The organism is Pseudomonas sp. BF-RE-25, assembly GCF_019956105.1.
In the GTDB taxonomy this organism is placed as follows: Bacteria; Pseudomonadota; Gammaproteobacteria; order Pseudomonadales; family Pseudomonadaceae; genus Aquipseudomonas; species Aquipseudomonas migulae.
This window is the reverse complement of sequence record NZ_JAHBDB010000019.1, coordinates 1-90,411: the sequence shown is the minus strand read 5'-3', so window position 1 is coordinate 90,411 and position 90,411 is coordinate 1. Positions and strand designations below refer to the sequence as shown.

The following is a 90,411-nucleotide window of genomic DNA, read 5'->3' as shown; positions in this document are numbered from 1 at the left end:
AGTGTGTATAAGAGACAGGGTATGGGGAGGTAGTCGGGGGATCGGGGATTAATTTGTCCATACAAATTTTCCTTTTGCGTTGGAGCCGCCGCTTGCCGTTTCTCACGCGGCTAAGAGGTGGCAGCTATGTGCGGGGTGAGAAAACCGGTCATGGACACCCGGGCCAGACCAAAGTCTGCCCGCACACAGCCGCCATAACGCATTTGCGGACAGCGGATAAGCTGGCGCGATTATGCGGTTACAGGCTCTGTATGACCATAAGTTGCCAGGTTCTCACACCCGATCACTGAGTTTTCAGTGACAAGCAAAGACTAAAGAGCCCGCTTCCGAGCAACAACCTTAAAAATCTGTGGGCGTTTTCTTCGTTTTTGGTAGGAGATGTCCTGCAATGACGACGACATTTTTATCAACAGTGAAGCCGCCATCGCGAGCAGGCTCGCTCCTACAGGAGACTGCGGTCGTACGCGCAATCCGTGAGCAAAGTCATCAAGCGGATGGCGTACGGCTACCGGGACAGCGAATTCTTTTTCATGAAGACCAAGAGCGTCTTTCCCGGTAATCCGTGAAGAACCAAAAAAAAAGCCCGCGGGAGGGCGGGCAAACCGTAGTTTCTTGAATGAGCGAGCGCAATGTACCGGTTGCCGGGGCGCGATGGGGTGAAGAAAAATTCATCTGCGCCGCGGCAAAGTCGGGGCTTACGGCAAATGATCGGCCGCAAAGTCCGCCTCCGACCGTGCCCGCAAACGCCCCTTGCGACAGGCTTGCTGGAAGCGTTCGAAGTCTTGGTCATTCTGTTCGGTATAGGATTTCGCATACTTGAACAGCGCATCGGCCAGTGCATCGCTTTTGCCGATATAACCGCTGATCTGCGCGGCATGCCCGGACGATTTGGCATGTGCACGGGCGAGGGCGCGGCCGCAGATTCGGCCGTAGGCGGCAAAGGCTTCGTCGTCGAAGGTTTCCAGTTCGGCGGAGATTTTCATGTCGCGCAACTGACGCACGTAAAAATGGCGACCGTTGGGGCCGGTGGTCCAGCCGAGGAACAGATCACTGGCGGACTGCATCAGCCGTTGACCATCGACCACGCGCTGACCGTTATGCCGCACGCGAGACTTGGCCTTCACGTAATCGGCGAGCACCGACCGCCGTGCTTCCTTGAATTGCAGGAACAACGGGAACTCTTGCTCGTCTGTCAGCAGCGCCACCAGGCAGCGCGTGCCGACACTGCCGACGCCGACCACTTTGAACGCCAGGTCCTGAACATTGAAACGTGACAGCAGCCCGCGCCGGTCGGCTTGCAGGGTCGTCCGATATTCACTCATGAACGTCTCGTAGAGCGGTCGCCAGTCCGCGAGCCGCAGCCAGTCATCGTCGGCATCCAGCAGCGTGGTGTTTTTGTGCAGATGGAAAATTTCCGGCAGGTCATCGCGAATAATCAGACGGCCTTCGGCGTCACGTTCACTGATTTTCGGCAACAGTTCGGCATGGGTACGGCGTTCGGCTTTGGCGATGGCGCGCTCCACGTGCTCCAGCGTGGCTTTACTCGCCTGTTGCCGCAGATCGTCATAACTGATGGACTCGTACCAAGTCTCCAACGCGCTTTGCTCCGCGCATTCGAGCATCGTTTGCTGATACGCGGCGACCACTTCGCGGCAGACGTTTTCTTCCACGGTTTCGCCATGGCGCAGGTCACGGGCGGCCACCATGAAACTCGCCACCAGACGTTTGACATCCCACTCCCAGGGGCCGGGATGGGCCTCATCGAAGTCATTGACGCTGAACAACAGGTTGCGTTCCGGCGTGGCGAAACCGCCGAAGTTCATCAAGTGACTGTCTCCGCAGATCGTCGACACCAGACCCATGTTCGCCGTACCGGCCAGGTCGTGAGCCTGCAACAGCGCGTTGCCGCGATAAAAGGTGAACGGCGACACCAGCATGCGGCCGTAGCGCAACTCGACCAGAGAATTGACCCGGCCCTCGCTGGAGCGCTTGATCAGTGGCAGCGGGTCACGACTGGTTTTTCCGGTGGCCGCTTGATCACTGCGAGGGCAGTTTTTTCGAGCGTCCTTGCCTTGCTTCAAGCGGTCTTTGAGGGTCATGGGGGCTCGGTAAATAAAAGTGATGAAAGGTCAGGTTTTGGTATCCGAACGATTTGTCTTGGATGGGGTGAGTGTAGAGAAAAATGCTCAAAGCACTGCTTCAAGTTGGTTGATGTCATTTTGATGTTGAAGTGGGCAGTAATGGCACCTAAAGTGATTGTTCTTATGTTCAAGAGAAGGAACTCCCGCGTGAAGATTATCCAGTGCTCTTTGATCTTGGGTGCCGTGTTCGTGTTGAGCGGCTGTGTGGTGCAAAGCACCTATAGCAAGACCATCGCCGTTACCAAGGACGCTGACGGTCGGGTGATTCAAACCGTTGAAAGTGAGACAGTGGTTCAGCCAGCCTCGGGTTACCCACTGCGACTGGAAAAAATCAAAGGTGTTCAACCTTGATGGTTCGTTGAAAAAACATCTCTTGGAAAAAGGCACTTGGTGTTTGCTCTCCAAGTGCCTGTTTCATTTAGTCTTTTTATGACAATAAATTGTTAATCCTGCGAAATCAGCGTAAGCAATCGCCGCCTCTGTCACAGGTTAGGCATAGGTCTCGCTCAGGGATTGTTCAATACTCCGTCACCCCATCAACCCTCAACACCCACCCGGCCTCTCCAGGCTTCAATCTGTACTGAATCTGCCGTATTCGCCCCGTTCTGCCCGCTCCGGCATCGCTGCCGTCATACACCGGAAACCGCCGCGCCAATGCGTTTTCCACCACCGCAAATTCATCCTCACCCTGATAACCCTGCGCCGCTTTCGCGTTCTCGCTGATATCCGGAAGATAAATTTCGCTGAGCGATTTTTTCTGATTGGCAGCGTAGGCAATCAGCTCGCCCGGCAACCTGGGGCCAGGTGATCTGGCGAAGACGTACACCTCGGGTGAGCCATTCTGATCAAGGTCCGCAACTTCGGCCCGGACGATGTTGCCGGTCAGGGGACGAGTGATGTCCGAGTTGTCGATTTCCAGCCCTAAGGGGGAAATACGCAATGCCCGACTCCCGCCCACCAGCTCGCTTTTCACATGAAAGTGAATGCCCTGCAGTTCGAGCACCTGGTCAAACGGCGCAGTGCTGTGTGTGCCGTCAGCGGGGCTGAGGTTCAATGAAAGGCGGTAATTCGCCACTTCCTTGCGCCGCACTGCGTTGCACATGAGGTAGACCTGAACCGTGTACTCGCCATCGGCGGGCAGCGGTCCCAGGAAGTGATTGCCCATGACCGAGCTGTTGAACAGCGCAAAGTCGGCACCTTTGGCGGTAATGTTGAAGTAGGCGCAGGTGTTGGGCGGTTCGAGGTCGACGTTCAGGATCTGGCCTGCTTTTGCGCTCAGACGGTACTGAGCGGTGAGCTGGCCTTTGATCGAGCCGGAGCGCTTGACGGTGTCAGAGTCGCTCTTGAAATCAATCTGTTCGACACGCGTCTCGACCTTGGTGGCGGCGTATGTCGGCAGGCAAAACATGGTCGCCAGGAGGGCAGTGACCCAGAGGTTCATGTTGATCTTCCTGAGTGCTGCAGTTCGGTGTTTCGCCCCTGCATCTGACACATCAGCATAGAGCCTGGGCGACGCTAAAGCTGCTGCTCCTCGTTGAGGCTTTTCGAGGAGTTGACTGGTTTCGGCGATGGGCCGGGCGGTATTGCATGTCACCATGCATCTAATAAGGATCGTCAATTTAACGGCGTATTTTGTGTATTTTTTGACGCATTAAAGAAACTAGACAAAACATTGACAGTATCTCTTTGGTATCACATTATCGGCCGCGTTTTGATGGCTCTACGCCATAAAAACGACGCACAGGTAGCAGATCGTCCCAATGATTTTGAACCTTCAGGATTTGGACGATGTCGCAGTTCTGGTTTGCGGGCTAAACGCCATCAGTCTGGGTAATGATTTCTACAAAGCCACTGTCTAGCGGACGTTCACGCGATGTCTGCGCTTGAATCTTCAGGAAGAAAACTCATGGTTGTTGGGCGAATACTGGTTACCGGCGGTGCAGGATTCATCGGATCACACCTCGTGGAAGCGTTGCTGGGCAAAGGCTACAACGTGCGTGTACTGGATAACTTGTCGACCGGGAAGGTCGATAACTTGCCGGTTGGTCATGCCAATCTGGACCTGATGGTCGGTGATGTGGCGGACGCTGCAGTCGTGGAACAGGCCATGCGTGATTGCAGCGCAGTCGTTCACCTGGCTGCGGTGGCATCGGTGCAAGCCTCGGTCGATGATCCGGTTGGCACTCATCAAAGCAATTTCGTCGGCACGCTCAACGTTTGCGAAAAAATGTTGAAGGTGGGGATCAAGCGCGTGGTGTTTGCGTCCAGCGCGGCCATCTACGGCAACAATGGCGAAGGTTCGGCGATCGATGAGGACACCCCAAAGTCCCCGCTTACGCCCTATGCCAGCGATAAGTTGGCCAGCGAGTACTACCTGGATTTCTATCGCCGTGAGCACGGTCTGGAGCCAGTGGTCCTGCGCTTCTTCAATATCTTCGGTCCACGCCAGGACCCGTCATCGCCGTACTCCGGCGTGATCAGCATCTTCACTGAGCGGGCGATCTCCCGCAAACCTGTGGCGATTTTCGGTGACGGCGAACAGACCCGCGACTTCGTCTTTGTTGAAGACCTGGTGAGCATCCTCGTCCAGGCGGTTGAAACAACCGAGCCGAGCGCTAGTGCGATGAATGTCGGGCTCAGCCGTTCCACCAGCCTCAACGACCTGATCACTGAACTGGGACGCGCCACTGGCAGGCCTTTGACCGTGACTTATCAAGCGCCACGTCGAGGCGATATTCGTCATTCGCGCGCCAACAACGCTCGTTTGCTTGAGCGTTTCACCCTCCCTGCACCGACTTCCATCGGCCGGGGCCTGGCACAGCTTCTGCGCAGTTTGTAATCCGGCCGGTTCGCGCCGTATCAGTTCAGTCATTTCAAGAGTGAATTATGGAAATCGTTTTTCGCAGGATGCCTATCCGCGCGGTCGTCAAGCGGCTGCTGGCTGCCTTGGCGCTCTTCGTGAGCGGGCCGGCCGTCCAGGCTGCCGCTTTGCCGCAGCCCTCCAGCGTGACCTTCTGGTACGCCGACCAACCGCCAATTCCCGAGTTGGCGCAGTTCGACTGGTCCGTGGTCGAGCCGGGCCATATGACTGCCGAGGACGTCAAAACCCTGCGCCAGCTGGGCAGTCAGCCGTTCGCTTATCTGTCGGTCGGCGAGTTCAGTGGCACCAAGGTTGAAATCGACAAGGCCGGCCTGAAAAAAGCGGTCAGCCCGGTGCGTAACGACGCCTGGGACAGCCAGGTCATGGACCTCTCCGCGCCGGCCTGGCGCGAGCATCTGTTCAGCGCCGCCAAGGCTTTGCAGGCTGAAGGGTATGCCGGGTTGTTCCTCGATACCCTCGACAGTTTTCAGTTGTTGCCGCAAGCCTCGCGAGAAGCCCAGCGCGTCGCCCTCGCCAGTTTCCTGCGTGAACTGCACCAGCGTGAGCCGAAGCTGAAGCTGTTTTTCAACCGCGGCTTTGAAGTGCTTCCAGACCTTGACGGCGTTGCCGCCGCAGTGGCCGTCGAGTCCATCTACGCCGGTTGGGATGCGTCCGCCAAGCGCTATCGCCCGGTGTCCGAATCCGATCGTCAGTGGCTCGAAACACACCTGCAACCCTTGCGTGCCAAAGGCATCCCGCTGGTCGCCATCGACTACTTGCCGCCGGAGCGTCGCGAAGAGGCGCGCAAACTCGCCAAGCGTCTGCGCGACGAGGGGTTCATCCCGTACATCGGCACCCCTGATCTGGACTCGATGGGCATTAGCAACATCGAAGTGCAGCCTCGCCGCGTAGCGCTGGTTTTCGACCCGCGCGAGGGCGACCTGGCCGACAACGCCGGGCACAGCCTGCTCGGCGGTCTGCTCGAGTACCTCGGTTATCGTGTCGATTACCTGCCGGCCGACAACTCACTGCCGGGCTACCGTTTCAGTGGCTTGTATGCCGGTGTCGTTACCTGGATGACCAGCGGCCCGCCGCAGGACAGTCCGGCCTTCAACCGCTGGATCAACGCGCGTCTGGACGAGCACGTGCCGGTGGTTTTCTTCTCCGGTCTGCCGATTGAAGACAAACTCCTGCTCAAGCGCCTGGGCCTCAAGCGCGATGCACCTCCGGGCACGCAAGTGCTGACCATTACTCATCAGGACAAGGCGCTGCTCGGGGCGTTCGAAGCACCGGTGCAGCCCCGATCCCGTGACCTGACCGCTGTTTCAGTGCTGCCCAACGGGCCGAAAGCAGCATTGTCGCTGACCAATGCCGGTGGCGAAGTTTTCACCCCAGTGGTGATTGGCGAGTGGGGCGGCCTGGCCCTTGCGCCGTACATTCTCGAAGTGAACAACGAACGCAGTCGCTGGATTCTCGATCCGTTCGCGTTCCTTCAGGCCAGCTTGCGTCTGCCGGTGCAACCGCGTCCGGACACCACCACGGAGAACGGCCGTCGCATCGCTACGGTGCACATCGATGGCGACGGGTTTCCATCCCGCGCCGAAGTGCGAGGCACGCCATACGCCGGCCGACACACGCTGGAAGATTTCATCAAGCCCAACCCGTTTCTGACCTCGGTGTCGATCGTCGAAGGCGAGATTTCACCGCGCGGAATGTTCCCGTTCCTGGCGCGTGAACTGGAGCCGATCGCCCGTGAAATCTTCGCCAACCCGAAAGTCGAAGCGGCCACGCACACCTTCAGCCACCCGTTTTTCATGCAGCCGGACAAAGCCAGGAAACGCGAAAACTTCAAACCGGAGTACGGTTTGAACATGGCCATCCCGGGCTACGACAAGATCGATTTCCGCCGCGAGATTTTCGGTTCGCGCGATTACATCAACCAGAACCTCACCACCGCGCAAAAGCCGGTGAAGCTGGTGTTCTGGCCAGGCGATGCATTGCCTTCGCCGGCGACGTTGAAGCTGGCCTATGACGCCGGTCTGAAAAACGTCAACGGCGCCGAGACCAGGATGACCAAGGCCGATCCGTCGCTGACCGGGTTGAACCCGTTGCTGCGACCGACCGCCGGTGGGTTGCAATACTACGCGCCGATCATCAACGAGAACCTCTTCACCAACCTGTGGAAAGGCCCGTATTACGGCTTCCGCGATCTGGTCGACACCTTCGAACTGACTGACAGCCCGCGACGTCTGCGCGGGCTGCACCTCTATTACCACTTTTACTCAAGCACCAAGCAGGCTTCGATCAAGGCGATGCACGAGATCTACGGCTACATGCGCGAGCAGCAGCCGATGTCGCTGTGGATGAGCGATTACATCGATCGTCTGCACGGCTTGTACCAGGCCAGCCTGGCGCGTACTGCCGACGGTGCCTGGCAGGTTCGCGGCATGGACGCGCTGCGCACGGTGCGGCTAGACCCGCAAATGGGTTGGCCGGATTTGCTGCGTTCACAAGGGATTGCCGGTGTGCGCGACTTGCCCCAAGGGCGCTATGTGCATTTGAGCAGCGACCGGGCGTTGCTGGTGCTGCGACCCGATCGGGACGACAGACCAGCGCTGGAGGAGGCCAATCTGCCATTGGTGGACTGGCGTTACCTGGATGATCGTCGTGTGAGCTTTTCGTTTGCAGGGCAGTTCGATCTGACGTTCTCGGTACGCTCGACAAGCGCTTGCCGGGTGGAGGTGGACGGCCAGCGTTTTGCGGGCAAGGTCTCGGCCGGTCTGTGGACTTTTCAATTACCGATGAAGCAGGTGAGTAATGGTCAGCTCGTCTGCAACTAATTCCTCAGCCACCAAAAGCGGCCGTCTGCTCAACCCCTGGGCATTGGCGGTAGTGGCGGTCGCCGTGGGCGGGCTGCTGTGGGCGACTTTCCAGCGCGAAGAAACCTTCCAGCCCGATGGTCGTGAGCCGGATGCGGTGTCGGCCAACTACGCCGAGCTGCTGCTGACGGCTCACCCGGAAGATGATCATTTGCGTATGCAACTGGTCGATCTGCTGATTCGACTCGGCGACTACACCAAGGCACGGCAACATCTGGAGGCCTGGCCCAAGCCGCTGCCCGACATCCAGGCTTACTACCGCCTGGAGCTGGATGCATTGGTCGCGGCGAACGGCAGCGATCTGATTGCGCAGCAAGCGTTGGTCGAACGACTGAAAAGCTTCGATCACGGCAAACTGCCGGTGCCGTTGTTGCAGAACCTGGCGAAGCTGGCGCTGACGTTGCAGGCCCCGGCCTTTGCGGCCAGTGTCTTTGAGGAGATTGCCGGTCGTGATCCACAGTTGCGCACCGAGTCGCTTAAGTCCGCTGCTCAGTGGTATATGGCGGGCGAGCAACCCGCTCGGGCAGCGGACGTCTATCTGCAACTCAAACGAGACAGCCAGCAAGCAACCGAGCGTCGCGACTACGCGAAACTGGCGTTCGACAGCCTGTTGTCCGCCGGTCGTGGCGACGAGGCTGCGCAGGTGCTTTCCGATGAATTACCGCAGCTGAACAATACACAAACCGATGCCCCGTGGCTGGAGCAGGGCGTCGATGTCGCGGTGGCTAGCAAGCGTTTTGACCTGGCGCAGCGAGTGCTCAAACAGTGGCAAGTTCTGCAACCGGATAACCCGCAAATCCTGCAGAAAGATTTTCACATGCGCCTGGCCATTGGCGATCTGGCGGGGGCTTGGGAAACCGGTCAGCAGTTAGTGATCGACCATCCGGATGATCCGGCGCTGCTCGAGCAAATGGCCCACCTCGGTGAATGGCGTGGCGAGAGCGAAGCCGCGCTGGGTTACTGGATTCGTCTGCTCGCGTTGCAGGAAAACCCCCAGACCCGCGAACACGCGTGGCGTCTGGCGAGTCAGCAGTTCGATTTTGATCGGTCGATTCCGTTGCTCGCAGACATCATGCAGATGCGCGCGCTCACCGACATCGAGCTCGATGCGCTGATCTATGGTCACGAATCGCGAGGTACGCCGAACGAGGCCGAAGCCTGGTTGCATGTCTATTTGCGCAAGTACCCGACGCACCGTCTGGCATGGACGCGTTTGCTACAGAACCTGGAAAACACCGGGCAGTTCGCCGCCAAGGCCAAGGTTTACAAGGACTATTCGAAACGTTTCAAGCTCAACACCACCGAACAGGTCGACTGGGCCAACACCTACCTGAAACTGTTTGATGACCAGGCGGCGTGGAGCGTGGTACAGGCCAATGACGAGCGTATTACGGACGCGGATTACTGGCGGATCCGAGCCTCTCTGGCCTGGGATCTGGAGCGCGATGAAGACTTGCAGGTCTCGCTGGAAAGAATGCTCGCCCTCAATGGCAAGTTGGCCAGCGGCGATGAGAGCCAGTTGATCACCCTGTATCGCACCAGCGATCCGCAACGTGCCTTGAAACTGATGGTGGGCAGTTGGTACCGCGCAAGGGATCCGCAACGCCTGGTCGAGGCCTTGCAGCAAGCACAGGAGTTACAGGACTGGCCGCAAGTGATTGCACTGCTCAAGGATGCCGAGCAATACCCGCAGGCCTATGAGCAGGCACAAGTGCTGGCGGTGCGCGGTGCGCTGGCGGTGCAGCAGGGGCAGAGCGACGAGGCCGAGCGCTTGTACCTGCTGGGCTTGTCGCGTTACCCCGACGACAACCTGTTCCGCGAGCGCTTGATGTGGCTTTACGTCGATCAGGGCAACACCACCCGACTCAAGCCGCTGCTGAGTCAATGGCGTGCGCAGGCGCGTGAAGACCGCCTCTTGTGGCTGCCGTTCGCCAGTGCCAGCCAGATGCTTGGCCGCGACAGTGAAGCGTTGGCCTGGTACCGCATGTACCTCAAGGGCAGCCCGAATGACTGGCTGGTGCGCGCGGCCTATGCCGATGCACTCGACAGCGCCGGTTATCAGGACGCTGCCCAGCGTCTGCGTTTAAAGCTGCTGCGCAGCCCCGAGGGCGAAAGCATTCAACCGTCGTCCGAGCGTTATGCGATCTGGTTGCGCCTGATGGCGAGCAGCTATTCGCCGCGCAAGGCTCAGCAGGAAGTGTTGAAGTGGAAGGATGGTTCGCCGGCGATGCTGCAATTGTGGTTCGAACGGTTGCTGGCACGTCTCGACGCGACGAATCAGGAATCGCAGAAAGACCAGTGGCTGGATTGGGCACGCAGCCAGGGCCTGAAGGTCGAGCGCTACGAGCAGATTCAGCAGGCCCTGCGCAGTCGCAATAAAGAACAGGTCGAAACGCTGTTGGCCAGCAGCGACCTGAACCCGGCGCAGCGCGCTCAGGCCCTCAGTCGTCTGGGGCGTCTGGGAGAAGCACTGGACGTCAACCTCTCCGCGCTCGGTGACGAGCAGCCTGGCGCCGTGCGTGAGCAACTGCGCCGTCAGGCGGTGGAAATCCACGAAGCCACGCCACAAGGGGCGCAGCTGTCCTGGCATCAGCAGGATTTCGGCGGCCTGGAATTCAACGCACCACGTCTGCAGATCGCCCGTAACCTGGGTGACAACTGGTACGCTGATCTTGAGCTGGAGCAGGGCACCTACAGCGGCGACGACGTGAACTCTTCGCAACTCGGCGAGGAACGCAACGCGGCCCTGACGCTGATCCGTCCGGTGGAAAACGGCCGCTACAAACTGTTCGCCGACACCAGCCAGCGCAAGGACGACGACCGCAATGGCCTGGGCCTTTCCCGTACCTGGCAGTTGGGCGTCAGTGATGAACTCGAAACCGGTCTGGACTGGCATCGCAAGAGTGAGGACAGCGGTTTGATGCGCGCCTTTGGCCAGCACGACAGTGTGTGGGTCGGTGGTCGCCATGGTTTCTCCGCGCGTGATCAGCTCAGTTGGGAAGTGGCGCAGAAGTCATTCTCCACCCGTGCCGGCGACAACCTGGGTAATGGCCAGGCGCTGAAGATGGAATACAACCACACGCTGGAATTCGCCGGGCCCAACTGGACCGTGCGCAGCGGTGTCGACTATCAGCACAACAACGTGAACGACCGCCGCCTGGACGACCTGTCCAGCCGCAACGGCGGGCCGGTAATCGTGCCCGATCAGGAGCGTGATGCCGTAACCGGAGAACTCGACGCCAGCGATACGCAAACCGTCATGGGCAGCGACCTGCTGCAGAGCCGCTACGGGCAACTGTACGTTGGCACCTCATGGCGTCGCGGGATACCGGGCGCATTGGTGCGCACCAAGCCGCAGTACACCTGGCTGGTGGACGTGACGGCCGGTTGGCAATGGCTGGATCAAACCTTCAACTACGGCATCAACACCGGGATCGGCTTCGAAGTGCTGGGTGATGACGAACTGGCCCTGACCTTCGGCTACCAATCCGCGCCACAAGGCGGGGATGGTCAGTCCGGCGGAACACTGGGTGTGAGCTACGGCGTGCGTTTTGGACGCTGATCATGGAATGTCTACAGGAGAAAAACCTATGCAAGTAATTCGTAATCTGAGCCTGGCTCTGGCAGTCCTGTTCGTCGCCGGTTGCGCCAGCTTCACCGATGAGGCCAGCCCGAACCTGCCGCGCAATGCGCAGTGGGGCATTGTGCCGATGGTCAACTATTCGCAGACGCCACAGGCCGGTGAACGCAGCGAGCAGATCCTGCTCAGCGTGCTCAGCAGCCACGGCCTGCAACCACGGGTTTACCCGGTCAGCACTCAGGGCGAACAAGCGCTGATGGATGACAACGAGCGTCTGGCCGGAGCCCTGGAATGGGCGCGTGAGCAGAAACTCGATTATGTGATCGCCGGCAGCGTTGAAGAGTGGCAGTACAAGAACGGCCTGGACGGCGAGCCAGCGGTGGGCATCAGCCTGCGTGTACTCGATGGCAGCAGCGGTCGCGTACTCTGGAGCAAGAGTGGCGCACGTGCCGGCTGGTCCCGTGAAAGCCTCGCGGGCACCGCCCAAACGGTGCTCGACAAACTTGTTGGCGCCCTTCGGTTCGAGTGATTGCAATGAATTCTCCCCACATGGATTACAGCCTGGCGCCTCAAGCCAGCGGCCCGGTGTCTTGGCTGGAAACGTTACTGGTGACCGGTCTGGCCATCGGCCTCGGCTTGTGGCTGACCCCCGAAGACCCGTTGCAGATGCGCGGTGGTTTCCCCTGGCCGATTCTGGCGCCGCTGCTGTTGGGTGTGCGTTACGGTTTTGTGCGCGGTTTGTTCAGTGCCAGCCTGCTGGTGGCGGCGCTGTTTGCGCTGCGCTACAGCGGCCATGAAAACTACACCAGGCTCGAACCTTCGTTCATCGTTGGCGTGCTGGTTTGCGGGATGCTGGTCGGCGAGGTGCGTGACCTGTGGATGCGGCGCCTTGAGCGTTTGCAGATGGCCAACGAATATCGTCAGTACCGTCTCGATGAATTCACCCGCGCGCACCAGATTCTGCGGGTTTCCCACGACCTGCTGGAGCAGCGCGTGGCCGGTAGCGACCAGAGCTTGCGCAGCTCCTTGTTGGGCCTGCGCGAAAAACTTCGGGTGATGCCGGAGGACAACGATGCGCTGGGCGCGCTGGCAGACCCGATCGTGGCGATGCTCGGACAATACGGCGCGCTGCGAGTGGCCGGTCTGTACCGCGTGGACGTGCGCGAAGAAAATGTCCTCCCTGACGCGCTGGCAACCATCGGTGTCATGGGGGCGTTGGGCACTGAGGATGGTCTGGTCAAGCTGTGCCTGGAGCGTGGCGAACTGGTCAGTGTGCGTCAGGAGCTGATCGATTCCGGTACCTCCGCGCAGTTCTCATCGTTGCAGGCGTGCATTCCGTTAATCGATGCCGAGGGTCGTCTGCTGGCGATTCTGGCGGTTCGGCAGATGCCGTTCTTCGCCTTCCAGGATCGCACTCTGAGCCTGTTGGCACTGCTCGCCGGGCACATCGCCGACCTGTTGCGTCGAGACCCGCAAGTCCTGCAACTGCCCGACGCCGATGCACAGCAATTCACCCTGCAGCTCAAACGTTCGCTGGTGGATGTCGAGCAGCACAAATTGCCGGCCGGCCTGTTTGCGTTTGAAATGACCCGTCCCAACGAAGAGCTGACTCGTTTGATGGAGCGCAGTCAGCGCGGTCTCGATTTGCATTTGCCGGTGCTTAACAACCGGGGTCATAGGCTGTTGCTGGTGCTCTTGCCGTTGACCAGCCCGCAGGGCACCGAAGGTTATCTGGCGCGCATCAGCCTGTTGTTGCATGAGCACTTTGGCATTGAAAGTAACCTGGACAGCCTCGGTGTGCGGGTGATGCCTTTCAATCTGGAGCCTGGCTGTGAACGCAACGGGCTGCGTAATTTCCTGTTCAACGAGTGTGGCCTGAATGATCAGCAAGTGGCTGTTTAGCGGAGCCTTGTTGTTAGAGGCGGGCAGTTGGGCCAGTTTGTGGCTGGCAGCGCCCGAGTTACAACAATTGCTGGTGTTCACCCTCAGCCATGGCCTGGCCTGCGTGCTGCTGTGCGCCGCGGTGTGGCTGTTGTTGCCGGCACGCTACCGGGCGCCGTTGCCCTGGAGCCCGCTGTTCATTTTCAGCCTGGCATTCTTTGTCCCGGTGATCGGGGCGATCGGTGTGGTCGCGTCGATATTTCCTGCGTTGTACCTGCCGCGCAAACGTGACAAGCAAGCCTGGCAAGCGGTCGGAATTCCGAGCCTGCCGTTCCGCGCTCAGCTGCAGTCGCATTCGCCGATCTTTGCCGACGGCGGTTTGCAGGATGTGCTGCGTCATGCACCGGATCCGGATCAGCGTCTGGCCGCCTTGCTTGCTACGCGGCGGATGCCGGGCAAAGAAGCGGTGCCGATCCTCAAACTGGCGCTTGGCGATCCCAGTGACGACGTACGTCTGTTGGCGTACTCGATGCTCGACAAGCAGGAAAGCGACATCAACTTGCGCATCCAGATCGCCCTTGGGCAACTGGCCGATGCCAACACCAAAGTGGCCGGTGCGCTGCATGGCACCCTGGCGCGCTGGTATTGGGAGTTGGCGTATCTCGGCCTGGCGCAAGGCAGCGTGCTCGAACACGTACTCAACCGGGCCAGCGATCATGCCGAACAGGGTTTGAGCGCCGGCGAGGGCGGTGAACTGTTTCTGCTGGCGGGGCGCATTGCCCTGGAGCGGGGTGATATCGAGCGCGCCGAAGTCCTTTTGCATCAGGCCCAGGACAACGGCATGGGGGCCGCGCAGGTGTTGCCGTTTCACGCCGAGCTGGCGTTCGAGGCCGGTCGTTATCACGAAATTCCGGGGTTGCTCGCAAGCCTTCCGGAGAAAACCCGTCAGCGGCCTCCTTTCGCTGAATTGGTGAGGAGCTGGACATGAAGCATAAGGAAGCAGCCCCGGTTGCCGACATCTGCCTGCTGCTCGAAGGCACCTGGCCTTACGTGCGTGGCGGCGTGTCGAGCTGGATTCATCAGATGATCCTCGGCCTGCCGGAGTTGACTTTTTCGGTGATGTTTATCGGCGGCCAACGTTCGGCCTATCCGTCGCGGCGCTACGAAGTGCCCTCGAATGTGTTGCACATTGAAGAGGTGTTTCTCGAAGATGCGACGCGTCCAACCAACACCCGCGCCGCGCCGCGAGTAGCCGATCCGCAACAGCTGCTGGACCTGTATCGCTTCCTGCATCACCCGGATGCGCCGGAGCCCGAACTGGGTGAGCGCTTGCTCGATTGCATCGCACAGGGTCGCCTGAGCCTCGACGATGTGCTGCGCAGTCGCGCCAGTTGGGAAGTGTTGAGCGAGGGCTATCGCCAGCATTGTGCCGACCCGTCTTTCGTCAACTATTTCTGGACCCTGCGTTCGATGCAGTCGCCGTTGCTGATGCTCGCCGAAGCGTCGCGCAACATGCCGCAGGCGCGGGTACTGCATTCGATTTCCACCGGGTACGCCGGGCTGCTGGGATGCATCCTCAAGCAGCGCTGGAACTGTGCCTACTTGCTCAGCGAGCACGGGATTTACACCAAGGAACGCAAGATCGACCTGGCCCAGGCCACGTGGATCGCCGAGAGCTCCGGCCAGGCGCTGAACCGTAGCCTCGATGCCGGTTCGGGCTACATCCGCACCTTGTGGATTCGCTTCTTTGAGCGCATCGGTCAACTGACCTACAACAGCGCCGATAACATCATTGCGTTGTATGACGGCAACCGTCAGCGGCAGATCAAGGACGGCGCCGACCCTGCCCGCACGCAGGTGATTCCGAACGGCATCGATTTGCCGCAGTGGAGCCGCGCACTGGAAGCCCGTGCGCCCGGCATTGCGCCGGTGGTGGGTTTGATCGGGCGTGTGGTGCCGATCAAAGACGTGAAAACCTTTCTGCGGGCCATGCGCGGTGTGATCAGCGCGATGCCCCAGGCGGAAGGCTGGATCGTCGGCCCGGAAGAGGAAGACCCGGAGTATGTCAGCGAATGCCGCAGCCTGATGGCCAGCCTGGGCCTGGAGGGCAAGGTGCATTTCCTTGGCTTCCAGCGCATTCAGGACCTCCTGCCGAAGCTCGGCCTGATGGTGCTGACCTCCATCAGTGAAGCGCAACCGCTGGTGATTCTCGAAGCCTGGGCCGCCGGCACGCCGGTGGTCAGCAGCGACGTGGGTTCGTGCCGGGAATTGATCGAAGGCGGCAGCGCCGAGGACCGCGACCTCGGCCTGGCCGGCAAGGTGGTGGCGATTGCCGACCCACAGGCCACCTGCGCCGCGATCCTTGAACTGTTGCGCAGCCCGCGACGCTGGCAGGCCGCTCAGGCCAGCGGCTTGTTGCGGGTCAATCGTTACTACACCGAAGCCTTGATGCTGCAGCGTTATCGCGACTTGTACAAAGCAGCCATGGAGAACAGTTAAATGGCCGGCATTGGCTTCGAACTGCGCAAGATTCTTTCGCGCGACTCCTACACCGCGACCCTGCACGCCTACGTGTACGCCGGGCTGATCAGCTCCGGTCCCTGGGTGTTGTCGATCATCAGCGTGATGCTGGTGGGCATCATCAGCTTGGGCCTTGTGATACCCAACTCGTTGGTGGGGCAGTTTCTGGTGACGGTGACCTACCTGATGGCCACCTCGTTGATTCTCACGGGTGGCTTGCAGCTGTACTTCACCCGGTTCGTGTCCGACCGATTGTTCGAGCACAAGTACGAACAGATCCTTCCCAACTTGCTGGGCATCTTGTTGTTGGTCACGCTTGCTGCCGGCGTACTGGGCATCATCGTGCTGACCGTGATGTTCGATCAGCCGCTGATCTACCGGGTGCTGGTGCTGTCTAATTTCGTGGTGCTGTGCAACTTGTGGCTGGTGATCATCTTCCTGTCGGGGATGAAGGCCTACAACCGCATTCTGCTGGTCATGCTGGTGGGCTACACGCTGATGGTGGCCAGTGCCTATGTGCTGAGCTTCCTGAAGTTACCGGGCTTGCTGCTTGCGCTGTTGATCGGACACAGCGCACTGCTGTTTCTGTTTCTTTACGACATCCTGCGCGAGTACCGGGCGGAGAAACTGATCGCCTTCGATTTTCTCGATCGCCGCCAGGTTTTCCTCAGCCTGCTCGCCACCGGTTTTTTCTACAACTTCGGCATCTGGATCGACAAGTTCCTGTTCTGGTTCAACCCCGGCACTTCGAACATCGTCATCGGTCCGCTGCGCGCATCTATCCTGTATGACCTGCCGATCTTCCTCGCCTACCTGGCGATCATCCCCGGCATGGCAGTGTTTCTGGTGCGCATCGAAACCGATTTTGCCGAATGGTACGACCGACTGTTCCGGGCGATCCGCGACGGCGAAACCTTGCAGCACATCGGTCAGTTGAAAACCGAAATGACCTTGTCGATCCGCCAGGGCCTGCTGGAAATCTGCAAGGTGCAGGGGCTGACGGTGGTGTTGTTGTTCCTGTTCGCACCGCGTCTGCTGGATTGGCTGGGCATCTCCAGCTACTACCTGCCGCTGTTCTACATCGACCTGATCGGCGTGAGCATCCAGGTGGTGTTCATGGCGTTGCTCAACGTCTTTTTCTACCTGGACAAGCGCACTGTGGTGCTGGAGTTGTGCGTGCTGTTTGCGGTGTTGAACGGGGGGCTGACGCTGCTCAGCATGTACCTTGGCCCAAGCTTTTTTGGCTATGGGTTCACGCTGTCATTACTGGTGTGTGTGTTGCTGGGGTTGCATCGACTGTCCACTGCGCTGGAAGACCTGGAGTACGACACGTTTATGTTGTCGGCGCGCTGACGGTTTTTCCGGGGTTAAAAATGGCACTGGCGATCATCATCCAGTGCCTTTTTTTGCCTGATGGCTTCCGACTGGCGTCACTTGAAAGCCGATAGTGCGCTGCTAGGCTTGCACGGTCAGGTCGTTCGCAGGCTTTATCAGCCCGTCACCCATTCAGGAGTTATCGTCATGAGTACTTCCCTGGAAACCGTTCTTTACACAGCCAAAACCCACACCGTCGGCGGCCGCACGGGCACCGGCAAATCCAGCGATGGCGAGCTTGACGTGAAATTCAGCTCCCCCGGTTCAGGCAAGCCGGGGACCAATCCGGAGCAGCTGTTTGCGCTCGGTTATTCAGCGTGTTTTATCGGTGCGATCCAGGTGGCCGCCGGGCAACTGAAAGTCAAATTGCCAGAAGATACGTCGGTGGATGCCGAGGTGGACTTGGGCAAAACCAAGGGCGGCGAATTTCAGTTGGCGGTCCGCCTGAACGTCAACATTCCTGGCCTGGAGGACCGCGTGAAACGAGAACTGGCAGACGCTGCGCATCAGATCTGCCCGTATTCGCGGATGACACGGGGGCATGTGACGGTGGAGTTGAAAGTCGTTTGATCGCTGGATAAAAAATCCAGGTAACAAAAAAGCCGTGAAGCTTCGATTTTTCGACGCTTTACGGCTTTGTTCAGTCTGCGCAGCAAGAACCACTACGAGCCAGATTACTTGGCCTTCGCGCTCTTGATGTCGCTGATGATTTGCTGCGCAATCGCCTGGACCTGTTTTTGGGTCATGGCCGACATCACACCTTCCCATGCCGACGATGACGTGTCGTAGGTTCGGGTGCCGATCAGGCTCCCCGATTTCAAGTCAGAAAAGTCGGCGCTGGAATTGACCCAGGCGTTGCCCACCATAATGCCAGCAGCAACGCGCGCCCCCGGCGTCAGGTAGCGGAAGTTGCTCACGTTGATGGTGATGCCGACGCCATCCTTGGTGCCCGAACTCAATGTCTGAGCCTCTGTAAGGCCGTAGCCGGCACGGGCGGCTTCTGCTTGCAGGGCCTCATTCCAGTCGCGTTGCAAAAGGGGCCAGTCTTCATTCTGCTGGACCTTGCTGTTCCCTTTGAAATTGACCACCAGATTTTGCTTCGCCGACTCCTGAATCGCCAGCGTTTCACCACCGCCACTTTTTACCGACGCAGCACAACCGCTCAGAAGTGACACGGCCAGGAGGCATGAAAGGGAGAGCAAATACTTTGGATTTTTCATTGAATGTCCATATCCGGAACGATTGGGTCGGCGCTAAATAGTGAGTGGTAGCGATATGATGGCAGTGGGCGCAATCCTGAGGCGAAGCCACTGATTCCGTCAAGCGGCGCGGTAGCTATCAATGAACCGACGTCAATCGTTCAGGCACAAAAAAGGCACTTGCGATAATCGCCAAGTGCCTTTTTTGTCTAGCTTGTTTGGTGGGCCGGGGACGTTTGAACTGGCCTCTAACATCCCAGTAATCATTGGGCTTAACGTCTCTGTATAACTCAAGGCATACACGTGGGCATACATGCTGCTGGTTGCTGTACCGTGTGAGGCAAAAAAATGCCCCGGGATGAGTGCTCGTATGGCCGTAATCTCAAATCACACTCCGCGACGGATCGTGATGCGTAACGCTGGCGGTTGGAATCCTCGTCGAGCATCTGAACCGCCGTCCTAGTATCGTGCGAACTTACATGCCACCTGACCATCCCTTTGCATCGGACTTGACCAGCCGGCACCACCGCGACAACTGGCCTCTCTTGAGCACTCGGCAGCCGTGGACACAATGTGGACACTTAAACAGCCATAAATCAGACAGCAGGCCTTTGTTGGCGTCGCATCATTTTGATCAGAGCGGCAGTGGAGGCATCAACTGCGTCTTCATTGCCGAGCGTTGACAAAAGCAACGGATAGGCATGCCTCGGGCGCTGAACCATCAAACGCCCCAAGAATGCTGCGGCTCTGAGATTGTCTTTGAACCCCTTCCGTAGGCACCTTCGCAAGCCTGCGCTAAGCAGATCGGCTAGCTGGATTCCGAAACTGTCCTTAGAGTTGACGAACTGAATATCCTCCCGGAAGACCTTCCCAATGTTCAACGCACCCGTAAGATCAAGCTCGATTCCGTAGCTTTCTTTTAGATAGCTGGGGGCTTCTCCTTGGGCATACACGTAAGCGCCCATGTGGCTGTAGTCAAATCCAGTCACCGTGATAATAGGGTCGGCCAGAGACATCGTTTGAAGGTAGGCGGGAGATAGCTGCTCAAAGGCCTCTTCGTATTTGGTTTTTTTTTCGAGAGCCTTACGGTCGACTCGCCAAACGAATGCGGACAGAGTTTCCGGTTCGTGCTGGCCGTAGTAAAGAACAGACTGCCAGACCACCAGTTGCATCAGTTTTATCTGACAAATGAGCTGTATGTGGAGCTGGGCAGGCAGATTACGAATCTGATCTGCCGCATGCTGGACAGATTCACGCCCCTCCTCATGAATCATTTTCTCTTTGTTCACCAGCATTCCTTTAGCAGTAGCTTCCTTGTGAGCTGTTACGGCTTCAGGGGTGTTTAAATGAGCGTCGGTGACTACGCCATACAAAGTGCAATTAGTCTTGGCAAGGCGTATTAGAAGTCGAAAGTAGCTCATCTCGTCATCCAGCGCGCCGAGTTTCAGCTCGTCGGATAGCGCAAAACCATTTTCTTTTTTGAAATCTGCAAGGGCACTCTCTGCTTCGCTTAGAAAGCGTTCAGGAATAGCAATCGCGCAGATAGAACTCCATGCAGCCTTCTCCGGCGTGTATACAAAAGTCCCTGACTCGTCGATAAAAATATGCATATCCGTCCCTTGTCCGGCGAAATTTGGTACTTAGGTCTTTCGAGATGGTACGCAATGCGTTGCGACAGAACTCATGCGCATCCTGCGCGATAAACGGACGATCTCCCATGCAGTGCTGCTGCCTCCGATAGGCATGAGTCGTCGCGTCGAATGATGGGTCGTAGAGACTGTTCGGCTTAGTCAGTCAGTCGATAACACGGCCATCAGGAGTTCTCTTGTAGCGCTGCCCGATGTACTTTTTGAAGGGGCGAATGGCGTTCTCACTATCACCAATGATATGCACCATGGATTGGGCGGCCACCTTGGTATTGAGTTCCGCGACGACGGCCTCATCAACCTCATTTCTTCCTGGCGTGAACCGTTCAGAGTTGCAGATGATGTAGCCGATCCTCGGCGAGATCGGGTAGTAAAAATCGGCATGCTCAGGCGTGGCGAACTCCGTCTCAGAGACACAAGAATGCACATTGACGACTGGGTGGTCGGATGTGATGAAAGGCACTCTCGTGTCATTCACCAGTAGTGCATGTCTATCTTCGTGACGACTTGTGTACAGGCTCAAGCCGATACTCATCCCGAACATGTAGCTTAGGAACCACCATGCATGCGCCATCGCATCGGCCACTTCAATCTCCAGGGCGGTACTTCGGGGTTGAACCTGGAACAGACCATCTCGAAAAGGCTTCGTACGGGAAATCTGATGGCCGAAGAACATCATGAACTCGATCATGTGCTGTTTATTTTGCAGCACATCGAGTTTTTCATTAGCGAGCGCTGCCAACACTGGCAGCGCCTTTTCTTCGTGGGATGCGTGGAGATTTTCCAGTAGGTTGCATTTTATCGCATGGAGATGCAGCTCGATTTCCGGATTCTTAATGCCAGACTTACGGTAGATAGTCTCAAGCTGCTGCATCTTGAGAAAGTCAGCAAGGTACGACATGTGCTGTTGGTGGAGATGGTCGGGGCTTTTTCGGGAGAAGCCTTTAATCACCTGAACATCCATTTCGCTAAGCATGCTGGTCTTGTAGAAATAGTCGTCAGCAACTATGGCTCGCACGCTGTCGTGGGCAATTTTCCCAGTCATGGTTGTGTAGTAAACATTCTTCGTGCCGCTGCCCCAGCGAGTTAGGTATTTCGCCCAGACGTAATGATGACGCTTCTTAGCTTCAAGCTCTTTGCGCGACATAGGCTTCCGTTCCGTTGGGTGTTGGCTCGCAAACTCTCAGCCTACGAGCCTCCCGTCAAGAGATTCGTTGTGCCTGTTGGGGGGGCTGCTCGCCTGTGAATTGTCCACATGAACGCCCGGTTCTGGCCGGCTTTTGTCTGTCGCTAACTACCCTCATCTATTGCCCAACGTACCCATCTTGTAGAGATCAATAGTCCCATGTCCCCTAGACAAGCATCTGGTCAAATCGGATGTAAACGACTGGGCAAGATGATGCGATACGCACATCTAGCCGGCTACCCAATTTTTTAATTTCGCGGGCGTGTGTAAACGACTGGGCGAACGGTGGAGTGACCTATAGGCCCTAGAGATTTACCCCACCCCCCCCTATGGACTGCTGAACCCCAGGTTCCATAAGGGGTTGCGGCGATGGTGGCGAGAATTCAGCGTGCCTGGCGTTACCTTCGTTGTGAGTTTCGCTTAACAAAAAACAGACCGCTTAGGCTGTAGTTTGCTTGTGTATATGGCGAAAACAGCAGCGCGGATGGGCTGTTTTATCAATGCGGAGCACTATTTTTAATTCTGCGGGAGCCTGCTGAGGCATGGCGTTGCCTGATCCGCCTACTCCCCTGTAATCAATTCCTAAGCGGCCGCTAATCGCCGCCAGCACAGCGTGTGGCGGTGATAGCAGGGCGCAGCACGTCGCCCTTATATCTTGGCTTCGCTTGTTTCTGTCGGGCTATGCAGGGCAGCAAACCCACGCACATCGAGCCATGCATGCCAGCGCTCCAGGGCATCGCGCTTCTGCGTCTCGGCGGTCGTATGGATATAGGTCACATCCAGGGATTTCAGTGCGTGGTTTAGCAGCAACTCACCAATCAAATAATCAATGCCCAAATCGGTCCAGGCTGTCCGGGCTGTTTTGCGCAGGTCGTGGCTCGTCCATTCATCATCCGACAGGCTGGTAAAAGAGGACTGTGCCGGGCGTTCACCGAGTGGCTGGCCTTGGGCGCCGGGAAACAGGTAAGCCCCCTCATAACCCGCAACGGTCTGGGTCTGACGGTAGCGGCACAGAAAGGCGCGCAGTTGCTCAGTCAGTGGAAGGGTATGAGCACACTTCGTTTTGGTGTTGGCGGCCGGGATATGCCAGGTGTTGTCGACCAGATCAAAGTGCTGCCATTTGGCTTGCCGGGTTTCGCCGAGGCGAGTGCCGTGAGTGAGCATTAGCACCGCCATGGCAACGCTGGCTGCATTGCTGTCATAACGCTCGGCCCAGATTCCTAACAGCCGTCCAACATCGTTGGGGCGCAATCGGGCTTCCTTGGGTTTGATCTTGGTTTTGATGAAGTTGGTGAACGTCACGTCGACCAGTGGGTTAGATCCAATCAGCCCTAGGCTGGCCGCCTGCTTAATCGCAACTTTGAGCACACCAAACACCAACCGCACATGCGCCAGGCTGTACTGGGATTGCAGCGGCCACATCAGCTTTTCGTCGAGGGTGGCCCGGTTCAACTGCGCCAAAGGTAGCGCCCCGAGGCAGGGAATAAGCTGGCGCTTCAATGCCGATCTGCTGGTGGCTTTTCTGCTGTCGCTCAAATTCCTGTCGGAGGTCACACGTTGTGCATGCCACGCCAGAACCTCGCCCACGGTCAGCCACCCGGTGTTGGCCACAGTGGAGCCGTCCGGGCGAATCGCCAGGCGGCTGCAAACGTCAGGCAGGACAGCCAGGAAATTCTTTACCGGCAAGTCTGGGTAGTTGCCGATCTTATGCCACTGGCGCTTACCGCTTGCGTGCTTGATGAGGTAGTAACTCCCCCGCTGGCGGCCGGTGTGATAACGAAACCGGATTGGCCGTGACGGGTCACGGAGTTCCCTGATTTCGCTGTCAGCGGCGTGTTTTTTAATGGCGGCTTCGGACAAGGTGACGGTGATGGTTCTAGGCATGCTTGGCCTCCCGGGCTCTTTCAGACGTGATGTGTTGGGTAGTTTGTTGGTCGTACTGCTCGCGTAGCTCGGCGCCGATGGGGCAATGAGTTGGCGATTTATGGCGGTGAGCGCGACAGGTGCTACACACCATGACGTGGTTCAGGTAAGCGTCACGGGCAGCCAGCCAGGTCGCTGACAATGTGGCGGTCGGGCTTAAGCCGTTGGCCGTTGCCGGCGATAGTTGCGCTGGGCATGTCGGTGCGGGTGGCGTCCAATCATGCGAGCGGATCAGCCGGGCGGTGTCGCTAATACGGCCCCGCGTGCCGAGGTCATCAACACTCACCCGGCCGCTATCCAACAACCAGCCAGGCGAGCACCCCAGTACAGCCGCCAATAATTCAAGCCACTGCGCAGCGGGCAAGTTTGAGCTAGTGCCGCTATCTGCTTTGGGGGGCGCAGGCAATGACTGGCGCACGAATGCGCCCAGGGCTGGCAAGTCGAGAGCCGCCACTATTGCCGCCCCGTCACTGCGTACTACCTGCTGTTGGCCTGGGTCACACCGGGAACACCGGGAACACCGGGAACAACCAGCAACTACGGGGCCTGTAGCTGTTCCCGGTAAAGGATTTGATTGGGAACACCGGGAACAAATAAACAGATTGATGTTCCCGGTTGTTCCCGGTCTGTTCCCGGCTTGTGACCCAACTGAGCAGGGAGAGAATGCCCGTGCCTGCTGGTTCTGGCGTTTTGTTCCCGGTGTGACCCTGGCGTTTCTGGCCGGTGATTTCTGGCAAGCCATGGCTATTCCTCCGTGGCGGCCAGCAAGGCGGCAGGGTTGATAACGTAGGCACGGGCAATGCCCTCACCTTTTATACGGATGCGTTTGGTCAGGCGGCCGTCTCGGTCGTTGTCACGCTCTGCAATGGCACCGGCCTTGTCCAAGCAAGACAGCACCCGCTTGATGTCAAAGCCCTGGGCAGCGTCAGCCAATGCCTGCGGGGTAAACAGATAAAGTCGGCCGTCTCCATGGGCTCGATACCAGCCGGCCCGGTCATGCACGGTGCCGCTGTCAGTCCCGTCGACACTGGCAAAGCGCGAGGCATGGCGGTCGATAAAAGTGGCCACTGCGCGAATGATCTTGGCGTCTTCGGATTGTCCTCGACCTCGGAACGTCGCCCAGGCGCTGAACAGCTCTACCATGGCCGCACTCGCCGTACCTGGCGGCCAGGGCAGTAGTTCTGCCTGGGCTGCCATTTCTCCCGCTAACGCCGCAATAGCGAATCGCGAAACCGCGCGGGCTTCTTGACCGGTGCCGACGGGGAACGCTTGGCGCATATCTGCAAACACCGTCTCCAGCTCAGCCGCTGCTTGGTCGGCGCTTTCGTCTGTAGAGCTGGCGCTGTTTGGCTGACCACGCTGAACCAATAGCTCGACGAAGGCCGGCCCGATGTGCCCGTAATGTTTTGCGGTGGCGCGTTTGATTGCGTCTGCAAATGCGCGGCCGGCGCCTTTACGACCGTCCTCTGTGGCGGGGTCGTGCGCCAACCCAAGGTCGTGCAGTTCGTCGAAGGCGCCATACCGTCGGTAGGCGGGGACGTCCAGCAACCGTAGTTCCTGACCAGCCTTACTGCGCATGCCGGCGCTTTCCATATGCTTGCCCATGGTCAGCTCGCCGCTGGATAGCACCATGACGCGCCATTTCTGAACCTGACGAGGCAGCCCGGAAACTTTCCCTCGCTGACGTCCTGTTCCGTTGCCCAGTGCGTAAATGATGCCGCCCACATCTTGTGGCTTGGCTTCCCCAATTTCGTCGAGCACCAACAGGGTGTCATTGCGCAACGTGGCCACACCCTCCAGGCCGGTGCTGGTGGCATTCCATGTGCGCAGGAAATCACGCGGCTTACCCCACACGCTTGCAGCAACGGCCAGTGCAATGCTTTTGCCGCTGGAGCTGTCGCCGAGGATGTGAAACCCGCCGCCATCAGCATCCAACAACGTCAGCAGCGGCCCGGCCAGCGCGGCACAGACGGCTAGCATCAGGATTGGATTACCAATGCACCGTGCCGCAACCTCGGCTTGCCAGCCGGTCAAGTCACCTGTGGTCGAATACTCATGGCCGCCGGCTTCGGTGGATTGAAACACCACGTCGCCGCCCCCGATTACTCGTCGCGGCATAACGAACAGCTCCGGCCCATACCAGCCCGTCCGGGTCGCGGCCATCGCCTGCCGCTGGGGGCTGCTGGTCATTAGGTAATCCATCAGCGCCTGACGCTGCTTATGCGGAATGGTGGCGCCCATGTTCAGCAGTACCGCGCGTAACTCGGCGCCGTCACCCGCCAACATTTCCATTGGCGCGGCCCACTCTCGCCAATGGGTTGCGCCTTTAGGTTGCAGGCGTAGCAGCCGGCCGAAGTTTTCCCCGCGCTCATCACTGGTAATGGCCAGCACCTCCAGCGGTGAACAAACTTGTGTGTCAGTTTCCGCATCATCACGAATACCGTGGAAGTACAGGCCAGGTGCCAGAACATGGCCCTGGCGCGTTTGTACCCATACTGAATAGGTCGCCCAACTGGGGCGCGCGGGTGTGACGGTGGGATGTTTAGGTTTGGCTGGTTTACGCGGCCCGCTTTTGTTCGTGCTCTTGGGCGCCCCCTTGGTGCTGGGTTGCTCAATTGCAGCGGTCGGGCCGTTGACCGGCAGGGGCTGAATGTTTTCGGGATTACTCGACTTGCGGGACACAGAAGGCCTCCCAGGTGTGCAGGTCGTTGAAGTCGGATAGCTCAGTAGGCGAGCCAGCGGGCCACTCGGGAAACAACACCATGGCACCGGCAGCCAGCGCCGCCGCATCAGCAGCGGTGCGGCCGGGATTGCCGCCACTGCTTCGGTCATCGTCGCCCGCGATCACCAGATCAATTTGGCTGCCATATTTGGCGCGCAGGGCGAGCGCAACGGGCCGCAAGTTACCGGCGTTCATCGCACAGGCCACACCGTCGGCGGCCTCGTAGCTCTCGAATAGCGTGGCCCCAGTTGCCCAACCCTCGCAGATGTAGAGCCGGCAGCCAGGCGCAATAACACCCAGTAGGTGGAATGCCCCCAGCACCTGACCACCAAATAAAAAACGCTTGGCTCCATCGGCCGCAATGCGCTGCAAATTGACTAACTCGCCGGAGACATTGAGCAGCGGCACCAACAGTTCCCCACCGCACTGACGCAAGCTGTGGGGCCGAACGCGCTTTCGCTCAAGATAGGCATGCGCCGAACTAGCGCCTGTGCTGCTGTTCCAAAGTTTGTGGGCGAACTCGATGGCGGCTGCCTGCCTGTTCTGCTTGGTGGTCGCCTCATTACGGCTACGTCGCTCAGATTCAAGCCTGGCAGCAGCCAAGCGCTTGCGCTGAGCTTCGGCCATACCTGCGTCCATTGGACGCCCCTCAAGGGCCCCAATATGCAAGCCCAGTCGGCGGGCAATATCGCGTGCAGCGTCAGACTGGCGGACGCCCCACAGATAAGCTGCCAGGGACACCAAGTCACCACCGCCGTCGCCGCTCGCGAAGTCATGCCAGCGACCATCGGTAAGAGATACAGAAAAGCTCCCGGCTTCGCGGTCGGCGCGGGTTGGATTGCGGGCAACCCACTCAGACCCTTTGCGGGTGCCTTCTGGCAGAAACTCGGACACCAACGCAGCAGAGTGCTGCTGTGCAATCGAGGCAACTGCCCGGATAGCGTCGACGGTCTGGCCTTTCTCCAGGCAAGCCGATCCCGTCAGCGCCTTGAGGCACTGTTGAAAGTTGGCCATGGGATTAGTCCAGGCTTACGGGTGAAAGGTGAGGGGCGGATTGACGTTGAATTGTGGCGTCATTACAGCGGGCGAACTTGGCCAGAGTGCTATGGGCATTGCAGCGCAACGCTGCCAGTTGAACCGAGAGCCCCGCAAGAGCAGCCATCAGCCAGCAAATATCGACGGCCACACCGTCATCGACTTGGCCAGCGGCTACGGCGCCTTCCATCAGTTCGCCAATGGCAGCAATACCCGTGCTCAGACGCTCACCTTGGAACTCCGCGATATTGACAAGCCGCTCCAGGCGCTCAGCTTGTCCGTTCGCACTGGCTGCATGTACGGCAGGAACCACAAGCAACTCCCCCCAGTAGTTAGGGCCGCTCATAGTTTGGAGTCCTCAGTTTCACGGCCTTGGGCGTTATCCCGCGCGGCGATCTTGGATTGCAGCCAGGTATCGACCTCGGCCACGACGTAATACGCGGCCGCCTGGCGGGAGTCGCCATCCTTGATGGGCTTGGGGAAGCTCGGGTCTTTTGCCCTGAGCTTGGCGAGGCCGGAGCGGGTTACGTCTAGCCACTGGCAGAGGGCAGGCTGACGGATCAGTCCCTTACTTGATGGTGTAGTGTTCGGGTGCATTCGCTTGCCTCCATACGGTTGAGGCTTGCCACGTTATGCACCCGGTCTAGCAGAGTCATTGCAATTGCAAAGCTATTTTCGCTTTTGGTTTTGGATATGTGCACCGGCCTCGCTAGCCCTGTGTTCCGCTATTTGATCGTTCGCCTTCATTGCCTCGGTTGCAGCCGCAAACGATTTCTTAATACTGTCTTCGCTCATCCCCATCCCCTTATAGAACGACTCGGGACATCGAGCTTGAAGCTTCTCTCGGATTTCTTTATGTGTGTACTTTCTGTCCCTAACTTTGGTGCTCAGTTCCTCTATCAGCTCAAGCATTGCTGCAATGATCATTCGCATGCATGGCTTATCCTTTTCGCCTGCCGAGTCAGAGCTTTCGCTTTTATCTCTCCGTATTCTTTTCTTTGGGTGTATCACGCTCTCTGATTCAGCAAAGGGGCTGACAAACCAGTCTTTCCAGTTTTCCGGGTCTGGTGGTTGAGAGTCCCACTGTTCAGTACAGCTATGGGCCATTGGTCGGAAGCCGCGAGAGGACACATAGTCATCTACATTTTTTGAGGCCAACGTCATCTCATCTCGGGCATATACCCTCACAAAATGTTGGTCAGAAATTGCCTCATAACAGCCATCAGATCGGGCCGCAAAGACCCTGTAAGCGAGGCCGTCTTTAGTTTTTATCACGCCGTCATCAGGGAGAGGAAAAGGCAATGTCTGCCACTGTGGGAAGCAGTCGAAAGCAGTTACGTCGCTTAGCGTTTTACCCAACATTCCACTCTCGCCCATGGCGTGGAAGGTGCTGCCTGGATGCAGGATTTTATTTTTCGGTGAAAACTTCATGTAGGCAGGAATAACGCCTAGCTCGGAATATTCCGCCATGTCTTCCAGAGAGATATTTCTACCGGTGTTTTTAGACAGAACCTTAATAGCTAGCTTCTCGCTTATGTAAGCCAATCTTTTTCTCTCCATTCCATCGGTTGTCTTTGACGCATTGCTTAATGCGCACCCATTCGCTGAGGTGCAGCGATCTCTCTCGGCCGACTAAGTCGTGGGATGTAGGTGCAATGGGATATTTTCATGCTCGCTTGAAATTCACGATGTTGCCGTTGGCGAGCGTGTCCAAGTGGTCGGCATACCACTGCATCATGGTCGTGCGCTGAGCCAGGTATTGGGCTTTGTTGTACACCCCTGCAATACCGTCTTTGACGTGTGATAGCTGAGCTTCAATGTGGTTTTCGTCGAAGCCGTGTTCGTTGAGGATCGTGCTGGCGATATGGCGGAATCCGTGGCCGGTCTGCCGACCTTCGTAGCCAAGCCGGCGCAAAGCCATCAAGAAAACGGTATTGGAGCGCGGCTTGGTTGTATCGCTACGGCCAGGGAATAGCAGTAAGTAAGTTCCGGTAAGGTTTTGCAGATCGCGCAGCAGCTCGACGGCTTGGCGCGGCAGGGGAACCACATGTTCACGACGACGTTTCATTCGTTCGGCGGGAACCGTCCACAGACTGCCATTTAGATCGAACTCAGACCATCGGGCCTCCCGCAGCTCCGAAGGTCGACAGGCGAGCATAGACAACAGGTGCAGGCCGATACGAACGTCTGCCGCACTCGGGTACGCTCTGATGGCACGCAATAGAGGCGGCAATTCTTCGATTGAAACATGGGCATAGTTTTCGGCTGGCTTGGTCAGAAGGAACTTGTGCAAGCCTTCTAGCGGATTGTGAGTGGCACGGCCAGTGACGCGGGCCAGGTCGTAAATTTCCCGACACATGCCACGTACTCGGCTTGTTTGTTCGACGATTCCGGTTTGCTCCATACCGCGCAGGAACTCCATCCACTCCATGGGCAGAACACCCTGATAGGGCCGCTTGCCGAAGACAGGGAACACATGTAGTTCCAGGGCGCCGATGGTTCGGGTTGCAGTGCCGGCACTCCAGCCTTTGCGCTTGTTGGCGTACCACTCGCGCGCCAGATGCTCGAAAGTATTGTTGGCTGCCTCGCGCTCCGCTGCCTTTTGGGCGCGCTGGGTGGCGAGCATGCTGCCATCTTTCATTGTGCCGTCGCGTAACTCTGCTGCCTTCTGGCGCGCCTGTTCGCCGGTCAACTGGTGGCTACCCTTTCCGTAGCCTCCCAAGCCTAGCCAGGACCATTTGCCATCGGCTTTTTTGTAACGTAGCTCCCAGGATTTTTGGCCGGTGGGCTTCACTCGCAGATAGAGCCCGGCGCCATCTAGCTCCCGGTAGGTGCTGGCCTCCGGCTCAAGGCTGGCTAGAGTGGTGTCTGCCATCGGACGGCGCTTAATCTCCGAACGCTTCATGCGTGTATGCCCCAGTTTCAAATTTAAGGCGAGCATACAAGCAGGCATACACGGGGCGCAATGCTGTGTGGGTTCATTTGTGGATGTCCAGACACAAGAAAGCCCGCGCGGGGCGGGCTTCTTGGGGTGTTTCCGATCATGTGGGAACATGTGGAAACTGGTATTTGGTGGAGCCGGGGGGATTTGAACCCCCGTCCGCCAGTACTCCGCTGTCGGTACTACATGCGTAGCCGTGTCTATTAAGTTAACCCTCAGCGACCCGACGGGCAGGGTGCTTTGGGCGAGTTGTGTAAGTTTTAGCCGCTTCGTCCACAACGTACTGCACGGCGATTCTGTTCTATATGACAATCACTTTGGGTTTACAGACATCCCCTGATGATTGCTGGACCCGAAGGTACCAGAAGGGAAGGGCTAAGGCTGCTTACGCAGCGAGAGCGTATTCCCCGTAGGTTTCGTCATTGGCAACTATAAGAAGTTGCAACAGTGGATTTACGAGTTCTGTTACCAACTCGGCATGCACCTAAAGTTTCGCGACCGGCGTCGAATCCTAAACGGCCCCTTGCCTGTTGCTCTGTGAATCAAAGTGAGCAGCAAGCCTGCGCAGTGTACGCCAACGTGGCTCAGAAGGCCACCCGATGCTTGGCGCGTGTGATCATGGGTTGGGATCTTTGCTCAGTTTGCCAGCGACATTCCCTGGGTGGCCTCGGTGACGCATTTTTTGTCGTCCCCGGCAGCTTTTGAAGCTTCGGCGCTGGCCAGCAGTCTTTTGATCTCCATTGTGGTGTTGTCGGCGCTCGCCGGCAGTGCATTCACTTTGGCTTTGAGCTGTTGCAGCTTGCTCGTACACAGGTCGTTGTCCGCTGCAAATACAGGAGAAGCCAACAGTGCAGCAGACATGAGCAAACCAGCGATCGCGGTACGTTTCATGGGTATTTCCTTGTACGGGTAGTCTCGGTGCTGCCATAGGGGCGGGGGCTCGGCCGAGGTCGAAAAACAAGCCACGATTGATCGGCCCTACTTAAAAGACTACGACGTTGTGCAGGAATTCGTTTTTCCCCAAGCGCTATGGAAAAAAAGGTTCATGCAGGACTAAACCCCAGAAGCAACAAAACCCGCATTTGGCGGGTTTTGGTTTGTTTCGCATTGGGTGGAGCCATCCTGAGCGCTCCCTGGCCTGTTGCTCTGTGAATCTTGATGAGCAACAAGCCTGCGAGTTGAACGCCAGGAAAGCCCACCCGAAGGTTGGCAGTGTGCCGGGTTACTTCCCGCCTTTGTTCGCGTCCTTGATTTGCTTGATCGTTTGTTCTGTCTCGGCGATGCAATCGTCAGTCCCTTCCTTGGTGCCTTTTGCCTGATCGGCTTTGGCTTGCTTGACGCTGTCCATTACCTGGTCAGCCATCTCCGGAGGCGTCTGTGCCCTGGCATTTTCGATGGTTTTAATGTTGACCGCACAGAGGTCTTCAGCGGCAAACGAGGGGGACGCCATCAGCGAGACAGTAACGAACAGACCTAACAGTACAGAACGTTTCATGAGTATCTCCTTGAACTGAGGGCTCAGGTGTTTCCGGGCCATCAGAACGGGCTGCCGAGGTTGGGTAAGGCCCGGCAATGTCCGGGCTTAACCAGTGGACTACGACGATTTGTCAGGGTTCTATTTTTCTTCAGATGCCCCTCGGCTGTGTGACCCGATCCACCAGATAGACCAGCCCGTGGTAGTCAATTCCGCCATGTTGCGTCAGACCGATCTCACAGGTGCGGCTGGTCGAAATCCCCTCGCTGCACTGTTGCACCGCGTCCTTGAGCGTACGCAGCGAATGGGCGTTCAGCTCCGGCGTGGTGAAGCCCTTGTCGCCGGCAAATCCACAGCAGTGAATACCTTCGGGGATGACCACGTTTTTGCTGCACTTGCGCGCCAGATCAATCAGCGCCTGGCTTTCTCCTAGGTGCTGAGTGCTGCACGTGACATGCACGGCGATGGGCGCTTCCTGCGGCGTGAAGTCGAGACGATCCATCAAATGCGTACGGATGAAACGCACCGGGTCGTACAGGTCCAGTCGAACATCTCCCAGGTCCTGAACCAGTCGCAAGGTGCAGGGGCTGGTGTCGCAGTAGATCGGATCGAGCCCGCCACGGCTGGCGTGCAGTAACGCGCCAATCAGTTCCTGGCGCTTGTGTTCGGCCTGTTCGGCGTAGCCCTTGGAGGCAAACGGCTGGCCGCAGCAGAGATTGTCCTGATTGTCCGGAAAGACTACCTGGTAACCGGCTTTTTCCAGCAGACCACGGGTTTTGTCGTACAGCGACATTTGCTCTTTATCACCGGCCGCAGGCCCCATGACCCGCGAGACACAAGCCGCCAGGTACACCACGCGAGGGCGCTCGTCCGACACGATCGGGCTGAAGCGAATGGCTTTTTCTGGCTGCGGCATGGCGTTGGTCCATTGTGGGACCTGGCCTTTGGACAACTTCGTCAGCGTTGCCGAAAGCTTCGCCAGACGTGGCGCCCCCAGCAGCATCCGCGCGCCATTGGCCACATGCAGGGTGAAACGGGCGCCTTGCAGCGCGGTGGCGAAATTGCCTTCCAGCCAATTGGCAGTTTTTGTATGCGTCGCCTTACGGCTGCGAAGCTTTTTCACCAGCTCGCCGGTGTTGATTCCTACAGGGCAACGCTGTGCGCACAACCCGGTGGCGGCGCAGGTGTCGATGCCCTGGTATTCGTAAGCGGCTTCGAGTTCCGTGGTGTCCACACCGGCACGTTTTTTTGCCTGAATGTCTCGCCAGATCACGATGCGCTGGCGCGGGCTCAGGGTCAGGCCTTTCGACGGGCACACCGGCTCACAAAAACCGCACTCGATGCACTTATCCACAATCTCGTCGGCGGCCGGCAACGGCTTCAGATGTTTGAGGTGAATCTGCGGATCGTCGCTGAGCACCACGTCCGGGTTGAGAATGCCGTTGGGGTCGAGCAGGCGTTTGAGCTGCCACATCAACTGGTAGGCGTCGCTGCCCCATTCCAGCTCCACGAACGGCGCCATGTTGCGACCGGTGCCGTGCTCGGCTTTCAGCGAACCGCCGAATTCCACCGCGACCAACTGCGCCACGTCGTCCATGAACGCTTGATAGCGTGCGACTTCTTCCGGATTGTTGAAGCCTTGGGTGAAGACGAAGTGCAGATTACCTTCCAACGCGTGTCCGAAAAGGATCGCTTCGTCGTAGTGATGCTTGTCGAACAATTCGATCAGACGATTCACGCCGATGGCCAGTTGTTCCACCGGGAAGGTCACGTCTTCGATGATCACCGTGGTGCCGGTTTTGCGCACCGCGCCGACGGCGGGGAAGGTGTCCTTGCGAATGGCCCAGAGGCGGGCGTTCTCGATGGGGTCTTCGGTGAAATCGACCTGTTTTTCCACTGGGAACGACGTCAGCGACGCCATGATTTGCGCCAGTTGCTCGTGCAGCAAAGTCGACGACGCGGCGCGGGATTCGATCAGCAACGCGCAGGCATTGTTCGACAGGTGCTGTACGAAATCCGGCATGCCGGGTTTGTTCTGCACTGAACGCAGACTGCGACGGTCGAGCAGTTCCACGGCCGACACCGGTTGGCTTTTCAGCACGGTGACGGCGTTGCAGCAGGTCTCCACATCCGGGAACACGATCAGTGCCGAGGCTTTGTTCGGGTGGTCGATCACCGTGTCGTAGGTCACGGCACTGATGAACCCCAGCGTGCCTTCGGAACCCACCAGCAAGTGGCTCAAGATATCCACAGGCTCGTCGTAATCCACCAGGGCGTTGAGTGACAGGCCGGTGGTATTTTTCAGACGGTATTTGTGGCGGATTTTTGCAGCCAGTTCGGAATTGGCGCGGGTCTCGCGGCCCAGTGTCGCTAAACGTTCAAGCAACGCTGCGTGGCTCTCACGAAACGCCGCGACACTCGCCGCATCTTCAGTGTCGAGACGGCTGCCGTCGGCGAGCACCAGGCGAATACCGGCCAGCGTGTGATAGGTATTTTGCGCCGTGCCGCAGCACATACCGCTGGCGTTATTGGCGACGATACCGCCGATTTTGCAGGCGTTGATCGAGGCCGGGTCGGGACCGATCTTGCGTCCGAACGGCGCCAGCCACGCGTTGGCCTGCGCGCCGATGACGCCCGGCTGCAGACGGATTTGCGTGCCGTGGCCGCGGATCTCGCGTCCGTTCCAGTTATCCCCAAGCACTATCAGCACCGAATCGCTGATGGCCTGGCCGGACAGGCTGGTGCCGGCGGCGCGGAAGGTCACCGGAACCTGATCCCGTTGTGCCAGTTTCAGCAGCGCCACCACTTCATCTTCAGACTCGACGCGGATCACCAGTTGCGGAATCAACCGGTAGAAACTGGCATCGGTGCCGAACGCCAATGTCGACAGCGGGTCGTCGAACCGTCGTTCTTGAGGTATCAGTTGCTGCGCATCTCGCAGGAAAGTCGCCGGTAGAGTCATTGGTCCTCCAGGATCAAAACCACCAGGTCTTTCGGGCCGTGGGCACCGTAAGCCAGGACTTGTTCGATGTCGGCCGTTTTCGACGGGCCGGACACTAACAGCGCGTTGGTCGGCATGCCGTGAGCCCAGTTGAACTCCTGCTGCACCTGATAGAAGTTGTCACGGATTTCACTGGCCTTGAGCAGGGCGAAATGTACGGGTGGCACCAGGCTCATCAAGCGTGGTTCTTCCCGCGTCGGCCAGAGAATCAGACTACCTGTCGCGGCGATTGCGCCGAGGGTGGTGGTGAGGCTGGCCGGTGTGTCGTTAAACAGTTCGGCTTTCCATTCTTCCACCGGACGCTCGTAGGCCTTGAGCGTCGGCAAGCCGGGATTTTTCGCCCAGTGCTGAGTGACACGTTGACCGTGCGGCGTCGTCGGCGCGATCAACAGGCTTGGCAGCTGACGATCCTGCAGCAACTGAGCAAGCAACGAAGGCCAGGCTTCGCCGGACGTCAGGTGGATTTCCGTGTGCACCGCTTCCATCAGTTTGCGCAGCTGCGGAATGCGTTGTTCGGGTGCGTAGGTGTACGGCGCTGTCACCAGTTCGACGTCGAACTCGTCAGGCACGGGCGTCGTGCCGGTCAGACTTTTCCGTAACTTGGCGAGGATGTTTTGCTTGGCGCTCATCAGCGATCTCCCTGTTTGGCCAGATGCTCGCGGGCCATGTCGTGCAGTGAGCGGGCAGCCGGTTTCGGGGCGCTGTGGTTTTGCGTCCAAGGGCCGACGTTGCTCGGTGCGAGGGCACGCAGACGCGTGGCGACAAAGCCGAACAGTCGATACAGCGTCGGCGAGCTGTTGAGTTTCGCCCAGGCATTCCAGATAAAACGCTCCTTGCGCGAATACTTGCTGCCCTGGCCGCGCATCACTTGATGCGGGCTGTCCGGGGCTTTGACGTTCTCTTCCCGCAGGCGACGCAGTAGGGAAGGGATAGGGATTTTTACCGGACAGACTTCGCCGCAAGCACCACACAGCGACGACGCACTCGGATGATCCGGGACATTCGCCAGGCCGACCATGTGCGGCGTGATGATTTTTCCGATAGGCCCAGGGTAAACCTCCCCATAGGCGTGGCCGCCGATTCGAGTGTAGACCGGGCAATGATTCATACAGGCGCCGCAGCGAATGCAGTTCAGGGTCTGGCGCAATTCACTGTCGGCAAAGGCTTGGCTGCGACCGTTGTCCAGCAGCACAAGGTGCACTTCCTGTGGGCCATCGAGTTCATCGGCCTTGCGTGGGCCGGAGATCATGTTGACGTAGGTGGTGATCGGCTGGCCGAGGGCCGAGCGGGTCAACAGTGACACCAGCGGCACCACGTCACGCAGGTTTTCCACGACTTTTTCGATGCCGGTAACGGCGATGTGTACCGGTGGCACCGTGGTGGTCATGCGCCCGTTGCCTTCGTTTTCCACCAGCAGCAAGGTGCCGGTTTCGGCCACGGCGAAGTTGACGCCGGAGACGCCGATGTCCGCTTCGAAGAATTTCTGCCGCAAGACTTTGCGACCGATCTGAATGAGTTGGTCAACGTCCTTGGTGTATTCCACGCCAAGTTTGTCATGGAACAAGGACGCGACCTGACCGGCATTCTTGTGGATCGCCGGCATAATAATGTGTGAAGGCTTCTCGTGGTCGAGCTGGACGATGTACTCGCCCATGTCCGATTCCAGGCATTCAATGCCCCGTTCAGCGAGGAAATGGTTCATCTCCATTTCTTCGCTGACCATCGATTTGCCCTTGATCACTTGCCGCCCCTCGTGAGCGCGGATGATCGAGAGGACGATGCCATTAGCTTCGTCCACCGTTTCCGCCCAGTGCACTGTCACACCGTTGCGGGTCAGGTTCTGTTCAAGTTGCTCGAGCAGGTCGGGCAACTTCGATAACGCACGGGCGCGGACAGCATTGCCCAGCGCTCGCAAATGTTCTCTTTCATGGGCATCGCTGAAGGACGCTGCCCGTTTTGTCATCAGAGAATCCATCGCAGTGCGAAAGTTGTTTCGCAGTTGCTTGTCACCCAACGCCTTGTGCGCACGGGTGCGGAAATCTTCTTCTACGGCAACCGTAGGAATAATCGCGGAAGCGTTCATTGAACACCTCCGGTGCGCTGCCAAAGGAAACTGGCCAGGTGTTGGCCGCGCAACGCTTCCTTCTGTTTCTCCAGCGAGCCGTTGATGTTCATCAGGCAGCCGCAATCGGCACTGAGTACCTTGTGCGCACCGGATTCCTTCAACGCCCGGGTCTTGTCAGCCACCATCGCGCCGGAAATGTCTGGCATACGGACGCTGAAAGTCCCACCGAAGCCACAGCATTCACTTTCATGGCTATGGTCGACTCGCTCCACATTCCCCAACTGCGCCAACAACTCGCGGCCGTGCAAGTGGGTGTTCATCTCACGACGTGCCGAACACGATGTGTGCAATGCCACTTTGACCGGTTCGCCGCTGTCCTTGAGCTGCACCTTGCAGACAAACAACAGAAACTCGGCCAACTCATACGTCCGGGCCGCCAGGGCCTGAACCTGTTTCAACGTTTGCGGCTCGTCCTTGAACAAGTCGGCATAGTGCTCGCGCAACATGCCGGCGCACGATCCCGACGGCACCACCACCGGATAATCTCCGGCGAACAGCGCCAGTTGCGCGCGCGCCACGGTCCGGGCCTGGTCGGTGTAACCGGAGGTGTAGGCCGGTTGTCCGCAGCAGCTTTGCCCTTGCGGGTACTCGACACGAATGCCTTCGCGTTCCAGCAGGTGAATCGCATCCATCCCGGCTTCCGGGTAGAACAGATCAACCACGCAGGTCCCGAACAGGTAGACCCGTGCCGGTTTTTCGCTGGGATATTGCCGAGGCTCGGGCAGTGGCGGGGCGACGCGGGTCGCGTTCGGCACGGCGTTGTAAAAAAGCTCGCTCATCAGGCGTGTCTCCGGGTGGTCCCGGTTATCCGTCCGCTGAGGCTGCTGAATATAGAGAGAGATTCTTTCAGCAGCCTTACAGACCGGGTTGTGAATAGCTGACGCCGGAATCGTGGTCCGGCGTCGGTTTTTGCGTTTTTTCTTGTAGTACTTAGTGCACCAGCATGCCGGTGAACCAGTAGGCCTGAGCCAAGGTGATCAGGCCGACGATGGTTGCGAAGAACAGGCTGTGCTTGAGGGTGAAACGGAACAGGTCCGATTCCTTGCCGACCAGACCGGTCGCGGCGCAGGCCACGGCGATCGATTGTGGCGAGATCATCTTGCCGGTCACGCCGCCGCTGGTGTTTGCCGCCACCAACAAGGTGTCGTTGACGCCGATCTGGTGCGCGGTGGTCGCTTGCAACGAGCTGAACAGCGCGTTGGACGAGGTGTCTGAACCGGTCAGGAACACGCCCAGCCAGCCGAGGAACGGCGAGAAGAACGGGAACGCCGCGCCGGTGCCTGCCAATACCAGCGCCATGGTCGACGACATGCCCGAGTAGTTGGTGACGAAGGCAAACGCCAGCACCATGCCGATGGACAGGATCGGCCAGCGCAGCTCGTAGAATGTCTCTCTAAAAGTGGTCAGACCAGTTTTAATGTTGGTCTTCAATACCAGCATCGAGATCAGCGCGGAGAAGAAGATCGCCGTGCCGGTCGCGGAAATCGGATCGAGTTTGAACACGGCCGGGATGGCGGTCGGAGCGGTCACGATTGGTGCGACCTTGATCACCATTTGGTCTAGGTGCGGAATGGCGAAGTTGAACACCCAGCTGTACATCGAGCCGCCAGCGGCGAACATCGCCTTGAACGGTTTCAGGGTCCAGATGGTGACCAGCACGGTGAGGATCAGGAACGGCGACCAGGCTTTGAAAATTTCACCGAGGCTGTAAGGCGAGGCCACGGTTGTGCGCGGCTGGCCGAAACCGCCGGCGCTGGCAGTCACAACGGAGGCCGAAACGGCACCGACGATGTGTTGGCCTGCGGCGCGTTTCGGCTGCCAGACTTTCAGGAACAGCGTCAGGGAAATCAGGCTGGCCAGGGCCGAGGTGATGTCCGGCAGTTCCGGGCCGATGAAGTTCGACGTGAAGTATTGGGTGATGGCGAAGCTCAAACCGGCCACCAGTGCTGCTGGCCAGGTTTCCCGCACGCCGCGCAGGCCGTCCATCATGAACACCAGCCAGAACGGCACGAACAGCGACAGCAGCGGCAGTTGGCGACCGGTCATGGCGCCGATCTTGAACGCGTCGATACCGGTCACTTGCCCGGCCACGATGATCGGGATCCCCAAGGCGCCGAAGGCCACTGGCGCGGTGTTGGCGATCAGGCACAAGCCTGCGGCGTACAGCGGGTTGAAGCCGAGTCCTACAAGGAGGGCGGCGGTAATCGCTACCGGTGCGCCGAAACCGGCTGCACCTTCAAGGAATGCACCGAAGCAGAAGCCGATCAGCAGCACCTGCAAACGCTGGTCGTCGGTGATCGACAGGACGGAGCTGCGAATCACCTCGAACTGACCACTCTTGACCGTCAGTTTGTAGAGGAACACGGCGGCGACGATGATCCACGCAATCGGCCACAGGCCGTAGGCGAAGCCATACCCGGCGGCGGCGAATGCCATATTGACCGGCATCTGGAACGCGAAGATGGCCACCGCAATGGACAAGGCCAGCGTGATGCTGCCGGCCACGTGCCCTTTGAGTCGGAACACGGCCAACGCCAGGAAGAAAAACACGATGGGGATAACGGCTGCGAGCGCGGAAAAGCCGAGGCTGCCGAGCGGGGTATAGAGCTGTTGCCAGGTTTGCATATGGGGTGGCCCCTAATTGTTGTTGGTCAGGCACTGATCAGCGTTCTTGGATAATTGGTAATACCAATTTACAATCGCTGTTCGCTAGGGTAAAAGCCTTGTAGGCGGCGTGTCAATTTGCCGCCCTAAAACTTTTGTCGAACAAGCGCTGTGGCGCCTGTTTGAGCCGGTCGTACAAATGCCGTCTGGCAGGTGCTGGCAAAGCGCCGATAGGCCAGAATAGAGAGCCCGGCGAGCCGTCGGGATCGTGGAGAATTGAGTTATGGGGTTTGATCAAATTCGTCAGCGCCGTTTGTCTGACGATATTGTCGAGCAGCTCGAGGGGATGATCCTCGAGGGCACGCTGAAGGCAGGTGAGCGCTTGCCGGCCGAGCGCGCATTGGCCGAGCAGTTCGGCGTGTCACGCCCTTCGTTGCGCGAAGCGATTCAGAAGCTGGCGGCCAAGGGCTTGCTGGTCAGCCGCCAGGGTGGCGGCAACTATGTGGTGGAATCACTGGGCACGACCTTTAGTGATCCGCTGCTTCATCTGCTTGAAAGCAACCCCGAGGCCCAGCGCGATCTGCTGGAATTTCGCCATACCCTGGAAGCATCCTGCGCCTATTACGCAGCAATGCGGGCGACAGATGTCGATCGCGAGCGGTTGACCGCTGCCTTCAATGAATTGCAGGACTGCTACACCCGTCACGATGAAGTGAGTCGGGCGGAAGAGGGGGCGGCGGACGCGAAATTTCACCTGGCAATCGCCGAAGCCAGTCACAACGCGGTGTTGCTGCACACCATTCGCGGGCTGTTCGATCTGCTCAAGCGCAACGTGGTGACCAACATTGGCGGCATGTACAAACAGCGCACGGAAACCCGCGACATGCTGATCACGCAGCATCGGGAGTTGTACATGGCGATTATTGAGGGGCGGGCGGAGCAGGCGCGGGAAGTTTCCAGTCGACACATTCTGTATGTACAGGAAGTGCTGGAAGAGGTGCGTCAGGAAGTGCAGCGCATGGCCCGGGCGGAGCGGCGCAAGGGGATGTAGTCAGTTAGTTTTGATCGTTCGTGCGATTGCATTCGCGGGCAAGCCTCGCTCCTACAGGGAAACGTGTAGGAGCGAGGCTTGCCCGCGAAGAGGGCCTCAAGGCGAAAAATTACTCTTCCTTGCCCTTGTTGCGCACCGCTCGCTGCAACTCGCGACCGGCGTCGCGTTCGCGTTCGGTATCACGCTTGTCGTATTCCTTCTTGCCCTTGCCCAGAGCGATCTCGCACTTGACCATGTGCTTGCTCCAGTACCAGGACAGGCATACGCAGGCGTAACCCTTTTGCTGCACGGCGGCGGCCAGCTTTTCCAGCTCGCGGCGGTTGAGCAGCAATTTGCGGGTGCGCGTCGGATCGGCGATGACGTGCGTGCTGGCGGTCGTCAGGGGCGTAATGTGGCTGCCGAGCAGCCAGGCTTCGCCATCCTTGAGCAGCACGTAACTGTCGACCAGTTGCAGCTTGCTTGCCCGCAGACTTTTTACTTCCCAGCCGGCCAGGACCAGACCAGCCTCGAACCGATGTTCGATGAAGTAATCGTGTCGCGCCTTTTTATTCTGCGCGATGGTCCCTGTTGGGTGTTTCTTCTGTTTAGCCATAGGGGCGGCATTATAGGGAGTTGCACGCGAGTCGGCTACGGTGATGCTGCGTGCTTGAGCAGGTTGATTGAATCCCGGACAATGCGCCCTCTTTTTTCAATGCTTGGACGTGGTAACGATGTCGACAGACAAGGTTTCTGTCCACGGCAGTTGGGCTAGCCGCTGGGTCTTCATACTCGCCGCGACCGGTTCGGCCGTGGGCCTGGGTAGCATCTGGAAGTTCCCGTACATGGTCGGGGTCTACGGCGGCGGTGCCTTTGTATTGATGTTCCTGGCCTGTATCGCACTGATCGGCGTACCGGTCATGCTGGCTGAAACCCTGATCGGTCGTCGTGCCCGGCAAAGTCCGGCCAATGCCTTGAAGGTGTTGGCGCTGGAGGCGGGGCATTCGGGCAAGTGGTCCTGGGGCGCATTCGCCGGGATGATCACGGCGTTGCTGATCCTGTCTTTCTATAGCGTCGTCGGTGGTTGGTCGCTGGATTACATCATCGACATGGGGCGCGGCGACTTTCAGGGGGTAACGCCGGATCAGGTCGGTGCGTACTTTGGCAAGGTGATCGCCGATCCATGGCGTCTGACACTTTGGCATACGATTTTTATGCTGTTGTCCGCCGTCGTCATCGCCAGGGGCGTAGTCGCCGGCCTTGAGCGCAGCCTGCGCATCATGATGCCGTTGCTCTTCGTGATGGTTCTGGTGCTGCTGGGTTACAGCATGACCACCGGCCATTTCATGGAGGGCGTGCATTTCATGTTCGACTTCCACCCGGAAAAAGTCCTCGACGGCTTGTTGCCGGCCATGGGGCACGCGTTCTTTTCCCTGAGCGTGGGCGTTGGTTCGATCATGATCTATGGCGCCTACATGCCGAAACACTCGTCGATCTCCGGCACAGTGGTCGGTGTCGCACTGCTCGATACCTTTGTTTCGCTGGTCGCGGGTCTGGCATTGTTTCCGATTGTGTTCGCCGCCGGCCTGAATCCGAGCGAAGGACCTGGCCTGATGTTCGTCAGCCTGCCATTTGCCTTTGGCAACGTAGCGTTTGGCCAGTTGATGGGGGTAGTGTTCTTCGTCCTGGTCGCGATTGCAGCCTGGAGTTCAGCGATTTCATTGCTCGAACCGATGGTGGCTTACCTGGTTGAACGCACTAAAGTCAGCCGCGCGTGGGTGACTTTCTGGCTGGCGTTCACCTGCTGGTTCGTCGGTCTGGGCACGGTGTTTTCCTTCAATATCTGGAAGGAAGCCAAGTTTTTCGTGAACGAAGGCGGGATGTTCCATCTCTATCAATGGGGTGCGGCCGGCGGTCTGGATTTCTTTGGCGTGATCGATTTCTTTACCTCGCGGATCATGTTGCCTCTCGGTGGTTTGTGTTTCGTGGTGTTTGCAGGATGGGTGATGGGGCGTGAAGCGGTGCGCGACGAGTTGTCGATCCGCAACCCCATGCTGTTCAATCTGTCCCTGTTTTTGATGCGCTATGTGGCGCCCATCGGCATTCTTGTAGTGTTTGCCGCCCAGCTGTGGAAGTGACGCTGACATGACGACACACATTCAACGTTCGGCTCTGCTGCCGTACCCGGCACAAGCGCTGTATGACCTGGTCAATGACGTGGCACGTTACCCGGAGTTTTTGCCGTGGTGCTCGTCGGCCGAAGTCCTGGAAAACTCTCCCGAGTACATGCGCGCGAGCGTTGGCGTGGCCAAGGGTGGCCTCAGTCAGCATTTCGTGACGCGTAACACTCTGGTCCCCGGGCAATCGATCGAGATGAACCTCGAGGAAGGCCCATTCACGCAGTTGCATGGCATTTGGGTGTTCAAGGCGTTGACCGACAAGGCCTGCAAGATCAGCCTGGACCTGTCGTTCGATTACGCCGGGCCGATTGTTCGCGCGACCCTGGGGCCATTGTTCAATCAGGCGGCCAATACGCTGGTCGATGCGTTCTGCCAGCGCGCCAAACAGATACATGGTTAAGCCCGTGATCGAAATCGAGGTGGTGTATGCCGCTGTTGATCGTCAGGTGCTTCGCTGTGTGACGGTGCCCGCAGGCACAACCGTGCGCGCAGCGCTGCTTGATTCGGGAATAGGCGAAGCGTTTCCAGAGCTGGATCTGGGCGAATGCCCTGTCGGGATATTCGGCAAGGTGATCGCCGATCCGGACACACACCAGGTTCGGGCAGGGGATCGTATCGAGATCTATCGGCCTTTGCTGGCCGATCCGAAAGAGGTTCGTCGGTTGCGCGCGGCCAAGGCTGCCGAGGCAAAAGCCCGAAATCAGTGACCTGATTAAATGCCAGACAATAAAAAACCCGGACATTCCGGGTTTTTTATTGCGTCGCAAATTATTGCGGCGAGGTTTCCAGCGGTTCTGGCGTCGGGACTGGAACGGTTTCTACGCCGTCCACGTCCTTCTGGATCTGATCCAGCAACGAACCTGGCTTGACCGGTTTTTCCGGTTTCGGCTTCTCGGCGTTTTCAACAGGCGCGGTCACGTTAGTGCCACTGTCCTTGCCGAGAATGGCTTCGTCCCGGCTCACGCCTGGCATGAAATCACCAGAGAGGCTGACAAGTTGGTCATTTGGGTTGAAGATAACGCTAATGCGTTCCTGTTGGCGTTCACCGCCACCGGGTTGCAGGCTGTACAGATAATCCCAGCGATCGGCATGGAACGTGTCGGTCAACAGAGGGTTGCCCATGATAAACCGTACTTGCTTGCGGGTCATTCCCGGGCGTAACTGGTTTATCATGTCCTGCGTGACGACATTGCCCTGCTGGATGTCGATTTTGTAAACCCCGGGGAATGAACAACCGGCGAGTGCGAGCAGTCCCACAAAGGTGAAACTGGTTAGCAAGAGCTTGGTGTTTTGCATCGGTGGGCGACTTCCACTATCTTGGCTGGGACAACGTAAACGCCGATCATACCCGCATTAAGAGAAGCTGCGAAGCAGCATCGCGAGAAAGCTGACCATGGTTGAAAATAGCGAACTACGCAAAGCCGGTCTCAAAGTGACCCTTCCACGGGTCAAAATTCTGCAAATGCTCGATTCCGCCGAGCAACGCCACATGAGTGCCGAGGATGTTTACAAGGCGCTGATGGAGGCTGGTGAGGACGTCGGTCTGGCCACGGTTTACCGTGTACTGACTCAGTTCGAGGCAGCTGGCCTTGTGGTGCGGCACAACTTCGACGGAGGCCATGCGGTCTTCGAGCTGGATGACGGCAAGCATCACGACCATATGGTCAACGTCGAAACCAGCGAAGTGATCGAATTCTTCGACGAAGAAATCGAGCGCCTGCAGAAAGCCATCGTCGACAAGTACGGTTTCGAGATGGTCGATCACAATCTGGTGCTGTACGTGCGCAAGAAAAAGTAAGCATGTCGCGCGAATTTCACATTCGCGAAACGAACGAAGGCGACCCCAGGGTCGCCTTCGTGCTGTCTGCCGTTCTTAAATCTTTGCGGTAACGACCATTTTTTTCGCGTGCGCCAGGGATTCCTTGGTGAGGTCGATGCCGCCGAGCATCCGCGCGACTTCTTCAACGCGATCATTCTTGCTCAGTTTGGAAACGGCCGTGTGGGTCGCCTCTTCGCCACGCACCTTGTGCACAAATAGATGCTGATGCCCTTGCGCCGCCACTTGCGGCAAGTGAGTCACTGTCAGCACCTGTCCGCGCTCACCGAGGCGACGCAGTAGCTGGCCGACAATCTCGGCCGTCGGGCCGCCGATGCCTACGTCTACTTCGTCGAATACCAGGGTGGGTACCCGTGAGGTCTGTGCGGTGATCACCTGAATCGCCAGGCTGATCCGCGACAGCTCACCACCCGAGGCTACTTTGGCCAAAGCTTTCAAGGGCTGGCCGGGGTTGGCGCTGACCAGCAGTTCTACCTGTTCGAGCCCGTTAGGCAACAATTCATCGCTGCTGTTGGGGCGCAACTCGATGGTGAAGCGGCCGCCGGGCATGCCCAGTCGCTGGATTTCCTGCTCTACGGCGCTGGCCAGGCTGCTGGAGGCCTGGTGGCGCAAATCGCTCAGTTCGCGAGCCTTCTCCTGATAGTGGCGGGCATAAGAAGCCAGTTCATCGCTCAGGCGCTCGATGGATTCATCATTGGCGTTCAGGGTTTCAATTTCATCCAGCAAGCGCTGTTGCATCTCGGCGACCTCGGTCGGCTGGATGCGGTGCTTGCGCGCCATGGTGTAGATCGCATCGAGGCGTTCTTCCAGGTACTGCAGGCGCGCCGGATCGGCATCGAAGTTATCGAGGAAGCGATTCAGTTCGCCCACGGCCTCTTCAACCTGGATCTGTGCACTGGTCAGCAAACTGCTGGCTTCACCCAGTGCGCCGATCGAGTTGTTCACGCTCGACAGGCGGTTGAGGCTGGCGGTCAGGGCGTTCAGGACATTGCCGGAATCACTTTCGCTGCATTGTTCGACCACTTGCCGGCAGATGCCCAGCAGGGTTTCGGCGTTGGTCAGGTTCTTGTGTTCCTGCTCCAACTGCTCCAGTTCGTTGTCACCGAGGCCGAGGTTTTCCAGTTCTTCGAGTTGATAGCTGAGCAGTTGATGGCGGGCGCGTTGTTCATCGCCGGAGTTGGAGAGGCGCTCCAGTTCCTGGCGAGTCTGGCGCCAGCGTTGGGCGGCCAATTGCACCTGGCGGGCAAGGTCGGTGGCGCCGGCGTATTCGTCGAGCAGGCGGCGGTGAGTATCTGTCTTGAGCAGGGATTGGTGCTCGTGCTGGCTGTGGATATCGATCAGCAACTCGCCCAGGGCCTTGAGATCACCAAGCGGGCAGGGCGTGCCATTGATATAGCCGCGGGAGCGCCCTTCAGCGGTGATCACCCGGCGCAGGATGCACGGGCCATCGCTTTCAAGGTCGCGCTCGGCCAGCCAGGCACTGGCTTCGGGAATATCGACCAGGTCGAAGGTGGCCAGGATGTCGGCCTTGTCGGCACCCGGGCGGACCACGCCACTGTCGGCGCGATCGCCCAGGGTCAGGCCGAGGGCGTCGAGCATGATCGACTTGCCGGCGCCGGTTTCCCCTGTGATCACACTCATCCCGCGATCGAGTTCGAGATCGAGATGTTCAACGATGGCGTAATTGTGTACGGACAGGTGCACCAGCATTAAGGCCGCTCCCAGGCTTTAGGTCTGGTTATTTATACAGTGTTTTATTTGCGGCTGACAATGCCCTCGCTTAGCTCGATTTGATTGATCCGACGAAATCGTTAGCGCATCGGGAAATGACAATGCAGCTGTTTTTTGTAGGGTTAATCACAACAAACCCCTTGAAGCTGATTTTTGCGGCCCCATATAGCTGGGCAGAAGCGCGAGTTGAGCTCGCGGACGATATTGAAAGGAGAAATCTATGGCTGACGAACAGACAGTGGATACGCAAAATCAAGAAGCCAACCAGGGCTCCGCGGCTTCGGGTGAAGACCTCGCGGCTCGTGTACAAGTGCTCGAAGAGCAACTGGCAGGCGCGCAGGATCAGGCTTTGCGTGTTGCCGCCGATCTGCAGAACGTCCGCCGTCGCGCCGAGCAGGATGTCGAAAAGGCTCACAAATTCGCTCTGGAAAAATTTGCCGGTGATCTGCTGCCGATCATCGACAGTCTTGAGCGTGGTCTGGAGTTGTCCAACCCGGACGATGAAAGCATCCGCCCAATGCGCGAAGGCATCGAGCTGACCCTGAAAATGTTCCAGGACACCCTGAAGCGTTATCAGCTGGAAGCGATCGATCCGCATGGCGAACCGTTCAACGCCGTTCTTCATCAGGCAATGGCCATGCAGGAAAGCGCTGACGTCGAGCCGAACAGCGTGCTCAAGGTGTTCCAGAAGGGCTATCAGCTCAATGGTCGTCTGCTGCGCCCGGCCATGGTCGTGGTCAGCAAGGCACCGGCACCGGTTTCGCCTTCGATTGACGAGCAGGCTTGAAATTAGCCGCAAGGCCCCCATTTAGAAGTCAAGCGTTTAAGTGCTACCGCAGTTAGCCACCACTGCTGCGGCAACCAAATCCAAAGTTTCGGGAGAGTGAACATGGGCAAAATTATCGGTATCGACCTGGGGACTACCAACTCCTGCGTCTCCGTGCTTGAAAACGGCGTAGCCAAAGTTATTGAAAACGCTGAAGGCGCGCGTACCACGCCGTCGATCATCGCTTACGCCAACGACGGCGAAATCCTCGTTGGTCAGTCGGCCAAGCGTCAGGCTGTGACCAATCCGCACAACACCCTGTATGCGGTGAAGCGTCTGATCGGTCGTAAGTTCGACGAAGAAGTCGTGCAGAAAGACATCAAGATGGTCCCTTACAAAATCGCCAAGGCTGACAACGGCGACGCTTGGGTTGAAGTGAACGGCCAGAAAATGTCGCCGCCACAGATCTCGGCTGAAATTCTGAAGAAAATGAAGAAGACCGCCGAAGATTACCTCGGCGAGCCAGTGACCGAAGCGGTGATCACCGTTCCGGCCTACTTCAACGACAGCCAGCGCCAGGCGACCAAAGACGCCGGCCGCATCGCGGGCCTGGACGTTAAACGTATCATCAACGAACCAACCGCAGCCGCTCTGGCTTACGGTATGGACAAGGCGAAAGGCGATCACACCGTGATCGTTTACGACTTGGGCGGCGGTACCTTCGACGTTTCCGTGATCGAAATCGCTGAAGTCGATGGCGAGCACCAGTTCGAAGTATTGGCCACCAACGGTGACACGTTCCTGGGCGGTGAAGACTTTGACATTCGTCTGATCGACTACCTCGTCGACGAATTCAAGAAAGAAAGCGGCATGAACCTCAAAGGTGACCCGCTGGCCATGCAGCGCCTGAAAGAAGCCGCTGAAAAAGCCAAGATCGAACTGTCTTCGAGCATGTCGACCGACGTGAACCTGCCGTACATCACTGCAGACGCCACCGGTCCTAAGCACTTGAACGTGAAAATTTCCCGCGCCAAGCTGGAAGCGCTGGTTGAAGACCTGGTTCAACGCACCATCGAACCTTGCCGCATCGCTCTGAAAGACTCCGGCATCGAAGTTGGCTCGATCAACGACGTGATCCTGGTAGGCGGTCAGACCCGTATGCCACTGGTTCAGAAGCTGGTGACCGAGTTCTTCGGTAAAGAAGCACGTAAAGACGTGAACCCGGACGAAGCTGTTGCCATGGGTGCTGCTATCCAGGGCGCTGTATTGGCCGGTGACGTGAAAGACGTTCTGCTGCTGGACGTCAGCCCGCTGACCCTGGGTATCGAAACCATGGGTGGCGTGATGACCGCGCTGATCGAGAAAAACACCACGATTCCTACCAAGAAATCGCAAGTGTTCTCGACTGCCGACGACAACCAGGGCGCCGTGACCATCCACGTGCTGCAAGGCGAGCGTAAGCAAGCCGCCCAGAACAAGTCCCTGGGCAAGTTCGACCTGGCCGAGATTCCACCAGCACCACGTGGCGTGCCACAAATCGAAGTGACCTTCGACATCGACGCCAACGGCATCCTGCACGTAGGCGCCAAAGACAAGGCCACCGGCAAGGCTCAATCGATCGTGATCAAGGCAAACTCCGGTTTGTCCGATGAAGAGATCGAGAAAATGATTCGCGATGCTGAAGCGAACTCCGAGGAAGACCGCAAGTTCGAAGAGCTGGCCACTGCCCGCAACCAGGGCGATGCACTGGTTCACTCGACTCGCAAAATGGTCACTGAAGCAGGCGACAAAGTGACTGCTGAAGAGAAGACTGCAATCGAAGCTGCTGTTGTTGCTCTGGAAGCCGCTGTTAAAGGCGACGACAAAGCTGCAATCGAAGCCAAGGTTGAAGAGCTGTCGAAAGTCTCCGCTCCAGTGGCGCAGAAGATGTATGCCGAACAGGCTCAGCCTGCTGAAGGCGCAGCACCGCACGACGAAAAAGCTGAAAAAGCCGACGACGTTGTCGATGCCGAGTTCGAAGAAGTCAAAGACCACAAGTAAGTTGTTGGTCGCCCGGTTGACTGCCTTTAGGCGGTGACTGGTAGGATGTCGCCGCGCGGGAGCCTGCTCCCGCGTTGGCGTGTCTGGAGTACACGAATTTTTACAGCATGCGACAAGTTCGTGTGCTGGCGGTATGGCCGGGAATGCTCCTGCTTTTCGAGCCGAAAGTACCGCAGTGAATCAAAGACCAGGATCGTTGAATTGACGTGAGTTGGGTCCGGGCCTGTATTGGGGCTCAACGAGTTCGGCAGGGCTCAGGAGAGGTTTGCCGAACGTCCTTAAGAGTGCAAAGACTTATGGCAAAGCGTGACTATTACGAAGTATTGGGTGTTGAGCGTGGCACAAGCGAAGCGGACCTGAAAAAGGCCTACCGTCGCTTGGCGATGAAGCACCACCCGGACCGTAATCCCGATGACAAAGCGTCGGAAGAGATGTTCAAGGAGGCCAACGAGGCCTACGAAGTGCTGTCCGATTCCAGCAAGCGCGCGGCGTACGACCAATACGGTCATGCCGGTGTCGACCCAAGCATGGGCGGCGGCGGTGCCGGGTTTGGCGGTCAGAACTTCTCCGACATCTTTGGCGATGTCTTCAGTGACTTCTTCGGTGGCGGTCGCGGCGGTGCTCGTGGCGGCGCTCAGCGCGGCAGCGACCTGCGTTACACCCTGGAACTGAATCTGGAAGAAGCGGTACGCGGTACCACCGTGAATATCCGCGTTCCGACACTGGTCAACTGCAAGCCGTGCGATGGCTCGGGTGCCAAGAAAGGCTCTTCGCCAGTCACTTGCCCGACGTGCGGCGGTATCGGTCAGGTCCGCATGCAGCAAGGTTTCTTCTCGGTGCAGCAGACCTGCCCGCGCTGCCATGGCCAGGGCAAGATCATTTCCGACCCGTGCAACTCCTGCAACGGTGACGGTCGCGTTGAAGAATACAAAACCCTTTCCGTGAAAGTGCCGGCCGGTGTCGACACCGGTGACCGCATTCGTCTGTCCGGCGAAGGCGAGGCGGGTGCTCAGGGTGGTCCGACGGGCGATCTGTACGTGGTGATCAACGTGCGCGAGCACGCGATCTTCCAGCGTGACGGCAAGCACTTGTTCTGCGAAGTGCCGATCAGTTTCGTCGATGCGGCGCTAGGTGGCGAGCTGGAGATTCCGACCCTTGATGGTCGGGTCAAGCTGAAGATCCCTGAGGGGACTCAGACCGGCAAGCAGTTCCGTGTTCGCGGCAAAGGCGTTGCGCCTGTGCGTGGCGGCGGTGCCGGTGACTTGATGTGCCGTGTTGCCGTGGAAACCCCGGTAAATCTGGGCCGTCGTCAGCGCGAATTGCTGGAAGAGTTCCGTAGCTCCCTGGCAGACGACAATAGTCATTCGCCGAAAACCACCGGTTGGTTCGAAGGCGTGAAGCGCTTCTTCGGCGATCTGTAAGGAGTGAGCATGCGACGTATAGCTGTGATGGGCGCCGCTGGCCGCATGGGCAAGATCCTGGTTGAAGCGGTGCAGCAACGTGCACCGCTGACCGGTCTGACAGCCGCCATCGTGCGTCCCGGCAGCACGCTGATTGGCGTGGATGCTGGCGAGCTGGCTTCGCTGGGGCGTATCGGTGTGCCGTTGTCCGGTAATCTGGATGCGGTCGCGGATGAATTCGATGTGTTGATCGATTTCACGCTGCCCGAAGTCATGCTGAAAAACCTGGCGTTCTGCCGCAAGGCGGGCAAAGCCATGGTCATCGGTACGACGGGGCTCGACGCTGCGCAGAAGCAGTTGCTGGCCGAGGCGGGCAAGGACATTCCTATCGTGTTCGCGGCCAACTTCAGTGTTGGCGTGAACCTGTCGCTGAAGCTGCTCGACATGGCTGCGCGCGTGCTGGGTGATGATGCTGACATTGAAATCATCGAAGCTCATCATCGGCACAAGATCGATGCACCGTCGGGTACGGCCCTGCGCATGGGTGAAGTGATTGCCAGTGCGCTGGATCGTGACCTGCAGAAGGTCGCGGTCTACGGGCGTGAAGGCCACACCGGTGTGCGCGAGCGTGAAACGATCGGTTTTGCCACTGTGCGCGGCGGTGATGTGGTCGGTGATCACACCGTGCTGTTCGCCTGTGAGGGCGAGCGCCTGGAAATCACGCATAAGGCGTCCAGTCGCATGACCTTCGCCAAGGGCGCTGTGCGTGCGGCGTTGTGGCTGGACAGTCGTGAGCCTGGCCTCTACGACATGCAAGACGTGCTCGACCTGCGTTAAGATGCAGCCGAAACCGGGTTCCAACATTGCGTTTGGGCCCGGTTTTATTACGCCAAGCGACGTCCTGTCGCATTCTCCGGCCTTTAGGGCTCATTGGCGGTAGACCAAAAAAGCCTTTTTCTGTAAGCTACAGCTTTAGTGTGTCCACTAAAAGCGCGCAGAATAATTCAGTGAAGAAGCGGGGTGACGTGTCCATACGTCACTCCGCTTTTTTACAACCTGCGATCGCCCTTTCAGGCTTTATTTACGGGAGGTCTTCTTGACTAAGCCAGCCATACTCGCCCTTGCTGATGGCAGCATTTTTCGCGGCGAAGCCATTGGAGCCGACGGTCAAACCGTTGGTGAGGTGGTGTTTAACACCGCAATGACCGGCTATCAGGAAATCCTTACCGATCCTTCCTACGCCCAACAGATCGTTACCCTGACTTACCCGCACATCGGCAACACCGGCACCACGCCGGAAGACGCCGAGTCCGACCGCGTCTGGTCCGCTGGCCTGGTCATCCGTGACCTGCCGCTGGTTGCGAGCAACTGGCGTAACACGATGTCCCTGTCCGACTACCTGAAAGCCAACAACGTTGTGGCAATCGCCGGTATCGACACCCGCCGCCTGACGCGCATCCTGCGTGAGAAAGGCGCGCAGAACGGCTGCATCATGGCCGGTGACAACATTTCCGAAGAAGCGGCCATCGCCGCGGCTCAAGGCTTTCCGGGCCTCAAAGGCATGGACCTGGCGAAAGTCGTCAGCACCAAGGAAACCTACGAGTGGCGCTCGACTGTCTGGGAGTTGAAAACCGACAGCCACGCGACCATCGACGCTTCCGAGCTGCCGTACCACGTGGTTGCCTACGACTACGGCGTCAAGCTCAACATCCTGCGCATGCTGGTCGAGCGCGGTTGCCGTGTGACCGTGGTGCCGGCGCAAACGCCTGCCGCTGACGTGCTGGCGATGAAGCCGGACGGTGTATTCCTGTCCAACGGCCCTGGCGATCCGGAGCCTTGCGACTACGCGATCCAGGCGATCAAGGATGTGCTGGAAACCGAGATTCCGGTATTCGGCATCTGCCTCGGTCACCAACTGCTGGCCCTGGCCTCCGGCGCCAAGACCCTGAAAATGGGCCACGGCCACCACGGTGCCAACCACCCGGTCCAGGATCTGGACAGCGGCGTGGTGATGATCACCAGCCAGAACCACGGTTTTGCGGTCGACGAAGCGACCTTGCCAGCCAACGTTCGTGCGATTCACAAATCGCTGTTCGACGGCACCCTGCAAGGCATCGAGCGTACCGACAAGAGCGCCTTCAGCTTCCAGGGTCACCCGGAAGCCAGCCCTGGCCCGAACGACGTAGCGCCATTGTTCGATCGCTTCATCAACGAAATGGCCAAGCGACGCTGATCGCTCGCCTTGATGCAGCAAAGCTTGAGGGCGGTCCCGACATCGGCGGCCCCCTCAAGGCTTCAAAGATTGAACAAGACGGCTTGCCGACTGACCTGCGGATTTGAGTGACAAACCCATGCCAAAACGTACAGACATTAAAAGCATCCTGATTCTCGGCGCTGGCCCGATCGTTATCGGCCAGGCCTGCGAATTCGACTACTCCGGCGCCCAGGCCTGTAAAGCCCTGCGCGAAGAGGGTTACCGCGTCATCCTGGTGAACTCCAACCCAGCGACCATCATGACCGACCCGGACATGGCCGACGCCACCTACATCGAACCGATCAAATGGCAGACCGTTGCCAAGATCATCGAGAAAGAGCGTCCGGACGCGCTGCTGCCAACCATGGGCGGCCAGACCGCTCTGAACTGCGCACTGGACCTGGAGCGCGAAGGCGTTCTGGAGAAGTTCGGCGTAGAGATGATCGGCGCCAACGCTGACACCATCGACAAGGCTGAAGACCGTTCGCGTTTCGACAAGGCGATGAAATCCATCGGCCTGGACTGCCCGCGTTCGGGTATCGCCCACAGCATGGAAGAGGCCAACGCCGTTCTTGAGCGCCTGGGCTTCCCGTGCATCATCCGTCCGTCCTTCACCATGGGCGGCACCGGCGGCGGTATCGCTTACAACCGTGAAGAGTTCGAAGAAATCTGCGCCCGTGGTCTGGACCTGTCTCCGACCAAAGAGCTGCTGATCGACGAATCCCTGATCGGCTGGAAAGAATACGAGATGGAGGTTGTCCGCGATAAGAAGGACAACTGCATCATCGTCTGCTCCATTGAGAACTTTGACCCGATGGGCGTGCACACCGGTGACTCGATCACTGTTGCGCCGGCACAGACCCTGACGGACAAGGAATACCAGATCATGCGTAACGCCTCCCTGGCGGTACTGCGCGAGATCGGCGTGGAAACCGGCGGCTCCAACGTTCAGTTCGGCATCTGCCCGGACACTGGCCGCATGGTCGTCATCGAGATGAACCCGCGGGTATCCCGTTCCTCGGCCCTGGCCTCGAAAGCCACCGGTTTCCCGATTGCGCGTATCGCTGCCAAGTTGGCGATCGGCTATACCCTGGACGAGCTGCAGAACGAAATCACCGGGGGCGCTACTCCGGCGTCGTTCGAGCCGTCGATCGACTACGTCGTCACCAAGCTGCCACGTTTCGCCTTCGAGAAATTCCCGAAAGCCGACGCACGCCTGACCACTCAAATGAAGTCGGTCGGTGAAGTCATGGCCATCGGCCGGACCTTCCAGGAATCCCTGCAGAAAGCCCTGCGCGGCCTGGAAGTGGGCGTTTGCGGCCTGGACGAGAAGCTCGACCTGGGCAACCCGGAAAGCATGAGCATCCTCAAGCGCGAACTGACCGTGCCGGGCGCCGAGCGCATCTGGTACGTGGCTGACGCCTTCCGCGCCGGCCTGTCGGTCGAAGACATCTTCGGCATGAACATGATCGACCCGTGGTTCCTGGTACAGATCGAAGATCTGATCAAGGAAGAAGAGAAGGTCAAGACCCTGGGTCTGGCCAGCATCGACCGCGACCTGATGTTCAAGCTCAAGCGCAAAGGCTTCTCGGACATGCGTCTGGCCAAGCTGCTGGGCGTGACCGAAAAAGCTTTGCGTCGCCACCGTCACAAGCTGGAGATCTTCCCGGTCTACAAGCGCGTTGACACCTGCGCGGCCGAGTTCGCCACCGACACCGCCTACATGTACTCGACTTACGAGGAAGAGTGCGAAGCCGCGCCGTCGGGTCGCGACAAGATCATGATCCTCGGCGGCGGTCCAAACCGTATCGGCCAGGGCATCGAGTTCGACTACTGCTGCGTACACGCGGCACTGGCCCTGCGCGAAGACGGTTACGAGACCATCATGGTCAACTGCAATCCGGAAACCGTTTCCACCGACTACGACACCTCCGATCGCCTGTACTTCGAACCAGTGACCCTGGAAGACGTACTGGAAATCTGCCGGGTCGAGAAGCCAAAAGGCGTGATCGTCCAGTACGGCGGCCAGACTCCGCTGAAACTGGCTCGTGCCCTGGAAGAAGCCGGCGTGCCGATCATCGGCACCAGCCCTGACGCCATCGACCGTGCCGAAGACCGTGAGCGCTTCCAGCAAATGGTTGAGCGTCTGAACCTGCGTCAGCCGCCAAACGCCACCGTGCGCAGCGAAGACGAAGCGATTCGTGCCGCGGCCAAGATCGGTTACCCGCTGGTGGTTCGTCCGTCCTACGTACTGGGCGGTCGTGCGATGGAAATCGTCTACGAAGAAGAAGAACTCAAGCGCTACCTGCGTGACGCAGTGAAAGTGTCCAACGACAGCCCGGTGCTGCTCGACCACTTCCTCAACTGCGCCATCGAGATGGACGTGGATGCAGTTTGCGACGGCACCGACGTGGTGATCGGCGCGATCATGCAGCACATCGAGCAGGCCGGTGTTCACTCTGGTGACTCCGCATGCTCCCTGCCGCCGTACTCGCTGCCTGCGCACATCCAGGACGAGATGCGCGAACAGGTCAAGAAAATGGCCCTGGAACTGGGCGTTATCGGCCTGATGAACGTTCAGTTGGCGCTGCAAGGCGAAGACATCTACGTCATCGAAGTCAACCCGCGCGCTTCCCGTACCGTACCGTTCGTGTCCAAGTGCATCGGTGTTTCCCTGGCAATGATCGCGGCACGCGTCATGGCCGGTAAAACCCTGAAAGAAATCGGCTTCACCAAAGAAATCATTCCGAACTTCTACAGTGTGAAAGAGGCGGTCTTCCCGTTCGCCAAATTCCCTGGCGTGGACCCGATCCTGGGCCCAGAGATGAAGTCCACCGGTGAAGTGATGGGCGTGGGCGACACCTTCGGCGAAGCGTTCGCCAAGGCTCAGATGGGTGCCAGCGAAGTGCTGCCGACCGGCGGTACCGCGTTCATCAGCGTGCGTGACGACGACAAGCCACTGGTTGCAGGCGTGGCCCGTGATCTGATCAACTTGGGCTTCGAAGTGGTTGCCACTGCCGGTACTGCCAAGCTGATCGAAGCCGCAGGCCTGAAAGTGCGCCGTGTGAACAAGGTGACTGAAGGTCGTCCGCACGTGGTCGACATGATCAAGAATGACGAAGTCACCCTGATCATCAACACCACCGAAGGTCGCCAGTCGATTGCTGACTCGTACTCCATTCGTCGTAATGCCTTGCAGCACAAAATCTACTGCACCACCACCATTGCTGCTGGCGAAGCCATCTGCGAAGCGCTGAAGTTCGGTCCCGAGAAGACCGTACGCCGCTTGCAGGATCTACACGCAGGATTGAAGGCATGATCAAGTACCCAATGACCGTCCAGGGCGCTAAAGCCCTGGAAGAAGAACACGCTCACCTGACCAAGGTCGTCCGTCCGAAGCTCAGCCAGGACATCGGTACGGCCCGGGAATTGGGTGACTTGAAGGAAAACGCCGAATACCACGCAGCTCGTGAGCAGCAAGGTATGGTCGAGGCGCGGATTCGTGACATCGAAGGCCGGATTCAGAATCAGGTCATCATTGACGTCACGAGCATTCCTCACACCGGCAAAGTGATTTTCGGCACCACCGTTGAAATCGCCAACGTCGAGACTGATGAGCGCGTCACTTACCACATCGTGGGTGAGGACGAGGCTGACTTCAAACTCGGCAAGATTTCGGTAGGTTCGCCATTGGCCCGCGCCTTGATTGCCAAGGAAGAGGGTGATGTGGTTGCCGTGAAAACGCCGGGTGGCGTTATCGAGTACGAGATTGTCGAAGTCCGCCACATCTGAAAGAAGGCGCCCGCTGCGTGCGGGCGCCATGCTTTGGCAGCTGACTCAGATGTTGTGGGTCGGCGGCTTGTGGCTGTTACACATCGGTCTGCTGCCGGTGCTGGGCCAAATTGGCCTGGCGCCGCTGCTGATCGAAGAAATTGCAGGCATGCTGAATGCGCTGATGGTGGGTTTCGCCTCGGCGTGTGTAATTTTTCAGGCTTTGGTGCTGGTTCAGGCCGAGGGCCTTGCCAGTCTATGGCGCGATATTCGCGGGCAACTGCTGATGATGGCGCTGTATGCATGCGCGATGTTTTTCGCGGTGCGTGTCGGCTGGCCGGATGCAGTGCGTTGGCAAGTGTTCAGCTATCTTGTTCTGGGCTTTTCCGGGCTGGTGCTGGTCTTGCAGCCGGTACCGGGATGGAGCGGCAGGGTGCGCGAAGCACACCCTTGACCCTTGCCATCACTTGAAGCGATGGACGTTCGACAGCTGCTTGTTGACGCTGAAGTTCTTGCGGTAAATCAGTGCCATCTTGCCGATGACTTGAACCAGATCCGCTTTGCCGACCTTGCAGAGTTCTGCAATGGACGCCAGGCGCGATTCGCGATCGAGGATGTTGAGCTTGATCTTGATCAGCTCGTGATCCGCCAAAGCGCGTTCAAGTTCGGCTAGCACACCTTCAGTCAGACCGTTGTCAGCCACAATCAAAACTGGTTTCAGGTGGTGGCCAATGGATTTGTACTGTTTCTTCTGCTCTTGAGTGAGCGGCATAATCTGACCCTTTCGTCTGGATTCTGTAAAATGGCGGCCATTTTACCCGAGGGTTCGTGGATCCGCCCAACTAATCACGACCCTTATCATCGAGGTGCCCAATGGCGCGTTCCAAGACAAGCCTTGGTTGGCTGAAAAGACATGTCAACGATCCCTATGTGAAGCAGGCGCAGAAGGATGGTTACCGCTCGCGTGCGAGTTACAAGCTTCTGGAGGTCCAGGAGAAATACAAGCTGATCCGTCCGGGTATGAGCGTTGTCGACCTGGGGGCTGCGCCCGGCGGCTGGTCGCAGGTCACCAGTCGGCTGATCGGTGGTCAGGGGCGTCTGATCGCCTCGGACATCCTGGAAATGGACGGCATTCCGGACGTGACTTTCATCCAGGGTGACTTCACCGAGGACAAAGTGCTCGCTCAGATCCTTGAAGCCGTCGGTAATTCGCAGGTGGACCTTGTGATTTCCGATATGGCCCCCAATATGAGTGGTACGCCTGAGGTGGACATGCCCAAAGCCATGTTTCTATGTGAGCTGGCTCTTGATCTGGCTGCCCGGATACTCAAGCCGGGTGGTAATTTCGTGATCAAGGTGTTTCAGGGCGAAGGGTTTGATGCTTACGTGAAGGACGCTCGTCAGAAATTCGACAAGGTCCAGATGATCAAGCCGGACTCTTCCCGTGGCAGTTCCCGCGAGCAATACATGCTGGCTTGGGGCTACCGCGGCCGTAGTGAGTAAATCGAGGTTTTTTTGCGGGGCGATAGGTTTTTCGTATTTCGCCTTGTGGGAATTAGCGAATATTGTGTAGGAAGTGTTTCACAAAGGGTTACAGACGGCGCCTGCCAGTGTTGTAGGTAATGTAGTAAGTTAGGCCGGTGAATATCATGCGAAGCGCGCGCCATTAGCGGCGCTTGCTTCAGAGGGTAGTTAATTGAACGATATGGCAAAGAATCTGATCCTGTGGTTGATCATCGCGGCTGTCCTGGTGACAGTGATGAACAACTTCTCCAGCCCTAACGAGCCGCAGACCCTCAACTATTCCGACTTCATCCAGCAGGTCAAGGATGGCAAGGTCGAGCGCGTAGCCGTTGATGGCTATGTGATTACCGGTAAGCGCAACGATGGCGACAGCTTCAAGACCATTCGTCCTGCGATCCAGGACAACGGTCTGATCGGCGATCTCGTGGACAACCACGTGGTAGTCGAAGGCAAGCAGCCTGAGCAGCAAAGCATCTGGACTCAACTGCTGGTCGCGAGCTTCCCGATCCTGGTGATCATCGCCGTGTTCATGTTCTTCATGCGGCAGATGCAGGGCGGTGCCGGAGGCAAGGGCGGGCCGATGAGCTTCGGCAAGAGCAAGGCGCGCCTGCTCTCCGAAGATCAGGTGAAAACTACCCTGGCTGACGTTGCCGGTTGCGACGAAGCCAAGGAAGAAGTCGGCGAGCTGGTCGAATTCCTCCGCGATCCGGGCAAGTTCCAGCGTCTGGGCGGCCGCATTCCTCGCGGCGTGCTGATGGTCGGTCCTCCGGGTACCGGTAAAACCTTGCTGGCCAAGGCAATTGCCGGTGAAGCCAAGGTGCCGTTCTTCACCATTTCCGGTTCCGACTTTGTCGAAATGTTCGTCGGTGTCGGTGCCAGCCGTGTTCGCGACATGTTCGAGCAAGCAAAAAAACATGCGCCATGCATCATCTTCATCGATGAAATCGACGCCGTCGGTCGCCACCGTGGCGCCGGCATGGGTGGTGGTCACGATGAGCGCGAGCAGACTCTCAACCAGTTGCTGGTAGAGATGGACGGCTTTGAAATGAATGACGGCATCATCGTCATCGCCGCAACCAACCGTCCGGACGTACTGGACCCGGCGTTGCTGCGTCCGGGCCGTTTCGACCGTCAGGTTGTGGTCGGGCTGCCGGATATCCGCGGTCGCGAGCAAATTCTCAAGGTCCACATGCGTAAAGTGCCGATGGGTGACGACGTCGCTCCGGCCGTGATCGCTCGTGGTACGCCTGGTTTCTCCGGTGCCGACCTTGCCAACCTGGTGAACGAGGCGTCGCTGTTCGCTGCCCGCACCGGCAAGCGCATCGTCGAGATGAAAGAATTCGAACTGGCGAAAGACAAGATCATGATGGGCGCCGAGCGCAAATCCATGGTCATGTCCGAGAAAGAGAAGCAGAACACCGCCTATCACGAAGCAGGCCATGCCATTGTTGGTCGCGTCGTGCCTGAGCATGACCCGGTCTACAAAGTGTCGATCATCCCGCGCGGTCGTGCGCTGGGTGTGACCATGTTCCTGCCGGAAGAAGATCGCTACAGCCTGTCCAAGCGTGCGTTGATCAGCCAGATCTGTTCGCTGTACGGCGGCCGTATCGCTGAAGAGATGACTTTGGGCTTTGACGGTGTCACCACCGGTGCATCCAACGACATCATGCGTGCCAGTCAGATTGCACGGAACATGGTGACCAAGTGGGGTCTGTCGGAGAAACTCGGTCCGTTGATGTACGCCGAAGAAGAGGGCGAAGTGTTCCTCGGTCGCGGCGGCGGTGGTCAGAGTGCAAGCTTCTCCGGTGAGACAGCCAAACTGATCGACTCCGAAGTGCGCAGCATCATTGACCAGTGCTATGGCACGGCCAAACAGATCCTCACTGATAACCGTGACAAGCTCGACGCCATGGCTGATGCCCTGATGAAGTACGAAACGATCGATGCCGATCAGATCGACGACATCATGGCGGGTCGTACGCCTCGCGAACCTCGCGACTGGTCGGGCGGCACCGGTACCTCCGGAACGCCTCCGGTGGTACAGGATGAGCGCCCGGAAACACCGATCGGCGGTCCGGCTGCTGACGTTTAAGGTTTGAAATGACTTCTGTTCAGTCCTCAACCCGGTTGCCTTGCGGCAACCGGGTTCTTGATTTGGCCCAGACGCATGTCATGGGCATTCTCAATGTCACCCCTGATTCCTTTTCCGATGGCGGCCAATACAGCCAGCTCGATGCGGCCTTGCGCCACGCCGAAGCCATGGTGCTGGCCGGCGCGACGCTGATTGATGTCGGTGGTGAGTCGACCCGGCCCGGTGCCAGGGCGGTTTCGCCGCTCGAAGAGCTGGAGCGCGTAGCGCCGATCGTCGAGCGCATCAACCGCGAGCTGGATGTGATTATCTCGGTCGATACCTCCACACCAGCTGTCATGCGTGAAGCGGCGCGGCTGGGTGCGGGTTTGATCAATGACGTTCGTTCGTTGCGTCGAGAGGGTGCTCTGGATGCGGCGGCCGCCACTGGCCTGCCGGTCTGTCTGATGCATATGCTCGGTGAGCCGGGCGATATGCAGGACAATCCGCATTATGAGGATGTCACCCGAGAGGTCGGCGAGTTTCTTGTCGCGCGCATGGCGCAGTGTGCGTCAGTCGGAATTCCGGCTGAGCGGATCATCCTGGATCCGGGTTTCGGCTTCGCCAAAACCTTGCAGCACAACCTGAGCTTGTTCAAACATATGGAAGTCCTGCATACCTTGGGGCGGCCCCTGTTGGTCGGGGTTTCGCGAAAGAGCATGATAGGTCAGGCCTTGAATCGCCCGGTCGGTGAACGACTGCATGGCGGTTTGGCACTCGCGGCGCTGGCTTCATTCAAGGGGGCGCGTATATTGCGCGTCCATGATGTGGCCGAAACCGTCGATGTGGTGCGGATGATCGCCGCAGTGGAATCAGCCGAATAAGAATGATGGAGCACTTATGACTAAGAAATATTTTGGCACCGACGGTATTCGTGGTCGGGTCGGCGTGTACCCGATTACCCCTGAATTCATGCTCAAGCTCGGCTGGGCTGCGGGCATGGCGTTCCGCAAAATGGGCGCCTGCAAAGTGTTGGTAGGCAAGGACACCCGGATCTCCGGATACATGTTCGAATCGGCGCTCGAGGCCGGGCTGACTTCGGCGGGTGCCGACGTGATGCTCCTGGGCCCGATGCCGACGCCGGCCATTGCCTACCTGACGCGTACTTTCCATGCCGAAGCAGGCATCGTGATCAGTGCCTCGCACAATCCTCACGATGACAACGGTATCAAGTTTTTCTCCGGCAAGGGCACCAAGCTGCCGGATGATATCGAGCATATGATCGAAGAGTTGCTCGACACCCCGATGACCGTGGTTGAGTCGAGCAAAATCGGCAAAGTGTCGCGAATCAACGATGCTTCGGGTCGTTATATCGAATTCTGCAAGAGCAGCGTACCGACCGGCACCAGCTTTACGGGCCTGAAGATCGTGATCGATTGTGCTCACGGTGCGACCTACAAAGTGGCGCCGAGTGTGTTCCGCGAGTTGGGCGCCGACGTTGTCGTGCTTTCAGCGCAGCCAAACGGCTTGAACATCAATGACAACTGCGGTTCGACCCATATGGGTCAGTTGCAGGCTGCCGTTCTTGCCGAACATGCTGATCTCGGTATTGCGTTTGATGGTGATGGCGACCGGGTCCTGATGGTCGATCACACGGGTGCTGTTGTCGATGGTGACGAGCTGCTGTTCATCATCGCCCGCGACTTGCATGAGCGTGATCTGCTGAAAGGCGGTGTGGTCGGAACATTGATGAGTAACCTGGGTCTGGAACTGGCCCTCGCAGACCTGTCGATTCCGTTTGTGCGTGCCAACGTCGGCGACCGTTATGTGATCGCGGATCTGCTGGAGCGCAATTGGCTGGTCGGTGGTGAGAACTCGGGTCATATCGTCTGCTTCAATCACACCACCACCGGTGATGCGATCATTGCAGCGTTGCAGGTGCTGATGGCATTGCAGACTCGCTCCGAGGGACTGGCTCAAGCCCGTCAGTCGCTGCGCAAGTGTCCTCAGGTGCTGATCAACGTGCGTTTCGGTGGTGGTGCGAGCCCGCTGGATCATCCGTCGGTCAAAGAGGCCAGCGAGCGCGTTACCAAGGCCATGGCTGGGCGTGGGCGCGTGCTGTTGCGCAAGTCCGGCACCGAGCCGTTGGTGCGTGTCATGGTCGAAGGCGAGGACGAAACACAGGTTCGCGGCTATGCCGAAGAGCTGGCAAAACTGGTTACTGAAGTTTCTGCCTGAATTCGGCTTGCCAGCCATGATTGTGTTGGGTAACATCTGCGCCCACTTTGACCGACGAGGTACAGCATGCGTCGCCCTATGGTAGCTGGTAACTGGAAGATGCACGGTACCCGCGCCAGCGTCGCTGAGCTGATCAACGGCCTGAGTCATTTGGCCTTGCCGAGCGGTGTTGATGTCGCGGTATTCCCGCCTTTCCTGCATATCAATCAAGTGATTGAAGGTTTGAAAGGCAAGTCGATTTCGGTCGGCGCGCAGAACTCTGCAGTGGAATCCATGCAAGGCGCTTTGACTGGCGAAGTTGCACCGAGTCAGTTGGTGGATGCAGGTTGTACCTTTGTACTTGTCGGGCATTCCGAGCGCCGCCAAATGGGCGAGCAGGACGGAATGCTGATTCGCAAGTTCGCAGCGGCACAGGCATGTGGCTTGATTCCAGTGTTGTGTATAGGGGAGACCCTGGAGCAACGCGAAGCTGGGAAAACTCTTGAGGTTGTCGGGCGTCAGCTTGGCAGTATCATTGAGGAGCTGGGTGTTGGTGCTTTTGCAAATGCAGTCATTGCTTACGAGCCGGTCTGGGCTATTGGTACCGGGCTGACTGCTTCGCCGCAACAGGCGCAGGATGTGCACGCAGCCATTCGCGCTCAGTTGGCGGCAGAGAATTCTGAGGTCGCACAAGGTGTGCGGCTTCTATACGGCGGCAGCGTGAAGGCGGCCAATGCGGTCGAACTGTTCGGCATGCCGGATATCGATGGGGGGCTCATTGGTGGAGCTTCCCTGAATGCAGATGAGTTCGGTGCGATTTGTCGCGCCGCGGGAAACTGAAAAAATGCTGGAAACAGTCGTAGTCGTTTTTCATCTGCTGGGTGCATTGGGCGTAGTTGCTCTGGTATTGCTGCAGCAGGGTAAGGGTGCGGATGCTGGCGCGTCTTTCGGAGCAGGTGCTTCAAATACTGTGTTCGGAAGCCAAGGTTCCTCTACCTTTCTTAGTAAGTTTACTGCTATACTTGCCGCCGGTTTCTTCATAACCAGCTTAGGGTTAGGTTACTTTGCTAAAGAGAAGGCTCACCAGCTGACTCAAGTAGGTTTGCCAAATCCAGCAGTGTTGGAAGTTCCAAAGCAACAACCGGCTTCTGATGATGTACCGGTGCTTCAAGAGCAAAAGTCGGCTACTCCAGCGACTGACGTACCTCCAGCTCAAGAGCAAAAGTAAGAAGGGTTTCAAACGTAGTATTGCCGAGGTGGTGGAATTGGTAGACACGCAACCTTGAGGTGGTTGTGCCCATAGGGTGTAGGGGTTCGAGTCCCCTTCTCGGTACCAATTATCAGGAGAGCCCGCTGTTGCGGGCTTTCTTGTAGGTGGAAGGTTACATTGACCCTGTCAGGGATCGGTCGTATACTTCCGCCCCAGCTTTGTCGCGGGGTGGAGCAGTCTGGTAGCTCGTCGGGCTCATAACCCGAAGGTCGTCGGTTCAAATCCGGCCCCCGCAACCAGTTTAAGGAGCCCCTTTTAAGGGGCTTTTTGTTAGCTGGACACTTTCTACGCCGCTGTTCGACGGCGTTTCAAGGATGGGCGTTTCGCCCATTTTTTTATTTTGCATAGCATGCACATACATGCACGAGGGGGTTCAGGTGTCGAGCAAGCTAGAAGAGTTGCAGGCCTTGTTGGCCCCGGTGGTCGTGGCCCTAGGCTATGAATGCTGGGGTATTGAGTTTTCGGCTCAAGGTCGCCACTCAATGTTGCGCGTTTATATTGATAAAGAAGGCGGCGTGCTGGTGGACGATTGCGCCATCGTCAGCCGTCAGATCAGCGGTGTCCTGGATGTTGAAGATCCAATCGCCGTTGAGTACACCCTTGAAGTTTCCTCGCCTGGCATGGAACGCCCGCTGTTCACTATTGAGCAGTTTGCAAAATTTGCCGGTGAACAAGTGAAGATCAGGCTGCGCTCGCCTTTTGAAGGGCGACGCAACTTTCAGGGCCTTCTGCGCGGTGTAGAAGAGCAGGATGTCGTGGTGCAGGTAGAAGACCATGAGTTCCTGTTGCCGATCGATATGATCGACAAGGCCAACATTATTCCCAGTTTTGACTGAGACGCGGATCCCGCGGATCCAATGGCTTGCGAAAGGCGAGGCGTACGATGAGCAAAGAAGTACTGCTGGTTGTTGAGTCGGTATCCAATGAAAAGGGCGTACCGGCAAACGTAATTTTTGAAGCGCTGGAGCTGGCTCTGGCCACTGCTACCAAAAAGCGTTTCGAGGACGAAGTCGATCTGCGTGTGGAAATCAATCGCCACACCGGTGCTTACGAGACCTTCCGTCGCTGGACGGTTGTCGAAGAAGCAGACCTGGACGATCCGGCCATCGAAACCTGGCCGAGCAAGGTTGCCGAAACGCATCCTGGTGCCCAGGTTGGTGATGTAGTCGAAGAAAAAATCGAATCCATCGAGTTCGGCCGCATTGCTGCACAGACTGCCAAGCAAGTCATCGTGCAGAAAGTTCGCGAAGCCGAGCGCGCTCAAGTCGTTGACGCCTATCGCGAGCGCCTGGGGGAAATCATCTCCGGCACCGTGAAGAAAGTGACCCGCGACAATGTGATCGTCGACCTGGGCAACAACGCTGAAGCGTTGCTGGCTCGTGAAGACATCATCTCTCGCGAAACCTTCCGGGTTGGCGTGCGTCTGCGTGCGCTGCTCAAGGAAATCCGCACCGAGAACCGCGGCCCGCAGCTGATCCTGTCGCGTACCGCGCCGGAAATGCTGATCGAGTTGTTCCGCATCGAAGTGCCGGAAATCGCTGAAGGCCTGATCGAAGTAATGGCTGCCTCCCGTGACCCGGGTTCGCGCGCCAAGATCGCGGTCCGCTCCAAGGACAAACGCATCGACCCGCAGGGCGCTTGCATCGGTATGCGCGGTTCGCGCGTCCAGGCAGTGTCGGGTGAGTTGGGCGGTGAGCGTGTTGATATCGTCCTGTGGGACGACAACCCGGCTCAGTTCGTAATCAACGCCATGTCCCCGGCTGAGGTTGCGGCAATTATCGTTGACGAAGATGCCCATGCAATGGACATCGCCGTTGGCGCAGACAATCTGGCTCAGGCCATCGGTCGCGGTGGTCAGAACGTGCGTCTGGCTAGCCAGTTGACTGGCTGGACCCTGAACGTGATGACCGAATCGGACATCCAGGCTAAGCAGCAAGCAGAAACCGGCGACATCCTGCGCAACTTCATCGACGAGCTGGAAGTCGACGAAGACCTGGCACAGGTGCTGGTAGATGAAGGCTTCACCAGCCTGGAAGAGATTGCCTACGTACCGTTGGAAGAAATGCTCAACATCGACGGCTTTGACGAAGAAACCGTCAACGAGCTTCGCGCTCGTGCCAAGGATCGTTTGTTGACCAAAGCCATCGCTACTGAGGAAAAGCTGGCAGACGCCCATCCGGCCGAAGACCTGCTCTCGCTTGAGGGTATGGACAAGGATTTGGCGATGGAACTGGCGGTGCGCGGCGTAATTACCCGCGAAGACCTGGCCGAGCAGTCTATTGACGACCTGCTCGACATCGACGGCATTGACGATGATCGTGCCGGCAAGTTGATCATGGCCGCCCGAGCCCACTGGTTCGAGTAATTAGGCGCGGCCTGAGGAGAGAAGTGCATGACGCAAGTCACGGTGAAACAACTGGCCGATGAGGTCAAAACACCGGTAGAGCGCCTGTTGCAGCAGATGCGTGAGGCAGGTCTGCCGCACACCGCCGCCGAAGAACATGTGACTGACAGTGAGAAGCAATCTTTGCTGACTCACTTGAAAAGCAGCCACAAGGCGAAAGTGGAAGAACCACGCAAGATCACACTGCAGCGTAAAACCACCAGCACCCTGCGTGTTGCTGGCAGCAAAAGCATCAGTGTTGAAGTCCGTAAAAAGAAAGTTTTCGTACAGCGCAGCCCGGAAGAAATCGAAGCCGAGCGCAAACGCGAACTGGACGAACGTCGCGCAGTAGAAAATGCTGCTCGTCAGAAGGCTGAAGAAGAAGCCAAGCGTCGCGCCGAAGAAGAAGCGCGTCGCCAGCCTGCTGCTGCGCAAACCGCTACCAACGACGCTGTTGCAGCGCCGGTTGCCGTTGCCGAGCCAGTGCGTGAAAGCGCTCCGGTGGTTGCAGCTGCTCCAGCTCCGTCTGCTGATGTTCGCAACAAGCAGAACGAACAGCGCCGTCCGGACAAACCACGTGCCGACGATAACAATCGTCGTGGCAGTGGCGATGGCGAGCGCAAAAACGCTCCGCATCGTGCTTCGGTTAAAGAGAAAGCGCCTGCTCCACGTGTTGCGCCACGTACTACCGACGAAGAAAGCGATGGCTTCCGTCGTGGTGGTCGCGGCAAGGCCAAGCTGAAGAAACGCAACGCTCACGGTTTCCAGAGCCCAACCGGCCCTGTAGTGCGCGAAGTGAAGATCGGCGAGACCATCACTGTTGGCGATCTTGCCCAGCAGATGTCGGTCAAGGCTGCTGAAATCATCAAGTTCATGTTCAAACTGGGTACCCCAGCGACCATCAACCAGGTACTGGATCAGGAAACTGCCCAACTGGTTGCCGAAGAGCTGGGCCACAAAGTGACCCTGGTCAGCGACACCGCCCTGGAAGATTCCCTGGCCGAGTCCCTGAAGTTTGAAGGTGAAGCGTTCTCCCGTGCTCCGGTCGTGACCGTAATGGGCCACGTTGACCACGGTAAGACCTCGCTGCTCGACTACATCCGTCGTGCCAAGGTTGCTGCTGGCGAAGCCGGCGGTATCACCCAGCACATCGGCGCGTACCACGTTGAAACCGAACGCGGCATGGTCACCTTCCTCGACACCCCTGGTCACGCCGCGTTTACCGCCATGCGTGCTCGTGGTGCCAAGGCGACCGACATCGTGATCCTGGTGGTTGCAGCGGACGACGGCGTGATGCCGCAGACCGTTGAAGCCGTTCAGCACGCCAAGGCTGCCGGTGTTCCGCTGGTTGTAGCTGTGAACAAAATCGACAAGCCGGGCGCCGATCTCGATCGCATCCGTAGCGAACTGTCGGTTCACGGCGTGACTTCGGAAGAGTGGGGCGGCGACACCCCGTTCGTATCGGTTTCGGCGAAAGTCGGTACTGGCGTGGACGAGTTGCTCGAAGCTGTTCTGCTGCAAGCTGAAGTTCTGGAACTGAAAGCAACTCCGTCGGCTCCGGGTCGTGGCGTTGTGGTTGAATCGCGTCTCGACAAAGGTCGTGGCCCGGTTGCTACCGTTCTGGTTCAAGACGGTACCCTGCGCCAAGGCGACATGGTCCTGGTCGGTTCGAACTATGGCCGTGTACGTGCCATGCTCGACGAGAACGGCAAGCCAATCAAAGAAGCCGGTCCTTCCATCCCTGTCGAGATCCTCGGCCTGGACGGTACGCCGGATGCTGGCGACGAGATGAGCGTGGTTGCCGACGAGAAGAAAGCCCGTGAAGTGGCTCTGTTCCGTCAAGGCAAGTTCCGCGAAGTCAAGCTGGCCCGTGCTCACGCCGGCAAGCTTGAAAACATCTTCGAGAACATGGGTCAGGAAGAGAAGAAGACGCTCAACATCGTCCTAAAATCCGACGTCCGTGGTTCGCTGGAAGCGTTGAACGGTGCCTTGAATGGCCTGGGTAACGACGAAGTGCAAGTGCGTGTTGTCGGTGGCGGTGTCGGTGGTATCACCGAGTCCGACGCCAACCTGGCACTGGCCTCCAACGCTGTACTGTTCGGCTTCAACGTGCGTGCCGATGCTGGCGCTCGCAAGATCGTCGAGCAGGAAGGTCTGGATATGCGTTACTACAACGTGATCTACGACATCATCGAAGACGTCAAGAAAGCCCTGACCGGTATGCTCGGCAGCGATGTTCGCGAGAACATCCTGGGTGTGGCCGAAGTGCGTGACGTGTTCCGTTCGCCGAAGTTTGGCGCGATCGCCGGTTGCATGGTTATCGAAGGTGTTGTTCACCGTAACCGTCCAATCCGTGTACTGCGTGAAGACATCGTTATCTTCGAAGGCGAGCTGGAATCCCTGCGCCGCTTCAAGGATGACGCTTCCGAAGTACGTGCCGGCATGGAATGCGGTATCGGCGTGAAGAGCTACAACGACGTCAAAGTCGGTGACAAGATCGAAGTCTTCGAGAAGGTTCAGGTTGCTCGCAGCCTCTAACTCGCGCACTTCAAGGGCCACGATGGGCCGCTGCATGCAAATGCGCGGCACAGCGTCAGGACTCTAAACGCAACGCCCGGTCTGGCTTTTGTCAGGCCGGGCGTTTGCCGCTTTCAGACCCCACGGGTTTCACCGTGAGGCAGTAACAGGTAACAAGACATGGCAAAAGAATATAGCCGTACCCAGCGTATCGGCGATCAGATGCAGCGTGAGCTGGCACAGCTGATCCGTCGTGAAGTCAAAGATCCGCGCGTAGGCCTGGTCACCATTACCGCTGTTGAAGTTAGTCGTGACGTTGGTCACGCCAAGATTTTCATCACCGTGATGGGCCAGGACAGCGCCGAAGATATCGCGCAAAGCATCAAGGTGCTCAACTCCGCCGCCGGTTTCCTGCGCATGCAGTTGGCCCGCGAAATGAAGTTGCGCAGCGTTCCGCAGTTGCACTTCCACTACGACGAAAGCGTCGTGCGTGGTGCGCACCTGTCGGCCCTGATCGAGCGTGCGGTGGCTGAAGACAATCAGCACCCGGTTGCGGCAGAAGTCGAAGACACCAAGGAGTAATCGGTGGCTCAGGTCAAACGTATCCGTCGTAACGTCAGCGGCATTATCCTGCTCGACAAACCGCTGGGGTTCACCTCCAACGCAGCGTTGCAGAAGGTTCGCTGGTTGCTGAACGCCGAGAAGGCCGGGCACACCGGCAGTCTTGATCCGCTGGCCACCGGCGTGTTGCCGTTGTGCTTCGGTGAGGCGACCAAGTTCTCGCAATACCTGCTCGATTCCGACAAGGGTTATGAAACCCTGGCGCAGCTGGGCAAAACCACCACCACGGCGGATGCCGAAGGTGAAGTTTTGCAGGAGCGCCCGGTGACCGTTGGTCGATCCGATGTCGAAGCGGTACTGCCGAAATTTCGTGGGCAAATCAGTCAGATACCGCCGATGTACTCGGCGCTCAAGCGTGATGGCCAGCCGCTGTACAAGCTGGCACGTGCAGGCGAAGTAGTGGAGCGCGAACCGCGTTCTGTTACTATTGCGCGCTTGGAATTGCTGGCCTTTGAAGGTGATACTGCGCGGCTTGCGGTGGATTGCAGCAAAGGCACCTATATTCGCACCCTGGTGGAGGATATCGGTGAGCAACTCGGTTGTGGCGCTTACGTTGCTGAATTGCGACGTACCCAGGCCGGGCCTTTCACGCTGGCGCAGACTGTCACGCTTGAAGAGCTGGAAGCGGTACATGCCGAAGGCGGCAACGAAGCGGTCGACCGCTTCCTGATGCCATCGGACAGCGGCCTGCTGGATTGGCCACTGCTGCAGTTCTCGGAAGCGAGCGCGTTCTACTGGCTCAACGGCCAGCCGGTTCGTGCCCCGGATGCTCCGAAGTTCGGCATGGTACGGGTACAGGATCACAATGGTCGCTTCATCGGTATCGGTGAAGTGAGCGAAGACGGGCGCATCGCGCCGCGTCGACTGATTCGGTCAGAATGACCGGACGAGGGTGGCTGTCAACAGGCACGGTCACTACTCATTTTTAGATACAGGGATTTGTCCCTGGCCTGTTGAAACTGTTTCTTTGAAACAGTTTCCTGATAAAAGGATTGCCTCATGGCTCTCGACGTTCAAGAAAAAGCTCAAATCGTAGCTGACTACCAGCAAGCTGTTGGTGACACTGGTTCGCCAGAAGTGCAAGTTGCACTGCTGACCCACAACATCAACAAGCTGCAAGGTCACTTCAAGGCCAACGGTAAAGATCACCACTCCCGTCGTGGTCTGATCCGCATGGTAAACCAGCGTCGTAAGCTGCTGGACTACCTGAAAGGCAAGGATCTGGGTCGTTATCAGACTCTGATCGGTCGCCTGGGTCTGCGTCGCTAATAAGCGATTGCGCTAGAGGTTGGTTGTCTGCCGTGCATCAGTGGGTTTCCCGCTGGTGCGTGGCAGGCTCCCAGCCTCAAGTTTTATCTGGATACACCGTTTTACCCTGGACAGGCGTTGGGCCGATTCCCGACATTGCCCAAGAATTTCGCAAGAAGACAAGTTCCCCAAGAGCCACAAAAGAAGGTAGGACACCGTGAACCCGGTAATCAAAAAATTCCAGTTCGGTCAGTCGACCGTTACCCTCGAGACTGGCCGTATCGCCCGTCAGGCCTCCGGCGCAGTATTGGTCACCGTTGACGACGACGTCAGCGTATTGGTGACCGTAGTCGGTGCCAAGCAAGCCGATCCAGGCAAGGGCTTCTTCCCTCTGTCCGTTCACTACCAGGAAAAGACTTACGCTGCCGGTAAGATCCCTGGCGGTTTCTTCAAGCGCGAAGGCCGTCCTTCCGAGAAAGAAACCCTGACTTCCCGACTGATCGACCGTCCGATCCGTCCTCTGTTCCCGGAAGGCTTCATGAACGAAGTGCAGGTAGTCTGCACCGTCGTTTCCACCAGCAAGAAGACCGATCCGGACATCGCTGCGATGATCGGTACCTCGGCTGCGCTGGCCATCTCCGGCATTCCTTTCGATGGCCCGATCGGCGCTGCCCGCGTTGCGTTCCACGAAAGCACCGGCTACCTGCTGAACCCGACTTACGAACAACTGAAAGCATCGAGCCTGGACATGGTCGTTGCCGGTACTTCGGAAGCCGTTCTGATGGTTGAATCGGAAGCCAAAGAGCTGACCGAAGACCAGATGCTGGGCGCGGTACTGTTTGCTCACGACGAGTTCCAGGTGGTGATCAACGCCGTCAAGGAACTGGCCGCCGAAGCTGCCAAGCCGACCTGGACCTGGGCTCCACAACCAGAAGCCACTGCTCTGCTGGGCGCTATCCGTGCCGAGTTCGGCGACGCGATCTCCCAGGCTTACACCATCACCATCAAGGCCGACCGTTACGCTCGCCTGGGTGAGCTGAAGGATCAGGTTGTTGCCAAGCTGTCCGGTGAAGAAGGCCAGCCTTCTTCCAGCGAAGTCAAAGCTGCTTTCGGCGAAATCGAATACCGCACCGTTCGCGAAAACATCGTAAACGGCAAGCCACGTATCGACGGCCGCGACACCAAGACCGTACGTCCTTTGAACATCGAAGTCGGTGTTCTGCCAAAGACCCACGGTTCGGCTCTGTTCACCCGTGGCGAAACCCAGGCTCTGGTCGTTGCAACACTGGGCACCGCCCGTGACGCACAACTGCTGGACACCCTGGAAGGCGAGAAAAAAGACCCGTTCATGCTGCACTACAACTTCCCTCCGTTCTCGGTAGGTGAGTGTGGTCGCATGGGTGGCGCTGGTCGTCGCGAAATCGGTCACGGCCGTCTGGCCCGCCGTTCGGTTCAGGCCATGCTGCCTGCTGCCGACGTGTTCCCGTACACCATCCGTGTTGTATCGGAAATCACCGAGTCCAACGGTTCGAGCTCCATGGCTTCGGTCTGCGGCGCTTCCCTGGCCCTGATGGACGCTGGCGTTCCGATGAAGGCACCGGTTGCCGGTATCGCGATGGGTCTGGTTAAAGAAGGCGAGAAATTCGCTGTCCTGACCGACATCCTGGGTGACGAAGACCACCTCGGCGACATGGACTTCAAAGTAGCTGGTACCGCCAAAGGTGTTACCGCGCTGCAGATGGACATCAAGATCAAAGGCATCACCGAAGAAATCATGGAGATCGCTCTGGGCCAAGCCCTGGAAGCGCGCCTGAACATCCTCGGTCAGATGAACCAGATCATTGGCCAGTCGCGTACCGAGCTGTCGGAAAACGCTCCGACCATGATCGCGATGAAAATCGACACCGACAAAATCCGTGATGTCATCGGTAAAGGCGGCGCGACCATTCGTGCGATCTGTGAAGAGACCAAGGCTTCGATCGACATCGAAGACGACGGCTCGATCAAGATCTTCGGCGAAACCAAGGAAGCGGCTGAAGCAGCACGTCAGCGCGTTCTGGGCATCACCGCAGAAGCTGAAATCGGCAAGATCTACGTCGGTAAAGTTGAGCGCATCGTCGACTTCGGCGCATTCGTCAACATCCTGCCGGGCAAGGACGGTCTGGTTCACATCTCGATGCTGAGCGATGCTCGCGTTGAGAAAGTGACCGACATCCTGAAAGAAGGCCAGGAAGTGGAAGTGCTGGTACTGGACGTGGACAACCGCGGCCGTATCAAGCTCTCCATCAAAGACGTAGCAGCAGCCAAGGCTTCGGGCGTTTAATCACTCCCCACGCCTGACCGCTTCAACGTTATAAAAAATGCCCCGCAGTGAAAACTGCGGGGCATTTTTTTGTCTGCGAAAACTGGAAACGGTTTGTGGATTTGCCCGCTTCCAATCTCGATGCTAGGTTTAGCTCACCGCCCGTGTAGCTCAGCCGGTAGAGCAGCGCACTCGTAACGCGAAGGTCGCAGGTTCGATTCCTGTCTCGGGCACCATCCCCTGTTATTTCACCTTGCTTCTCAGATCATCCACGGCGCGTTTCAGCTGATCCAGTTGGCTGTCCTGATTGCTGACGTCCCGCTTGAGGCTGGACAGGTCGCTGGAACTCGCGCTGGAGCTCGACCCGGCGCTACGTTTCAAGTCTTCCACCTGACTGGCGAGCCTTTTCAAGTCGTTGTCCTGTGCGCTGACGGTGCGCTTGAGGTCGCTCACTTCGCTGGAGCTGGAGCTTGAACTGGAGTTCGAGCCGCTGCTGCGCTTGAGATCGTCCATTTGGCTGGCGAGCTTTTTCAGGCTGTTGTCCTGTTCACTGACCGTGCGCTTGAGGTCGCTCACTTCGCTGGAACTGGCGCTTGAGCCGGAATTCGAGCTGCTGCTGCTGCGCTTGAGATCGTCCACTGCTTTGGCGAGGTTTCTCAGGCCGGTTTCCTGTTCAGTGAGCGTGCGCTTGAGGTTGGCCACTTCGCTGGAACTGGAGCTGGAACTCGAACCACTGTTGCGTTTGAACTCCTCCAATTGTTTGGTGAGTTCTTTCAGGTCCTTGTCCTGTTCGGTGGCAGTGCGTTTGAGGTTGGTTATCTCACTGGCACTCGAACTGGAGTTTGTTCCGTTGTTGCGCTTGAGTTCCTCGATGAGACGAGCCTGCGCTTCGAGGGCATTTTTGAGTTCCTTGATGTCATCCGTGTTGGTTTTAGCGGTGCGTTGCAGTGTTTCCACGCCCTCGACGCTGAGATTGCTCCTGACCATGACGTCTTTACCGTACCGGTTGTTGAGGACGAGGAATCTGTCGGAGGACGAAGGGTTGTCCGAGGTGAACTCCAGACCGGCTTGGGCCGTATTGGCCATTGCCATGTTGCCAAGAAAAAGGGCGGCCATGCCGGTTGCCAACAGGGTAGACGGAAGCTTCTTGAAAATGCGCATCACCTGAGTTCCTTGTGAAGTGCCTAGATGGCACATCGCTATGACTTTGCTTTTTGAAGGTTGTTCCTGTGTGGCGAGCGAATATTTTCAGAAAAACCGCTCGGTATTTTTTTTGTAGATTTGATGTAAAAGTCCATATAAATCGTCTTCCAAACGTCCTATATTCGGATATTGCACGAGCATCACCCTGCAGTTTTCAAATGATCCACGAATGGTTCTGAAGGCCAGACAAACCGGGTTTCACACGGTTTTTTGCGTCAGAGAGATCCTTGATGATCCAGATCCATCTTCCATTCCCCCGATCAGCGAGAACGACATGACCGTTAAAGAATTGACCCAGGAAGCCAGGCACGAAGAAGCGCTGAAGAAGTACGTGCTGGACGCGCCCCAACTGCTGGAAGAGATCAAGGACTTGCCCGCCGACGATCAGAAAGACCAGATTCAATGGGCGTTCGAGGATGAAGCAGAAGCCCAGGGCCTGCAGCCATGGGAGCTGACGCTCAAGTACACCTCGAGCCCGGAAGAGTTTGAAGCGGCGCGACTGGTGTTGCACAAAGAGGCGGCCGAGGTATTGGGCGTCGAGTGGGAAGAGTACTGCGAGATGAATAATCTGGTGGTCTGACCAAGCATGTAGGAGCGAGCTTGCTCGCGATGGACTTAAGAGCGCCGCGTTTAGCCAGTAAACACGCGTTATCGTTAACGACCATCGCGAGCAAGCTCGCTCCTACAGTTTTTTCTTTTCGTGTGATCAGAGGCTGAGCCGCATCGACAGATCGACAGCCTTCACGTCCTTGGTCATCGCACCAATCGAAATGTAATCCACCCCGGTTTCTGCGATCGGCAGCAGCGTGCTTTCGTTGATGCCGCCGCTGGCTTCCAGTTTTGCCTTGCCGCCATTCAGGCGCACGGCCTCGCGCATGTCATCCAGGCTCAACTCGTCGAGCATGATGATGTCGGCACCCGCTGCAAGCGCTTCCTTCAGCTCTGCCAGGCTTTCCACTTCGATCTCCACCGGTTTGCCCGGGGCGATCTTGTGCGCGGCGTTGATCGCTTCAGGGATGCCACCGCTGGCAGCAATGTGGTTTTCCTTGATCAGGAAGGCGTCGTACAGGCCGATGCGGTGGTTGTGGCAGCCGCCGCAGGTCACGGCGTACTTTTGCGCCAGACGCAGCCCCGGCAGGGTTTTGCGGGTGTCGAGCAGCTTCACCTGCGTCTCGGCGACGAAATCCGCCAGGTATTGCGCACGAGTGGCCACGCCGGAGAGCAATTGCAGGAAATTCAGCGCACTGCGTTCGCCTGTGAGCAGGGAGCGGGCAGGGCCTTCGAGGTGGAACAGCACTTGATTGGGCTTCACCCGTTCGCCATCGGCCACCTGCCAATGCACGGCAACTCGTGGGTCCAGTTGCCGGAAAACCGCGTCAACCCAAGCGGTGCCGGCGATGACCGCGGCGTCGCGCGTGATGATGGTGGCTTTGGCCAGGCGTTCGGCCGGGATCAGCTGCGCGGTGATGTCGCCGCTGCCGATGTCTTCGCGCAACGCACGGCGTACGTTGGCTTCGATTTCGGCGGTCAGATCGGCGAGACGTAGATTCGGCATAACGGACTCCACAAACAAAGTGGCTCGATTATAGGGCCATGGTGCGGGGCAACCCAAGGCGCGCGAGACCTTCCGGTCGTTCTGAAACCTGCATTTGGTCGAATCTCTTGAGCCAGCGAGGTTCGGCAGCGGTCCTTTGCAGGTGTCTATTTCAAAGAGAAACACAGAGTCTGCTGGCATACGGGACATCTTTTGCAAGATAATGCGCCTTGCATTTGACGTCATGACTTTGACGTGTCTTTGGTTCGCCGATTATTGAATGACAGCGGGCGGGCATTGTCTTCTGTTGCGCGCGGCTGTGAGGCTGGCGCACTCGATCTTTCCAACCGAACCGAAGCATCACCGTTTCAGGAGGCCAGGATGCACAACGACGGGAATGTAGTGCCTTTGCACAAGGCAACTACCGATCAGGCGAGTCACTCGCCGCTCGCCCGCCTGCCTGTGATTCTGCTTCAGGTTCGCGACAAGGCCGCTCAACAGCTGCGGCATGCTCTGCAGGAGCTGTTCGATAACGCCGACGACACGCTGTTCGAAATGGCTGACCGGGCCCGCAATGACGTCGAGCAGAACATCTTTTTTGAAGCCATGCGCGACTTGCGCCTCAAGCGCAAAAATATCGAGCGGGCGTTTCTCGAACAGTTCTTCGAAGCGTTTGTCGGTCTCGCAGGCAGTATTCAGACGACCTTGCCGCCGGCATTGACCCTCGATATCCAGGCGCAACAGTCCGGTGATGAGCTGGAACGTCGCGTGGCAGTGGAGGCCATGGTCAATAAAGTGCTGAGCCGCGACGGTTTTGCACTTGATCAATTGACCGCCCGGCTCAGCACGTTGCTGGGCAAGCAGCTGGTGACTACGCGCAATCCCCTGGGCCCGGCGATGCTCTGTGAGTATTTCATGCAGGCCGGGCGCAACCTGGGGGTCGAGATCAAGGTCAAGTTGATCATCCTCAAGCTTTTCGAGCGTTATGTGCTCAGTGATGCCGATCAGCTCTACACCGAAGCCAATCAGATATTGATCGCCACCGGCATATTGCCCGACCTGAAGCCGGCCCCGAATCGGCGTGCCATTGATCGTGCGCAGGCCAGTGTTCGTGCCGAGCCCGACGAGGCTGGCAACCGTTGGGACAGCACGCCAATCGATGACAGCGTGCAGGAAGTGTTCGCGGCATTGCAGGAGTTGCTGCTCCACGTGCGTGGCAGTGTCGCGCCAACGCTGGAAACCAGTGCTCAGACGCAACCGATATCCACCCGCGACCTGCTGCGGCTGCTCTCGCACTTGCAGCAGTACGTGCCGGCTCCGGCGGTCCAGGACGAATTCGACCTGCGAAACCAGCTTGAGCAACTGCTGACCCGGGTCAGCGTCAAAAGTGGCAAGTCGCGTGTAGTCGGCGTTGCTGACGAAGATGTGATCAACCTGATCGCCATGCTCTTCGAATGCATCCTCGATGACCGCAATCTGCCGGATTCTCTCAAGGCGCTGATCGGGCGCTTGCAGATCCCGATGCTGAAAGTGGCTGTAATCGACAAGAGTTTCTTCAGCCGCAGCAGTCACCCGGCCCGCCGTCTGCTCAACGAAATCGCCGCCGCGGCCCTGGGCTGGGGCGAGTGCGATGACCATGAGCGCGACAGCCTGTACCTGCGCATCGAGCAAGTGGTGCAGCGTTTGTTGAACGACTTTGTCGACGATCCGGCGATCTTCTCCGAATTGCTGGCGGATTTTCTGGCGTTCACCAGCGACGAGCGTCGTCGCAGCGATTTGTTGGAGCAGCGTACCCGCGACGCCGAAGAGGGCCGCGCCAAAACCGAACTGGCCCGGCAACGCGTCGAGCTGGCGTTGAATCAGGCGTTGTTGGGCAAAGTGCTGCCGCAACGGGTGGTGGCGTTTGTTCAGGACGCCTGGAGCCAGGTGCTGCTGCTGACCTGCCTCAAGCACGGCGATCAGTCCGCCGAGTGGCATGCGGATGTGCAAACCATGGAGCAATTGATCTGGAGCGTGCAGCGTCATGACGACGCTGACGCAAGCCTGCGCCTGTTGGCGCTGGTGCCGGGGTTGCTCAAGTCCTTGCGCGACGGGTTGAGCAGTTCGGCGTTCGATCCGTTCGCCACCGGAGAGTTTTTCAGCGAGCTGGAAGGCTTGCACGTTCAACTGTTCGAACGAGCGGACCTGGCACCGGCCGCCACCCGTCCTGCCGATGCGCCGCTGATGGTTGAAGTGCGCGAAGAAATCGTGCTGCTCACCGCCGACGAAGGGCCAGTCGAAACGGCCTCGGTGCGCTTGCCGGCGGATGATCCGGGCCTGCTTCAAGTCGATCAGTTGCACGCGGGTTGCTGGGTCGAGTTTCAGGAAGATGAGGAAAACACCCTGCGCTGCAAGCTCGCCGCGATCATCGAAGCCACGGGCAAGTACATTTTCGTCAACCGCACCGGCATGAAAGTGCTGGAGCGCAGCCGTACCGGGCTGGCGCTGGATTTCCGTCGTGGCGCGGTGCGCACCCTCGACGACACCTTGCTGTTCGATCGGGCCCTGGAGTCGGTGGTCGGCAACCTGCGGCGGCTCAATCGCGGCAAGTGATCGCGCGCCGAGGGTCTATCGCGGCATACTGGGCACCAACACAGTCGTCGTTGAAGGAACCTGTATGCAGTTGGACCCCGCGAGCGGTTGGTGTCAGGGCGTGAACGTTTGCCCCTCACCCAACTTCAATGCGCGCCCCACGGGCGAAATTTCCCTGCTGGTGATCCACAACATCAGTCTGCCGCCGGCGCAGTTTGCCACTGGCAAAGTGCAGGAATTTTTCCAGAACCGGCTGGATGTCACAGAGCATCCCTACTTTGAAGGGATCGCTGACCTACGGGTGTCTGCGCATTTTCTGATTGAGCGTGACGGCACCGTCACTCAGTTTGTCTCTTGTCTTGAACGCGCCTGGCATGCCGGTGTGTCGTGTTTCGACGGCCGGGAAACCTGTAACGATTTTTCCGTGGGCATCGAGCTTGAAGGCACGGATGATCTGCCGTTCACCGATGCTCAATATGACGCGTTGACGGCCTTGACCTTGCAACTGCAAAGCGCTTTTACGGGCATCACCGCGCAGCGCATCTGTGGGCATAGCGACATCGCGCCGGGGCGCAAGACGGATCCCGGACCTGCGTTCGACTGGGCGCGTTATCGCGCGGCCCTGGCTAAAGAGGAACCACAATGAGTTTTCTGGTGTTGCTGTTGGCGGTCTGGATCGAGAAGTTCTCGGCCCTGCGCCATCGGGTTCAACGTGATGGCGGTTGGGTGGCCGAGTTGCACAAGCTTGAAGCCAACCCGCGTATGGTCAATCGCCCGTGGTTGATTTTGCTGATTCTGGTGCTACTGCCGGTGGCATTGCTGGGGTTGCTGCTGGTGGTACTGGAGCCGGTCGCTTACGGTCTGTTGGCGCTGCCGGTGCATTTGCTGGTGGTGATTTATAGCCTGGGGCGCGGTGATCTGCTGGCCGATCTCGGACCGTTTCGCGATGCCTGGCGCCGGGAAGACCTGCAAGCTGCCGCTCATGTGGCGAAACGTGACCTGGACATTTGTGCCGAAAACGGCGAGCAACTGCTGGAACGGGTTGAGGGGCATCTGCTCTGGGAGGCGTACCAGAGTTTTTTTGCGGTGATTTTCTGGTATTTCCTGCTGGGTCCGGTGGCGGCGCTGAGCTATCGACTGCTGGCCCTCGCCGAAGTACACGGGCAGAACCCGGCCGTCGTCGAGCGCGCCGCACAACTGCGTCACGCGTTCGACTGGGTGCCGGTGCGTCTGTTGGCGGCGAGTTTTGCGCTGGTCGGCAACTTTGTCGCCGTCAGTCGGGTGATGCTGAGCGAACTGCTGAACTGGAACATTAGTGCCGCCCAACTGATCGAGAAGGTCGGGCTGGTGGCCGGTGAAATTCCTGCGCCGGTGGTCGGGCCCGATGGCATCAACAGCCTCGACCGGATCTGGGAGCTGCTGCTGCGTGCGGCGGTGCTCTGGTACGCCGGTTTCGCGCTGTGGACAGTCCTCCCCTAAACACCACCCCCCTGTAGGAGCCGGCTTGTCGGCGATGGCTGCGCCTCGGTGTTTCAGGTACATCGCATTGATGCCATCGCCGGCAAGCCGGCTCCTACAAGGTCTGTAATGGCAAGACGGAGCTTCTCGTCGGATAAGCTGCCGTTAACCTTAAGTTACAAAACCTCCCGTCGATTTAAGCTATACAGAGATAGCACTCAATAGTGGCTATCTGCTGCTTGTCTGTGCCTGCCAATAAAAATAAGAAATCCAAGGGAGACTTCCAGTGAAGAGCTTGCTCTATCCCGCCGTCGCGCTAATGAATCGCCTGAGCTTCGGCATGAAGTTCAGCCTGATCAGCGTTCTGTTCCTGGTGCCCATGCTGGTGACCAACTTTTATCTGGTGCGTGATTCCTATCGCGAATTCCAGGGCACCCGGGTGGAACTGCAGAGCCTCGACCTGCTGGGCAGCAGCCTGTCGCTTCGACGCGACCTGGAAACCCTGAACAACCTGGTGCAGATCAACGTCATCCTTGGCCAGTCCGGCAAGGCCGGTAATCTCGAATCCCAGATCACATCCCTGGAGCAAAACGTTCTGGCCCGCCTGCAAGGGCTGACAGCGATGACCACCGATCCAGAACTGATCACCGTTTTCGATGGCAAACGCGACGAAATGATCACCGCGTTCAAGGCCCAGCAAACGGAAAACTCCCTGCAAAGCAAAAGTGCGCTGATTGGCAAGTTGCTTGGCAATGCACAGATTTTCAGCCAGATCATCGCCAGCCAGGCGGGTTTGAGCCGTGACAATCAGAGCGACATGCGTCAGCTCACCGAACTCATCACCAATGTCACACCGCCCGTCACCCAGACGTTGGGCGATGGTCGCGCCATGGGTTCTTACTCGCTGGGGCAAGGGTTTCTCAATTCGTCTTCGAGCACCCGCTTCGATGAATTGCTGGTGCAGATTGAAAAGCTGCAAGCCGAGTACGGTCTGAAGTTGCAGGATGCGCTGGGGTCGAGCAAGGCGGCACGTGAAACCTTGGCGGCGCAGGCCGAGAGCAGCAAGGCGTCGCTGAAAAAGGCCAGTGAACTGTTCGAAGAACAGGTGGTGATGGCCGACACCCTCGATGCGCCGTGGCTGGCCTTCTACGATCAGGTCAGCGGTCTGATGGACCAGACTTACCAACTCAACGAAGCCACCCTGAAATTCCTCGACACCCAATTGCAACAACGACTGAGCCAGAACCGCACGCACATGGTCTTGCAGGCCGTGGCGCTGTCGGTGGTGTTTGTGCTGATTTTTTACCTCTACGGCGGCTTCTACGCCTCTACTCGCACCACCCTCAAGCGCCTTGGCGCGATGATGGACAAGGTCGCGACCGGCGACATGACCGTGACCTTCAACGCCAACAGCCGTGATGAGCTGGGCGAGTTGGGCGAGGTGTTCAACGGCACGGTGAAGAAAATCCATGACTTGATCGAGCGTGTCGGTCAAACCGTCGGGGAAGTCGAGCGTCAGGCCGGTCAGGTCGAGAACGTGTCCGCCCAGAGCAACCAGGCTGTCGCGGGGCAGCGCACGCAGATCGAGCAAGTCGCCACGGCGATGAACCAAATGTCGGCCACCTCGCTGGAGGTGGCCCGCAGCGCCGCCGCGGCGGTCAGCAGTGCCCACAGCGTCAATGACGAAACCATCAGCGGTCGCGGGTTGGTGGAGTCTCAGCAGGGCAGCATTGCTGCGCTGGCCAGCGAGATCGATCAGTCGGTGCTGGTGATCAATCAACTGGCCAGCGACAGCCAGTCCATCAGCCGCGTGCTGGAAGTGATCAAAAGCATCGCCGAACAGACCAACCTGCTGGCGCTCAACGCCGCTATCGAAGCCGCGAGGGCAGGCGAGCAGGGGCGTGGTTTCGCGGTGGTGGCGGACGAGGTCCGGACCCTGGCCAAACGCACCCAGCAATCGACCGAAGAAATCGAACAGATGATCGCCAAACTGCACAGCGGTGTCGGCGCCGCGGTGAAGGCCATGGGCACCAGTCATCAAATGGCCAACGGCACGGTGGGGCAGTCGGAAAAGGTCCAGCAGGCGCTGGAAAACATCCTTGGCGCTGTCGGCATGATCGTCGATCAGAACCAGCAGATTGCAGCCGCCGTAGAGCAGCAGACCGCCGTGGCTCACGACATTGACCAGAACATCGTCGAGATCAACCGGGCTGGCGAACGTACCGCCGAAGGTGCGCACCAGACCGAGGACGCCAGCCGGGCGCTGTCGGCGCAGGTGGTGGAGCTCAAGCAGTTGATCAGCGCGTTCCGGGTCTGAGGAACCGCATAACCCCTGTAGGAGCGAGCCTGCTCGCGATGGCGTAGGTACATTCACCCTACAGGGTGTTTACCAGACCGCTATCGCGAGCAAGCTTGCTCCTACAGTTTTGCGCGTTGTCTGTAGTATTTGTTACTTGGTCACGCCGGCAATTTCCGTTTTTCCCTTGGAGTCTGGTTTTTGGTCTTCAATGAGGGATGATCCACAACCCTGACCTACTCTGAGGAGGCTCGGTTATGTCCTTCGCTACAACTGGAATCCAAGGCCATTGTGCCCATTGCGGATGCACACTCCTGCTCGAACCCTGGCAACTCAACGCCATTGCCATCCATGAAGCCTTCGCCTGTTCCCACTGTCACAAAGCCTTGCAACTGAGCGACCCGAAACAGATCAGGCGCATCAAATCCCTCGACTCACTCGCGATGCTGCGGGCGAGCACGCTGGTGATGGTATGCACCGCGTTGCTGGTGGCGTTGGTGATGGAATGGGTGGGGATGCTCAGCGTGGTCGAGCAGGTGAATTTCTCGATGGTTGCGATTCTGGTCTACTTCATCGTTGTCCAGTACGCGAGACAGCGGCAACACATCACGCTGATTCTGGATGCCGCGAAGGCGCATGGCGACTGATTACCAGTTGAACAACTCACACGCATTGGCCGTGCTCGCGGCGGCCAACTGCTCGGGGCTGATCGCCATGATGTCAGCCAGTGCCGAACAGATCGCCGGCAAATGCGCCGGGCTGTTGCGTTGACCGGGAAACATGGCGGGGGCCATGTCCGGTGAGTCGGTTTCCAGCACCACAGACTCCAACGGCAACTCGGCAAGCACCCGGTGCATGCGCAACGCCTGCGGCCAGGTCGCCGCGCCGCCCAGGCCCAGTTTGAAGCCGAGCCTGATGTACTCGCGGGCCTCTTCCTTGCTGCCGGCGAAGGCGTGAATAATCCCCGCGCGTTTCAACTTGAAGCGCTTGAGCGTGGCAATCACCGCCGCATGGCTGCGCCGCACGTGAATCAGCGCCGGCAGATTAAAGTCCGCCGCCAGTTGCAGTTGCGCATCGAACAACGTCTGCTGGCGTTCGCGGTCGAGGGTTTCGATGAAGTAATCCAGGCCGATCTCGCCCACCGCGCACAGCTGTCGGTGACCGGCCAGGCGGGTCAGCCACTCGGCGAGTTCGCGTAGGTCCTCAGGCCGATGCTCGTCCAGATACACCGGGTGCAAACCGAACGCCGCGTGCAGATCGGGATCGCTTTGCACCAGGTCCCAGACCTGCTGCCAATTGGCCTGATAAACCCCCAGCACCACCATCCGCCGCACGCCGAGGGCGCGGCTCTCGGCGAGCAGCGCCTGACGATCCTCGTCGAAGTCCGGAAAATCCAGATGAGTGTGGCTGTCGATCAGCTCCACGGTTCAGTCCTGGCGAATACGCTGCTTGAAGGTCCGCGCAATGGCTTGCACGCCGGGCTGGTAATCGGACTGCTCGATGGCGGCCAGGGCCAGTTCCAGCGCTTTGTCGGCGATCAACTGGTGTTGCTGGGCCATGGCGTTGACCGGCAGCGGCAGAAAGTCCAGCAACTGCGTGTCGCCGAATGTGCCGAGGCGCAGCGGGCGGTTTTTCAACGGGAAGTCGTGCAAGGCGTCGAACACACCCTGGAGCAGCACGTAGGAAGTGGTCACCAGCGCGTCCGGCAAATGCCCCAGGCGCTGAAGCATTTCTTCCATCAGTTGCTTGCCGTACTCACGGCTGAACGATTCGCCGTGTTCGATCAGGATCTCGCCCTTGAACCCGGCCAGCGCTTCCTTGAACCCGGCGGCCCGTTCCTGACTGATGCTCAGCTCGGGGCGCGCGCCGATCAGGGCGATCTGCTTGGGCAACGGGTCGAGCAGGCTGCGCGTCAGTTGCAGGCTGGCTTCACGATCATCACTGATCACCGAGCAGAAATGCTCGGGCTCCATGACCCGGTCGATGGCGATGATTGGGATGCCTTTGGCTTGCAACTGGCGGTAACTGTCGTCGCCGGACGGCAGGCAACTGGCGACGATCAACGCGTCGCAGCGCCGGGCGCGGAACAATTGCAGCAGTTGCCGTTCGCTGTCCGGCGCATCGTCGGAACTGGCGATCAGCAACTGATAACCGCGGGCCCGGGCACCTTGCTCCAGCAGCTTGGCGATACGTGCGTAACTGGGGTTTTCCAGGTCCGGAAGAATGAAACCCAGCGTGCGGGTGTGCCGACTGCGCAGCCCGGCCGCTTGCGGATTGGGCGTGAAGCCATGTTCTTCAACAACCGCGCGCACGCGCTCGACGGTGGCACTGCTGATGCGTTGCTGTTCCGCCTTGCCGTTGATGACATAACTGGCGGTGGTCACGGACACACCGGCCAGTTGGGCGATATCACTGAGTTTCAACTCGGGATTTCCTTGTTTTTCGGCCGATACTTTCGCCAATCCTACCCGATTCAGGCAGGGGACTATTGTCGCAACATATCCGACAAGTTGGACTTCAAGGATGGGACATTATCGAGTAACGTGCCAATCATTATAGATTAAACGTTTCAGCAAGCGTATTTTCTACGCATCAGGTGCATTTGGCCGGTTCTGCCGCGAAACCGCCAAAAGTGATGATTAAGCGCCTAAGCTGACTCATTCAAAACAATACCTGGCACCTCAAGGTGCCAAAAAGGAGAAAGCATGCTCGAGCTCACTCTAGAGCAGATTTCCATGGGCCAGTCGGCCGTGGACAAGTCCGCAGCACTGCATTTGTTGGCGCAGCATCTGGTCAACGACGGCCTGGTCGCCGAAGGTTATCTCGCCGGTTTGCAGGCGCGCGAAGCCCAGGGCTCGACCTTTCTCGGTCAAGGTATTGCCATCCCCCACGGTACGCCGCAAACCCGCGACCAGGTGTTTTCCACTGGCGTGCGGCTGATGCAGTTTCCCGACGGTGTGGATTGGGGCGATGGTCAGATCGTCTACCTGGCGATCGGCATTGCGGCCAAATCCGATGAGCACTTGCGCCTGTTGCAACTGCTGACCCGCGCCCTTGGCGAAACCGATCTGGGCCAGGCCCTGCGTCGCGCCAGTTCTGCCGAAGCGTTGCTGAAACTGCTGCAAGGCGCGCCGCAGGAGCTGGCGCTGGATGCACAGATGATCGGCCTCGGGGTGTCTGCCGATGACTTCGAAGAACTGGTCTGGCGCGGTGCCCGTTTGTTGCGTCAGGCAGATTGTGTGAGCAATGGTTTTTCTGCGGTTTTGCAGCAAGTCGACGCGTTGCCGCTGGGCGACGGTTTGTGGTGGTTGCACAGCGAGCAAACGGTGAAGCGTCCGGGCCTGGCGTTTGTCACGCCGGACAAACCGATGCGCTACCTCGGCCAGCCGCTCAGCGGTCTGTTCTGTCTGGCCAGCTTGGGCGAGGCGCACCAGGCGTTGCTCGAACGCCTTTGCGCGTTGCTGATCGAAGGCCGTGGCCATGAACTGGGACGCGCTACCAGCAGCCGTAAAGTCCTCGAAGTGCTCGGCGGTGAACTGCCGGCGGACTGGCCGAGCGCACGCATTGCGCTGGCCAATGCCCACGGTTTGCATGCGCGCCCGGCGAAGATCCTCGCGCAACTGGCGAAGAGTTTTGAAGGCGAAATTCGTGTGCGCATCGTCGATGGCCAAGACAGCGCGGTGTCGGTGAAAAGCTTGAGCAAACTGCTCAGCCTCGGCGCCCGTCGCGGTCAGGTGCTGGAATTCATCGCCGAGCCGAGCATCGCCGCCGATGCCTTGCCGGCGTTGTTGGCGGCAATCGAAGAGGGGCTGGGTGAAGAAGTCGAGCCTTTGCCTGCCGTGAGCCCGCAGCGCGAAGTGATCACCGAGGTGGCCGAAGTGCTGTTCGCCCCGGCGTCCGGCAGCCTGGTTCAGGCCATCCCCGCCGCACCGGGCATCGCCATCGGTCCGGCGCATATTCAAGTGCTGCAAACCATCGAATACCCGCTGCGCGGTGAGTCCGCCGCCATTGAACGCGAGCGTCTCAAACAAGCGCTGGCGCACGTGCGTCGCGACATCGAAGGCTTGATCGAGCGCAGCAAATCCAAAGCCATTCGCGAAATCTTCATCACCCACCAGGAAATGCTCGACGACCCGGAACTGACCGATGAGGTCGAGACGCGCCTCAAGCAGGGCGAAAGCGCCGAAGCGGCGTGGATGGCGGTGATCGAAGCGGCGGCGAAACAACAGGAATCGCTGCAGGATGCATTGCTTGCCGAGCGTGCAGCGGACTTGCGCGATATCGGCCGTCGCGTGTTGGCGCAACTGAGCGGCGTCGAAACCCCGAGCGAACCTGATCAACCGTACATTCTGGTGATGGACGAAGTGGGTCCTTCCGACGTGGCACGTCTCGATCCGACCCGTGTCGCCGGCATTCTCACCGCCCGTGGCGGCGCCACCGCGCACAGTGCCATCGTCGCCCGTGCGCTGGGCATTCCGGCATTGGTCGGCGCAGGTGCCGCGGTGTTGCTGCTGGCGCCGGGCACGCCGTTGCTGCTCGATGGCCAGCGCGGTCGCCTGCACGTGGACGCCGATGCGGCGACCTTGCAGCGCGCCACCGAAGAGCGTGACACCCGCGAGCAACGCTTGAAAGCGGCGGCCGAACAACGTCATCAACCGGCGCTGACCACCGACGGCCATGCGGTCGAAGTGTTCGCCAACATCGGCGAAAGCGCGGGCGTCACCAGCGCGGTGGAGCAGGGCGCCGAAGGCATTGGCCTGCTGCGCACCGAACTGATTTTCATGGCCCACTCGCAGGCGCCGGACGAAGCGACTCAGGAAGTCGAATACCGCCGCGTGCTCGATGGCCTCGCCGGTCGGCCACTGGTGGTGCGCACCCTCGACGTTGGCGGCGACAAGCCGCTGCCGTATTGGCCCATTGCGAAAGAAGAAAACCCGTTCCTCGGCGTGCGCGGCATTCGCCTGACCTTGCAGCGTCCGCACATCATGGAAGCGCAATTGCGCGCCCTGTTGCGGGCCGCTGACAACCGCCCGCTGCGCATCATGTTCCCGATGGTCGGCAGCGTTGACGAGTGGCGTCAGGCGCGGGACATGACCGAGCGCTTGCGCCTGGAAATCCCGGTGGCGGACCTGCAACTGGGGATCATGATTGAAGTGCCATCGGCCGCACTGCTGGCGCCGGTGTTGGCCAAAGAGGTCGATTTCTTCAGCGTCGGCACCAACGATCTCACGCAATACACCCTGGCCATCGACCGCGGTCATCCGACCTTGTCGGCCCAGGCTGACGGCTTGCACCCGGCGGTGCTGCAACTGATCGACATCACCGTGCGCGCGGCCCATGCCCATGGCAAATGGGTCGGTGTGTGCGGCGAACTGGCGGCCGATCCGCTGGCGGTGCCGGTGCTGGTCGGCCTCGGTGTAGACGAGTTGAGCGTGTCGGGCCGCAGCATTGCCGAGGTCAAGGCGCGCATTCGCGAACTCAGCCTGACCCAGACTCAAACCCTTGCCCGACAGGCGCTGGCCGTGGGCAGCGCCAATGAAGTGCGCGCATTAGTGGAGGCCCTGTAATGGCCAAGATCCTGACCCTGACACTCAACCCGGCGCTGGACCTGACGGTGCAGTTGCCGCGCCTTGAGCCCGGCCAGGTCAATCGCAGCGACGAGATGCACACCCACGCCGCCGGTAAAGGCGTGAACGTGGCGCAGGTGCTGGCAGACCTCGGGCATTCGCTCACCGTCAGCGGCTTTCTCGGCGAGGACAACCTTCAGGCGTTCGAAACCCTGTTCGCCAAACGCGGTTTTGTCGATGCGTTTATCCGCGTTCCCGGTGAGACCCGCAGCAACCTCAAACTGGCGGAAAGCGACGGGCGCATCACCGACATCAACGGTCCCGGACCCAAGGTCAGTGAAGCGGCGCAGCAGGCGTTGCTCGATCGACTGGAACAGATTGCCCCGGGGCATGACGCGGTGGTCGTGGCCGGCAGCCTGCCGCAAGGCGTCAGTCCTGAATGGTTGCAGGCGTTGGTTCAGCGCTTGAAAAACCTCGGGTTGAACGTCGCGCTTGATACCAGTGGCGAAGCGTTGCGAGCGGCGCTCAAGGCCGGTCCGTGGTTGATCAAACCGAACACCGAAGAGCTGGCCGAAGTGCTCGGCTGCGAGGTTGTTTCGGTTGCGGCTCAAGCCGAAGCCGCGAGCCGTTTGCATGCCCAAGGCATCGAGCACGTGGTGATTTCCCACGGCGCCGACGGTGTGAACTGGTTCAGTGTCGGTTCGGCGCTGCACGCCACGCCACCCAAGGTCAGCGTCGCCAGCACCGTGGGCGCAGGGGATTCGTTGCTGGCCGGCATGCTTCACGGTTTGCTCAAGCCCGATACGCCGGAACAGACCCTGCGCACCGCCACGGCGATTGCGGCGATGGCGGTCACGCAGATTGGTTTCGGTATCGGCGATGCGGCGCAGTTGGCGCGGCTCGAACAGGGTGTGCGCGTGCGCCCCCTGACAGAACAATAAGAGGGTTTGTCATGAAGTTAGCCATCGTTACGGCTTGCCCCAACGGCATGGTCACCAGCGTGCTGTGCGCCCGATTGCTCGATGCCGCGGCGCAGCGTCAGGGCTGGAGCACCAGTGTCGAAGTGGTGGATGTGGCGCACCCGGAACGCCAGTTGTCGGCGGCCACGATCGAGGCCGCCGAGTGGGTGTTGCTGGTCACCAGCGCGCCGGTGGATATGTCGCGATTCGTCGGCAAGCGTGTGTTCCAAAGCACCCCGGCACACGCCCTGCAAGATGTTGAAGCGGTGCTGCGACGCGGTGCCGAAGAAGCGCAGGTTTACGCCGCAGCCGAAGTCACCGTCGAACCTGCAGCCGTTGCCAAAAGCGCGCCGCGCATGGTTGCGATCACCGCGTGCCCGACCGGCGTTGCTCATACTTTCATGGCCGCTGAAGCCTTGCAGCAGGCGGCCAAGCGATTGGGCTATGACCTGCAAATCGAAACCCAGGGCTCGGTCGGTGCGCGCAATCCGTTGAGCGCCGCCGCGATTGCCGACGCGGACGTGGTGCTGCTGGCCTGCGATATCGAAGTTGCGACCGAGCGTTTTGCCGGCAAGAAAATCTACCGTTGCGGCACGGGCATCGCCTTGAAGCAAGCCGAAGCGACGCTGAACAAAGCACTGGCCGAAGGCAAGCAGGAAAGCGCCGCGACCGGCGCCAAAGGCCCGGCCAAACAAGAGAAGACCGGCGTTTACAAACACCTGCTGACGGGCGTGTCGTTCATGCTGCCGATGGTGGTGGCGGGCGGTCTGATGATTGCCTTGTCGTTCGTCTTCGGCATCACCGCGTTCAAGGAAGAAGGCACACTCGCCGCCGCGCTGATGCAGATCGGCGGCGAGACCGCGTTCAAGCTGATGGTGCCGCTGCTGGCGGGCTACATCGCCTACTCGATTGCCGACCGTCCGGGCCTGGCGCCGGGGATGATTGGTGGCTTGCTGGCGAGCACGTTGGGCGCCGGTTTCATCGGCGGGATCATTGCCGGTTTCATCGCCGGTTACGCGGCGCAGGCGATCAACCGTTACGCGCGATTGCCGCAAAGCCTTGAAGCGTTGAAACCGATCCTGATCATCCCGTTGCTGGCGAGTCTGTTCACCGGGTTGGTGATGATCTACGTGGTCGGTAAACCGGTGGCCGGGATGCTCACCGGGCTCACGCATTTCCTCGACAGCATGGGCACCACCAACGCGATTTTGCTCGGCGTGTTGTTGGGTGGGATGATGTGCGTCGACTTGGGCGGGCCGATCAACAAGGCCGCTTATGCATTCTCGGTGGGGCTATTGGCGTCCCAGAGTTACGCGCCGATGGCCGCGACCATGGCCGCCGGGATGGTGCCGCCGATTGGCCTGGGCATTGCCACGTTCATTGCCCGGCGCAAGTTTGCCCAGACTGAACGCGAGGCGGGTAAAGCGGCGTTGGTGCTGGGGTTGTGCTTCATCTCTGAAGGCGCGATTCCGTTTGCCGCCAAGGACCCGCTGCGGGTGATCCCGGCGAGCATTGCCGGTGGCGCGCTGACCGGTGCGCTGTCGATGTATTTCGGCTGCAAACTGATGGCGCCGCACGGTGGATTGTTCGTGTTGGCGATCCCGAATGCGATCAACCATGCCTTGTTGTATTTGCTGGCGATTGTCGCGGGGAGTTTGCTGACGGCGGTGGTGTATGCGGTGGTCAAGCGACCTGAGGTTGTCGAGTTGGCAATAGAACCCGTCAACGCATAATCCACCTTTGTAGGAGCCAGCTTGCTGGCGATATCGGTTTTGAAATCGCCATCGCCAGCAAGCCGGCTCCTACAAGGTTGTGGCTATCACAAAATGCATGAACGACACGGAGCTGTAGGAGCAAGCTTGCTCGCGATAGCGGCTTCCCAGCCAACATAGTTCCTGAGTGCTAAACCGCTCTCGCTCCCACAGTGGGCTGGTTTGTTTTCGGAGTCATGCCTCATTTCTCCTTGAACCCCGGTAAACCTTGAGTGGCACGCCATTCCTTGAGTGTGCGAGTGATACCTTCTGCCGAGTCGTCAGCGCCGTCTTCCGGGTAAAAAATCAGATCTGACCCTAATGGATGTTCACTGATTTTTTCAAAGTGGAACACCAACGTGTCAATCTCTTTTTCCGTTCCATCGTGGCTGATGATGCTCTGAAGCAAAGCCACGAACTCGCTCTCTGTGTATTCACCGATTTTGTTTTTCATGGTTTCTGCCGGACTTCCTTGTGAGTTGTTGCGTGTTGTTTGGGTGTCATCACGCGAAGGTTATCAATATCGAAAACAGCACCTCCATGCTGGATATGTTCAATGTGATGCAATTCATAACGAGCGTTTCCGCCGTTACGCCCGGTCTTGGGGGCAAACGGGGAGTTGCCACCCAGAACGAAACTTTGGTTGCTGGCCTTGAACTGGCCAAGTAGCTCTGCATCATTTCCCACAGCAGTCCAAAACGCCTTCCTGAATGCATCAAAGTCTCTGAATTTTTGCCCCCGAAGCACATCCGCAATGCGTGTTGGAATGGGCGAACCCTGCCCAGTACTGGCCCCCGCCAGCCAAACCCCCGCCACATCTTCACC

General features: G+C 58.6%; 74 protein-coding genes, 3 tRNA genes and 1 other RNA gene. 48 read left to right on the top strand and 30 right to left on the bottom strand.

The window, feature by feature from the left end:
* Positions 1–695 precede the first annotated feature (695 nt).
* On the bottom strand, positions 696–2,099 hold the full coding sequence (locus tag KGB24_RS10735) for a DUF2252 domain-containing protein (RefSeq protein WP_223414141.1): 1,404 nt from the start codon (positions 2,097–2,099) through the stop codon (positions 696–698).
* A 213-nt stretch (positions 2,100–2,312) separates the two neighbouring features.
* Between KGB24_RS10735 and KGB24_RS10730 the strand changes: the two genes are divergently transcribed.
* Positions 2,313–2,492: a hypothetical protein gene (locus KGB24_RS10730; RefSeq protein ID WP_411736640.1), complete on the top strand. Its 180-nt coding sequence runs from the start codon at positions 2,313–2,315 to the stop codon at positions 2,490–2,492.
* 166 nt (positions 2,493–2,658) lie between these two features.
* Here KGB24_RS10730 and KGB24_RS10725 read toward each other — a convergent pair whose 3' ends face one another.
* Positions 2,659–3,582, bottom strand: coding sequence for a hypothetical protein (locus KGB24_RS10725; protein WP_223414140.1), 924 nt, complete (start codon positions 3,580–3,582; stop codon positions 2,659–2,661).
* A 465-nt stretch (positions 3,583–4,047) separates the two neighbouring features.
* Here KGB24_RS10725 and KGB24_RS10720 point away from each other — a divergent pair, with 465 nt between their 5' ends.
* The 9 genes from KGB24_RS10720 (at position 4,048) to KGB24_RS10680 (ending at position 17,805) form a co-directional block, all read left to right on the top strand.
* The gene (locus tag KGB24_RS10720; protein ID WP_008029841.1) at positions 4,048–4,980 is read left to right on the top strand and encodes an NAD-dependent epimerase/dehydratase family protein; all 933 of its coding nucleotides are present in this window, start codon (positions 4,048–4,050) and stop codon (positions 4,978–4,980) included.
* A 47-nt stretch (positions 4,981–5,027) separates the two neighbouring features.
* Entirely contained in the window at positions 5,028–7,841 is a 2,814-nt protein-coding gene (locus KGB24_RS10715; protein ID WP_223414138.1) for a bifunctional glycoside hydrolase 114/ polysaccharide deacetylase family protein, read from the top strand.
* On the top strand, positions 7,819–11,442 hold the full coding sequence (locus KGB24_RS10710; protein WP_223414137.1) for a tetratricopeptide repeat protein: 3,624 nt from the start codon (positions 7,819–7,821) through the stop codon (positions 11,440–11,442). Before KGB24_RS10715 ends, KGB24_RS10710 begins: the two co-directional genes overlap by 23 nt.
* 28 nt (positions 11,443–11,470) lie before the next feature.
* The gene (locus KGB24_RS10705) at positions 11,471–11,989 is read left to right on the top strand and encodes a hypothetical protein (protein ID WP_008029838.1); all 519 of its coding nucleotides are present in this window, start codon (positions 11,471–11,473) and stop codon (positions 11,987–11,989) included.
* A gap of 5 nt (positions 11,990–11,994) precedes the next feature.
* Positions 11,995–13,362: a PelD GGDEF domain-containing protein gene (locus KGB24_RS10700; RefSeq protein ID WP_008029837.1), complete on the top strand. Its 1,368-nt coding sequence runs from the start codon at positions 11,995–11,997 to the stop codon at positions 13,360–13,362.
* Positions 13,340–14,329 carry a HEAT repeat domain-containing protein gene (locus tag KGB24_RS10695; RefSeq protein ID WP_008029836.1) on the top strand — a complete coding sequence of 330 codons (990 nt, stop codon included), beginning with the start codon at positions 13,340–13,342 and terminating at the stop codon, positions 14,327–14,329. Before KGB24_RS10700 ends, KGB24_RS10695 begins: the two co-directional genes overlap by 23 nt.
* Entirely contained in the window at positions 14,326–15,840 is a 1,515-nt protein-coding gene (gene pelF, locus KGB24_RS10690; protein ID WP_223414136.1) for a GT4 family glycosyltransferase PelF, read from the top strand. The genes KGB24_RS10695 and pelF overlap by 4 nt, the downstream gene beginning before the upstream one ends.
* Positions 15,841–17,214: an exopolysaccharide Pel transporter PelG gene (pelG, locus tag KGB24_RS10685; RefSeq protein WP_008029834.1), complete on the top strand. Its 1,374-nt coding sequence runs from the start codon at positions 15,841–15,843 to the stop codon at positions 17,212–17,214.
* 168 nt (positions 17,215–17,382) lie between these two features.
* Positions 17,383–17,805, top strand: a complete 423-nt coding sequence (locus KGB24_RS10680; RefSeq protein ID WP_008029833.1) for an organic hydroperoxide resistance protein — start codon at positions 17,383–17,385, stop codon at positions 17,803–17,805.
* A gap of 104 nt (positions 17,806–17,909) precedes the next feature.
* Here KGB24_RS10680 and KGB24_RS10675 read toward each other — a convergent pair whose 3' ends face one another.
* The 18 genes from KGB24_RS10675 to KGB24_RS10590 all read right to left on the bottom strand — a co-directional run bounded on the left by KGB24_RS10675 (position 17,910) and on the right by KGB24_RS10590 (position 39,112).
* On the bottom strand, positions 17,910–18,455 hold the full coding sequence (locus KGB24_RS10675) for a hypothetical protein (RefSeq protein ID WP_223414135.1): 546 nt from the start codon (positions 18,453–18,455) through the stop codon (positions 17,910–17,912).
* A 575-nt stretch (positions 18,456–19,030) separates the two neighbouring features.
* Positions 19,031–20,044 carry a DUF3800 domain-containing protein gene (locus KGB24_RS10670; RefSeq protein WP_223414134.1) on the bottom strand — a complete coding sequence of 338 codons (1,014 nt, stop codon included), beginning with the start codon at positions 20,042–20,044 and terminating at the stop codon, positions 19,031–19,033.
* 184 nt (positions 20,045–20,228) lie between these two features.
* A complete protein-coding gene (locus tag KGB24_RS10665; RefSeq protein WP_223414133.1) occupies positions 20,229–21,227 on the bottom strand; it encodes a DUF4238 domain-containing protein in 999 nt (332 codons plus the stop codon).
* Between the two features lie 687 nt (positions 21,228–21,914).
* Entirely contained in the window at positions 21,915–23,150 is a 1,236-nt protein-coding gene (locus KGB24_RS10660; protein WP_223414132.1) for a tyrosine-type recombinase/integrase, read from the bottom strand.
* A 783-nt stretch (positions 23,151–23,933) separates the two neighbouring features.
* Positions 23,934–25,871: a DUF927 domain-containing protein gene (locus tag KGB24_RS10655; protein WP_223414130.1), complete on the bottom strand. Its 1,938-nt coding sequence runs from the start codon at positions 25,869–25,871 to the stop codon at positions 23,934–23,936.
* Complete coding sequence (locus tag KGB24_RS10650; RefSeq protein ID WP_223414129.1) at positions 25,852–26,925, bottom strand: toprim domain-containing protein; 1,074 nt, start codon at positions 26,923–26,925, stop codon at positions 25,852–25,854. Before KGB24_RS10650 ends, KGB24_RS10655 begins: the two co-directional genes overlap by 20 nt.
* A gap of 4 nt (positions 26,926–26,929) precedes the next feature.
* Positions 26,930–27,292, bottom strand: coding sequence for a hypothetical protein (locus tag KGB24_RS10645; RefSeq protein ID WP_223414128.1), 363 nt, complete (start codon positions 27,290–27,292; stop codon positions 26,930–26,932).
* Complete coding sequence (locus KGB24_RS10640) at positions 27,289–27,543, bottom strand: helix-turn-helix transcriptional regulator (RefSeq protein WP_223414127.1); 255 nt, start codon at positions 27,541–27,543, stop codon at positions 27,289–27,291. The genes KGB24_RS10645 and KGB24_RS10640 overlap by 4 nt, the downstream gene beginning before the upstream one ends.
* A gap of 72 nt (positions 27,544–27,615) precedes the next feature.
* On the bottom strand, positions 27,616–28,491 hold the full coding sequence (locus KGB24_RS10635) for a hypothetical protein (RefSeq protein WP_223414126.1): 876 nt from the start codon (positions 28,489–28,491) through the stop codon (positions 27,616–27,618).
* A gap of 121 nt (positions 28,492–28,612) precedes the next feature.
* Positions 28,613–29,851, bottom strand: coding sequence for a tyrosine-type recombinase/integrase (locus tag KGB24_RS10630; RefSeq protein WP_223414125.1), 1,239 nt, complete (start codon positions 29,849–29,851; stop codon positions 28,613–28,615).
* Between the two features lie 165 nt (positions 29,852–30,016).
* Positions 30,017–30,410: a transfer-messenger RNA gene (gene ssrA, locus KGB24_RS10625) on the bottom strand.
* Between the two features lie 113 nt (positions 30,411–30,523).
* Entirely contained in the window at positions 30,524–30,778 is a 255-nt protein-coding gene (locus KGB24_RS10620) for a hypothetical protein (protein ID WP_223414124.1), read from the bottom strand.
* A gap of 331 nt (positions 30,779–31,109) precedes the next feature.
* Positions 31,110–31,382 carry a hypothetical protein gene (locus tag KGB24_RS10615; protein ID WP_008029813.1) on the bottom strand — a complete coding sequence of 91 codons (273 nt, stop codon included), beginning with the start codon at positions 31,380–31,382 and terminating at the stop codon, positions 31,110–31,112.
* 130 nt (positions 31,383–31,512) lie between these two features.
* Entirely contained in the window at positions 31,513–34,323 is a 2,811-nt protein-coding gene (locus KGB24_RS10610; RefSeq protein ID WP_223414123.1) for an FAD-binding and (Fe-S)-binding domain-containing protein, read from the bottom strand.
* On the bottom strand, positions 34,320–34,991 hold the full coding sequence (locus tag KGB24_RS10605; RefSeq protein WP_192227685.1) for a lactate utilization protein C: 672 nt from the start codon (positions 34,989–34,991) through the stop codon (positions 34,320–34,322). Before KGB24_RS10605 ends, KGB24_RS10610 begins: the two co-directional genes overlap by 4 nt.
* Positions 34,991–36,445: a LutB/LldF family L-lactate oxidation iron-sulfur protein gene (locus KGB24_RS10600; protein ID WP_008029808.1), complete on the bottom strand. Its 1,455-nt coding sequence runs from the start codon at positions 36,443–36,445 to the stop codon at positions 34,991–34,993. Before KGB24_RS10600 ends, KGB24_RS10605 begins: the two co-directional genes overlap by 1 nt.
* Positions 36,442–37,266: a (Fe-S)-binding protein gene (locus KGB24_RS10595; RefSeq protein WP_008029806.1), complete on the bottom strand. Its 825-nt coding sequence runs from the start codon at positions 37,264–37,266 to the stop codon at positions 36,442–36,444. Before KGB24_RS10595 ends, KGB24_RS10600 begins: the two co-directional genes overlap by 4 nt.
* Positions 37,267–37,417: 151 nt before the next feature.
* On the bottom strand, positions 37,418–39,112 hold the full coding sequence (locus tag KGB24_RS10590) for a lactate permease LctP family transporter (protein WP_223414122.1): 1,695 nt from the start codon (positions 39,110–39,112) through the stop codon (positions 37,418–37,420).
* A 262-nt stretch (positions 39,113–39,374) separates the two neighbouring features.
* Between KGB24_RS10590 and KGB24_RS10585 the strand changes: the two genes are divergently transcribed.
* Positions 39,375–40,142 (top strand): GntR family transcriptional regulator, encoded by a 768-nt coding sequence (locus tag KGB24_RS10585; RefSeq protein ID WP_008029801.1) that lies wholly within the window; start codon positions 39,375–39,377, stop codon positions 40,140–40,142.
* Positions 40,143–40,251: 109 nt separating this feature from the next.
* Here KGB24_RS10585 and smpB read toward each other — a convergent pair whose 3' ends face one another.
* On the bottom strand, positions 40,252–40,734 hold the full coding sequence (gene smpB, locus KGB24_RS10580) for an SsrA-binding protein SmpB (protein ID WP_008029800.1): 483 nt from the start codon (positions 40,732–40,734) through the stop codon (positions 40,252–40,254).
* A 118-nt stretch (positions 40,735–40,852) separates the two neighbouring features.
* Between smpB and KGB24_RS10575 the strand changes: the two genes are divergently transcribed.
* Genes KGB24_RS10575 through KGB24_RS10565 form a run of 3 tightly spaced genes read left to right on the top strand, consistent with a single transcriptional unit; the run spans position 40,853 to position 43,005 of the window.
* The gene (locus tag KGB24_RS10575; RefSeq protein WP_008029797.1) at positions 40,853–42,256 is read left to right on the top strand and encodes a sodium-dependent transporter; all 1,404 of its coding nucleotides are present in this window, start codon (positions 40,853–40,855) and stop codon (positions 42,254–42,256) included.
* Positions 42,257–42,263: 7 nt separating this feature from the next.
* Positions 42,264–42,698 (top strand): type II toxin-antitoxin system RatA family toxin, encoded by a 435-nt coding sequence (locus KGB24_RS10570; RefSeq protein WP_008029796.1) that lies wholly within the window; start codon positions 42,264–42,266, stop codon positions 42,696–42,698.
* On the top strand, positions 42,691–43,005 hold the full coding sequence (locus KGB24_RS10565) for an RnfH family protein (protein ID WP_223414121.1): 315 nt from the start codon (positions 42,691–42,693) through the stop codon (positions 43,003–43,005). Before KGB24_RS10570 ends, KGB24_RS10565 begins: the two co-directional genes overlap by 8 nt.
* A gap of 61 nt (positions 43,006–43,066) precedes the next feature.
* Here KGB24_RS10565 and KGB24_RS10560 read toward each other — a convergent pair whose 3' ends face one another.
* Positions 43,067–43,594, bottom strand: coding sequence for an outer membrane protein assembly factor BamE (locus tag KGB24_RS10560; protein ID WP_008029791.1), 528 nt, complete (start codon positions 43,592–43,594; stop codon positions 43,067–43,069).
* Between the two features lie 97 nt (positions 43,595–43,691).
* Here KGB24_RS10560 and fur point away from each other — a divergent pair, with 97 nt between their 5' ends.
* Positions 43,692–44,096: a ferric iron uptake transcriptional regulator gene (gene fur / locus KGB24_RS10555; protein ID WP_003197684.1), complete on the top strand. Its 405-nt coding sequence runs from the start codon at positions 43,692–43,694 to the stop codon at positions 44,094–44,096.
* Positions 44,097–44,171: 75 nt separating this feature from the next.
* Here fur and recN read toward each other — a convergent pair whose 3' ends face one another.
* Positions 44,172–45,845, bottom strand: coding sequence for a DNA repair protein RecN (gene recN / locus KGB24_RS10550; RefSeq protein WP_007942901.1), 1,674 nt, complete (start codon positions 45,843–45,845; stop codon positions 44,172–44,174).
* Between the two features lie 241 nt (positions 45,846–46,086).
* On the opposite strand from recN, the gene grpE reads away from it, so the two are divergent.
* From grpE to KGB24_RS10510, 8 genes are all read left to right on the top strand, one after another.
* Positions 46,087–46,653, top strand: a complete 567-nt coding sequence (gene grpE, locus KGB24_RS10545) for a nucleotide exchange factor GrpE (protein ID WP_008029789.1) — start codon at positions 46,087–46,089, stop codon at positions 46,651–46,653.
* A 102-nt stretch (positions 46,654–46,755) separates the two neighbouring features.
* Complete coding sequence (dnaK, locus tag KGB24_RS10540) at positions 46,756–48,672, top strand: molecular chaperone DnaK (RefSeq protein WP_008029786.1); 1,917 nt, start codon at positions 46,756–46,758, stop codon at positions 48,670–48,672.
* A gap of 296 nt (positions 48,673–48,968) precedes the next feature.
* On the top strand, positions 48,969–50,093 hold the full coding sequence (dnaJ, locus tag KGB24_RS10535) for a molecular chaperone DnaJ (RefSeq protein ID WP_008029785.1): 1,125 nt from the start codon (positions 48,969–48,971) through the stop codon (positions 50,091–50,093).
* Between the two features lie 9 nt (positions 50,094–50,102).
* Positions 50,103–50,909, top strand: a complete 807-nt coding sequence (gene dapB / locus KGB24_RS10530) for a 4-hydroxy-tetrahydrodipicolinate reductase (protein WP_008036522.1) — start codon at positions 50,103–50,105, stop codon at positions 50,907–50,909.
* Between the two features lie 259 nt (positions 50,910–51,168).
* A complete protein-coding gene (carA, locus tag KGB24_RS10525; protein WP_008029779.1) occupies positions 51,169–52,305 on the top strand; it encodes a glutamine-hydrolyzing carbamoyl-phosphate synthase small subunit in 1,137 nt (378 codons plus the stop codon).
* 118 nt (positions 52,306–52,423) lie between these two features.
* Positions 52,424–55,645 carry a carbamoyl-phosphate synthase large subunit gene (carB, locus tag KGB24_RS10520; protein WP_223414120.1) on the top strand — a complete coding sequence of 1,074 codons (3,222 nt, stop codon included), beginning with the start codon at positions 52,424–52,426 and terminating at the stop codon, positions 55,643–55,645.
* On the top strand, positions 55,642–56,118 hold the full coding sequence (gene greA, locus KGB24_RS10515) for a transcription elongation factor GreA (RefSeq protein WP_008029775.1): 477 nt from the start codon (positions 55,642–55,644) through the stop codon (positions 56,116–56,118). Before carB ends, greA begins: the two co-directional genes overlap by 4 nt.
* A gap of 28 nt (positions 56,119–56,146) precedes the next feature.
* Positions 56,147–56,551, top strand: coding sequence for an MFS transporter (locus tag KGB24_RS10510; protein WP_192227690.1), 405 nt, complete (start codon positions 56,147–56,149; stop codon positions 56,549–56,551).
* A 9-nt stretch (positions 56,552–56,560) separates the two neighbouring features.
* Here the strand turns inward: KGB24_RS10510 and KGB24_RS10505 are convergent, their stop codons facing one another.
* Positions 56,561–56,869 (bottom strand): YhbY family RNA-binding protein, encoded by a 309-nt coding sequence (locus KGB24_RS10505; protein ID WP_007942889.1) that lies wholly within the window; start codon positions 56,867–56,869, stop codon positions 56,561–56,563.
* Positions 56,870–56,970: 101 nt separating this feature from the next.
* Here KGB24_RS10505 and rlmE point away from each other — a divergent pair, with 101 nt between their 5' ends.
* The 16 genes from rlmE (at position 56,971) to KGB24_RS10425 (ending at position 72,483) form a co-directional block, all read left to right on the top strand.
* Positions 56,971–57,600 (top strand): 23S rRNA (uridine(2552)-2'-O)-methyltransferase RlmE, encoded by a 630-nt coding sequence (gene rlmE / locus KGB24_RS10500; protein WP_008029769.1) that lies wholly within the window; start codon positions 56,971–56,973, stop codon positions 57,598–57,600.
* Positions 57,601–57,802: 202 nt separating this feature from the next.
* Entirely contained in the window at positions 57,803–59,713 is a 1,911-nt protein-coding gene (gene ftsH / locus KGB24_RS10495) for an ATP-dependent zinc metalloprotease FtsH (protein ID WP_032828773.1), read from the top strand.
* An 8-nt stretch (positions 59,714–59,721) separates the two neighbouring features.
* Positions 59,722–60,573 (top strand): dihydropteroate synthase, encoded by an 852-nt coding sequence (gene folP, locus KGB24_RS10490; protein WP_223414119.1) that lies wholly within the window; start codon positions 59,722–59,724, stop codon positions 60,571–60,573.
* Positions 60,574–60,589: 16 nt separating this feature from the next.
* Entirely contained in the window at positions 60,590–61,927 is a 1,338-nt protein-coding gene (glmM, locus tag KGB24_RS10485; protein ID WP_223414118.1) for a phosphoglucosamine mutase, read from the top strand.
* Positions 61,928–61,993: 66 nt separating this feature from the next.
* Complete coding sequence (gene tpiA, locus KGB24_RS10480; protein WP_223414117.1) at positions 61,994–62,746, top strand: triose-phosphate isomerase; 753 nt, start codon at positions 61,994–61,996, stop codon at positions 62,744–62,746.
* Between the two features lie 4 nt (positions 62,747–62,750).
* Entirely contained in the window at positions 62,751–63,134 is a 384-nt protein-coding gene (secG, locus tag KGB24_RS10475; RefSeq protein WP_017336473.1) for a preprotein translocase subunit SecG, read from the top strand.
* A gap of 22 nt (positions 63,135–63,156) precedes the next feature.
* Positions 63,157–63,242: transfer RNA gene (locus KGB24_RS10470), tRNA-Leu, on the top strand.
* Positions 63,243–63,338: 96 nt separating this feature from the next.
* Positions 63,339–63,415, top strand: a tRNA-Met gene (locus tag KGB24_RS10465).
* A gap of 138 nt (positions 63,416–63,553) precedes the next feature.
* Positions 63,554–64,012 (top strand): ribosome maturation factor RimP, encoded by a 459-nt coding sequence (rimP, locus tag KGB24_RS10460; protein WP_032828556.1) that lies wholly within the window; start codon positions 63,554–63,556, stop codon positions 64,010–64,012.
* A 47-nt stretch (positions 64,013–64,059) separates the two neighbouring features.
* The gene (nusA, locus tag KGB24_RS10455) at positions 64,060–65,541 is read left to right on the top strand and encodes a transcription termination factor NusA (RefSeq protein WP_008024459.1); all 1,482 of its coding nucleotides are present in this window, start codon (positions 64,060–64,062) and stop codon (positions 65,539–65,541) included.
* Between the two features lie 27 nt (positions 65,542–65,568).
* The gene (gene infB / locus KGB24_RS10450) at positions 65,569–68,097 is read left to right on the top strand and encodes a translation initiation factor IF-2 (RefSeq protein ID WP_008024457.1); all 2,529 of its coding nucleotides are present in this window, start codon (positions 65,569–65,571) and stop codon (positions 68,095–68,097) included.
* A gap of 159 nt (positions 68,098–68,256) precedes the next feature.
* A complete protein-coding gene (rbfA, locus tag KGB24_RS10445) occupies positions 68,257–68,658 on the top strand; it encodes a 30S ribosome-binding factor RbfA (RefSeq protein ID WP_008024456.1) in 402 nt (133 codons plus the stop codon).
* A gap of 3 nt (positions 68,659–68,661) precedes the next feature.
* Positions 68,662–69,579, top strand: coding sequence for a tRNA pseudouridine(55) synthase TruB (gene truB, locus KGB24_RS10440; RefSeq protein ID WP_008024455.1), 918 nt, complete (start codon positions 68,662–68,664; stop codon positions 69,577–69,579).
* A gap of 117 nt (positions 69,580–69,696) precedes the next feature.
* Positions 69,697–69,966 (top strand): 30S ribosomal protein S15, encoded by a 270-nt coding sequence (gene rpsO, locus KGB24_RS10435; RefSeq protein ID WP_003177875.1) that lies wholly within the window; start codon positions 69,697–69,699, stop codon positions 69,964–69,966.
* Between the two features lie 196 nt (positions 69,967–70,162).
* Positions 70,163–72,268 (top strand): polyribonucleotide nucleotidyltransferase, encoded by a 2,106-nt coding sequence (pnp, locus tag KGB24_RS10430; RefSeq protein ID WP_008024453.1) that lies wholly within the window; start codon positions 70,163–70,165, stop codon positions 72,266–72,268.
* A gap of 139 nt (positions 72,269–72,407) precedes the next feature.
* Positions 72,408–72,483, top strand: a tRNA-Thr gene (locus KGB24_RS10425).
* A gap of 7 nt (positions 72,484–72,490) precedes the next feature.
* On the opposite strand, the gene KGB24_RS10420 is transcribed toward KGB24_RS10425, so the two are convergent.
* Positions 72,491–73,408, bottom strand: coding sequence for a hypothetical protein (locus KGB24_RS10420; protein WP_223414116.1), 918 nt, complete (start codon positions 73,406–73,408; stop codon positions 72,491–72,493).
* 316 nt (positions 73,409–73,724) lie between these two features.
* Here KGB24_RS10420 and KGB24_RS10415 point away from each other — a divergent pair, with 316 nt between their 5' ends.
* Positions 73,725–74,030 carry a DUF6388 family protein gene (locus tag KGB24_RS10415; protein WP_008024451.1) on the top strand — a complete coding sequence of 102 codons (306 nt, stop codon included), beginning with the start codon at positions 73,725–73,727 and terminating at the stop codon, positions 74,028–74,030.
* Between the two features lie 126 nt (positions 74,031–74,156).
* Here KGB24_RS10415 and nadC read toward each other — a convergent pair whose 3' ends face one another.
* Positions 74,157–75,005 carry a carboxylating nicotinate-nucleotide diphosphorylase gene (nadC, locus tag KGB24_RS10410; RefSeq protein WP_008024450.1) on the bottom strand — a complete coding sequence of 283 codons (849 nt, stop codon included), beginning with the start codon at positions 75,003–75,005 and terminating at the stop codon, positions 74,157–74,159.
* Positions 75,006–75,365: 360 nt separating this feature from the next.
* Between nadC and KGB24_RS10405 the strand changes: the two genes are divergently transcribed.
* The 5 genes from KGB24_RS10405 to KGB24_RS10385 all read left to right on the top strand — a co-directional run bounded on the left by KGB24_RS10405 (position 75,366) and on the right by KGB24_RS10385 (position 81,956).
* Positions 75,366–77,576, top strand: a complete 2,211-nt coding sequence (locus KGB24_RS10405; protein WP_223414115.1) for a DUF1631 domain-containing protein — start codon at positions 75,366–75,368, stop codon at positions 77,574–77,576.
* Positions 77,577–77,640: 64 nt separating this feature from the next.
* Positions 77,641–78,201 (top strand): 1,6-anhydro-N-acetylmuramyl-L-alanine amidase AmpD, encoded by a 561-nt coding sequence (gene ampD, locus KGB24_RS10400; RefSeq protein WP_008024447.1) that lies wholly within the window; start codon positions 77,641–77,643, stop codon positions 78,199–78,201.
* Entirely contained in the window at positions 78,198–79,034 is an 837-nt protein-coding gene (gene ampE, locus KGB24_RS10395; RefSeq protein WP_223414113.1) for a regulatory signaling modulator protein AmpE, read from the top strand. Before ampD ends, ampE begins: the two co-directional genes overlap by 4 nt.
* 265 nt (positions 79,035–79,299) lie before the next feature.
* Entirely contained in the window at positions 79,300–81,330 is a 2,031-nt protein-coding gene (locus KGB24_RS10390; RefSeq protein ID WP_223414112.1) for a methyl-accepting chemotaxis protein, read from the top strand.
* Positions 81,331–81,566: 236 nt separating this feature from the next.
* The gene (locus tag KGB24_RS10385) at positions 81,567–81,956 is read left to right on the top strand and encodes a hypothetical protein (protein ID WP_223414111.1); all 390 of its coding nucleotides are present in this window, start codon (positions 81,567–81,569) and stop codon (positions 81,954–81,956) included.
* Here KGB24_RS10385 and KGB24_RS10380 read toward each other — a convergent pair whose 3' ends face one another.
* A complete protein-coding gene (locus KGB24_RS10380; protein WP_223414110.1) occupies positions 81,957–82,733 on the bottom strand; it encodes a TatD family hydrolase in 777 nt (258 codons plus the stop codon).
* A 3-nt stretch (positions 82,734–82,736) separates the two neighbouring features.
* Positions 82,737–83,732, bottom strand: a complete 996-nt coding sequence (cra, locus tag KGB24_RS10375) for a catabolite repressor/activator (protein ID WP_008036238.1) — start codon at positions 83,730–83,732, stop codon at positions 82,737–82,739.
* 282 nt (positions 83,733–84,014) lie between these two features.
* Between cra and ptsP the strand changes: the two genes are divergently transcribed.
* From ptsP to KGB24_RS10360, 3 genes are read left to right on the top strand one after another with little or no spacing between them, the layout of a single operon-like run.
* Positions 84,015–86,876, top strand: coding sequence for a phosphoenolpyruvate--protein phosphotransferase (ptsP, locus tag KGB24_RS10370; protein ID WP_223414109.1), 2,862 nt, complete (start codon positions 84,015–84,017; stop codon positions 86,874–86,876).
* A complete protein-coding gene (pfkB, locus tag KGB24_RS10365) occupies positions 86,876–87,817 on the top strand; it encodes a 1-phosphofructokinase (RefSeq protein WP_008024435.1) in 942 nt (313 codons plus the stop codon). The genes ptsP and pfkB overlap by 1 nt, the downstream gene beginning before the upstream one ends.
* An 11-nt stretch (positions 87,818–87,828) precedes the next feature.
* Complete coding sequence (locus KGB24_RS10360) at positions 87,829–89,568, top strand: PTS fructose-like transporter subunit IIB (RefSeq protein ID WP_223414108.1); 1,740 nt, start codon at positions 87,829–87,831, stop codon at positions 89,566–89,568.
* 220 nt (positions 89,569–89,788) lie between these two features.
* Here the strand turns inward: KGB24_RS10360 and KGB24_RS10355 are convergent, their stop codons facing one another.
* The gene (locus tag KGB24_RS10355) at positions 89,789–90,040 is read right to left on the bottom strand and encodes a bacteriocin immunity protein (RefSeq protein WP_223414107.1); all 252 of its coding nucleotides are present in this window, start codon (positions 90,038–90,040) and stop codon (positions 89,789–89,791) included.
* On the bottom strand, positions 90,037–90,411 hold a 375-nt coding region (locus tag KGB24_RS10350; RefSeq protein WP_223414105.1), incomplete at its 5' end, for an HNH endonuclease signature motif containing protein. The genes KGB24_RS10350 and KGB24_RS10355, both read right to left, overlap by 4 nt.

Bases quoted from the DNA above. Each gene is read 5' to 3' on its own strand.
- KGB24_RS10735 (WP_223414141.1), bottom strand. From the start codon at position 2,099: ATGACCCTCAAAGACCGCTTGAAGCAAGGCAAGGACGCTCGAAAAAAC.
- KGB24_RS10725 (WP_223414140.1), bottom strand. From the start codon at position 3,582: ATGAACCTCTGGGTCACTGCCCTCCTGGCGACCATGTTTTGCCTGCCG.
- KGB24_RS10720 (WP_008029841.1), top strand. From the start codon at position 4,048: ATGGTTGTTGGGCGAATACTGGTTACCGGCGGTGCAGGATTCATCGGA.
- KGB24_RS10715 (WP_223414138.1), top strand. From the start codon at position 5,028: ATGGAAATCGTTTTTCGCAGGATGCCTATCCGCGCGGTCGTCAAGCGG.
- KGB24_RS10710 (WP_223414137.1), top strand. From the start codon at position 7,819: ATGGTCAGCTCGTCTGCAACTAATTCCTCAGCCACCAAAAGCGGCCGT.
- KGB24_RS10705 (WP_008029838.1), top strand. From the start codon at position 11,471: ATGCAAGTAATTCGTAATCTGAGCCTGGCTCTGGCAGTCCTGTTCGTC.
- KGB24_RS10700 (WP_008029837.1), top strand. From the start codon at position 11,995: ATGAATTCTCCCCACATGGATTACAGCCTGGCGCCTCAAGCCAGCGGC.
- KGB24_RS10695 (WP_008029836.1), top strand. From the start codon at position 13,340: ATGATCAGCAAGTGGCTGTTTAGCGGAGCCTTGTTGTTAGAGGCGGGC.
- pelF (WP_223414136.1), top strand. From the start codon at position 14,326: ATGAAGCATAAGGAAGCAGCCCCGGTTGCCGACATCTGCCTGCTGCTC.
- pelG (WP_008029834.1), top strand. From the start codon at position 15,841: ATGGCCGGCATTGGCTTCGAACTGCGCAAGATTCTTTCGCGCGACTCC.
- KGB24_RS10680 (WP_008029833.1), top strand. From the start codon at position 17,383: ATGAGTACTTCCCTGGAAACCGTTCTTTACACAGCCAAAACCCACACC.
- KGB24_RS10675 (WP_223414135.1), bottom strand. From the start codon at position 18,455: ATGAAAAATCCAAAGTATTTGCTCTCCCTTTCATGCCTCCTGGCCGTG.
- KGB24_RS10670 (WP_223414134.1), bottom strand. From the start codon at position 20,044: ATGCATATTTTTATCGACGAGTCAGGGACTTTTGTATACACGCCGGAG.
- KGB24_RS10665 (WP_223414133.1), bottom strand. From the start codon at position 21,227: ATGTCGCGCAAAGAGCTTGAAGCTAAGAAGCGTCATCATTACGTCTGG.
- KGB24_RS10660 (WP_223414132.1), bottom strand. From the start codon at position 23,150: ATGCCTAGAACCATCACCGTCACCTTGTCCGAAGCCGCCATTAAAAAA.
- KGB24_RS10650 (WP_223414129.1), bottom strand. From the start codon at position 26,925: ATGGCCAACTTTCAACAGTGCCTCAAGGCGCTGACGGGATCGGCTTGC.
- KGB24_RS10645 (WP_223414128.1), bottom strand. From the start codon at position 27,292: ATGAGCGGCCCTAACTACTGGGGGGAGTTGCTTGTGGTTCCTGCCGTA.
- KGB24_RS10640 (WP_223414127.1), bottom strand. From the start codon at position 27,543: ATGCACCCGAACACTACACCATCAAGTAAGGGACTGATCCGTCAGCCT.
- KGB24_RS10630 (WP_223414125.1), bottom strand. From the start codon at position 29,851: ATGAAGCGTTCGGAGATTAAGCGCCGTCCGATGGCAGACACCACTCTA.
- KGB24_RS10620 (WP_223414124.1), bottom strand. From the start codon at position 30,778: ATGAAACGTACCGCGATCGCTGGTTTGCTCATGTCTGCTGCACTGTTG.
- KGB24_RS10615 (WP_008029813.1), bottom strand. From the start codon at position 31,382: ATGAAACGTTCTGTACTGTTAGGTCTGTTCGTTACTGTCTCGCTGATG.
- KGB24_RS10610 (WP_223414123.1), bottom strand. From the start codon at position 34,323: ATGACTCTACCGGCGACTTTCCTGCGAGATGCGCAGCAACTGATACCT.
- KGB24_RS10605 (WP_192227685.1), bottom strand. From the start codon at position 34,991: ATGAGCGCCAAGCAAAACATCCTCGCCAAGTTACGGAAAAGTCTGACC.
- KGB24_RS10600 (WP_008029808.1), bottom strand. From the start codon at position 36,445: ATGAACGCTTCCGCGATTATTCCTACGGTTGCCGTAGAAGAAGATTTC.
- KGB24_RS10595 (WP_008029806.1), bottom strand. From the start codon at position 37,266: ATGAGCGAGCTTTTTTACAACGCCGTGCCGAACGCGACCCGCGTCGCC.
- KGB24_RS10590 (WP_223414122.1), bottom strand. From the start codon at position 39,112: ATGCAAACCTGGCAACAGCTCTATACCCCGCTCGGCAGCCTCGGCTTT.
- KGB24_RS10585 (WP_008029801.1), top strand. From the start codon at position 39,375: ATGGGGTTTGATCAAATTCGTCAGCGCCGTTTGTCTGACGATATTGTC.
- smpB (WP_008029800.1), bottom strand. From the start codon at position 40,734: ATGGCTAAACAGAAGAAACACCCAACAGGGACCATCGCGCAGAATAAA.
- KGB24_RS10575 (WP_008029797.1), top strand. From the start codon at position 40,853: ATGTCGACAGACAAGGTTTCTGTCCACGGCAGTTGGGCTAGCCGCTGG.
- KGB24_RS10570 (WP_008029796.1), top strand. From the start codon at position 42,264: ATGACGACACACATTCAACGTTCGGCTCTGCTGCCGTACCCGGCACAA.
- KGB24_RS10565 (WP_223414121.1), top strand. From the start codon at position 42,691: ATGGTTAAGCCCGTGATCGAAATCGAGGTGGTGTATGCCGCTGTTGAT.
- KGB24_RS10560 (WP_008029791.1), bottom strand. From the start codon at position 43,594: ATGCAAAACACCAAGCTCTTGCTAACCAGTTTCACCTTTGTGGGACTG.
- fur (WP_003197684.1), top strand. From the start codon at position 43,692: ATGGTTGAAAATAGCGAACTACGCAAAGCCGGTCTCAAAGTGACCCTT.
- recN (WP_007942901.1), bottom strand. From the start codon at position 45,845: ATGCTGGTGCACCTGTCCGTACACAATTACGCCATCGTTGAACATCTC.
- grpE (WP_008029789.1), top strand. From the start codon at position 46,087: ATGGCTGACGAACAGACAGTGGATACGCAAAATCAAGAAGCCAACCAG.
- dnaK (WP_008029786.1), top strand. From the start codon at position 46,756: ATGGGCAAAATTATCGGTATCGACCTGGGGACTACCAACTCCTGCGTC.
- dnaJ (WP_008029785.1), top strand. From the start codon at position 48,969: ATGGCAAAGCGTGACTATTACGAAGTATTGGGTGTTGAGCGTGGCACA.
- dapB (WP_008036522.1), top strand. From the start codon at position 50,103: ATGCGACGTATAGCTGTGATGGGCGCCGCTGGCCGCATGGGCAAGATC.
- carB (WP_223414120.1), top strand. From the start codon at position 52,424: ATGCCAAAACGTACAGACATTAAAAGCATCCTGATTCTCGGCGCTGGC.
- greA (WP_008029775.1), top strand. From the start codon at position 55,642: ATGATCAAGTACCCAATGACCGTCCAGGGCGCTAAAGCCCTGGAAGAA.
- KGB24_RS10510 (WP_192227690.1), top strand. From the start codon at position 56,147: ATGCTTTGGCAGCTGACTCAGATGTTGTGGGTCGGCGGCTTGTGGCTG.
- KGB24_RS10505 (WP_007942889.1), bottom strand. From the start codon at position 56,869: ATGCCGCTCACTCAAGAGCAGAAGAAACAGTACAAATCCATTGGCCAC.
- rlmE (WP_008029769.1), top strand. From the start codon at position 56,971: ATGGCGCGTTCCAAGACAAGCCTTGGTTGGCTGAAAAGACATGTCAAC.
- ftsH (WP_032828773.1), top strand. From the start codon at position 57,803: ATGGCAAAGAATCTGATCCTGTGGTTGATCATCGCGGCTGTCCTGGTG.
- folP (WP_223414119.1), top strand. From the start codon at position 59,722: ATGACTTCTGTTCAGTCCTCAACCCGGTTGCCTTGCGGCAACCGGGTT.
- glmM (WP_223414118.1), top strand. From the start codon at position 60,590: ATGACTAAGAAATATTTTGGCACCGACGGTATTCGTGGTCGGGTCGGC.
- tpiA (WP_223414117.1), top strand. From the start codon at position 61,994: ATGCGTCGCCCTATGGTAGCTGGTAACTGGAAGATGCACGGTACCCGC.
- secG (WP_017336473.1), top strand. From the start codon at position 62,751: ATGCTGGAAACAGTCGTAGTCGTTTTTCATCTGCTGGGTGCATTGGGC.
- nusA (WP_008024459.1), top strand. From the start codon at position 64,060: ATGAGCAAAGAAGTACTGCTGGTTGTTGAGTCGGTATCCAATGAAAAG.
- infB (WP_008024457.1), top strand. From the start codon at position 65,569: ATGACGCAAGTCACGGTGAAACAACTGGCCGATGAGGTCAAAACACCG.
- rbfA (WP_008024456.1), top strand. From the start codon at position 68,257: ATGGCAAAAGAATATAGCCGTACCCAGCGTATCGGCGATCAGATGCAG.
- rpsO (WP_003177875.1), top strand. From the start codon at position 69,697: ATGGCTCTCGACGTTCAAGAAAAAGCTCAAATCGTAGCTGACTACCAG.
- KGB24_RS10420 (WP_223414116.1), bottom strand. From the start codon at position 73,408: ATGCGCATTTTCAAGAAGCTTCCGTCTACCCTGTTGGCAACCGGCATG.
- KGB24_RS10415 (WP_008024451.1), top strand. From the start codon at position 73,725: ATGACCGTTAAAGAATTGACCCAGGAAGCCAGGCACGAAGAAGCGCTG.
- nadC (WP_008024450.1), bottom strand. From the start codon at position 75,005: ATGCCGAATCTACGTCTCGCCGATCTGACCGCCGAAATCGAAGCCAAC.
- KGB24_RS10405 (WP_223414115.1), top strand. From the start codon at position 75,366: ATGCACAACGACGGGAATGTAGTGCCTTTGCACAAGGCAACTACCGAT.
- ampD (WP_008024447.1), top strand. From the start codon at position 77,641: ATGCAGTTGGACCCCGCGAGCGGTTGGTGTCAGGGCGTGAACGTTTGC.
- ampE (WP_223414113.1), top strand. From the start codon at position 78,198: ATGAGTTTTCTGGTGTTGCTGTTGGCGGTCTGGATCGAGAAGTTCTCG.
- KGB24_RS10385 (WP_223414111.1), top strand. From the start codon at position 81,567: ATGTCCTTCGCTACAACTGGAATCCAAGGCCATTGTGCCCATTGCGGA.
- ptsP (WP_223414109.1), top strand. From the start codon at position 84,015: ATGCTCGAGCTCACTCTAGAGCAGATTTCCATGGGCCAGTCGGCCGTG.
- pfkB (WP_008024435.1), top strand. From the start codon at position 86,876: ATGGCCAAGATCCTGACCCTGACACTCAACCCGGCGCTGGACCTGACG.
- KGB24_RS10360 (WP_223414108.1), top strand. From the start codon at position 87,829: ATGAAGTTAGCCATCGTTACGGCTTGCCCCAACGGCATGGTCACCAGC.
- KGB24_RS10355 (WP_223414107.1), bottom strand. From the start codon at position 90,040: ATGAAAAACAAAATCGGTGAATACACAGAGAGCGAGTTCGTGGCTTTG.